The organism is Enterobacter sp. fkY84-1 (assembly GCF_052974705.1).
Map to the genome: position 1 here is coordinate 4,453,514 of NZ_CP169393.1, position 115,343 is coordinate 4,568,856.

At 56.2% G+C, this 115,343-nt stretch carries 92 protein-coding genes, 8 tRNA genes, 5 rRNA genes, 1 pseudogene and 1 riboswitch (2 of these 107 running past the window's edge); of the genes and pseudogenes, 38 read left to right on the forward strand and 68 right to left on the reverse strand.

The window, feature by feature from the left end; translation table 11 throughout:
* The 6 genes in view from bcsC to bcsR are tightly spaced (at most 11 nt apart) and all read right to left on the reverse strand, a layout consistent with a single transcriptional unit that may run on beyond the window.
* Positions 1-1,452 carry the 5' end (the start) of a cellulose synthase complex outer membrane protein BcsC gene (gene bcsC, locus ACEPLT_RS21340; protein ID WP_232929166.1) on the reverse strand. Its footprint begins 2,031 nt before the window's first position, so only the first 1,452 of its 3,483 coding nucleotides appear in the window; the start codon lies at positions 1,450-1,452; its stop codon lies off the left edge, out of view.
* Positions 1,434-2,540, reverse strand: coding sequence for a cellulose synthase complex periplasmic endoglucanase BcsZ (bcsZ, locus tag ACEPLT_RS21345; RefSeq protein ID WP_232929192.1), 1,107 nt, complete (start codon positions 2,538-2,540; stop codon positions 1,434-1,436). The genes bcsC and bcsZ overlap by 19 nt, the downstream gene beginning before the upstream one ends.
* Positions 2,541-2,546: 6 nt before the next feature.
* On the reverse strand, positions 2,547-4,967 hold the full coding sequence (gene bcsB / locus ACEPLT_RS21350; RefSeq protein WP_045353332.1) for a cellulose biosynthesis cyclic di-GMP-binding regulatory protein BcsB: 2,421 nt from the start codon (positions 4,965-4,967) through the stop codon (positions 2,547-2,549).
* Between the two features lie 10 nt (positions 4,968-4,977).
* A complete protein-coding gene (gene bcsA, locus ACEPLT_RS21355; protein ID WP_021242136.1) occupies positions 4,978-7,593 on the reverse strand; it encodes a UDP-forming cellulose synthase catalytic subunit in 2,616 nt (871 codons plus the stop codon).
* Entirely contained in the window at positions 7,590-8,342 is a 753-nt protein-coding gene (gene bcsQ / locus ACEPLT_RS21360) for a cellulose biosynthesis protein BcsQ (protein WP_008503236.1), read from the reverse strand. Before bcsQ ends, bcsA begins: the two co-directional genes overlap by 4 nt.
* Before the next feature lie 11 nt (positions 8,343-8,353).
* Positions 8,354-8,542 carry a cellulose biosynthesis protein BcsR gene (gene bcsR, locus ACEPLT_RS21365; protein ID WP_008503237.1) on the reverse strand — a complete coding sequence of 63 codons (189 nt, stop codon included), beginning with the start codon at positions 8,540-8,542 and terminating at the stop codon, positions 8,354-8,356.
* Positions 8,543-8,716: 174 nt separating this feature from the next.
* Between bcsR and bcsE the strand changes: the two genes are divergently transcribed.
* From bcsE to bcsG, 3 genes are read left to right on the forward strand one after another with little or no spacing between them, the layout of a single operon-like run.
* Positions 8,717-10,279, forward strand: a complete 1,563-nt coding sequence (bcsE, locus tag ACEPLT_RS21370; RefSeq protein ID WP_023326268.1) for a cellulose biosynthesis c-di-GMP-binding protein BcsE — start codon at positions 8,717-8,719, stop codon at positions 10,277-10,279.
* Positions 10,273-10,470 (forward strand): cellulose biosynthesis protein BcsF, encoded by a 198-nt coding sequence (bcsF, locus tag ACEPLT_RS21375; protein WP_024908822.1) that lies wholly within the window; start codon positions 10,273-10,275, stop codon positions 10,468-10,470. The genes bcsE and bcsF overlap by 7 nt, the downstream gene beginning before the upstream one ends.
* Positions 10,463-12,142, forward strand: a complete 1,680-nt coding sequence (bcsG, locus tag ACEPLT_RS21380) for a cellulose biosynthesis protein BcsG (protein WP_063616884.1) — start codon at positions 10,463-10,465, stop codon at positions 12,140-12,142. Before bcsF ends, bcsG begins: the two co-directional genes overlap by 8 nt.
* A gap of 54 nt (positions 12,143-12,196) precedes the next feature.
* Here bcsG and ACEPLT_RS21385 read toward each other — a convergent pair whose 3' ends face one another.
* From ACEPLT_RS21385 to ACEPLT_RS21410, 6 genes and pseudogenes are all read right to left on the reverse strand, one after another.
* A complete protein-coding gene (locus ACEPLT_RS21385) occupies positions 12,197-13,189 on the reverse strand; it encodes a glycosyl hydrolase family 8 (protein ID WP_063616883.1) in 993 nt (330 codons plus the stop codon).
* Between the two features lie 16 nt (positions 13,190-13,205).
* Entirely contained in the window at positions 13,206-14,168 is a 963-nt protein-coding gene (birA, locus tag ACEPLT_RS21390) for a bifunctional biotin--[acetyl-CoA-carboxylase] ligase/biotin operon repressor BirA (protein ID WP_008503241.1), read from the reverse strand.
* Positions 14,165-15,193 (reverse strand): UDP-N-acetylmuramate dehydrogenase, encoded by a 1,029-nt coding sequence (murB, locus tag ACEPLT_RS21395; protein WP_063616882.1) that lies wholly within the window; start codon positions 15,191-15,193, stop codon positions 14,165-14,167. The genes birA and murB overlap by 4 nt, the downstream gene beginning before the upstream one ends.
* Before the next feature lie 124 nt (positions 15,194-15,317).
* Positions 15,318-15,433: ribosomal RNA gene (rrf, locus tag ACEPLT_RS21400) — 5S ribosomal RNA — on the reverse strand.
* A gap of 65 nt (positions 15,434-15,498) precedes the next feature.
* Positions 15,499-17,974, reverse strand: a 23S ribosomal RNA gene (locus tag ACEPLT_RS21405).
* Positions 17,964-18,170 (reverse strand): annotated as a pseudogene (locus ACEPLT_RS21410) (hypothetical protein); the annotation flags it as partial. The gene ACEPLT_RS21405 and the pseudogene ACEPLT_RS21410, both read right to left, overlap by 11 nt.
* Between ACEPLT_RS21410 and cyaY the strand changes: the two are divergent.
* Entirely contained in the window at positions 18,150-18,470 is a 321-nt protein-coding gene (gene cyaY / locus ACEPLT_RS21415; RefSeq protein WP_008501546.1) for an iron donor protein CyaY, read from the forward strand. The pseudogene ACEPLT_RS21410 and the gene cyaY overlap by 21 nt on opposite strands.
* An 89-nt stretch (positions 18,471-18,559) precedes the next feature.
* On the opposite strand, the gene cyaA is transcribed toward cyaY, so the two are convergent.
* Positions 18,560-21,103: a class I adenylate cyclase gene (cyaA, locus tag ACEPLT_RS21420; RefSeq protein ID WP_008501547.1), complete on the reverse strand. Its 2,544-nt coding sequence runs from the start codon at positions 21,101-21,103 to the stop codon at positions 18,560-18,562.
* 349 nt (positions 21,104-21,452) lie between these two features.
* On the opposite strand from cyaA, the gene hemC reads away from it, so the two are divergent.
* From hemC to ACEPLT_RS21445, 5 genes are all read left to right on the forward strand, one after another.
* On the forward strand, positions 21,453-22,394 hold the full coding sequence (gene hemC / locus ACEPLT_RS21425; RefSeq protein ID WP_032635435.1) for a hydroxymethylbilane synthase: 942 nt from the start codon (positions 21,453-21,455) through the stop codon (positions 22,392-22,394).
* Entirely contained in the window at positions 22,391-23,131 is a 741-nt protein-coding gene (gene hemD, locus ACEPLT_RS21430) for a uroporphyrinogen-III synthase (protein ID WP_023345088.1), read from the forward strand. Before hemC ends, hemD begins: the two co-directional genes overlap by 4 nt.
* A gap of 20 nt (positions 23,132-23,151) precedes the next feature.
* Complete coding sequence (gene hemX / locus ACEPLT_RS21435) at positions 23,152-24,348, forward strand: uroporphyrinogen-III C-methyltransferase (protein ID WP_232929262.1); 1,197 nt, start codon at positions 23,152-23,154, stop codon at positions 24,346-24,348.
* A gap of 2 nt (positions 24,349-24,350) precedes the next feature.
* The gene (gene hemY / locus ACEPLT_RS21440) at positions 24,351-25,550 is read left to right on the forward strand and encodes a protoheme IX biogenesis protein HemY (protein WP_232929263.1); all 1,200 of its coding nucleotides are present in this window, start codon (positions 24,351-24,353) and stop codon (positions 25,548-25,550) included.
* A 172-nt stretch (positions 25,551-25,722) separates the two neighbouring features.
* Complete coding sequence (locus ACEPLT_RS21445) at positions 25,723-26,934, forward strand: MFS transporter (protein ID WP_032675635.1); 1,212 nt, start codon at positions 25,723-25,725, stop codon at positions 26,932-26,934.
* Between the two features lie 506 nt (positions 26,935-27,440).
* Here ACEPLT_RS21445 and ACEPLT_RS21450 read toward each other — a convergent pair.
* From ACEPLT_RS21450 to trxA, 17 genes are all read right to left on the reverse strand, one after another.
* Positions 27,441-27,517: transfer RNA gene (locus tag ACEPLT_RS21450), tRNA-Pro, on the reverse strand.
* A 45-nt stretch (positions 27,518-27,562) separates the two neighbouring features.
* Positions 27,563-27,648, reverse strand: a tRNA-Leu gene (locus ACEPLT_RS21455).
* 21 nt (positions 27,649-27,669) lie between these two features.
* Positions 27,670-27,745: transfer RNA gene (locus tag ACEPLT_RS21460), tRNA-His, on the reverse strand.
* A gap of 67 nt (positions 27,746-27,812) precedes the next feature.
* A tRNA-Arg gene (locus tag ACEPLT_RS21465) sits at positions 27,813-27,889 on the reverse strand.
* Positions 27,890-27,991: 102 nt separating this feature from the next.
* Positions 27,992-29,377, reverse strand: a complete 1,386-nt coding sequence (gene thrP, locus ACEPLT_RS21470; protein ID WP_055321507.1) for a bifunctional threonine/serine APC transporter ThrP — start codon at positions 29,375-29,377, stop codon at positions 27,992-27,994.
* A gap of 197 nt (positions 29,378-29,574) precedes the next feature.
* Complete coding sequence (wecG, locus tag ACEPLT_RS21475) at positions 29,575-30,315, reverse strand: lipopolysaccharide N-acetylmannosaminouronosyltransferase (protein WP_232929265.1); 741 nt, start codon at positions 30,313-30,315, stop codon at positions 29,575-29,577.
* A gap of 12 nt (positions 30,316-30,327) precedes the next feature.
* Positions 30,328-31,680: an ECA oligosaccharide polymerase gene (gene wzyE, locus ACEPLT_RS21480; protein ID WP_232929267.1), complete on the reverse strand. Its 1,353-nt coding sequence runs from the start codon at positions 31,678-31,680 to the stop codon at positions 30,328-30,330.
* Positions 31,677-32,756 carry a TDP-N-acetylfucosamine:lipid II N-acetylfucosaminyltransferase gene (locus ACEPLT_RS21485; protein ID WP_008501557.1) on the reverse strand — a complete coding sequence of 360 codons (1,080 nt, stop codon included), beginning with the start codon at positions 32,754-32,756 and terminating at the stop codon, positions 31,677-31,679. The genes wzyE and ACEPLT_RS21485 overlap by 4 nt, the downstream gene beginning before the upstream one ends.
* Positions 32,753-34,003 carry a lipid III flippase WzxE gene (wzxE, locus tag ACEPLT_RS21490; RefSeq protein ID WP_008501558.1) on the reverse strand — a complete coding sequence of 417 codons (1,251 nt, stop codon included), beginning with the start codon at positions 34,001-34,003 and terminating at the stop codon, positions 32,753-32,755. Before wzxE ends, ACEPLT_RS21485 begins: the two co-directional genes overlap by 4 nt.
* A 1-nt stretch (position 34,004) precedes the next feature.
* Positions 34,005-35,135, reverse strand: a complete 1,131-nt coding sequence (gene rffA, locus ACEPLT_RS21495; RefSeq protein ID WP_232929268.1) for a dTDP-4-amino-4,6-dideoxygalactose transaminase — start codon at positions 35,133-35,135, stop codon at positions 34,005-34,007.
* A gap of 4 nt (positions 35,136-35,139) precedes the next feature.
* Positions 35,140-35,817: a dTDP-4-amino-4,6-dideoxy-D-galactose acyltransferase gene (rffC, locus tag ACEPLT_RS21500; protein ID WP_021242837.1), complete on the reverse strand. Its 678-nt coding sequence runs from the start codon at positions 35,815-35,817 to the stop codon at positions 35,140-35,142.
* Complete coding sequence (gene wecC, locus ACEPLT_RS21505; RefSeq protein WP_232929270.1) at positions 35,814-37,076, reverse strand: UDP-N-acetyl-D-mannosamine dehydrogenase; 1,263 nt, start codon at positions 37,074-37,076, stop codon at positions 35,814-35,816. Before wecC ends, rffC begins: the two co-directional genes overlap by 4 nt.
* The gene (gene wecB, locus ACEPLT_RS21510; protein ID WP_023615519.1) at positions 37,073-38,203 is read right to left on the reverse strand and encodes a non-hydrolyzing UDP-N-acetylglucosamine 2-epimerase; all 1,131 of its coding nucleotides are present in this window, start codon (positions 38,201-38,203) and stop codon (positions 37,073-37,075) included. Before wecB ends, wecC begins: the two co-directional genes overlap by 4 nt.
* A 56-nt stretch (positions 38,204-38,259) precedes the next feature.
* Positions 38,260-39,306 (reverse strand): ECA polysaccharide chain length modulation protein, encoded by a 1,047-nt coding sequence (wzzE, locus tag ACEPLT_RS21515; RefSeq protein ID WP_008501563.1) that lies wholly within the window; start codon positions 39,304-39,306, stop codon positions 38,260-38,262.
* A 13-nt stretch (positions 39,307-39,319) separates the two neighbouring features.
* Positions 39,320-40,423, reverse strand: a complete 1,104-nt coding sequence (gene wecA / locus ACEPLT_RS21520; RefSeq protein WP_032654049.1) for a UDP-N-acetylglucosamine--undecaprenyl-phosphate N-acetylglucosaminephosphotransferase — start codon at positions 40,421-40,423, stop codon at positions 39,320-39,322.
* A gap of 242 nt (positions 40,424-40,665) precedes the next feature.
* Positions 40,666-41,925: a transcription termination factor Rho gene (gene rho, locus ACEPLT_RS21525; RefSeq protein WP_008501566.1), complete on the reverse strand. Its 1,260-nt coding sequence runs from the start codon at positions 41,923-41,925 to the stop codon at positions 40,666-40,668.
* Positions 41,926-42,270: 345 nt separating this feature from the next.
* Complete coding sequence (trxA, locus tag ACEPLT_RS21530) at positions 42,271-42,600, reverse strand: thioredoxin TrxA (protein ID WP_006179218.1); 330 nt, start codon at positions 42,598-42,600, stop codon at positions 42,271-42,273.
* A 144-nt stretch (positions 42,601-42,744) separates the two neighbouring features.
* Here trxA and rhlB point away from each other — a divergent pair, with 144 nt between their 5' ends.
* The gene (rhlB, locus tag ACEPLT_RS21535; protein WP_021242834.1) at positions 42,745-44,013 is read left to right on the forward strand and encodes an ATP-dependent RNA helicase RhlB; all 1,269 of its coding nucleotides are present in this window, start codon (positions 42,745-42,747) and stop codon (positions 44,011-44,013) included.
* A gap of 6 nt (positions 44,014-44,019) precedes the next feature.
* On the forward strand, positions 44,020-45,504 hold the full coding sequence (gppA, locus tag ACEPLT_RS21540; RefSeq protein ID WP_032654053.1) for a guanosine-5'-triphosphate,3'-diphosphate diphosphatase: 1,485 nt from the start codon (positions 44,020-44,022) through the stop codon (positions 45,502-45,504).
* Between the two features lie 51 nt (positions 45,505-45,555).
* Here the strand turns inward: gppA and rep are convergent, their stop codons facing one another.
* Entirely contained in the window at positions 45,556-47,580 is a 2,025-nt protein-coding gene (gene rep / locus ACEPLT_RS21545) for a DNA helicase Rep (protein WP_008501569.1), read from the reverse strand.
* 85 nt (positions 47,581-47,665) lie between these two features.
* Between rep and ppiC the strand changes: the two genes are divergently transcribed.
* A complete protein-coding gene (gene ppiC / locus ACEPLT_RS21550; RefSeq protein ID WP_008501570.1) occupies positions 47,666-47,947 on the forward strand; it encodes a peptidylprolyl isomerase PpiC in 282 nt (93 codons plus the stop codon).
* A gap of 86 nt (positions 47,948-48,033) precedes the next feature.
* On the opposite strand, the gene ilvC is transcribed toward ppiC, so the two are convergent.
* Positions 48,034-49,509 (reverse strand): ketol-acid reductoisomerase, encoded by a 1,476-nt coding sequence (gene ilvC, locus ACEPLT_RS21555; protein WP_008501571.1) that lies wholly within the window; start codon positions 49,507-49,509, stop codon positions 48,034-48,036.
* 152 nt (positions 49,510-49,661) lie between these two features.
* Between ilvC and ilvY the strand changes: the two genes are divergently transcribed.
* Positions 49,662-50,552: an HTH-type transcriptional activator IlvY gene (ilvY, locus tag ACEPLT_RS21560; RefSeq protein WP_023293577.1), complete on the forward strand. Its 891-nt coding sequence runs from the start codon at positions 49,662-49,664 to the stop codon at positions 50,550-50,552.
* A gap of 45 nt (positions 50,553-50,597) precedes the next feature.
* Here ilvY and ilvA read toward each other — a convergent pair whose 3' ends face one another.
* The 7 genes from ilvA to ilvL all read right to left on the reverse strand — a co-directional run bounded on the left by ilvA (position 50,598) and on the right by ilvL (position 57,148).
* Positions 50,598-52,142 carry a threonine ammonia-lyase, biosynthetic gene (gene ilvA, locus ACEPLT_RS21565; protein ID WP_039267211.1) on the reverse strand — a complete coding sequence of 515 codons (1,545 nt, stop codon included), beginning with the start codon at positions 52,140-52,142 and terminating at the stop codon, positions 50,598-50,600.
* 2 nt (positions 52,143-52,144) lie between these two features.
* Complete coding sequence (ilvD, locus tag ACEPLT_RS21570) at positions 52,145-53,995, reverse strand: dihydroxy-acid dehydratase (RefSeq protein ID WP_032675643.1); 1,851 nt, start codon at positions 53,993-53,995, stop codon at positions 52,145-52,147.
* A 60-nt stretch (positions 53,996-54,055) separates the two neighbouring features.
* The gene (gene ilvE, locus ACEPLT_RS21575; protein ID WP_021242827.1) at positions 54,056-54,985 is read right to left on the reverse strand and encodes a branched-chain-amino-acid transaminase; all 930 of its coding nucleotides are present in this window, start codon (positions 54,983-54,985) and stop codon (positions 54,056-54,058) included.
* Between the two features lie 18 nt (positions 54,986-55,003).
* Complete coding sequence (gene ilvM / locus ACEPLT_RS21580) at positions 55,004-55,267, reverse strand: acetolactate synthase 2 small subunit (RefSeq protein ID WP_003860184.1); 264 nt, start codon at positions 55,265-55,267, stop codon at positions 55,004-55,006.
* On the reverse strand, positions 55,264-56,910 hold the full coding sequence (ilvG, locus tag ACEPLT_RS21585) for an acetolactate synthase 2 catalytic subunit (protein ID WP_032675644.1): 1,647 nt from the start codon (positions 56,908-56,910) through the stop codon (positions 55,264-55,266). Before ilvG ends, ilvM begins: the two co-directional genes overlap by 4 nt.
* A gap of 2 nt (positions 56,911-56,912) precedes the next feature.
* The gene (gene ilvX, locus ACEPLT_RS21590) at positions 56,913-56,963 is read right to left on the reverse strand and encodes a peptide IlvX (RefSeq protein ID WP_166792073.1); all 51 of its coding nucleotides are present in this window, start codon (positions 56,961-56,963) and stop codon (positions 56,913-56,915) included.
* 86 nt (positions 56,964-57,049) lie between these two features.
* Positions 57,050-57,148: an ilv operon leader peptide gene (gene ilvL / locus ACEPLT_RS21595; RefSeq protein ID WP_001311244.1), complete on the reverse strand. Its 99-nt coding sequence runs from the start codon at positions 57,146-57,148 to the stop codon at positions 57,050-57,052.
* Between the two features lie 340 nt (positions 57,149-57,488).
* Between ilvL and ACEPLT_RS21600 the strand changes: the two genes are divergently transcribed.
* Positions 57,489-59,009: a YifB family Mg chelatase-like AAA ATPase gene (locus ACEPLT_RS21600; RefSeq protein WP_032675645.1), complete on the forward strand. Its 1,521-nt coding sequence runs from the start codon at positions 57,489-57,491 to the stop codon at positions 59,007-59,009.
* Positions 59,010-59,039: 30 nt separating this feature from the next.
* Here ACEPLT_RS21600 and ACEPLT_RS21605 read toward each other — a convergent pair whose 3' ends face one another.
* Entirely contained in the window at positions 59,040-59,378 is a 339-nt protein-coding gene (locus ACEPLT_RS21605; protein WP_008501577.1) for a DUF413 domain-containing protein, read from the reverse strand.
* Between the two features lie 118 nt (positions 59,379-59,496).
* Here ACEPLT_RS21605 and hdfR point away from each other — a divergent pair, with 118 nt between their 5' ends.
* Positions 59,497-60,318, forward strand: a complete 822-nt coding sequence (gene hdfR / locus ACEPLT_RS21610; protein WP_032675646.1) for an HTH-type transcriptional regulator HdfR — start codon at positions 59,497-59,499, stop codon at positions 60,316-60,318.
* A 99-nt stretch (positions 60,319-60,417) separates the two neighbouring features.
* On the opposite strand, the gene ACEPLT_RS21615 is transcribed toward hdfR, so the two are convergent.
* The 9 genes from ACEPLT_RS21615 to btuB form a co-directional block, all read right to left on the reverse strand.
* Positions 60,418-60,493, reverse strand: a tRNA-Trp gene (locus tag ACEPLT_RS21615).
* Positions 60,494-60,546: 53 nt separating this feature from the next.
* Positions 60,547-60,623 (reverse strand) — tRNA-Asp (locus tag ACEPLT_RS21620).
* Positions 60,624-60,679: 56 nt separating this feature from the next.
* Positions 60,680-60,795, reverse strand: a 5S ribosomal RNA gene (gene rrf, locus ACEPLT_RS21625).
* Between the two features lie 65 nt (positions 60,796-60,860).
* Positions 60,861-63,766: ribosomal RNA gene (locus ACEPLT_RS21630) — 23S ribosomal RNA — on the reverse strand.
* Positions 63,767-63,936: 170 nt separating this feature from the next.
* Positions 63,937-64,012: transfer RNA gene (locus tag ACEPLT_RS21635), tRNA-Ala, on the reverse strand.
* Between the two features lie 43 nt (positions 64,013-64,055).
* A tRNA-Ile gene (locus ACEPLT_RS21640) sits at positions 64,056-64,132 on the reverse strand.
* A gap of 70 nt (positions 64,133-64,202) precedes the next feature.
* Positions 64,203-65,744: ribosomal RNA gene (locus ACEPLT_RS21645) — 16S ribosomal RNA — on the reverse strand.
* Together the 16S, 23S and 5S rRNA genes with 4 tRNA genes alongside form the textbook arrangement of a ribosomal RNA operon.
* Before the next feature lie 381 nt (positions 65,745-66,125).
* Entirely contained in the window at positions 66,126-66,977 is an 852-nt protein-coding gene (murI, locus tag ACEPLT_RS21650; RefSeq protein ID WP_048028420.1) for a glutamate racemase, read from the reverse strand.
* Positions 66,922-68,769, reverse strand: a complete 1,848-nt coding sequence (gene btuB, locus ACEPLT_RS21655; RefSeq protein ID WP_029740756.1) for a TonB-dependent vitamin B12 receptor BtuB — start codon at positions 68,767-68,769, stop codon at positions 66,922-66,924. The genes murI and btuB overlap by 56 nt, the downstream gene beginning before the upstream one ends.
* Before the next feature lie 66 nt (positions 68,770-68,835).
* Positions 68,836-69,011: riboswitch (cobalamin riboswitch) on the reverse strand.
* 104 nt (positions 69,012-69,115) lie between these two features.
* Between btuB and trmA the strand changes: the two genes are divergently transcribed.
* Positions 69,116-70,216, forward strand: a complete 1,101-nt coding sequence (trmA, locus tag ACEPLT_RS21660; RefSeq protein WP_447088315.1) for a tRNA (uridine(54)-C5)-methyltransferase TrmA — start codon at positions 69,116-69,118, stop codon at positions 70,214-70,216.
* A gap of 89 nt (positions 70,217-70,305) precedes the next feature.
* On the opposite strand, the gene ACEPLT_RS21665 is transcribed toward trmA, so the two are convergent.
* Together ACEPLT_RS21665 and fabR are read right to left on the reverse strand one after the other, a co-directional pair.
* Entirely contained in the window at positions 70,306-70,665 is a 360-nt protein-coding gene (locus tag ACEPLT_RS21665) for a YijD family membrane protein (protein WP_008501783.1), read from the reverse strand.
* A 9-nt stretch (positions 70,666-70,674) separates the two neighbouring features.
* Complete coding sequence (gene fabR, locus ACEPLT_RS21670; protein WP_008501784.1) at positions 70,675-71,313, reverse strand: HTH-type transcriptional repressor FabR; 639 nt, start codon at positions 71,311-71,313, stop codon at positions 70,675-70,677.
* Between the two features lie 196 nt (positions 71,314-71,509).
* Between fabR and sthA the strand changes: the two genes are divergently transcribed.
* Entirely contained in the window at positions 71,510-72,910 is a 1,401-nt protein-coding gene (gene sthA / locus ACEPLT_RS21675) for a Si-specific NAD(P)(+) transhydrogenase (protein ID WP_008501785.1), read from the forward strand.
* Here the strand turns inward: sthA and oxyR are convergent.
* From oxyR to argC, 4 genes are all read right to left on the reverse strand, one after another.
* Entirely contained in the window at positions 72,884-73,810 is a 927-nt protein-coding gene (gene oxyR / locus ACEPLT_RS21680) for a DNA-binding transcriptional regulator OxyR (RefSeq protein ID WP_044597477.1), read from the reverse strand. The genes sthA and oxyR overlap by 27 nt on opposite strands.
* Before the next feature lie 295 nt (positions 73,811-74,105).
* Positions 74,106-75,479, reverse strand: a complete 1,374-nt coding sequence (argH, locus tag ACEPLT_RS21685) for an argininosuccinate lyase (RefSeq protein ID WP_232929197.1) — start codon at positions 75,477-75,479, stop codon at positions 74,106-74,108.
* 74 nt (positions 75,480-75,553) lie between these two features.
* Positions 75,554-76,330 (reverse strand): acetylglutamate kinase, encoded by a 777-nt coding sequence (argB, locus tag ACEPLT_RS21690; RefSeq protein ID WP_086374972.1) that lies wholly within the window; start codon positions 76,328-76,330, stop codon positions 75,554-75,556.
* Between the two features lie 6 nt (positions 76,331-76,336).
* Entirely contained in the window at positions 76,337-77,341 is a 1,005-nt protein-coding gene (gene argC, locus ACEPLT_RS21695) for an N-acetyl-gamma-glutamyl-phosphate reductase (RefSeq protein WP_048028410.1), read from the reverse strand.
* 88 nt (positions 77,342-77,429) lie between these two features.
* Between argC and argE the strand changes: the two genes are divergently transcribed.
* The 5 genes from argE (at position 77,430) to gldA (ending at position 84,306) form a co-directional block, all read left to right on the forward strand.
* Entirely contained in the window at positions 77,430-78,581 is a 1,152-nt protein-coding gene (gene argE, locus ACEPLT_RS21700) for an acetylornithine deacetylase (RefSeq protein ID WP_063622934.1), read from the forward strand.
* A gap of 307 nt (positions 78,582-78,888) precedes the next feature.
* Positions 78,889-81,540 carry a phosphoenolpyruvate carboxylase gene (ppc, locus tag ACEPLT_RS21705; protein WP_008501791.1) on the forward strand — a complete coding sequence of 884 codons (2,652 nt, stop codon included), beginning with the start codon at positions 78,889-78,891 and terminating at the stop codon, positions 81,538-81,540.
* Between the two features lie 94 nt (positions 81,541-81,634).
* Complete coding sequence (locus tag ACEPLT_RS21710) at positions 81,635-82,399, forward strand: helix-turn-helix transcriptional regulator (RefSeq protein WP_167215591.1); 765 nt, start codon at positions 81,635-81,637, stop codon at positions 82,397-82,399.
* 128 nt (positions 82,400-82,527) lie between these two features.
* The gene (fsa, locus tag ACEPLT_RS21715; protein ID WP_021242818.1) at positions 82,528-83,190 is read left to right on the forward strand and encodes a fructose-6-phosphate aldolase; all 663 of its coding nucleotides are present in this window, start codon (positions 82,528-82,530) and stop codon (positions 83,188-83,190) included.
* A gap of 12 nt (positions 83,191-83,202) precedes the next feature.
* Positions 83,203-84,306 (forward strand): bifunctional L-1,2-propanediol dehydrogenase/glycerol dehydrogenase, encoded by a 1,104-nt coding sequence (gldA, locus tag ACEPLT_RS21720; RefSeq protein WP_008501794.1) that lies wholly within the window; start codon positions 83,203-83,205, stop codon positions 84,304-84,306.
* A gap of 91 nt (positions 84,307-84,397) precedes the next feature.
* Here gldA and katG read toward each other — a convergent pair whose 3' ends face one another.
* The 4 genes from katG to metB form a co-directional block, all read right to left on the reverse strand.
* The gene (gene katG / locus ACEPLT_RS21725; RefSeq protein WP_232929198.1) at positions 84,398-86,578 is read right to left on the reverse strand and encodes a catalase/peroxidase HPI; all 2,181 of its coding nucleotides are present in this window, start codon (positions 86,576-86,578) and stop codon (positions 84,398-84,400) included.
* A gap of 147 nt (positions 86,579-86,725) precedes the next feature.
* Entirely contained in the window at positions 86,726-87,613 is an 888-nt protein-coding gene (gene metF, locus ACEPLT_RS21730; RefSeq protein ID WP_008501796.1) for a methylenetetrahydrofolate reductase, read from the reverse strand.
* A gap of 226 nt (positions 87,614-87,839) precedes the next feature.
* A complete protein-coding gene (locus ACEPLT_RS21735) occupies positions 87,840-90,272 on the reverse strand; it encodes a bifunctional aspartate kinase/homoserine dehydrogenase II (RefSeq protein WP_008501797.1) in 2,433 nt (810 codons plus the stop codon).
* 2 nt (positions 90,273-90,274) lie between these two features.
* A complete protein-coding gene (gene metB / locus ACEPLT_RS21740; protein ID WP_021242813.1) occupies positions 90,275-91,435 on the reverse strand; it encodes a cystathionine gamma-synthase in 1,161 nt (386 codons plus the stop codon).
* Positions 91,436-91,711: 276 nt separating this feature from the next.
* Here metB and metJ point away from each other — a divergent pair, with 276 nt between their 5' ends.
* Positions 91,712-92,029 (forward strand): met regulon transcriptional regulator MetJ, encoded by a 318-nt coding sequence (gene metJ / locus ACEPLT_RS21745; RefSeq protein WP_003862042.1) that lies wholly within the window; start codon positions 91,712-91,714, stop codon positions 92,027-92,029.
* Positions 92,030-92,078: 49 nt separating this feature from the next.
* Here metJ and rpmE read toward each other — a convergent pair whose 3' ends face one another.
* Complete coding sequence (gene rpmE / locus ACEPLT_RS21750; protein WP_003862040.1) at positions 92,079-92,291, reverse strand: 50S ribosomal protein L31; 213 nt, start codon at positions 92,289-92,291, stop codon at positions 92,079-92,081.
* Positions 92,292-92,491: 200 nt separating this feature from the next.
* Between rpmE and priA the strand changes: the two genes are divergently transcribed.
* The 7 genes from priA to rraA all read left to right on the forward strand — a co-directional run bounded on the left by priA (position 92,492) and on the right by rraA (position 100,451).
* Positions 92,492-94,687 (forward strand): primosomal protein N', encoded by a 2,196-nt coding sequence (gene priA / locus ACEPLT_RS21755; RefSeq protein WP_023293596.1) that lies wholly within the window; start codon positions 92,492-92,494, stop codon positions 94,685-94,687.
* 119 nt (positions 94,688-94,806) lie between these two features.
* Positions 94,807-95,832 (forward strand): DNA-binding transcriptional regulator CytR, encoded by a 1,026-nt coding sequence (cytR, locus tag ACEPLT_RS21760; protein WP_023293597.1) that lies wholly within the window; start codon positions 94,807-94,809, stop codon positions 95,830-95,832.
* A gap of 93 nt (positions 95,833-95,925) precedes the next feature.
* Positions 95,926-96,915 (forward strand): cell division protein FtsN, encoded by a 990-nt coding sequence (gene ftsN / locus ACEPLT_RS21765; RefSeq protein WP_232929200.1) that lies wholly within the window; start codon positions 95,926-95,928, stop codon positions 96,913-96,915.
* A gap of 94 nt (positions 96,916-97,009) precedes the next feature.
* Positions 97,010-97,540, forward strand: a complete 531-nt coding sequence (gene hslV / locus ACEPLT_RS21770; protein ID WP_008501802.1) for an ATP-dependent protease subunit HslV — start codon at positions 97,010-97,012, stop codon at positions 97,538-97,540.
* Between the two features lie 9 nt (positions 97,541-97,549).
* Positions 97,550-98,884, forward strand: coding sequence for an HslU--HslV peptidase ATPase subunit (hslU, locus tag ACEPLT_RS21775; RefSeq protein WP_008501803.1), 1,335 nt, complete (start codon positions 97,550-97,552; stop codon positions 98,882-98,884).
* 68 nt (positions 98,885-98,952) lie between these two features.
* Complete coding sequence (menA, locus tag ACEPLT_RS21780) at positions 98,953-99,873, forward strand: 1,4-dihydroxy-2-naphthoate polyprenyltransferase (protein ID WP_008501804.1); 921 nt, start codon at positions 98,953-98,955, stop codon at positions 99,871-99,873.
* 92 nt (positions 99,874-99,965) lie between these two features.
* Entirely contained in the window at positions 99,966-100,451 is a 486-nt protein-coding gene (gene rraA / locus ACEPLT_RS21785; protein WP_008501805.1) for a ribonuclease E activity regulator RraA, read from the forward strand.
* Positions 100,452-101,034: 583 nt separating this feature from the next.
* Here the strand turns inward: rraA and zapB are convergent.
* Positions 101,035-101,274, reverse strand: a complete 240-nt coding sequence (gene zapB / locus ACEPLT_RS21790) for a septal ring assembly protein ZapB (RefSeq protein WP_023326318.1) — start codon at positions 101,272-101,274, stop codon at positions 101,035-101,037.
* A 410-nt stretch (positions 101,275-101,684) separates the two neighbouring features.
* On the opposite strand from zapB, the gene ACEPLT_RS21795 reads away from it, so the two are divergent.
* From ACEPLT_RS21795 to fpr, 4 genes are all read left to right on the forward strand, one after another.
* Positions 101,685-102,530 carry an MIP/aquaporin family protein gene (locus ACEPLT_RS21795; protein ID WP_014885705.1) on the forward strand — a complete coding sequence of 282 codons (846 nt, stop codon included), beginning with the start codon at positions 101,685-101,687 and terminating at the stop codon, positions 102,528-102,530.
* 21 nt (positions 102,531-102,551) lie between these two features.
* On the forward strand, positions 102,552-104,060 hold the full coding sequence (glpK, locus tag ACEPLT_RS21800) for a glycerol kinase GlpK (RefSeq protein ID WP_008501808.1): 1,509 nt from the start codon (positions 102,552-102,554) through the stop codon (positions 104,058-104,060).
* Positions 104,061-104,178: 118 nt separating this feature from the next.
* Entirely contained in the window at positions 104,179-105,189 is a 1,011-nt protein-coding gene (glpX, locus tag ACEPLT_RS21805) for a class II fructose-bisphosphatase (RefSeq protein ID WP_032654107.1), read from the forward strand.
* Between the two features lie 96 nt (positions 105,190-105,285).
* The gene (gene fpr / locus ACEPLT_RS21810; protein WP_021242807.1) at positions 105,286-106,032 is read left to right on the forward strand and encodes a ferredoxin--NADP(+) reductase; all 747 of its coding nucleotides are present in this window, start codon (positions 105,286-105,288) and stop codon (positions 106,030-106,032) included.
* On the opposite strand, the gene ACEPLT_RS21815 is transcribed toward fpr, so the two are convergent.
* A complete protein-coding gene (locus ACEPLT_RS21815; protein ID WP_008501811.1) occupies positions 106,033-106,452 on the reverse strand; it encodes a DUF805 domain-containing protein in 420 nt (139 codons plus the stop codon).
* A 112-nt stretch (positions 106,453-106,564) separates the two neighbouring features.
* Here ACEPLT_RS21815 and ACEPLT_RS21820 point away from each other — a divergent pair, with 112 nt between their 5' ends.
* Together ACEPLT_RS21820 and tpiA are read left to right on the forward strand one after the other, a co-directional pair.
* A complete protein-coding gene (locus ACEPLT_RS21820) occupies positions 106,565-107,161 on the forward strand; it encodes a DUF1454 family protein (protein WP_232929204.1) in 597 nt (198 codons plus the stop codon).
* 111 nt (positions 107,162-107,272) lie between these two features.
* A complete protein-coding gene (gene tpiA / locus ACEPLT_RS21825) occupies positions 107,273-108,040 on the forward strand; it encodes a triose-phosphate isomerase (protein ID WP_003862019.1) in 768 nt (255 codons plus the stop codon).
* 81 nt (positions 108,041-108,121) lie between these two features.
* On the opposite strand, the gene ACEPLT_RS21830 is transcribed toward tpiA, so the two are convergent.
* The 6 genes from ACEPLT_RS21830 to cpxP form a co-directional block, all read right to left on the reverse strand.
* Positions 108,122-109,426, reverse strand: coding sequence for an SLC13 family permease (locus tag ACEPLT_RS21830; RefSeq protein WP_447088316.1), 1,305 nt, complete (start codon positions 109,424-109,426; stop codon positions 108,122-108,124).
* A 73-nt stretch (positions 109,427-109,499) separates the two neighbouring features.
* On the reverse strand, positions 109,500-110,243 hold the full coding sequence (locus tag ACEPLT_RS21835; RefSeq protein ID WP_025912303.1) for a CDP-diacylglycerol diphosphatase: 744 nt from the start codon (positions 110,241-110,243) through the stop codon (positions 109,500-109,502).
* 107 nt (positions 110,244-110,350) lie between these two features.
* Complete coding sequence (locus tag ACEPLT_RS21840) at positions 110,351-111,340, reverse strand: sulfate ABC transporter substrate-binding protein (protein WP_021242803.1); 990 nt, start codon at positions 111,338-111,340, stop codon at positions 110,351-110,353.
* A 209-nt stretch (positions 111,341-111,549) separates the two neighbouring features.
* Positions 111,550-112,512 carry a 6-phosphofructokinase gene (gene pfkA / locus ACEPLT_RS21845; RefSeq protein ID WP_008501816.1) on the reverse strand — a complete coding sequence of 321 codons (963 nt, stop codon included), beginning with the start codon at positions 112,510-112,512 and terminating at the stop codon, positions 111,550-111,552.
* Between the two features lie 174 nt (positions 112,513-112,686).
* The gene (gene fieF / locus ACEPLT_RS21850) at positions 112,687-113,580 is read right to left on the reverse strand and encodes a CDF family cation-efflux transporter FieF (protein ID WP_058654110.1); all 894 of its coding nucleotides are present in this window, start codon (positions 113,578-113,580) and stop codon (positions 112,687-112,689) included.
* A gap of 153 nt (positions 113,581-113,733) precedes the next feature.
* Positions 113,734-114,240, reverse strand: a complete 507-nt coding sequence (cpxP, locus tag ACEPLT_RS21855) for a cell-envelope stress modulator CpxP (protein ID WP_021242802.1) — start codon at positions 114,238-114,240, stop codon at positions 113,734-113,736.
* 150 nt (positions 114,241-114,390) lie between these two features.
* Between cpxP and cpxR the strand changes: the two genes are divergently transcribed.
* Both cpxR and cpxA read left to right on the forward strand, forming a co-directional pair.
* On the forward strand, positions 114,391-115,089 hold the full coding sequence (gene cpxR / locus ACEPLT_RS21860; RefSeq protein WP_006179159.1) for an envelope stress response regulator transcription factor CpxR: 699 nt from the start codon (positions 114,391-114,393) through the stop codon (positions 115,087-115,089).
* A protein-coding gene (gene cpxA / locus ACEPLT_RS21865) for an envelope stress sensor histidine kinase CpxA (protein WP_045416900.1) crosses the window boundary here: on the forward strand, positions 115,086-115,343 show its start. Its footprint extends 1,116 nt past the window's final position; 258 of the gene's 1,374 nt are visible here — the first part of the coding sequence; it begins with the start codon at positions 115,086-115,088; its stop codon lies beyond the right edge, outside the window. Before cpxR ends, cpxA begins: the two co-directional genes overlap by 4 nt.

Genomic DNA, 115,343 nt, shown 5'->3' on the forward strand with positions numbered 1-115,343 from the left:
AATGTCTGCTGCCTGCGCGTATTTCCCCTGGTTCTCAAGCTGTTCGGCCTGGGCGGAGAGCTGTTCGTTGGTCAGGCTACGTTCAATGTCGTCTATGCTACGGCGCTGGCTGGCGGAGAGAGACTGGATAAACTGCGAAGCCTTCTCCGGCGACTGCGCGCGGTAAATATTGGCCAGGCCGCGAACCGCATTGCTGTTGCCGCTGTCCATCCGCAGCGCCTGACGATAGTAACGCTCCGCCGCGTCGTTATCTTTACGCGCCGCGGCGGCGTCGCCGAGCCCCAGCACGGCATAGCTGTCGGTATTGTCGATATTGCGTGCCTGCTGATAGTAACGCTCTGCCTGCGCCGGGTTATTCGCCTTCAGCGCCGCATCGCCCTGCTGGATCAGCAGCCAGTAGCGGTTAACCTTCAGAAGACTGTCCCATTTACCCCGGTTATCGCTCTGGGGATCGAGGGCAATCGCCTTTTCAAACTGTGCCACCGCGCGGGCGCGGTCGCCCTTCTGGGAATACGCCTGTCCAAGGGCGCCCACCGCTTCACTGTCGGCATGGTTGGCGCTAACGGCTTTTTGCAGCTCCGCCACCGCCTTACTTCCCTGCCCGGCATCCACCGCCGCCAGCCCTTCGGCTTTCGCGCGGAACGCCGGATCGGCGAGCTGTTTTTGCTGCGCTTCAAGCTGGGCACGCGCCGCCGCGACGCTATCCCCGTCGCTGAATACGCTCAGGTATTTTTGCAGCGCGCTGACGCTGGCGCTGCTGGCAGGCTGGTCTTTGATTTGGTCATACCACATATCAGACGCCTGGCTGCGGCCATTGGTGGATTTGGCCATCTCCTGCAATACCGCAAAGGCTTCATCACGACGTCCGCTCTGGAACAGAAGCTGGGACAGCGTCGCCTGCAGCTGCGTATTTCCGGGACTGCTGCTGTTTATTTTCTTGAGCTGGTTAATGGCCGCGCCGCGGCGAGCAGGATCTTTTGCCACGACGTTCCAGTATTCCGTCGCCACGTCGCCACCCGGCGGGTTGCCGTCAAACAGCTTGTCATAGGCGGCAATCGCCTCCTGCGTGTGCCCCGTAGTGGCGAGCAGTCGCGCCTGCTGGAGCTGCTGGCGGCCATCCGGAGTAGAAAGCAGCATCGTGTTGCGTGATGACTGGTACGCACTCGAACCCGGCGCAATCCCTTTCAGACGATCCAGCTCTTTTTGCGCGCCGGCGTTATCGCCCTGACGCAGCAGGTAGCGAAAGCGTGCGGCAATCACATCAGGGTTGTTCGGGTCAATCAGCTCAAGGCGATAGAGCGACTGACGAACCAAATCCTCACGCTGTGTCGATTCGCCCAGCCTCACCTGCTCCAGCAGCTGTTTTTGCTGCGGAGAGTTAGCGGCCTGGGCCCACGGCATAAGCGCCAGGCCAAGCGATAAACTGAGTAGATTTACTGTGAACTTGCGCATTCCTGGCCCCAATCCGGTATTAATTCACCTTTTGCGGTGAAGCGAAAACGATGCTGATCCCATCCTTGCCCAAAAAGCGTCAGCACATAGCTGTAATAGGCATTGTTATCGGGAAAATGGTCTGCAACGCGCTGGCGCTGAATCGCCTGGGCATCACGTTGTTGTAAAAACGGCAGCATAGCGGCAGAGAACCCGACCGGGCCGTCGCCGGTGCGTTTCCCCGTCGCCACATCCACTTTCTCCGGCGGCACACCCCGTTTCATGGTCTTTGCCGCCATCAGCTGGAAGCGCGTCAGGAGCCGGGCTTTCTGAGGATCGTTATCACTCATCATGCCCACCCAGAGATACACGCGGATGGCGTCGTAGCCGCCCACCAGCGCTTTCTCCTGCTGTAACCGCCAGCCTTTGTTTTTCTGATACTGCACCCAGTCCGGCGAAAAACCTTTCGGCGCACTCTCAAGCAGCAGGCGCAGGTTAGTTTCACGAAGCTGGGTCCACGGGGAACCAAAGCGCGTGAAATAAGCCGCTAGCTGCGGAGGAAGATAGCTGGGGTTAAAACGCCAGGCGTTCTCATCGGCAAAACCGACTTTACCGGGAAGCAACATTGCGCCGAGCCCCGGGACGTTGACCACTTCCTCGCTGACAATGCGTTTCAGCAGCGCCTTACCCGTGCGGGTATAGTCCCGATCTTTCCACAGCCGACCCGCTTCGAGCAGTGACCAGGCGATCCAGACATCGGCATCAGAGGCGGAGTTGGTATCAATCACCGCCCAGGCGTCTTTATCTTTCTGACCCCATAGCCAGGCAGGCAGATGGGCGTTGAGATCGCCGCTGGCGAGATTATCGCGCGTCCACGTCAGCAGCAGGTCAAAGGCTTTGCGATCGTTCGCCGCCAGGGCAAAGAACAGAGCGTAGCTTTGCCCTTCCGAGGTCGTAATTTTGCGCGTGTCACTGGGATCAATGACGCGCCCGCCTTCACTGATGTAGTCCTTTTTAAACTGCTCCCAGGCAGGCCAGGTACAGGCGGCGCGAAGAGGAAGCGCCGCCAGCATCACCGCTGCTAATACACACCAGCGAAAGGCTTTCATCACATCTTACTCATCCGGGTTCAGACGACGACGGCTGATGATTCGCAGCAGACGCCACAGCACCCATGCCAGCAAGACCACGCTGACCGCAGCCAGGATAGCGAGCAGAACCGGATGGTTAGCCAGCGCATACCACAGGCGTTCGAACCACGGCAGATGGCCCACGTAGTACACATCCCCCACGCGCAGGCTATTGACGCCGGACTCACGGATCACCGACACGGAACCAAACATCGCGGCACGTTTACCGCTGTCGTTCATGGCCGTATTGAGCAGTTCATAGCCGCGCGGGCTGTCCGCGAGGAGAGCCACCACGCTGCGCTGTTCGTTGTAAGGCGACTGGAAGCCCACCACCGCGGCCATCGCCCCCTGAGACGTTACCGTCGTCTGCGCGCTGGCCTGACGATCGTTCACATCCGGCATAATGCTCGGGAACTCGGTCTGTCGCAGCGGCGTATTAACCCAGGATTGGGCCGCTTTCACCAGCAGATCGATACGTTTGTCATCCTTCAGCTTATCCGGGATGGTCCCGATCACCATGATGTCAGCATCTTTGTTCTGAATCTGGCTGCCATCGTCCGTTAACGTGACGTTAATGGCCGGTAATCCTGTTTGTCCTCCAACGGTCGCCATGGTGTCGAGCAGGGTCGTAACCTGACCTTCGTTTGGCGCTTTTGGCATTACCACAATGGACTCAGAGAGATCGGCCATACGGCTGAACGGGAAGCCCGCGTTAGCAAAGGCGCGCAGGTCCGGCATCGCAAGGAAGTGATAGTACTTCGAGAAGTCGATGGTCGACTCATCGCCAATCACCACGTGGTTCTGCACCGGCTGGAAGGTGATGCAGTTTTCCGCCGAGCCGCCAGGCATCGGGTTCATGTACTGGAAATCAAAGCGCAGCTGGTTTATCGCACCCAGCTTCAGTGCCGGAATAGAAACATCCGTTTTACCGTCCAGCAGCCCCTGCAGCACCGGCAGACGAAGCATCAGGCGGTTCGTATCCTGCGTGCTTTGCAGGCTGAAGGATTGCAGGAACTGGTTGTTCAGGCTGATATCCATGCGCGAGCTGTCTTTGGTGGCTGGCGCGGTATAGCGGTAGTTCAGATTGATATCAATGCCGTTGGTACGCAGCAGGTACAGATCCGGCGGCAGATTCAGCGACAGGCTAATCGGCGCTGGCTCAAGCCCCGTCGCCTGCAGCTGTTCTTCATAGGTTTTCAGCTCGCCAAAGGTGACCGCACGGTCGGTACGTACCCAGTTTGGCGCATCATAAGGTTTACGCGCCAGCAGCGGTTTGACCTCATCTATCACGACGCTGTTGCCGCGGAAAAGGACGTTGCCCTGGGCAATGGCTTTTGCTGCCTGAACCAGATCTTTATCATCACGACCAAATACCACCAGCAGCTTCACGTACGGGTTTTCCGGGTGGCTTATCATCTCAACGGTCGGCGCGTTGACGTCCGGATGATCCCGCAGGAAGGCCGGACGTTTCGCATTGGTGGCAAACACAATGGCATTTCTGTCCGGCAGTTTGTCATACATCGCCGGGAAGCTCTGACCGCGCCAGCCCGCGCGTGAACCAAACCAGGACGCCACAATGGTGGCCGCCAGCTGCTCGGTCACGTCCGGGGACGAGGCAAACACCATCGGCAGCGTGAGCGGGCGGTTATCACGCGGATCGAAGAACGGAACCGGGAAGGCCGAGAGATCGTTTTTCAGCGCCAGCGACTGGTAGGTCATCTGCAGCGAGGAGTTACGCCCGACGTCCATCCACAGCGTGTTGCTGGCCGGGTTTTCGCAGACATCGCGGTAGTGGCCGACAAACTCCAGACGGATACGGTTAAAGTCGGTGATGAACAGCGGGTTGATCGGCACCTGCGCCTGCGTTTTCTTGCCGAGCTGCTCTTTCGTGACCGGTAGAACGTCCATTAGTTCGTCATTCAGATAGACCTTCAGCTGAGACTGGGTCGGCAGCAGCGATGGCGACGGCGTGTATTCGAGATTCAGCACCGCATTAGAGACGACCTCGTCGCTGCGCATACCAAATTCAATGCCGCCGTTAGGGTTGATGCCGCGCAGCACCATGCTGCCCGGAGGCGGCGCAATTTGCGCAAAGGTCAGCTTCACGTCCCGCGACGGCGCATTGTCCGCAACGACGGGCGCATTCGCCCCCCGGACGCCCGGCATCACCTGCCCGATGACCTGGCCGTCTGCCGGCAGGGTGTTCCCCTCCGTTGGCTGGTTCGGCATGATGTTTTCAGTTTGACCCGGTGCCGCGGTGACAACCGGATCGGTTGCTTGCGCGACGACAGGTACGGTTGGCGCAGGCGTTGCCGCTGCGTTACCCGGGGCTGCGTTAGCCATTGTTGCGGGGATCGCATTCATCCCCATTGCCACTGCACATAACCAGGAAAGTTTTGTTTTCATCGCGTTATCATCATTGTTGAGCCATAACCGGGTCCGCCTGCTTCGCCTCATCCCGCTCAGGACGACGAGGAATGAACGACACGACCCAGGAAACCAGCGAAGTAAGTGACCGGAAAATTAATTTCACCGACGACGGGGCAAATTCTGCAAGGTGACGATAGCCACGGAACCCCAGCTTCAGAATATCCAGCAGGCTTTCCAGAGGCTTATCCTCCGGGAAGCTGTCCTGCCAGAGAGCCCACGTATCCGCGCGGGCAAACGTACACTGCACAAAATCGATATGTTGCTTTTTGGTCAACGGCATCAGCTGTAGGCCGACTTCATTGCCCACCACGCGAACGACCTGCGTCGGGAAGACATACTCCTGCTGGCCGCGCTTAAGCAGCAGGTTAACTTTTTGCCCTTCCAGCACCTTCGCCTGGCCGTTGATTTTGATCCCCAGACCGCCGTCAGAGAAGTCGTGCACGGTACAGGAGAAGAGATGGCCATCTTCACGGGCGATCGCCGCTGGCATGCAGATTTCCACGCGATGCGCGCGACGAACCTGTTTGCTCTCCACCGACACCGCCACCGCGCCGCCGAGGATAATCAGGTTGTAGAAGACCCAGGCCATACTGACGAAGACGGTCAGGATTTCGTTTTCCGGACCGTAGAAGTAGCGCCAGATACCCGCAATGACGCCCACGATATTCAGCAGCACCAGGAAGATATACGGCCGGGAGATCACCCAGTCGACGTACTCCTCCTCCACCAGCCCGCCCTTCGCGGTGACGTTGAATTTACCTTTGTGCGGGTTAATCAGCGCCACCATCGTCGGCGGCGCGATGTACCAGGCCAGCACCGTTTCGTAGATTTCACTCCAGAAGGAGTGGCGGTATTTCCCCTGAATCTTCGAGTTCGTCAGGCTCGCGTGGATCATGTGCGGCAGAACAAACAGCGCAATCATCAGCGCGGGAGCGTAGATGATATAAGCGTGAAGAAGCAGGAACGCCAGCGGCGCAGTCAGGAAGATCAGCCGCGGAATGCCGGACAAGAAGTGGAACATGGCGTTGACGTAGCAAAGACGCTGCGCCAGCTTGAGTCCTTTCCCGATCAGTGGGTTATCAAGACGGAAGATCTGCACCATGCCGCGCGCCCAGCGAATACGCTGACCAATGTGCGCCGACAGTGACTCGGTTGCCAGACCGGCCGCCTGCGGGATACGCATATAGGCAGAGGTATAGCCACGACGGTGCAGGCGCAGTGAGGTGTGCGCATCTTCAGTGACCGTTTCGACGGCGATACCGCCAATCTCATCCAGCGGCTTACGGCGGATAACGGCGCATGAGCCGCAGAAGAAGGTGGCGTCCCACATGTCGTTTCCGTCCTGTACCAGGCCATAGAACAGCGTGCCTTCGTTCGGAGTTTTGCGGAAGCGGCCAAGGTTACGTTCAAACGGGTCCGGCGAGAAGAAGTGGTGCGGCGTCTGCATCATCGCCAGCTCTTTCTCCTTCAGGAACCAGCCCATGGTCATCTGCAGGAACGAGCGCGTCGGCACGTGGTCGCAGTCAAAAATCGAAACAAACTCCCCGGTGGCATACTTCAACGCGTTGTTGATGTTCCCCGCCTTAGCGTGTTCGTGCGTCGGACGGGCGATGTATTCGACGCCGACCTCCTCCGCGAACTGGCGGAACGCCGGACGGTTGCCGTCATCCAGGATCCAGACCTTGAGCTTGTCTTTCGGCCAGTCGATGCCCAGCGCGGCATAGATGGTGTTCTTCACCACGCTCAGGTCTTCGTTGTAGGTCGGCACGAAGAGATCGACGGTTGGCCACTGGGTGGTGTCCTTTGGCAGCGGAACCGGCTGGCGGTTGAGCGGCCAAATCACCTGGAAATAGCCCAGCACCAGCACAATCCAGGCATAGGTTTCAGCAAACAGCAGCACCAGGCCGCACACCAGACTCACCGGGTCGTCCCAGTTCAGCGTCGAGGTATAACGCCACCAGATGTAGCGGCAGGAGACGGTCAGCGACAACACGATCAGCATCAGCGCCGAGAAGCGACCCGGAATTCGGCGCACCAGCAGCGCCACGCCCCACAGCAGGATCAGGAAAGTGAACTGCGCCAGAGGGTTGAAAGGCTGCGTAATACAGACCAGCGCCAGAATGAGCGAGAACACGACGATTACGCCGAGGATAAAACGCCGCAAGCCCGGGTGAAGATGCCCGAGCTCTTTATGGTTATCCAGATGGCTGGTCTTATCGCTTACGCTGTCGGGCAGTCTGTCCAGCCACTGATGGTAGCGTTCACGTAACTGCTGCACGCGGGAGAAGCTGCGCCAGTGCGGCGTTTTTGTCTCCGCGCGGGATGAGGTCGCCACCAGCCAGATGGCCTGAATGAGATAGCGCGCCGGATCCAGTGGACGCGGCCGGTCAGGATTAATGTGCGGATATAGCTCGCTGTGCCGGGCACGTATGCGCTGCCAGCGCGGGTGTTCAAGCGGTATAAACATCCAGGCCAGAATCATCCAGAAACAGCCGAGCGCGGCGCTAAATGCCGACGCACCGTGACGGCGAAAATGCCGGTAATGTTCGCTCAAACGCGAACTGACCGGTGGGATGAGTAACCAGCTGGCGAGACGACTCATACAGCACTCCCTGCATGCTCCGCCCTGTTGGCGAAGTTCAGCAGACACCAGTTAGCCAGCGTCAGGATCTCTTCTGCCGCCAGTGAATCGCTGCGGTATTCACCGAGCGGTTGCTTAGACGCAAGGCATTCCGCCATTCCCTCATCACGATGGATGACAATCGGAAGCAGGCGGCGCTGGCTTTGCAGCCAGACCTGATAGAGATCGTCCTGGATCTGGCTGCCAATGCGCAAATCGTTAATCAGGATATGGCCATTTTGAGGCAGTCCCTGCTGGTGCAGGCGGATATGGCAGTTCGCATCGACGTTAACGATCGAGAGGACATGATCGCACTGGGCGATAAGCTGTCGTGTCAGCGTGCCGGCACCGTGCGGCAGATCCAGCAGGATCCACTTGTAGTGCCCCTTTTCCCTCAGGCTCTGCAGCGCCAGCGTGAATTGTGAAAACAGGCGCTGGTACGCGGCTTCATTCTCGCGTTCCGTAGTGGTCAGTTGACCAAACGGCAGCAGGTCAAGAAGGGAGGTATAGCGCATACCTGCATCCTGCCAGTCTTTATCGTCAAGCAGCGCGCGGGCCCAGCCCTCTTCGCGAGTAAAGTCGACGTTAAACGACATACGCAGCAAATTATCGGCGCAGGCGTCAATAACCAGCACCGATTCACCTAAAAGCTGTAATGACCACGCCAGCGCCGCGGTAACAGATGTGGTACCCACACCCCCACGGACACCCTGTAATCCGAGTATGGCCATCAATGGCTCCCTTATTGTTGATGGGCGAATTCAGCTAATAACGGCCAGCGTTTAATAGCCGCAGCCAACTGTTCCCGCTGGGAAATATCGGTGTAATCTATTTCAGGTAAAGAAAAGGCCTGCGTCAGCGCCAGAAAATCGTTTTGGAATGTGTAACCCAGGGTCGAGTCGACTGGGGTTCCGGGTTCGTTATTATCCATTCTTTTTCCATCCCTTTGCGTAAAATCGCCAGTTCAGAAGTAGCGAGGCATCCTGCCCTATGAAATTTCATTTACATGCTAAATCTGATGTTCTTTAATTTCAATGTTAGGTTTATTTCTACGCTTTCGCTAGTAAACTGAGATACAGATAAATTAGACGAAAAGAGGGACACCGTGGACTCCATATTTTCTATTGGCATCCAGTCATTATGGGACGAATTGAGCCACATGCCAGTCGGAGGAGTCTGGTGGATTAATACGGACCGTAATGAAGATGCTATCAGTCTGGTAAACCAGACAATTGCTGCCCAGGATAAGGATTCCCGCGTGGCTGTCATTAGCATGGGCGAAGATCCGAAGAAAATTATCACGCTGGAAAACGATCGCGGCCCTCAGACGGTGCGATTATTTTCCATGACATCGGAAGCCGATAGTCTATACTTTTTGTCCCGCGACGTTCAGTGCACTATTGATCCGGATCACTATTTAGTGATTCTTAAATGTGCAAATAACGTCCTGCAAAATATCCCTGCTGAAAAACTGCTGCCCTGGCTGGAAAAAATCAATAAATGGGCAAAATTTCAAAATTGCACGCTACTGATAGTCAATCCCGGCAGTAATAATGACAAGTTGTTCTCACTTTTAATGGGTGAATATCGTTCTCTGTTCGGTCTGGCAAGCGTTCGTGACCAGGTGGGCAGCTATCTCTACGATATTGCATTCTGGTGTAATGAAAAAGGCGTGAGTGCCAGACAACAACTTACGCTGAAACATATCGAGGGTAAGTGGCACCTGGCACAGCAGGAAGAAACCGTGGTGCAACCGCGCAGTGATGAAAAACGTATCCTGAGCCATATCGCGGTTTTAGAGGGGGCACCGGCCCTGTCGGAAAACTGGTCGCTGTTTGAATCTAACGAAGACCTTTTCCACGAAGCCCGCACAACCCAGGCGGCGACCCTTATTTTCTCATTGATGCAGAATAACCAGATTGAGACGCTGGCAAGGCAAATCCACACCCTGCGCCGCCAGCGCGGAAGCGCATTAAAAATCATCGTGCGCGAAAACAATACCAGCCTGCGCGCCACCGATGAGCGCCTGCTTCTTGGGTGCGGGGCAAATATGGTTATTCCGTGGAATGCGCCGCTGTCACGCTGCCTGACGCTGATCGAAAGCGTTCAGGGCCAGCAGTTTAGCCGCCATGTACCGGAAGACATTTCCACGCTGCTCTCTATGACGCAGCCGATGAAGCTGCGTGGATATCAAAAATGGGATACCTTCTGCGACGCCGTCGGCAACATGATGAGCAATACGCTTCTTCCTGCAGACGGAAAAGGGGTTATGGTTGCCCTGCGTCCTGTGCCGGGTATCCGCGTTGAACAGGCGCTCACCTTGTGTCGCCCCAACCGTACGGGAGATATCATGACCATTGGCGACAATCGCCTGGTACTGTTTTTGTCCTTCTGCCGGGTCAACGATCTCGATACGGCGCTAAACCATATCTTCCCCCTGCCTACCGGGGATATTTTCTCGAACCGTATGATTTGGTTCGAAGATAATACGATCAGCGCGGAGCTGGTACAGATGCGTGCGCTCCAGCCTGAACAATGGGCTAAACCGCTCGCAATTAAGAGCGATGCGAAACCGATCCTCAATGCCAGACATGATGGCCATATCTGGCGCCGGGTTCCGGAGCCCCTTCGCTTATTAACGGACAACGCGGAGAACGCACCATCATGAATATCAGCGATATCATCCAACTGGTTATATTCTGTGCGCTGATTTTTTTCCCGCTTGGCTACTATGCACGCCATTCCATACGTCGTATCCGTGATACGGCCAGAGTGCTGTTTATAAAACCTCGCTATGTAAAACCAGCCGGAACACTGACACGGGCATCACACGTCAAGGCAGACCGAAAACATGACTAATTCTACCTATACCGCTTCGTCACCCTCGCCGCTCTGGCAATACTGGCGCGGCCTTTCCGGCTGGAACTTCTACTTTCTCGTGAAGTTTGGTCTGCTGTGGGCAGGCTATCTGAATTTCCATCCCCTTCTCAACCTGGTGTTTATGGCCTTCCTGCTGATGCCCCTGCCGAATATCAGGCTGCATCGCTTGCGTCACTGGATAGCCATCCCTGTCGGCTTTGCGCTGTTCTGGCATGATACCTGGTTACCGGGGCCGGACAGCATTATGAGCCAGGGGTCGCAGGTGGCAGGCTTTAGCGCCAGCTATGTCCTCGATCTGACCGAGCGGTTTATTAACTGGCAGATGATTGGCGCGGTATTTGTGCTGCTGGTTGCCTGGCTGTTCCTGTCACAGTGGATCCGCATCACGGTGTTTGTCGTCGCGATTATGATCTGGCTGAACGTGCTGACGCTGGCTGGTCCGGGCTTTTCGCTGTGGCCTGCTGGTCAACCGACCACCACGGTGACCACCACAGGGGGAAGCGCAGCAGCAACCGTTACCACGGCTGGCGATACGCCTGTAGTGGGCGATATCCCAACCCAGACCGCACCGCCGACCTCCACAAATCTGAACGCCTGGCTCTCCAGCTTCTACACTGCGGAAGACAAGCGACAGACCAAATTCCCGGACGCGCTGCCGGCGGATGCTCAGCCGTTTGAATTGCTGGTGATCAACATCTGCTCTCTCTCATGGGCCGACGTGGATGCAGCCGGTTTGATGTCCCATCCGCTGTGGTCGCATTTCGACATTCAGTTTAAAGATTTTAACTCTGCCACCTCGTACAGCGGCCCGGCAGCAATCCGCCTGCTGCGTGCAAGCTGCGGTCAGGCATCGCATAAGAATCTGTATCAGCCTGCCGGCAATCAGTGTTATCTGTTTGATAACCTCGCCAAACTGGGCTTTACGCAGCATCTGATGCTGGGACATAACGGCCAGTTCGGTAACTTCCTGAAAGAGGTGCGTGAACAGGGTGGTATGCAGGCACCGTTGATGGATCAAACTGGTCTTCCCGTTACTCTGCTGGGCTTCGACGGCTCGCCGGTTTATGACGATACCGCCGTGCTGCAGCGCTGGCTTCAGACCATCCAGAAAGACAGTAATCCGCGCAGTGCGACCTTCTTTAACACCCTGCCGCTCCACGACGGTAACCATTTCCCGGGCGTGAGCAAAACGGCAGATTATAAAGTGCGTGCGCAGAAATTCTTCGACGAGCTGGACGCGTTCTTCACGGAGCTGGAAAAATCAGGCCGTAAAGTGATGGTGGTTGTGGTACCTGAGCACGGCGGCGCGCTGAAAGGCGACAGAATGCAGGTGTCGGGTCTGCGTGATATCCCAAGCCCGTCCATCACCAACGTGCCTGCTGGCATTAAATTCTTTGGTATGAAAGCACCCCATCAGGGCGCACCGATTGAAATCACCCAGCCGACCAGCTATCTGGCGATCTCTGAACTGGTTGCCCGTGCCGTTGACGGGAAGCTGTTTGTGGAAGATAGCGTGAACTGGGATCAGCTCACCAGCAACCTGCCGCAAACGGCAGAAGTCTCAGAGAACGCCAACGCGGTCGTCATTCAGTATCAGAACAAACCGTACGTTCGCCTGAACGGCGGGGATTGGGTACCGTATCCGCAGTAACTGATTTACCCCTAACCCTCTCCCCATTAGGGAGAGGGGATAGTCAGTGTGTTGTTATTGCGCCGAAATCCACACCAGCATTTTCAGACTTGCCGAATAGTAGTCGTCTTTAGAGGTGATTTCGGGTTCTCCGGAAGACTGTCCCATCGTTAAATCGCGTACAGCCAACAGGCCGCCTTCCATCATGTAGGGCGCATATTCGTTGGTCGTGACGTTAACCCAGGCGGGCGTTTGTTCCCGCGGGAACTGACCAAACCAGGCTTTCCACGGCGTCAGCAGCGGGCTTTGCTTATCAGACCAGGCAAGATACAGCGGAATACGAATCGCGTCATAGCTCATCCGCGGCGGCCAGCCTTTGGCCGGTTCCAGCTTGCCATCTGATGCCAGCGAGACCCAGTCAGCGGGCAGATCCGCTTTACCCGAGCCCATTTTTCCCAGCAGGCGCTTCCCGTCCTTAATCAAATCGCGCCAGACAGGCAAATGACTGCGCCCGGCGAAGGCCTGCCAGGCCGGAAACACAAAATAGGAAGGATTAAGGACCACTTCACCGTCAAGCTTAAATCCCTGGACGCCGGGCAGCATCACGCGGTAACCCGCATAGCGGATGACGCTATGGGCAACCAGCGCTTTTGTAATGGCATCCGATGCGGCACCGTAGCGTTTGTCATGCCATCGGGCATCGGCTTTAAGCAGCGCCCAGGCAATCAGCACATCGCCATCGGCGGCATTGTTTTTGTCAGCGACCGGGTTGGACTCTGCGGGGTTATAGCGCCAGTAAAACAGACCGTTCTCTTTGTTCTTCAGCTCACGGTTTGTCCATTGCCAGAGCTTATCGAACGTGGCCTTATCGTCGTTGGCCACTGCCATCAGCATGGCAAATCCCTGACCTTCCGTATGCGACACGCCGCCATTGCCGGTATCGACAATGCGGCCTTCCGGTTTGAAAAAGCGTGCCTTATAACTCTCCCAGGCCTGACCCGCCTGAGAGAGGGGTGAGAACAACACGCTCATCATGACGGCCAGCGTCGCGCAGACGGTTTTTCGCATCATTCACTCCATCCGGTTATTCGGCACTCCGCAGGGAAATCTCACCGCCCATCCAGGGTTTGATCACGCCATCCTGCTCCAGGAGCAGCGCGCCCTGAGCGTCAATACCGCGGGAAGTGCCGTAGATCTCTTTATCCCCAATCAGCAATTTCACCGGGCGGTTGATGAAGTTATCCAGTTTTTCCCAACGAGACAGGAACGGTGCCAGCCCTTCCTGCTCAAAAAGCGTGAGCGAGCTGCGCAGCTCTTTAATCATACGTACGGCAAGGGTGTTACGATCGATGACGATCCCCGCCTCCTGGAGGTTAGTCCAGGCCTGATTCACCACATCATTCTGGACATTGCGCATCACCATATTGAGGCCCGCGCCAATGACGATTTGCGCCGCATCGCCCGTTTTTCCCGTCAGTTCAACCAGAATGCCGGCGAGTTTACGATCGTTGAGGTACAGATCGTTAGGCCATTTAACACGCACTTGATCCGCACCCAGATCGTGAAGCACCTCCGCCATAACGATACCGATGACCAGACTCAGGCCAATGGCAGCGGCCGGGCCCTGATCGAGTCGCCAGTACATAGACAGATAGAGGTTGGCACCAAAGGGGGAAAACCACTTGCGGCCACGACGACCGCGACCGGCCTGCTGATACTCAGCAACGCAGGCATCGCCGGATTTCAGCTCAGGCAGACGATCCAGTAGATACTGGTTCGTCGAATCAATCACCGGCAGCACCGCCACATTACCGTGTCCAATCTGGCTGCGGATCGTGTCTTCATTCAATAATTGTATCGGCTCCGGCAGGCTGTACCCTTTTCCGGGAACCGTGAACACATCAACCCCCCAGTCGCGAAGCGTCTGGATGTGCTTGTTAATGGCGGCGCGGCTCATGCCAAGCTGTTCACCCAGCTGCTCGCCGGAATGGAATTCACCATCCGCCAGGATACCAATCAGGGTTAACGGGACCGTATTGTCCTTCATGCGATAGTCTCCACGGCGTTGACTTCACCTGTGCGACCAATGAAGCGGACTTCTGGCTCCAGCCAGACGTTAAATTTTTCGCCCACACGCTGACGAACATAATGAGCCAGCTGTACCACATCGTCGCTGGTTGCATCGCGCTGGTTAATCAGCACCAGAGCCTGCTGTCGGTGAACGGCTGCCCCGCCGACTGAAGTGCCTTTTAGCTGGCATTGATCGATAAGCCATCCTGCTGCCAGCTTCACGCTGCCATCCGCCTGAGGGTAATGTGGCGCGGTTGGCCACTCCTCCAGAAAACGTCGGGCATTTTCGCCGCCGATCACCGGGTTTTTGAAGAAGCTTCCTGCATTTCCGTTAACTTTGGGATCGGGAAGCTTGGTCATCCGCATATGGCAAACCGAGTCAAAAACGTCGCGTGCGGTAACGGTAGCCGGATCGAGACGCGTTAAATCCCCGTAGGTTAATACGGGCTGCCAGCTCTTCGACAGGCGCAGGCCCACGGCGACAATCACGTAGCGATCCTGATATTCATGCTTGAAGATACTGTCACGATAGCCAAAACGGCACTGTTCTGCCGTTAAACGCGTGGCCATTCCGGTCGCCAGTTCGATGCAGTCGACATAGTCACAGACATGTTTCAGTTCGATGCCGTAGGCACCGATGTTCTGAATGGGTGACGATCCAGCGCAGCCTGGGATAAGCGCAAGGTTTTCCAGACCCGGAATCTCTTTTTCGAGGGTAAATTGCACCAGGTGATGCCAGTTTTCTCCGGCACCCACGTGCAGATGCCAGCTATCGGCATGCTCTTCCACATCAATTCCCATGATGCGGTTAATAATCACCGTTCCCGCAAAATCGTCGAGAAACAGGACATTACTTCCTTCGCCCAAAATCAGTACGGGTTCGTTATTTTCTGTTGCGCTTTGCCATGCATCCAGCAGCTGCTGTGCAGTATCGGCACGTACAATTTGATTAGCATTGCGTTGAATGCCAAAGGTATTCCAGGGCTTAAGGGAGTGGTTCATAGACGCTATCCTGATGCAAAAACGCAGGTAGTTTACCGTATAAGCAGGGCGTTGGGGGATCTGTTTGTGCAGCGCATAAACGCAAAAAGGCCATCCTTTCGGATGGCCTCTTCACTTGTTTGATGCCTGGCAGTTCCCTACTCTCACATGGGGAGACCCCACACTACCATCGGCGCTACGGCGTTTCACTTCTGAGTTCGGCATGGGGTCAGGTGGGACCACCGCGCTAAAGCCGCCAGGCAAATTCTGTTAATCTGTATCAAAGCTGAAAATCTGTCTCTTCGCCGAAACACCTTCGGCGTTGTAAGGTTAAGCCTCACGGTTCATTAGTATCGGTTAGCTCAACGCATCGCTGCGCTTACACACCCGACCTATCAACGTCGTCGTCTTCAACGTTCCTTCAGGAGACTTAAAGTCTCAGGGAGAACTCATCTCGGGGCAAGTTTCGTGCTTAGATGCTTTCAGCACTTATCTTTTCCGCATTTAGCTACCGGGCAGTGCCATTGGCATGACAACCCGAACACCAGTGATGCGTCCACTCCGGTCCTCTCGTACTAGGAGCAGCCCCCCTCAATTCTCCAGCGCCCACGGCAGATAGGGACCGAACTGTCTCACGACGTTCTAAACCCAGCTCGCGTACCACTTTAAATGGCGAACAGCCATACCCTTGGGACCTACTTCAGCCCCAGGATGTGATGAGCCGACATCGAGGTGCCAAACACCGCCGTCGATATGAACTCTTGGGCGGTATCAGCCTGTTATCCCCGGAGTACCTTTTATCCGTTGAGCGATGGCCCTTCCATTCAGAACCACCGGATCACTATGACCTGCTTTCGCACCTGCTCGAGCCGTCACTCTCGCAGTCAAGCTAGCTTATGCCATTGCACTAACCTCCTGATGTCCGACCAGGATTAGCTAACCTTCGTGCTCCTCCGTTACTCTTTGGGAGGAGACCGCCCCAGTCAAACTACCCACCAGACACTGTCCGCAACCCGGATCACGGGTCTACGTTAGAACACCAGCCATTAAAGGGTGGTATTTCAAGGACGGCTCCATGCAGACTGGCGTCCACACTTCAAAGCCTCCCACCTATCCTACACATCAAGGACCAGTGTTCAGTGTCAAGCTATAGTAAAGGTTCACGGGGTCTTTCCGTCTTGCCGCGGGTACACTGCATCTTCACAGCGAGTTCAATTTCACTGAGTCTCGGGTGGAGACAGCCTGGCCATCATTACGCCATTCGTGCAGGTCGGAACTTACCCGACAAGGAATTTCGCTACCTTAGGACCGTTATAGTTACGGCCGCCGTTTACCGGGGCTTCGATCAAGAGCTTCGCGTTGCCGCTAACCCCATCAATTAACCTTCCGGCACCGGGCAGGCGTCACACCGTATACGTCCACTTTCGTGTTTGCACAGTGCTGTGTTTTTAATAAACAGTTGCAGCCAGCTGGTATCTTCGACTGATTTCAGCTCCACCCGCAGGGGCTTCACCTACATATCAGCGTGCCTTCTCCCGAAGTTACGGCACCATTTTGCCTAGTTCCTTCACCCGAGTTCTCTCAAGCGCCTTGGTATTCTCTACCTGACCACCTGTGTCGGTTTGGGGTACGATTTGATGTTACCTGATGCTTAGAGGCTTTTCCTGGAAGCAGGGCATTTGTTACTTCAGCACCGTAGTGCCTCGTCATCACACCTCAGCGTTAATAAACGACCGGATTTACCTAATCGTTCCGCCTACATGCTTAAACCGGGACAACCGTCGCCCGGCTAACATAGCCTTCTCCGTCCCCCCTTCGCAGTAACACCAAGTACAGGAATATTAACCTGTTTCCCATCGACTACGCCTTTCGGCCTCGCCTTAGGGGTCGACTCACCCTGCCCCGATTAACGTTGGACAGGAACCCTTGGTCTTCCGGCGAGCGGGCTTTTCACCCGCTTTATCGTTACTTATGTCAGCATTCGCACTTCTGATACCTCCAGCATGCCTCACAGCACACCTTCAACGGCTTACAGAACGCTCCCCTACCCAACAACACATAGTGTCGCTGCCGCAGCTTCGGTGCATGGTTTAGCCCCGTTACATCTTCCGCGCAGGCCGACTCGACCAGTGAGCTATTACGCTTTCTTTAAATGATGGCTGCTTCTAAGCCAACATCCTGGCTGTCTGTGCCTTCCCACATCGTTTCCCACTTAACCATGACTTTGGGACCTTAGCTGGCGGTCTGGGTTGTTTCCCTCTTCACGACGGACGTTAGCACCCGCCGTGTGTCTCCCGTGATAACATTCTTCGGTATTCGTAGTTTGCATCGGGTTGGTAAGCCGGGATGGCCCCCTAGCCGAAACAGTGCTCTACCCCCGAAGATGAGTTCACGAGGCGCTACCTAAATAGCTTTCGGGGAGAACCAGCTATCTCCCGGTTTGATTGGCCTTTCACCCCCAGCCACAAGTCATCCGCTAATTTTTCAACATTAGTCGGTTCGGTCCTCCAGTTAGTGTTACCCAACCTTCAACCTGCCCATGGCTAGATCACCGGGTTTCGGGTCTATACCCTGCAACTTAACGCCCAGTTAAGACTCGGTTTCCCTTCGGCTCCCCTATACGTACAGAACGTTGTCGTCAGAGATTAACCTGAGTCGGGCCGCCGTTGTCGCCACGGTCGTTAGTATCTGGCGTGGAAGACTCAATGCCGCTGTTAACCGGTTTCGTCGGCGGCGGTGCGGTTTTATCCGCAGGAGGAAAGTACAGTGGTCCCTTCAGTCCGCAGCCAGTCAGGCTAAACAGCGTGATGAGAACGGCAAGCGTTCGGAAAGCGTTTTTCATTATAAAGTTGCCCGTAAGTTCAAATCTGTTTCTATCATCGCAGGAGAAGACACAAAAGCAAGAGTTTGCCGCTTTCCTGCAACGGGAATTATTTAGGGTTATACTGCCGGCATCACGAAAAACAGGAACAAAACCATGAACGACAGTGAATTCCATCGCCTTGCCGACAACCTGTGGATGACCATCGAAGAGCGTCTTGACGACTGGGACGGCGACAGCGATATCGATTGTGAAATCAACGGCGGTATTCTGACCCTGAGCTTCGAAAATGGCAGCAAAATTATTATTAACCGTCAGGAGCCGCTTCACCAGGTGTGGCTGGCGGCCAAACAGGGCGGCTATCACTTCGATCTGAAGGGTGATGAGTGGGTGTGCGACCGTAGCGGCGTACCGTTCTGGGATCTGCTGGAACAGGCCGCGACCGCGCAGGCGGGTGAGGAAGTGCGTTTCAGGTAGTTTTGTTGCCCGGTGACGGCTGCGCCTTACCGGGCCTACAACGGCTCGAACCGTAGGCCGGGTAAGCATTAGCCACCCGGCGCAAAGGCTCAGGAGAAATACTGCTGCAACAGCGGCGCGGTGTCCTGATTGGCAGGCGCGGCAGGCGTGACGGCCTGAGTGCGGAACGGGATCACCTGCGCACGGCCATCGACGTTCACAATCTGGTAGAACTGCGGCAGGTTAAAGTTGATAAAGCTTGAGCCGTAGGTAAAGCGGTCATGCGAAGAGGAGTAGAAGCGGCTGACGTCGCGCACCAGCTCCTCTTTACTGCCTTCACAATGGTGATACACCTCGGCGCGGTTGGTCTCATCCAGAATGTAGATGTTGAACCCGGCATCGTCGCCCGACTCTTCAAAGAAGAACTGAATAATCCCTTCACTGGCAAAGCCGTCCACCACCTGCGGGAGCTTAACGTGGTTGGTTTCCACCTGCACCGACAGGCCATGCAGCTTGTTATGCGAAATCGCGCCGTAGAATTCAATGGCGTTTTCCAGCTTCTGTACCGACACGTTGAGACGTTCAAAGAACAGGCCCCAGGTCTGGCCGGAGACGCGCAGCGCTTTAAAGCGCCCGGTTTCCTGACGGGTACTGGAGAGACGCAGCTCGATACACTCCGAGACCAGCTGCTGCACGCGGGTACGAATCAATCCACGCAGGTGCTGGCTGTAGCAGAACACTTCCACGCTGTCCGGCGGCGCGGCATCCTGGTGCATCTTGCCGAGAATGGTTTTCAGCGCTTCGATCATCGCCTGCTCGCCGTTGAAGTGCAGGGTACGCACTTCGTTCCACGAGTTGCGGTACAGCAGGTCCACGCTGCCCACCAGGCAGTTTTGCTGCTCGCCAAAGCTAAAGACGTCCAGCTTGCGGAAGTCAAAATGGACCACCTGATTGCGGAAGGCCGCCGTCGGGTCATATTCCAGGTTGACGATGATCGCCAGATGGCGAATCTCGCACGGGCTGTAGAGCGCTTTTGGCGTCGGCGCAGGCAGACGCAGCGGGAAGTGGTGCGACACATCTGCGACCATCTCCTGCAGCTTAGCGAGATCGACCACCTCGTTGCCTTTGATAAACAGGCGCGTGCGCGAGGTCAGCAGGCCGTTAAACCAGGCCCAGGCCACCAGCTTGTTCAGATAGCGGTTATATTCCAGCGGCTGATGGCTGATGATGGAATCCATGCTTGGCGCACGGTTGTACAGATACCACCCGGTGCGGTTCGCGCGGCCCGGCGGCACGTAGATAAAGGTCAGGTTCGGTTCTGACAGGTCAGGCGAAATCTGCGGGTTAACCAGCGTGACTTTACCCGGCAGCGCTTCAAACGCGGCGTACAGCTTACGGGTCAATACCCCGATATCCTGCGGACTGGCGGAAACGCTGAGGTTGTTGCGGCGCGCAAAGCGGATCAGATTACGGTAGCTTTGCATCATCGCATCGAGCAGTTCGTTGTGCGCTTCACGCACCTGATCGATTTTCCAGTTGGCCCGGTTGTCGAGCATGGACAGACGCGCGTCGTCCCATCCCCACTCTTTTACTAACTGGCTGACCACTTCACGACGCCAGCCCACGCAGGCGCGTTCGCGGCTCAACTTCTCACAGACTTTGAGATAGAAACATCGACGTACCAGGTCCAGACGCGTGGTGTCATCAATGGCTTTCAGGTATTCGGTTACGCGCTCCAGCATCATGCAGTAGGCGTCCAGCCCGAAGGAGACGATCTCCCCGTCGTGCAGGCGCTGCTTGATGTCTTTCGCCAGCAGGCGCGGCGTCGGGTATTCCCAGGAGTAGGCTTCCAGCAGCAGCGTTTTCAGCACAGCTTTGTACGGTGAGTCGATACTCTTATAGAGCTGCCAGAGGCTTGCGCCGAAATACTCTTCCGCAGACAGTGAGCTGAGACCGCCGAGGTCCAGCCATTCGTTTGGCGTCAGTACGCCCTGCGCATAAAGCGACATGACGTAATCGTCGTAATGCTCTTCTTCTTCGCACGGGACCATATTCCACAGAATACGTTTCCCGGCCAGGCGAACGGCAGTACGGTAGAATTCATCCAGCAATAAGATGTGCTGGGTCGAGCCGCAGTCCTCACCACCCAGACTGCCGCTTTCGTTATGGCGGAAACGGTTTTCATCAATCAGGAAGAAGCTCACTTCCACGCCGAGCGATGCCGCCCAGCTCTCCAGCAGGCTGCATTTACGCTGCAGCAGCTGACGCTCTTCGTTGTCGAGCCAGGACTGATGACAGACCCAGATGTCCAGGTCAGAAGAACAGCTTTGCCCTACCGATGAGGTGCTCCCCATAGAGTAAACGCCGGTAATCGGCAGCTCACCTTTCGGGGACTCCTGTGGCGGCATGCCCCGGTAGAGTTCCAGCTCGTTCAAATAATGCTGTTGGGTTTCATCAGGCGTGAAAAGGCAAATGCCCTGGGGAACGTTACCATCAAGGTAGCCAGGCATCAGCGGGTGGTGATAGTGCAATAATGTCGGCAGCAGACTGTATACCTGCTGGAAAGCAGGGCCCATAGCAGCAAGCGCGCGATCCACACGCAGTTGATTTATGGCATCCAGTCTCTGTTTCAGAGTCTCAATATAGAGGTACAAGACGTATCGCCTGATGTTTCCGGGTGTCGCAGCTATTCAAAACACGAGTAACAGCGGACCCGCAGTATTTCAAAAAGATAACCGTTACCCTTTTTCGCCCTTATCATTTTTGGTGGTACCGACGAAAAAATGGTCTAAAACGTGATCAATTTAACACCTTGCCGATTGACCGTAAAGAAAGATGCGCTACATACAAGTGTAGCACCGTTCTGTACGTGTAAATTCCTGAATACGGCTATGGCTGACGAATACGCCGCCTTGTCCCTCTCACTCTTCATCAACCGTAAAACTGCCATCCCAGAGTCAACAATGTTAGGATGGTTAGCGATTGATAATGACGGTAACAAGCATGTTAGACAATGTTTTGAGAATTGCCACACGCCAAAGCCCTCTCGCGCTCTGGCAGGCACATTATGTGAAGCAGCGCCTGGAAGCCTGCCACAGTGGATTGCGCGTCGAGCTGGTGCCGATGGTCACGCGCGGTGACGTGATCCTCGATACGCCGCTGGCGAAAGTGGGCGGCAAGGGCCTGTTTGTCAAAGAACTGGAACTGGCATTGCTTGAGAACCGCGCCGATATCGCCGTACATTCGATGAAAGATGTGCCCGTCGAGTTCCCGGAAGGGCTGGGGCTAGTGACCATCTGCGAGCGCGAAGACCCGCGCGATGCGTTTGTCTCTAACCGCTATGACTCGCTCGACGCGCTGCCAGCGGGTAGCGTGGTTGGTACGTCGAGTTTACGCCGTCAGTGTCAGCTGGCGGAGCGTCGTCCTGACCTGATCATCCGCTCGCTGCGCGGTAACGTCGGCACGCGTCTGGGCAAGCTGGATAACGGCGATTACGATGCCATTATCCTCGCCGTTGCCGGCCTGAAGCGTCTGGGGCTGGAAGAACGTATTCGCGTAGCGCTGCCGCCAGAGCTCTCACTGCCCGCTGTTGGCCAGGGTGCCGTCGGCATCGAGTGCCGTCTGGACGATGTGCGTACCCGCGAGCTGCTTGCCCCACTGAATCATGACGAAACCGCTACGCGCGTAAAAGCGGAGCGGGCGATGAATACCCGCCTCGAAGGCGGGTGCCAGGTGCCAATTGGCAGCTATGCTGAATTGACGAATGGCGAACTGTGGCTGCGCGCGCTGGTAGGCGCCCCGGACGGTTCGCAGATGGTGCGCGGCGAACGTCGCGGTAACGCGCAAGATGCCGAGCAGCTTGGCGTGTCGCTGGCGGAAGAGTTACTGGATAATGGCGCCCGCGAGATCCTGGCTGACGTATATAATGGAGAGCCCCCTGCATGAGTATTCTCGTCACCCGCCCTTCTCCCGCAGGAGAGCAGTTAGTGAGCCGTCTGCGCACACTGGGGCAGGTGGCCTGGAGTTTTCCGCTCATTGAATTCTCCCCCGGTCGCGAGCTCTCTGCGCTCGCCGACCAGATGAATACCCTTCAGGACGGTGACCTGCTGTTTGCGCTGTCGCAGCATGCCGTGGAATTTGCCCACGCACAGCTGCAGCAGCAGGACATGGCCTGGCCAACCGCCCCCGGCTATTTCGCGATTGGCCGCACAACGGCACTGGCGCTGCATACCGTAAGCGGCGCGGACGTTCGTTACCCGTTAGATCGGGAAATCACTGAAGTCTTGCTACAATTACCTGAATTACAAACTGTTGCCGGAAAGCGTGCGCTCATTTTGCGCGGCAATGGGGGGCGCGAGCTGCTGGGCGAAACGCTGCGTGAACGTGGTGCGAACGTGACGTTCGTTGAGTGCTATCAGCGCTGTGCAAAACACTACGATGGCGCGGAAGAGGCGATGCGCTGGCACGCGCGAGGCATCAATACACTGGTGGTCACCAGCGGTGAAATGTTACAACAGCTTTGGGCGCTGATACCGCTTTGGTATCGCGAAAACTGGTTACTCCGCTGTCGGCTTCTGGTCGTCAGTGAGCGTCTGGCGAACCAGGCCCGGGAACTGGGCTGGCAGGATATTCGGATCGCTGATAACGCCGACAACGATGCGCTGCTGCGCGCATTACAATAACTCTCAAATGGGAAGCCATAATGACGGAACACGACAAATCCTCCGCCGTGGTTGAAGAGACCAGGGAGACTGTGGAGACGACGCCACAGCCAGAGACGACTGAGAAAACCGCTGAGAAGAAAAACGGCAGCAACAAAACAAGCCTCACGCTGAGCGCGATTGCCATCGCCATTGCGCTGGCAGCGGGGGTTGGCCTGTACGGGCTGGTGAAGCAACAGAGCGCTAACCAGACGTCCACCAGCGATGCGCTGGTGAATCAGCTCACTGCCCTGCAAAAAGAGCAGGAGACGCAGAAAACCGAGCTGGAAGCCGTGATTAAGCAGCAGACCGCCGCGCTTGCCGAAGCGAACAGCAAACAGGAAGAGCTGACCAAACAGCTGGGTGAAGTACAGCAGAAAGTCGCCACGATTTCCGGCACCGATGCCAAAACCTGGCTGCTCTCGCAGGCTGACTTCCTGGTGAAGCTCGCCGGACGTAAGCTCTGGAGCGATCAGGACGTCACCACTGCCGCCGCGCTGCTGAAAAGCGCCGATGCGAGCCTGGCAGACATGAACGATCCAAGCCTCATCGCAGCTCGTCGCGCGATTACCGAAGACATCGCCAGCCTCTCCGCCGTTTCGCAGGTGGATTACGACGGCATTATCCTCAAGGTGAACCAGCTTTCGAATCAAATTGATAACCTGCAGCTGGCGGATAACAACGACGACGACTCCCCGATGGATTCCGACGGTACGGAGCTTTCCAGCTCGCTGAGCGAATGGCGCATAAACCTGCAGAAAAGCTGGCAGAACTTTATGGACAGCTTTATCACTATCCGCCGTCGCGACGAAACTGCCGTACCGCTGCTCGCGCCGAACCAGGACATCTATCTGCGCGAGAACATTCGTTCCCGCCTGCTGGTGGCGGCCCAGGCCGTGCCGCGTCATCAGGAAGAGACCTATAAACAGGCGCTGGATAACGTCTCAACGTGGGTACGCGCTTACTACAACACCGATGATGCGACGACCACCGCCTTCCTCGAAGACATTGATAAGCTGAGTCAGCAGAACATCACCATGAACGTGCCGGACAAGCTGACCAGCCAGCCGATTCTGGAGAAACTGATGCAGACGCGCGTGCGTAACCTGCTGGCGCAGCCGGGCGTGCCGGCTGAGCAGACGAGCGGAGCGGCACCTGCTCCGGCTCCTGCGCCTGAAAGCGCACCGCAGGGAGAGTAACGATGCTAAAAGTCCTCTTACTCTTTATCCTGCTGATCGCCGGGATCGTCCTGGGGCCTATGCTTGCGGGTCATCAGGGTTATGTCCTGATCCAGACCGATAACTACAACATTGAAACCAGCGTAACGGGTCTGACGATCATTCTGATCCTTGGCGTGGTGGTGCTGTTTGCGATCGAGTGGATCCTGCGCCGTATTTTCCGTACCGGTGCCCATACCCGCGGCTGGTTCGTTGGCCGTAAGCGCCGTCGCGCCCGTAAACAGACCAAGCAGGCGCTGCTTAAGCTCGCAGAGGGTGACTATCAGCAGGTTGAAAAGCTGATGTCGAAAAACGCCGACCATGCCGAACAGCCGGTGGTGAACTATCTGCTGGCGGCCGAAGCGGCGCAGCAGCGCGGTGATGAAGCCCGCGCTAATCAGCATCTGGAGCGAGCGGCTGAGCTGGCTCACGGCGACCCGATTCCGGTGGAAATCACGCGCGTTCGTCTGCAGCTGGCACGCAATGAGAATCACGCGGCTCGCCACGGCATCGACCGTCTGCTGGAAGTCGCGCCGCGTCATCCGGAAGTGCTGCGCCTTGCCGAGCAGGCCTATATTCGTACCGGCGCCTGGGGCTCACTGCTGGACATCATTCCGTCGATGGCGAAGGCCGAGGTGGGCGACGATGAACATCGTGATGAGCTTCAGCGTCTGGCGTGGATTGGCCTGATGGATCAGGCGCGCGCAGACCTGGGCAGCGACGGTCTGAAAACGTGGTGGAAGAATCAGAGCCGTAAAACGCGTCAGCAGGTTCCTCTGCAGGTGGCGATGGCGGAACACCTCATCGAGTGTGACGATCACGACACGGCTCAGGAGATCCTCCTCGACGGTCTGAAGCGTCAGTACGACGATCGTCTGGTGATGGTGATCCCGCGCCTGAAAACCAACAATCCTGAGCAAATCGAAAAAGTGCTGCGTCAGCAGATTAAAACCGTCGGCGATCGACCGCTGCTGTGGAGCACGCTCGGCCAGTCGTTGATGAAGCACGGCGAATGGCAGGAGGCGAGCCTCGCCTTCCGTGCAGCGCTGAAGCAGCGTCCGGACGCCTTCGACTACGCCTGGCTTGCCGATACGCTGGACAAGCAGCATAAGCCGGAAGAGGCCGCCGCCATGCGCCGTGACGGGCTGTTGCTGACCCTGCAAAACAACGGTACCCAGCAATAATCAAAAAGGAGGCCAGACGGCCTCCTTTTTTTATCGCCTTTCTGCTGCTACATTCTTTACACCTGCATCCGCAAACGAGCCCGCCAATGTAACGTTCTCTTTTCATTAACTTTTTCTCACACACGCGCACATTCTGCAGCGTGGATTAAATCGTTTTTGAAAGGAAATCGTCATGAACTCGCTTCTCTATGCGCTGATTGAAGCGCTGCGCTGCCACCGCTGGCTGCGCCTCCTTGCTTGTGCTTTTATCTTTTCTTCGCTGGGGAATGGCTTAACACAGGTCGTGGTCTTCGGCTTGCTGTTAGCATGGTCAGCCCCGCCCGCACTGCTCACCCTCGCTTTTCTTTTCGCTACGGTACCGGGGTTTATCGGGAGTACGATCGGCGAAAAGCTGTGCTCCCGATGTTCTCCGATCGCCCTGCTGATACTGACCGAGGCGCTGGGATTGCTCGCCCTGCTCTTTCCCCTCCTTGGTGTGGGTTATCACAGCGTTACCGCGTTACTCGCCGTGCAATCCACCGAAGCGCTGCTCAGCGGGATGAGCTGGCCCGCGCTGACGTTGCTCTTCAAGCGCGGTCTCAGCGAAGCGGAGCTGCCTGCTGCGACCTGTCTGGAAAATGTGATTTTTGCTTCTCAGGTTTTGCTGGGGACCGGCCTGGGCGTGATGCTGTTTCAGAAGATATCCGTATTTACCCTGCTGGCCATTGATGCCGCCAGCTTTCTCGGGTCACTGCTCATGCTATGGCTGGCTGGACGCCGGTTTTCTGCGCCATCACTCCCGTCCCTCGAGGAAGAGGAAGCCCCTGCGGCATTACGCTGGCGGACGTTGACCGTTCGGCAGAAACGCAGTCTGCTCATCCTGCCAGCGCTGGCGGCCGTCGGCTCGCCGGCCATGGCACTGCTTCCGGCACTGGCACAGCAAATCCATCCTCAGGATGCGGCGGGCCTTGCTCTGCCGCTGCTTTTCTCAAGGAGCCTGGGACAGCTTTGCGGCCCCATGTTGCTAAAAAAAGAGAGCCTGACGCGCTTTGCCGCTCGCACGCCACGCATCATCGTTTGTCTCGGCATCTTTCTGGCCGCTTATGGAATGCTGCCGTTGTTGTCCGGGTGGATGGCATGTGCGCTGGGGATGATCTTTATCGCGCATCTGGCTTCGAATGTTCTGTTCGCGGCCGGGACGTTTGGCGTTCTCAGTAGTTTTCATATTACGCAAACCGCTTCGGCCAGTGGTAAAGCCTGGCGCTGGCAAACGCTCAGCGCCTCTCTCTTCACCGGCATCGCAGCGGCAGTGGCTGCCGGGTTTGGCTCAGTAGCCGCACTCTATGCTGTCTCGTCAGCGGCCCTTGTGATGGTTGCCCTGATCGTGCGCCGGTACCGGGAATAAGGCATAAAAAAACGCCTGCTATAAAAGCAGGCGTTAAAACAGGTCTGTAAGACAACATATTTGGTGCTTCACTCAACGTTATGTCCATGGTGTCTGATGAGGCCGAAGCGACATCTGTCAGTGGACGATAAGCACCGTAAATGGCTCTGCGTCATTCCGGAGTTTATGAGGCACGAAGGCGAACATAAGAGATGGAATGAGCATCTACACGCATATTATTGCACGTAACGTGCCAACATGACACGCAGAACTTTTACATGACGCAACATTTTAAGATAAAAGGAAATTATGCTGTTAAGCGTCGTCTTAATCGCTACAACATATCGGTCAACGCAGAAATATGTCGCCAGGAGGAGACAGCAAAACCTATGGATAGTAAATATGTTTATTTTCAATGCATTATATGTCGCTGAATCGCGACAATGAAACAGGGCGCTGTCGGGGAATCACTACAGGGGTGAAAAGTGGCACAAAACAAAAAACCCCGCCGAAGCGGGGTTCAAAATTGGTCGGCGAGAGAGGATTCGAACCTCCGACCCACTGGTCCCAAACCAGTTGCGCTACCAAGCTGCGCTACTCGCCGATGTACTGCTTTTTGAATTTTTAGTTCAATTCATTTAAAAAGTCGTGGTGCGAGGGGGGGGACTCGAACCCCCACATCCTAAGGACACTAACACCTGAAGCTAGCGCGTCTACCAATTCCGCCACCTTCGCAATTCACAACTCTTTCAATAATGGGGTGGCTAATGGGATTCGAACCCACGACAACTGGAATCACAATCCAGGGCTCTACCAACTGAGCTATAGCCACCACTGTATTCTTTCACGCGGTACTGACTACTTCTCAGACCACCGCAGCTCTAGCGCCGGGACTAAAATGGCGCGCCCGACAGGATTCGAACCTGAGACCTCTGCCTCCGGAGGGCAGCGCTCTATCCAGCTGAGCTACGGGCGCTTAGCGCCGTTGCGGGGCTGGATATTACGTACCTCCGTCCCCGCTGTCTAGTGCTTTTTTGAAAAAAATGCGCGTTTGGTTATCGTTTGCACATTTTGCCGCTTATTCCTCCACTTTCTGCGTGGTGGCACGGCGACCGAGACCAAAAAGCTTATAGGCAGCCGTTACAGCGGCCAGGAAGATCATCCCGACAAACAGCGACATGCGGGTATCTTCATTAAAGTACATTCCGATTAATACGCAAATCAGGAACGCCATCGTTAAATAGTTCGCATACGGGAACAGAATTGAACGGAACGGATGGCTTTCAATCACCTTTTTATGCGCATGACGGAAACGCAGCTGGCTGATGAGGATAACAAACCACGGCACCATGCCCGGCAGGACGCTGGCGCTGTAGACGTAAACGAACACCCGCTGCGGATTGGGAATGATGTAATTCAGGCAAGAGCCAATCAGCAGGATCGCAATCGAAACCGCCACGCCCGCCACCGGCACGCCAGCACGTGACACTTTGCTCATCGCCGCAGGCAGCTGGTTATTCTTCGAGAGCGCATAGAGCATACGCCCACAGCTGTACATCCCGCTGTTACAGCCTGACAGCGCGGCCGTCAGGACCACAAAGTTGATGATGCCCGCCGCCGCCGTGATGCCAATTTTGGCAAAGGTTAAAACGAACGGGCTACCCGTCGTGCCAATTTCGTTCCACGGGAAGATGGTTACGATAACGAAGATCGCGCCCACATAGAAAATCAGGATGCGCCACAGCACTTTGCCCACCGCGCTACGCAGCGTGACCTGAGGATTTTTCGCTTCACCGGCAGTAATACCGATCAGCTCTACGCCCTGATACGAAGCCACAACGATACACAGCGCCGTCAGGAAACCCTTCCAGCCGCCGGCAAAGAAGCCGCCGTTTTCGGTCAGGTTACCGAAACCGATAGCGTGTCCACCGTTGCCAAAGCCGAAGAAAATCACGCCCAGGCCGACAACAATCATCACGATGATGGTGGTGACTTTAATCATCGCGAACCAGAACTCGATCTCACCATAAAGACGCACGGCGGCCAGGTTTGCCAGCGCCACCAGCCCCACGGCAATAAGCGCGGGTATCCACTGGGCCATGTCCGGGAACCAGAACTGGACGTAGACCCCTATCGCGGTGATCTCGGAGATGCCCACCGCCATCCACATGAACCAGTATGACCAGGCTGTCAGGTAGCCGAAAAAGGGGCTCATATACCGGTGCGCGTAAACGGCGAAGGAGCCGGTTACCGGCTCCAGGAAGAGCATTTCGCCCATGGAACGCATGATGAAGAAAACAAACAGCCCGGCAATAATGTACGCCAGTAATACGGAAGGGCCTGCCCACTTGAGCGTGCTGGCGGAGCCCATAAACAGGCCCACGCCGATAGTGCCGCCCAGCGCTATCAGTTCAATATGACGAGCTTCCAGCCCACGCTGTAGCTCCTGTTTTTTCTCTGCCATAGATCCTCGATTGTGTTTGCTGTTTCCCGACTTAAGACCGGGTATTGTTTTTTAGGGGGACTAAAATACGGAGCGAATGGTTTCTTAAAATGTGCCAAATGGCAAACGATGCATAAAAAAAATGAATGCATTGCACAGATTATCAGCAGTTTTGCAGGCGAGTTGCAGCGCGAATAGCATATCGCGCTACATTTTGATTACATTTTCCCGGTGTAATGCCAGGCGAGGTAGCGAAGCAGACGGATCTGTCGTTTAATGCGTGTCGGTTGCGATAGCAGGCGATACAGCCACTCCAGCCCCAGATGTTGCCAGACCGCTGGCGCACGCTTGACGTGGCCGGTAAAGACGTCATATGTGCCGCCAACGCCCATGTAGAGGGCATCCGGGCAGACCAGACGACAGTCACGCATCAGGATCTCCTGGCGCGGGGACCCCATCGCCACGGTGACAATCTTCGCCCCGCTGTCACGAACGCGCTCAAACAGCGCCTGCCGATCTTCCGGTTTGAAGTAACCATCCTGGCTGCCGACAATATTAACATTCCATTGACGACGCAGTTTCTCTTCCGTCTGGGCCAGTATCTCCGGCTTCCCGCCAATCAGGAACACGGGCGTTCCCTGCGCGCCTGCACGGGCCATAAGCTGCTCCCAGAGATCGGCACCCGCCACGCGGGAAACATTAGCGTCAGGATACTTTTTACGGATAGAGCGAACCACGCTGATCCCGTCCGCGTATTTAAATTCGGCCGCGTCTATCAGGCTTTTGACTTCCGCGTTATCCTCAACCGCCAGCATCTTTTCCGCGTTGATGGCCACCAGCGTACCGGATTTCATCTGGTCGTCGGCGAACAGAAAATCCAGCGCGTGCTGCATGTCGCGCCAGCCAATCAGCTGCAGACCACGTAGCGCATAGCGCGGTGCAGAAATTCTATCAGTCATTACTATCCTTACTCAGACTTGAGACAGCGTTGTGCTGCCCTGCCGCTCGCGCTTGTGCACAAGCCCGGCGCTGTCAAACAGCCAGTACAACAGTTTGGCCAGTAACAGGCAGATGCCGAAAACGACCATGAAGAACACCACGCGCGAAACGAACGAGTCCAGACCTTCGCGCGCCAGAACGATCATATTGAAAATGGCACCAAAGCAGAAACTGTGCAAAATGGCCGCTTTATAGCGGTTGGTCTCTTCATTGCCACGCAGGTAAAGCCAGTCGAACCACTTGATAATCAGCCCCACGGCAACCGCTCCGGGGAGAATGAACCATGCCCCGCCCATCACCACCAGGGAACCGAGCAGCGTGGGTGAAATTGCCAGACCGGAATGGTTGTTCAGCACTTCCCAGGTGAAGTAATTCGCCGTATTCAGCACCACGCCAGGACGGTCCGGCCATAGCCAGGAAGGGATAAAGACGTAGAAGTCGCGAACAATCGGCGCCAGCCCCTGGAAATCAATCCTGTCATAATTTTGCAGCAGCAGTGCCAGGTTTTCCCATGGCGAGAACGTATCGCGCGTGAGGTAAAGGAACGTGTAAAACGCCTCATCACCCGCCACGTTCATCCCGTAGCGCTTCAGCGCCAGCCAGAACATCCCCACAATGCCAAACACGCCTGCTGCAACCAGCATCCAGAGCGAGATCCAGCCGCGAATAATGCCGATAAACAGGAAAATCGCGAAGGCGATGATGATGTTCGCGCGCGTACCGCCCACAATCATGTAGGTCAGGATGCCAAATGCGACGGTACTGACCAGGAAGAACAGCCACGCTTTGCTGTCCTGGCGCAGGAAGAAGATCACCAGCATCGCCGGGATGAAGAAGTAGAAGAAACGCTTAAGCGCCACGCCCGAGACTTCTGCCGAAAAAATCTGGCTGTAGGAGTGGAGTTTAAAAAGCAGGAAGCCGTTATGCATGAAGAAGATGCCAACGCTGACCAGGGCGATAGTCATCAGCATCACCCATGTCAGGTGGGTTTCCACCCGATTCATGGTAAAGAGCGCCCGGCGTGGGGCAGCTGTCTGCGCTGAACGCAGACGCGTTTTATAGGTGACGTAGTAAACCGCATAGAAGCAGGTCGCCGCCAGAAGCGCCTGTAGCAGAATGTCCGGCGGCGCGACGCTCACGTCAAAACGGAAGACCAGTATGCTGGTCAACGGGAAGCCGAAAAAGAACGTTAGCAGAAACAGTAACGAGAAGAAGACGTTAAAGTTGAAGCGCACGCGGCGGAATTCAAACCAGGTGAGCGTGGCGATAAACAGGCTGCTCAGAAGCCAGACAACCAGTAAGCCGCTGAATTGCAACTGACTCATGCTTTGTCTCCTGCAGCGATACGCAGCGCGCGGTGCCACGGCGTGAGATAATTCGGGCTGAAAAAATCGATGCTGTTTTTATCCACCAGCGTGAGCTGACGTTGAGCTTCACGTACCACCTCGACATTCAGCGTGTCTGAGGTAAACAGCACCGGAATATGCTGCTCGGCCATGTCCTGCCAGAACGGGTTGTCGCGGTTGAGCACGCACGGTACACCTGCCTGAATCAGCAGGCACAGCGTGCCAATCCCCTGCTGCCGGGCAAAGATGAAATAACCGAGATCGCATTTTCTCAGCAGCGCAAGATAGTCATCAAATTCCAGCTTATCGCTGAGGATGTGCAGATTTTCAGCGCTAAACAGCGCCAGCCCCTGCTGACGAACCTCGTCGATATAGGCGCTGTTGTTGGCGGGATAGCCCATCGGCACCACCACGTTCACCGTGTCGCCAAACTGCTGATGCACCGCCCTGAGCGCCGCGACATGTTCGTTACTGCGATCGCCGGAATTCCCCACCAGAATCGTCAGCTTGCCTTCTCGCACCGCGTCATTCGCCATGGCATTCAGCGCCGGATCCATGCGGGTGGGGAAATAGAGCAACTCGCCGCGCACGTTCGGGTGCTGTTTAGCAAAATAGTTGAGATCGCCGCGGGTAGCAAAAACGCAGCCTACGCGCCCCTGAGCCATGCGGCGCAGGGGATAAAAAAGACGGAATTTCCAGCCGCGGGAGACTTCATAAAGATCGGCTCCCCAGATATGCCAGCTGCACTGGGAGGGTTTAATCCCTCCGCTGAGAAGCGCCAGCCACAGGCCGGTATTGAACTGCCCGTGGAAAAAGAAACGTTGCTTACGATCCGCTTTGGCTTTGGCAACCACCGCCTTCGCCAGTGAGGCCTTATCCGGCCAGAAGCGAATCGTCAGTGCCGGAAACGCCTCGCTCAGGCCCTTATCCTGACCTGCAACCATAAACTCACGCGCATCAGGATCTCCCGATGCCAGCTCGTCGTTGAAGAACCGCAAAACGGTCTGGTTATGGTGTGGGATATCCGATCCCAGGATGTGAATCAGTGCAGTCATGCGCGTTTACGCCACAATAAAAATACACCGCAACAGGCGGCGAAATAAACGATATAGGTTGCCATGTAGGCCTGAGCCGCCCCCAGCGCACCGTGCGTCGGTATCAGCCAGTGTGAAAATGCCGTCAGTAAAACAAACTGGCTAATTTCCGCCAGGATATAGAGCCGAAGGGACGCTTTCGCGATCACCAGATAGCCGAAAACGTAAGCCCCCACTTTCAGTACATCACCCACCAGCTGCCAGGCAAAGAGATCGCGCATGGCGGTGAACTTCGCCGAGAACAGCAGCCAGATGGCGACATCGCGCAATAACCAGACGGTAAAGCTGGCAGCCGCGACGGCCGGCAATACAAAGCGCAGCGATCGGAAAATCTCGCGCGTTATGTCCTGTCTGGACGTCAGACGCGACAGGGTTGGCAGCAGGTAAACGCTAAAGGAAGCCGTAATAAACTGAAGATAGGCATCGGAAATACTGCTTACGCCCTGCCAGATCCCGACCTCATCCCAGCTATAGTGCGCCGCCAGCAGGTTTCGCATCATCACGTAGGCCACCGGCAGCGTGACGGAGGTGATGAGCGCCATCAGGGTAAATTTACCCAGTTGGCTGGCAAGCATCGAGTCCCATTGCGGTTTCAGGTAGCTCAGCGGAATGACGCCCCGACGCATCAGCATAAATGCCGCAGGCACAACCACCAGCGCCGGAACCAGCGCCAGCCCCAGCAGTGCGCCTTCATAGCCACCCAGGCGATAGCAGAAATAATAGGCAATCACGCCGATAACGCTGCCCAGGATCAACGCAAGCGCGTTCCCGGCAGCATCACGAAACCCTTTCATCAGCGCCAGCAGCAGGTTAGCCCAGGCAATCCCCATCTGAACCAATGCGACCAGACGCACCAGCCCCTGATAGTGGGTGTGACCGAATAATCCCTGGCTGATGGGCGCCGCCGCCAGCAGAAAGATAATCGCCATCAGGGTCGAAAAACCCGTGACCATCGCCGAGGAGGTGCCCACCACCCTGCGGAGCTGGGCCGCATCATCATGATACTGCGCAACGTATTTGGTGACGCCGTTGAAGATACCGGCACCGGCCAGCACGCCAAGGACGGTGACAAGCTGACGGAAATTACCCGCCAGCCCCACTCCTGACGGGCCAAATGAGACGGCCAGGAGCTTGACGACCAACAGCCCGGCCCCAATTTTTACAAGCGTGGACGCGGCGGTCCACACCGATGCTTTTGCCAGAGACATATCAGCCGAAATAACTCAGGAGGGTATTAATCACCGTACGCTGGTTAACTGGCGCGAGGTTGTAGAACAGTGGCAGACGAAGCAACCGCTCACTTTCTTTGGTGGTGTAACGGTCTTCACCCGCGAACGTTCCAAACGCTTCGCCCGCCGGACTGGAGTGCAGCGGGATATAGTGGAACACCGCCATAATTTCGGCTTCTTTCAGCCAGGCGATGAGCTCGCTGCGGTCGTCGTTATCGCGCAGCTTGATATAGAACATGTGCGCGTTGTGGACGCAATCCGCCGGAATCGTTGGCAGCGCAATACGCCCGGCTTTTGCCAGAGGTTCCAGCGCATCGTAATAGGTTTGCCACAGGGAGAGACGCTGCAGGTTGATGCGATCCGCGGCTTCCAGCTGCGCCCACAGGTACGCGGCCTGCAGATCCGCCATCAGATAGCTGGAGCCAATATCGCGCCAGGTGTATTTGTCTACCTGGCCGCGGAAGAACTGGCTGCGGTTGGTGCCTTTTTCGCGGATCACTTCCGCACGCTCCACGAGCGCCCGGTCGTTAATCAGCGTCGCGCCACCCTCTCCACCTGCCGTGTAGTTTTTGGTTTCGTGGAAGCTAAAGCAGCCGATGTGGCCGATGGTGCCCAGTGCGCGTCCCTTGTAGGTCGACATCACGCCCTGCGCGGCATCTTCCACCACAAACAGGTTATGTTTTTTGGCGATGGCCATGATGGTGTCCATTTCACAGGCCACACCTGCGTAGTGAACCGGCACGATCGCGCGCGTTTTGTCGGTGATCGCCGCTTCAATCAGCGTCTCATCAATGTTCATGGTATCCGGGCGGATATCCACAAAGACGATTTTCGCCCCGCGCAGGACAAACGCATTCGCCGTGGAAACGAAGGTGTAGCTCGGCATGATCACTTCATCGCCGGGCTGGATATCCAGCAGCAGTGCGGCCATTTCCAGCGATGCCGTACAGGATGGGGTCAGCAGTACTTTGGCGCTGCGAAAACGCTGTTCCATCCACTGCTGACAGCGACGGGTGAAACCGCCGTCACCGCAGAGTTTGCCGCTGCCCATGGCAGACTGCATATAGTCGAGTTCCGTTCCGAGGACGGGTGGTGCGTTAAATGGAATCATCTTGTCACCTGTATAACCAGTAGGCGGTGGCGTCGATGTTGGCACCACTCGCAATATAACGTTTAAGCGCGGCGGTGTTGCCCACCTGGGTCGCCACCCGCAGCGTCTCAACCTGCTGCTGCTGCGCCCAGTGCAGCGCCGCCTGCATAAGTTTCTCACCCATGCCGCGCCCGGCTAATAAGCCAATACGCGCCTCGCGCACGTTGAGCTTGCGAAGCGAGACGAACCCCTGGAGTTGACCGTCCCCTGCGCGGAAAACCAGGCAGACGTGGTCAAAGGTGCCTTTAACCGCATTCTCTATCCACTGGGCATAGAAACGGCCGCTATCGTCAGGTGCGTACCAGGGCGTACGAAAGCGGCTCTGCGCAAACGCCTGAGCCGCCATCTGACGCAGCACGGGAATATCCTGTTCGGTTGCGATTTCAGCGCCGGGTGCATCATGCCGGGTGAGGGTTATGGAAAGGTCTGCCTCACCTTCCACCAGCTGAAAACCGCGTTGCTGGAGCGCATCAAGCAGGTCGGTACGGTCCGCCGGGATCTTCGCCTGAATCCGTTGCCAGGCGATGAAATCCGATTCAGCCAGTACCGGCGCATCATCGCGCAGACGCACAATGGCCGACGGCAGGCCGAAAAAGGCACTCTCCCACTGCAGGGGCTCAAGTACCCCGTTCAGGCTGTTCAACGCCAGACACCTTTGGTATCAACGACATACTTCTGACGCACCGCATCACCGGACGTCGCTTTAAACGCTTGATGATCCACCAGCAGCACCAGCACGTCCGCCGTCGCCAGCGCCTCATCCAGCGCAGCCAGCGTGCAGTGCCCCGCCAGTTTTGCCGGCAACTCATGGATATTCGGCTCAACCACCAGCGTTTCACCCTTGTGCCATTCGGCAATCATCTGAGCAATTTCCATTGCCGGGCTTTCACGCAGATCGTCAATGTTGGGTTTGAATGCCAGACCAAAGCAGGCAATTTTCAGCTCGCTGGCGCGCTTTCCGCTCTCTGCCAGACAATCCGCTACCGTGGTTTTGACCTGATTGAGCACCCAGTGAGGTTTGCTGTCGTTCACTTCACGCGCGGTGCGAATCAGGCGCGCCTGCGCCGGATTCTGAGCCACAATAAACCACGGATCGACGGCGATGCAGTGTCCACCCACGCCCGGGCCTGGCTGGAGAATGTTTACACGCGGATGGCGATTCGCCAGGCTAATCAACTCCCAGACGTTAATCCCCTGATCGGCGCAAATCAGCGACAGTTCGTTCGCAAAGGCGATATTAACGTCACGGAAGCTGTTTTCCGTCAGCTTGCACATCTCGGCGGTGCGGGAGTTTGTCACCACACACTCGCCTTCCAGGAAAATCTTGTACAGCGCGCTGGCGCGCTCGGAACAGACGGGCGTCATACCGCCAATAACGCGGTCGTTTTTAATCAGTTCGACCATGACCTGGCCCGGGAGGACGCGCTCCGGACAGTAGGCAATGTTGATATCCGCCTGCTCCCCCGCCTGTTGCGGGAAGCTTAAATCAGGGCGCGCGTCGGCCAGCCACTGCGCCATCTGCTCGGTAGCACCGACCGGAGAGGTTGATTCCAGGATCACCAGCGCCCCTTTCTTCAGCACAGGGGCAATGGACTTTGCCGCCGCCTCGACGTAGACCATGTCGGGCTCATGGTCGCCTTTAAAGGGCGTTGGAACGGCAATCAGGTAAGCATCCGCTTCAACGGGCGTGGTACTGGCGCGCAGGAAGCCGCCCTCCACCGCCTCTTTCACCACGCGGTCAAGATCGGGCTCGACAATATGAATCTCGCCACGGTTAATGGTTTCCACCGCACGGGCGTTGATATCCACACCGACAACCTGTTTCTGACGAGAGGCAAACGCCGCCGCGGTGGGCAAGCCAATGTAGCCAAGACCAATGACAGAGAGGGTAGTAAAACTCATAGCGATACCTGATTGTGTTTAAGTGCATGCAAAATACGGCCACAAGCCTGCCCGTCCCCATACGGATTATGGGCCCGGCTCATCGCCTGATACGTTTCGTCGTCATGCAGAAGGCGCGTGACCTCTTCGACGATGAGTTCCGCGTTGGTGCCGACCAGACGCACCGTACCGGCTTTGACCGCTTCCGGACGTTCGGTGGTTTCACGCATCACCAGCACCGGCTTGCCAAGAGAAGGCGCTTCTTCCTGAATGCCGCCGGAATCGGTAAGGATCAGCCAGGCATGGTTCATCAGCCAGACAAACGGCAGATAGTCCTGAGGTTCAATCAGAAGGACATTCTCGATATGACCCAGGATGCGGTTAACCGGCTCGCTGACGTTAGGATTGAGATGGACCGGATAGACAATCTGCACGTCGTCGTTCTGCGCCGCGATTTCAGCCAGCGCGTGACAGATTTGCTCAAAACCCCGGCCAAAGCTTTCGCGACGGTGGCCGGTGACCAGAATGGTTTTTTTGCCGTTGTGCAGGAATGGATAGCGGGCAGCGAGTTCGTTCTTAAGCTCGTGGTTTGCCAGGACCCGGTCACGTACCCAAATTAACGCATCGATGACCGTATTGCCGGTCACAAAGATTTTGTTATCGGCGATATTTTCACGCAGCAGGTTCTGACGCGAGTTTTCCGTAGGCGCAAAGTGATACATCGCCAGGTGGCCCGTTAGCGTGCGGTTGGCCTCCTCCGGCCACGGCGAATAAAGATTGCCGGTACGCAGACCCGCCTCAACATGCCCCACGGGAATTCGCTGGTAAAACGCGGCCAGGCTGGTCGCCACGGTAGTGGTGGTGTCGCCGTGTACCAGCACCACGTCAGGCTTGAATGACTCCAGGATAGGCTTCAGCTCTTGCAGAATGCGACAGGTTATCTCCGTCAATCCTTGCCCCGGTTTCATAATATTGAGGTCGTAATCCGGGACGATGGAAAAGAGCGTTAACACCTGATCGAGCATCTCACGGTGCTGGGCCGTGACGCACACTTTCGCTTCAATATCAGGATCGCTGGCCAGCGCATGAACCAGAGGTGCCATCTTAATGGCCTCCGGCCTGGTGCCAAATACGGTTAGTACTTTCACATCGATTCTCTTCGATTAGGCGATGAAGGCCGCAGCCTTCATCGTAGACGGCATTCTTAGTTTGTGCGACGACGCGTTAACGCCACGCCAGCGCCCGTCAGTGCGCCTACAATCCCCCACATGATCATCAGGAATGCACGACGCGGACTATCGCGTTTTACAGGTTCTTCAGGCGTTCGCAAATAACGATAGGTCTGAAAACGCGGGTCCAGAGATGGACCGACATTAAGCGTATTGAGCATCGCGCGATTTTGATCGTAATCGAGGTCAAAATCAGGACCGACGGCCTGAAGGTTTTCCAGACGTGCCTGCAACATGGGGCGGCCAAGGAGGAACATCTCTGAATCAGGCAGTTCATCAGCCGGTACGTCCGTCTCAGTACGGGAAATATTGTGCTGTTCCGCAATTTTCAGCGCCTGCTCAATATTGTGTACACGGCGAGCGAAAATCGCTTTAGCCACCTCTTCCTGACGTTTCACCTGCGCTTTCATCTGGATGGTGCGAGCCGACCAGGCGCCTTTAAGCTCTTCGTTAAGATGGCTTGCGGCACGCTGGCTGGCAAACGCGACATACTGACGCAGCAGGTTGTTGGCGTCCGGCGCGGTTTCTGCAATCAGCTTGACGCTGTCATTCACATTACGCAGCGCGTCGCCCGGCATAAATTGAATATTGTTAATCAGATCGTCCAGCAGAGCGGCATCGGCTTTGGTGTTATCAACCCGACGCTGCTTGTAGTAATCCGTCTGGGACCAGAAGTCGCGGCGCGTATCCCACGAAGCCAGTTGCATCACAAACTCTTTATAGGCCTCATCCATAACGGAGACCTGATCCGGCGTGGCGAGGTTAGCTTTGATATCCAGGTTTCGCAGGAATTGCTGTTGGGAATAGAACCCCCCAAGCATGTTAACCGTTGGTTTGTCAGTGATTGCCGTGGCGCTCCACTCTTGTTTTGCAAAGAACGTATAGGCCAGCGCTAACAGTGCAAACCCCAGCGCGATCCCCGCAATCCAAAGTTTGCCTGCCCATAACACGCGAAACAAACCCCGAATATCCAGTTCATTCTCAGTTACCACTGATTTCGCTCCCGCCAACGGTTGAGTCATCATAGTCCCGGTTTTACTTAGTTAATGTTGTGTTTTTGCCACTGTTACGACGCATCCTGCGTTTAATACGTTTAATGAACCGCGCTACTTTCCATGCGCGCTTAATGCAGTAGCCGTACAGGAAAAATGCGAGCAAGAACAATGCCAACATAACCCACTCAGGAATAATATGAGAATATTCTGCAGCCACACCAATCGCGGCCAAAATAGCGGCGGCCAGTGTAATAAGCACAAACGCCTGACGGGACGTAAAACCCGCACGCATGATGAGATGATGAATGTGTTGGCGGTCGGGAGAGAAAGGACTCATCCCTTTGCGCAGGCGGCGATACATAATCGCCACCATATCCATTAATGGAATGGCAATAATCCACAGCGCTGTTACAGGACTTATCGGATGGGTTTGACCCTGCGTAGTTTCAAGCAGGATCCAGATAACCGTAAAACCAATCAGCGTACTGCCTGCGTCTCCCATAAAGACTTTATAGCGACGACCCAGCACACCGAGGTTTAAGAGGATATAAGGCAGAATGGCAGCAATCATGGCAAAACACCACATTGCCAGGCTGTACTGACCATCAAACCATAAAATAATGCCGATAGCGGCGAACGAGACGGATGACAATCCACCGAGCAGGCCGTCAATGCCATCCACCATGTTGAAAGCATTGATTGCTGCCCAGACAGCAAAGAGTGTCAGGAAGAAGCCAAATGGCCCCAGGACTAACTCCCAGGGGCCAAAGACATACCCGAGGCTTCTCAGATACAGTCCGCCCACAACCATCATCACCACGCCAATAGCCGCCTGAACGGTAGCACGTATTTTCACCGCGATATCAAACCGGTCATCAAGAGCCCCGACTAACACCAGGACACCGGCGCAGGCGACATAAAGGGCGGCATGAGGGATATAATAATCGGCGATCCCAAACGTGAAGCAAATCCCTGCGTAAACAGAAATCCCGCCGACTAAAGGAATAAGTCCCTGATGGCGTTTACGAAAATTTGGCTTATCCACTAACCCTATTCGTTTTGCCACCTTGCGTGCGATGAACAAAAAACAGGTTGTGAATAAAAAAATACTGATCAATTCAGTAACGGCGGTGAATAGATTCACAATGGATTGCTCTCAACAAATGTTAGTCCCGGAAGTATAACCATGAAGCCATTACCTCAGAAGTAATAAAGATGGCTTCTTACAACTCCCTTTGTATATTTTTCAAACAATTATTACTTTGACTGTGCAAACGGTCTTATTGTCGCACCTACACATCAAAATTGTGAGTAGGTGGTACTAGCGTATAGTCCATAAAAGAAAAACGCCACGTAAAAACGTGGCGTTCGCTGGCTTTATTTGCGTTACGAGCGTTTCATCATGTCGAAGAAATCGTCGTTGGTTTTGGTCATCGCCAGTTTGTTAATGAGGAACTCCATCGCGTCGATTTCACCCATTGGATGGATGATTTTGCGCAGGATCCACATTTTCTGCAGCTCTTCCTGGGTGGTGAGCAGCTCTTCTTTACGGGTACCGGAACGGTTGTAGTCGATTGCCGGGAAGACGCGTTTTTCAGCGATCTTACGAGAGAGGTGCAGTTCCATGTTGCCTGTCCCTTTAAACTCTTCGTAAATCACTTCGTCCATCTTGGAGCCGGTATCGATCAGCGCCGTCGCGATGATGGTCAGGCTGCCGCCCTCTTCGACGTTACGTGCAGCACCGAAGAAACGTTTTGGACGATGCAGGGCGTTAGCATCCACACCACCGGTCAGGACTTTACCAGACGCCGGGACCACGGTGTTGTAGGCACGCGCCAGACGGGTGATGGAGTCGAGCAGGATGATCACGTCTTTCTTGTGCTCAACCAGGCGTTTTGCCTTCTCGATAACCATTTCCGCAACCTGAACGTGGCGAGATGCTGGCTCGTCGAAGGTAGAAGCAACCACTTCACCTTTAACCAGACGCTGCATCTCGGTCACTTCTTCCGGACGTTCGTCAATCAGCAGCACCATCAGCACACAGTCAGGGTGGTTGTAAGCAATGCTCTGCGCGATGTTCTGCAGCAGCATGGTTTTACCCGCTTTTGGCGGCGCCACAATCAGACCACGCTGACCACGACCGATTGGTGAGGCCAGATCCAGAACGCGCGCGGTTAAGTCTTCGGTAGAACCGTTACCACGCTCCATACGCAGGCGAGAGTTCGCGTGCAGCGGCGTTAAGTTCTCAAAGAGGATCTTATTGCGCGAGTTTTCTGGCTTATCGAAGTTAACTTCATTGACTTTCAACAGCGCAAAGTAGCGTTCACCCTCTTTAGGAGGACGAATCTTACCTGAAATGGTGTCACCAGTGCGGAGGTTGAAACGGCGGATTTGGCTGGGGGATACGTAGATGTCGTCAGGGCCGGCGAGGTAGGAGCTGTCTGCAGAGCGGAGGAAACCAAATCCGTCTTGCAATATCTCCAGCACACCGTCGCCAAAGATATCTTCGCCACTCTTAGCGTGCTGCTTCAGGATGGCGAAAATGATGTCCTGCTTGCGCATACGAGCCTGGTTTTCCAGCCCCATATTTTCGCCGAGAGTGATCAGCTCAGAAACCGGCGTATTCTTTAATTCGGTAAGATTCATAATGGTGTGGGTTCTTAAACTCGGGGTGATTCTCGAACTTAATGTTGTGAATGGTATGGCAGGGTCATCCATGCCTGTTTAGCGGCCATCAACTCATGTCTGTTCGCTGTCTGGTCACAGGGAAAGAACGCAGAACTGAAACGACAAGACGGATTGAGTGACAAGCCCGGAATTTAGCCACTTCACGCACTGTTCATGTTAACAACGGGAAGTATCGGGTAAAACAAGATTCAAACAACAAGATATGTTTAAAACGAAGTCATAGCTAACTTAGCACGACTTCAGCCGGGCGTCCAGAGTTCCGAATCATTTAGCCGGGGGCTCTGAACGCACAGCGGAGAAACCTTACGCCAGGTTAGCGTCGAGGAACTCTTTCAGTTGACCTTTGGACAGCGCGCCCACTTTGGTCGCCGCCACTTCGCCGTTTTTGAACAGCAGCAGGGTCGGAATACCACGGATACCGTATTTTGGTGCGGTGCCCGGGTTCTGGTCGATGTTCAGCTTGGCAACGGTCAGTTTGCCCTGATATTCGTCGGCGATCTCATCCAGAATCGGGGCGATCATTTTGCAAGGACCACACCATTCAGCCCAGAAATCGACGAGGATCAGCCCGTCAGCCTTAAGTACGTCCGTGTCAAAACTGTCGTCAGTCAGGTGAATAATTTTATCGCTCATATATAACTCCACAGGAATAAGCCTGGTACGTTGGTTTTGTCTCCACCAACGACGCGTTGATGTCGCATTAACCAACTAAAGGTTGACTTTATTTCACCGGATACGCTTTCGTAAAGCAATAGTAAGCTGATATTCTACCACACTATGAGCAAAACACATTTAACAGAACAGAAGTTTTCCGACTTCGCGCTGCACCCGAAGGTGATTGAAGCCCTTGAAAATAAAGGGTTTCATAACTGCACGCCCATTCAGGCCCTCGCGCTGCCGCTGACGCTGGCCGGTCGCGATGTTGCCGGGCAGGCGCAAACCGGTACCGGCAAAACGATGGCGTTTTTAACGTCAACGTTTCATTATTTACTTTCTCACCCAGCGATTGCAGACCGCAAAGTTAACCAGCCGCGCGCGCTAATTATGGCCCCGACGCGAGAACTGGCGGTACAGATCCACGCAGACGCTGAACCCCTGGCGCAGGCTACCGGCCTGAAGCTGGGCCTGGCCTATGGCGGCGACGGCTACGATAAGCAGCTGAAAGTGCTGGAAAGCGGTGTGGATATCCTGATCGGTACCACCGGCCGTCTTATTGATTACGCCAAACAGAACCACATTAACCTCGGTGCCATCCAGGTTGTGGTGCTCGATGAAGCTGACCGCATGTACGATCTGGGCTTCATTAAAGACATCCGCTGGCTGTTCCGCCGTATGCCTCCGGCTAATCAGCGCCTGAATATGCTGTTCTCTGCAACCCTCTCCTACCGCGTTCGCGAGCTGGCGTTCGAACAGATGAACAACGCTGAATACGTAGAAGTGGAACCGGAGCAGAAAACGGGTCACCGCATTAAAGAAGAGCTCTTCTATCCTTCTAATGAAGAGAAAATGCGCCTGCTGCAAACGCTGATTGAAGAAGAGTGGCCAGATCGCGCCATCATCTTTGCCAACACCAAACACCGTTGTGAAGACATCTGGGGCCACCTGGCTGCCGATGGTCACCGTGTTGGCCTGTTGACCGGCGACGTGGCGCAGAAAAAACGCCTGCGAATTCTTGAAGAATTCACCCGCGGCGATCTCGATATTCTGGTCGCCACCGACGTGGCTGCACGTGGTTTACACATTCCAGCCGTAACGCACGTCTTTAACTACGATCTGCCAGACGACTGCGAAGACTACGTACACCGTATCGGTCGTACCGGTCGCGCGGGCGCAAGCGGTCACTCTATTAGCCTTGCGTGTGAAGAGTATGCGCTGAACCTTCCGGCCATTGAGACCTACATCGGTCACTCTATTCCGCAGAGCAAATACAATCCGGAAGCGCTGTTAAGCGAACTGCCGCCGCCTAAGCGTCTTACCCGCCCACGCTCCGGCAATGGTCCGCGTCGTTCAGGCGGCGCACCGCGTAATCGTCGTCGTTCAGGTTAAGAAAATATGCTCAGCTCCACCTCGCTTTATGCGGCAATTGATCTCGGTTCGAATAGTTTTCATATGCTGGTTGTGCGCGAGGTGGCGGGAAGCATACAAACGCTGACGCGCATTAAGCGCAAGGTCCGCCTCGCGGCGGGCCTGAGCAGCGACAATCACCTCTCGCCTGAAGCCATGGAACGTGGCTGGCAGTGCCTGCGACTCTTTGCCGAGCGTCTGCAGGATATCCCGCACGCCCAAATCACCGTTGTCGCCACTGCGACACTCCGCCTGGCGGTTAACGCCGTGGATTTTATTGCCAGAGCGCAGGAGATTCTCGGTTGCCCGGTTCAGGTTATCAGCGGTGAAGAAGAAGCTCGCCTGATTTATCAGGGTGTTGCACACACTACGGGGGGTGACGATCGCCGCCTGGTGGTGGATATCGGCGGAGCCAGTACCGAGCTGGTGACCGGCACCGGCGCGCAGGCTACGTCGCTGTTCAGCCTGTCGATGGGCTGCGTGACCTGGCTTGAGCGCTATTTTACCGATCGTAATCTGGGTAAAGAGAACTTCGACGAGGCAGAAAATGCCGCGCGCGAGGTATTACGTCCCGTGATGGACGAACTGCGCTATCACGGCTGGAAAGTGTGCGTGGGTGCGTCGGGGACCGTGCAGGCCCTGCAGGAAATCATGATGGCGCAGGGAATGGACGAGCGGATTACGCTTGCCAAACTTCAGCAGCTAAAACAGCGCGCCATCCAGTGCGGACGCCTGGAAGAACTGGAAATTGAAGGCCTGACGCTGGAACGCGCGCTGGTCTTCCCGAGCGGGCTGGCCATTCTGATCGCCATTTTCACCGAGCTCAACATCCAGTGTATGACCCTTGCCGGCGGCGCGCTGCGCGAAGGCCTGGTCTACGGGATGCTGCATCTGTCGGTCGATCAGGATATCCGCAGCCGTACCCTGCGCAACGTGCAGCGTCGTTTTCTGGTTGATATCGATCAGGCAGGACGCGTATCGCAGCTGGCGTCACGCTTCGCCGATCAGGTCGCTAACGTCTGGGATCTTGAACCACTGAGCCGCGATTTACTGCTGAGCGCCTGTGCGCTGCATGAAGTGGGGCTGAGTATTGATTTTAAGCAGGCTCCTGCTCATGCAGCGTATCTGGTGCGCAACCTGGATTTACCGGGCTATACACCCGCACAGAAAAAATTGCTGGCAACGCTGCTGCTGAACCAGACCAATGCCGTTGATCTCTCGTCTTTGCATCAGCAAAATGCCGTACCGCCGCGTGTGGCCGAACATCTGTGTCGCCTGCTGCGTCTGGCGATTCTGTTTGCCAGCCGACGTCGCGATGATTTGCTGCCTGCGATCGGCCTGGTGGCCGATGACGAAAAACTGTCGCTGACGCTGCCGGAAAACTGGATTGAACGTCACCCGCTTGGGGCAGAGATGATCGATCAGGAGTGCCAGTGGCAGAGCTATGTGCACTGGGTGCTGGAAGTGAAGTAATACGCTGAACATTGCCGGGTGGCGGCTTCGCCTTACCCGGCCTACTCATCCTTATCCTTTCTCTTTGGCTTTTGCCAGCATGGCGCGAATGTTCGCCACGTTAGCCTGCCCCTTGTGCATCCGCTCTTCCGCAGTAATCACTTTGCGTTCCTGCTCCCAGATCAGGTCATCCTGCGGCAGTTCCAGCAGGAAACGGCTCGGCTCCGGGCGGACAAGTTCGCCATACTGACGGCGCTCTTTACACAGTGTGAACGTCAGCTCTTTCTGCGCGCGGGTGATCCCCACGTAGGCCAGGCGGCGCTCCTCGTCGACGTTGTCTTCATCAATGCTGCTCTGATGCGGTAACAACCCCTCTTCCATACCGACCAGATAGACATACGGGAACTCCAGACCTTTTGACGCGTGCAGCGTCATCAGCTGTACCTGATCGGCCTCTTCTTCGCTCTCGCCGCGCTCCATCATGTCGCGCAGGGTAAAGCGGGTGACGACCTGCGTCAGGGTCATCGGCTCGTCGATTTCAGAGCCCTCCAGCATTTCGGTCATCCAGCTGAAGAGCTGGTTAACGTTCTTCATGCGCATCTCAGCGGCTTTCGGGCTGGCCGAGGTTTCGTACAGCCAGGACTCATAGTCGATGCCGTGAATGAGATCGCGCACCGCCGCCACCGGCTCGCGCTCCGCGAGACGCTGCACTTCGCCGAGCCAGTGGGTGAATCGCGTTAGCGAATCATAGCCGCGACCGGTTAACGTCTGGCTTAGCCCCATGTCGAAGCTGGCGGTAAACAGGCTTTTGTTACGCGTCATAGCCCACTCGCCGAGTTTTTGCAGCGTCGCCGGGCCAATCTCGCGTTTTGGCGTATTCACAATACGCAGAAACGCGCTGTCGTCATCCGGGTTAGTGAGCACGCGCAGGTAGGCCAGCAGGTCTTTGATCTCTGGCCGTGAGAAGAACGAGGTCCCGCCCGAGATTTTGTACGGAATGCGGTTCTGCATCAGCATCTTTTCAAAGACGCGCGACTGGTGATTCCCGCGATAGAGGATCGCGTAATCCTTATATTCGGTTTTATTGACGAAGTGATGGGCGATCAGTTCACCGGTGACGCGCTCCGCTTCATGCTCTTCGTTGTTGGCGCTGAGCACTTTCAGCTCCGTCCCGTAGCCCAGCTCGGAGAAGAGACGCTTCTCAAACACGTGCGGGTTATTGGCGATCAGGATATTTGCCGCTTTCAGGATACGCCCGGAGGAGCGGTAGTTCTGCTCCAGCTTAATCACCTGCAGCGCCGGGAAATCTTTGCTCAGCAGCACCAGGTTTTGCGGACGCGCCCCGCGCCAGGAGTAAATTGACTGGTCATCATCGCCGACCACGGTGAAACGCGCGCGCTGCCCCACCAGCAGCTTCACCAGCTCGTACTGGCTGGTGTTGGTGTCCTGATACTCATCCACGAGCAGGTAACGGATTTTGTTCTGCCAGCGCTCGCGAACCTCTTCGTTCCGCTGCAGCAGCAGCGTCGGCAGCAGGATCAGGTCGTCGAAGTCCAGCACGTTGCACGCTTTCATGTGCGCATCGTACAGACCGTAGCAGTGGGCGAAGATCCGATCCCGTTCGCCTTTGGCGATCGCCGCGGCCTGGGCCGGGGTCATCAGATCGTTTTTCCAGTTTGAGATCGTTGAGATCAGCTGCTGCAACAGCACCTTGTCATCTTCGATCAGCCCCTCGGTGAGCTCTTTGAGCAACGCCACCTGATCGGTATCATCGAAAAGCGAGAAGTTGGACTTCATTCCCAGCGCAGCATACTCGCGTTTAATGATATCCAGCCCCAGCGTGTGGAAGGTGGAGATCATCAGGCCGCGCGCCTCTTTACGCCCCAGGGTCTGGCCGACACGCTCTTTCATCTCACGCGCCGCTTTATTGGTAAAGGTTACCGCCGCAATGTGCCGGGCCTGATAGCCACAGCCGCGGATCAGGTGCGCAATCTTATTGGTGATAACGCGCGTTTTGCCGGATCCTGCACCCGCCAGCACCAGACACGGTCCGGTGACAAATTCGACGGCTTGTTGTTGTCCGGGGTTTAAACGCATAAATGATCACTCAATGAAAGTCAGGAGGGGAGAATAACAGCGTGGTAGTATAGCGAGCCTAATCCATACCACTCAAGGCACGATCATGGCAAAAACAGCAGCAGCACTGCATATTCTTGTTAAAGAAGAGAAACTGGCTCTGGATCTTCTGGAGCAGATCAAAAACGGCGCCGACTTCGGCAAGCTGGCGAAGAAGCACTCTATCTGTCCGTCAGGCAAACGCGGCGGCGATCTGGGTGAATTCCGCCAGGGTCAGATGGTACCGGCATTCGATAAAGTGGTCTTCTCCTGCCCGGTGCTGGAGCCAACCGGCCCGCTGCACACGCAGTTCGGCTACCACGTAATTAAAGTACTGTACCGCAAATAAACAAGCCGGGTGGCGGCTACGCCTTACCCGGCCTACATCTTACGGTTTTGTAGGTCGGGTAAGCGAAGCGCCACCCGACAAGGTTGTTAACCCGCTACCGCGATACGCTTCATGTCGGTCATGTAGCCACGCAGTTTGTGACCCACTTTCTCGATCTGGTGGCTGCGAATGGCTTCGTTCACGTCGCGCAGCTGCGCGTTATCCACGGCACCTTCTGCAATCGCTTTACCCAGATCGCCCGGCTGCAGAGTGGTCATAAACTCTTTCAGCAGCGGTACGCAGGCGTAAGAGAACAGGTAGTTACCGTATTCTGCGGTATCCGAGATAACCACGTTCATTTCGTACAGACGCTTACGGGCGATGGTGTTCGCGATCAGCGGCAGCTCGTGCAGTGATTCGTAGTACGCAGACTCTTCAATGATGCCGGAATCCACCATGGTTTCGAACGCCAGCTCAACGCCTGCTTTCACCATCGCGATCATCAGGACGCCTTTATCGAAGTACTCCTGCTCGCCGATTTTACCTTCATACTGTGGCGCGGTTTCGAACGCGGTTTTACCGGTCTCTTCACGCCAGGTCAGCAGTTTCTTGTCGTCGTTTGCCCAGTCAGCCATCATGCCGGAAGAGAACTCGCCGGAGATGATGTCGTCCATATGTTTCTGGAACAGCGGCGCCATGATGGTTTTCAGCTGTTCAGACAGCGCGTAAGCACGCAGTTTTGCCGGGTTAGACAGACGGTCCATCATCAGCGTAATACCGCCCTGCTTCAGCGCTTCGGTGATGGTTTCCCAGCCGAACTGAATCAGTTTTTCCGCGTATGCCGGGTCGGTGCCCTCTTCCACCAGCTTATCGAAGCACAGCAGAGAACCGGCCTGCAGCATGCCGCACAGAATGGTCTGCTCGCCCATCAGGTCGGATTTCACTTCGGCAACGAAGGACGATTCCAGCACGCCCGCACGGTGGCCGCCGGTCGCCGCAGCCCACGCTTTGGCAATCGCCATGCCTTCACCTTTCGGATCGTTTTCCGGGTGAACCGCGATCAGCGTCGGCACGCCGAAACCACGCTTGTACTCTTCACGCACTTCGGTACCCGGGCACTTCGGTGCCACCATCACCACGGTGATGTCTTTACGGATCTGTTCGCCCACTTCAACGATGTTGAAGCCGTGGGAGTAACCCAGCGCCGCGCCGTCTTTCATCAGCGGCTGTACGGAACGCACAACGTCAGAGTGCTGCTTGTCCGGCGTCAGGTTAACCACCAGATCCGCCTGCGGGATCAGCTCTTCGTAGGTACCCACTTTGAAGCCGTTTTCGGTCGCTTTACGCCATGAAGCGCGCTTCTCGGCAATCGCTTCTTTGCGCAGTGCGTAGGAGATATCCAGACCGGAGTCACGCATGTTCAGGCCTTGGTTCAGACCCTGTGCGCCACAGCCGACGATGACCACTTTTTTACCCTGAAGGTAGCTCGCGCCATCGGCAAATTCATCGCGCGCCATGAAGCGGCATTTGCCCAGCTGCGCCAGCTGCTGGCGCAAGTTCAGTGTATTAAAGTAGTTAGCCATGGGTGATACCTCGTGATGTTGTGTGTCTTATTGTTCGGTTCGCGTTTCAGCGAGAATGTACCCACATTACAACAGGAAATTTATTGCGGAAATTGATATATTCACAACGTCATATTGCAATTTATGCAATGTAAAAAGAGGGAGTGGAATCGGTGGATTTACGCGATCTGAAAATGTTCCTGCACCTGGCGGAAAGCCGTCACTTTGGCCGCAGCGCCCGGGCGATGCACGTCAGCCCCTCCACGCTGTCGCGCCAGATCCAGCGCCTTGAGGAAGACCTCGGCCAGCCGCTGTTCGTGCGCGATAACCGCACCGTCACCCTCACGGAAGCGGGCGAAGAGCTGCGTATTTTTGCCCAGCAGACGCTGTTGCAGTACCAGCAGCTGCGGCACTCTATCGATCAGCAGGGGCCGTCACTCTCCGGTGAGCTGCATATTTTCTGCTCCGTGACCGCCGCCTACAGCCATCTGCCGCCCATCCTTGACCGCTTTCGCGCGGCGCATCCGTCGGTTGAAATTAAGCTCACTACCGGCGACGCTGCCGACGCGATGGAAAAAGTGGTGACAGGCGAAGCGGATCTCGCCATTGCCGGGAAGCCGGAAACCCTGCCGGGCGCGGTAGCGTTCTCGATGCTGGAAAATCTGGCGGTGGTGTTGATTGCCCCGGCGCTGCCCTGCCCGGTGCGTAACCAGGTATCGGTGGAAAAACCGGACTGGTCGACGGTGCCGTTTATCATGGCCGATCAGGGCCCGGTTCGCCGCCGCATTGAGCTGTGGTTCCGCCGTCAGAAAATCAGCAACCCGTCGATTTACGCCACCGTCAGCGGCCATGAGGCGATGGTGTCGATGGTGGCGCTGGGCTGCGGCGTGGCGCTGCTGCCGGAAGTGGTGCTGGACAACAGCCCGGAGCCGGTGCGCAATCGCGTGATGATTTTAGAGCGCAGCGACGAGAAAACGCCGTTTGAGCTTGGCGTGTGCGCACAAAAAAAGCGGCTGCATGAGCCGCTTATTGATGCGTTCTGGACGATATTGCCGAACCACTAAAGCCGGGTGGCGCTGCGCTTACCCGGTCTACTTGCCGCTCAACCCTTAGCCTGCCAGGAAGAAGCGGAACGCCGGGTTGTGGGTTTCATCGTGACACTCATAGCCCAGCTCATTCAACCGCGTTTCGAAATCCGGCTCGTGCTCGCCCAGTTCAAACGCCGCCAGCACGCGGCCGTAGTCGGTACCGTGGCTGCGGTAGTGGAACAGGGAGATGTTCCAGTGCGTGCCCAGCGTGTGCAGGAACTTGAGCAACGCGCCCGGCGATTCAGGGAACTCAAAGCTGAACAGGCGTTCCCTGAGCGGCTTCGAAGGACGGCCGCCGACCATGTAACGCACGTGCAGCTTCGCCATCTCGTCGTCGGAGAGATCGACCACGCTATAGCCGCCCTCATGCAGCAGGTTGAGGATCTCTTTGCGCTCCTCCACGCCGCGGCTCAGACGCACGCCGACAAAAATACAGGCGTCTTTAGCATCGGCAAAACGGTAGTTAAACTCCGTCACCGAACGACCGCCCAGCAGCTGACAGAACTTCAGGAAGCTGCCCTTCTCTTCCGGAATGGTCACCGCCAGCAGCGCTTCACGCTGTTCGCCCAGCTCGCAGCGCTCGGACACGTAGCGAAGACCGTGGAAGTTCACGTTGGCCCCGGAAAGCACGTGCGCCAGACGCTCGCCGCGGATGTTGTGCTGCGCGATGTATTTTTTCATGCCCGCCAGCGCCAGCGCGCCGGAGGGTTCCGCCACCGCACGCACGTCTTCGAACAGATCCTTCATCGCCGCGCAGATCGCATCGCTGTCCACCGTGACGATATCGTCGAGATATTCCCGGCACAGGCGGAAGGTTTCGTCGCCAATGCGCTTCACCGCCACGCCCTCGGCAAACAGCCCGACGCGCGGCAGGTCGACTGGATGCCCGGCATCCAGCGCCGCTTTCAGGCAGGCGGAGTCTTCCGCTTCCACGGCAATGACTTTGATCTGCGGCATCAGCTGTTTGATCAGCACCGCCACGCCTGCGGCTAAACCGCCGCCGCCCACCGGGACAAAGACGCGGTCAAGATGGGCATCCTGCTGCAGCAGTTCAAGCGCCAGCGTCCCCTGCCCGGCAATCACCATCGGGTGGTCGAACGGCGGCACCCAGGTGAAGCCCTGCTGCTGCGCCAGCTCGATCGCTTTGGCTTTTGCTTCGTCAAAGTTGGCCCCGTGGAGCAAGACTTCGCCGCCGAAACCGCGCACCGCGTCGACTTTGATGTCGGCGGTAGCAACCGGCATCACGATCAGCGCCTTCAGCCCCAGACGAGCAGACGAGAACGCCACGCCCTGGGCGTGGTTGCCCGCCGAGGCGGTAATCACGCCCCGCGCTTTTTGCTCGTCGGTCAGCCCGGCCATCATCGCGTAGGCGCCGCGCAGCTTGAAGCTGTGCACCGGCTGGCGGTCTTCGCGCTTCACCAGAATAACGTTGTCCAGGCGCGAAGAGAGTTTTTCCATTTTCTGCAGGGGCGTGACCTGAACGGCTTCATAGACCGGTGCGCGCAGCACCGCCCTGAGATATTCCGCCCCCTCGGGGGCGGCGGATAAGGGTTGTGACTCGGCCATCATTAGCCCCCAAGTTTAGATTTATCGCGCACCGCGCCTTTATCTGCACTGGTGGCAAGGCTCGCGTAGGCGCGCAGGGCGAAGGAGACTTCGCGCTGGCGATCTTTCGGCGTCCAGGCTTTGTCGCCGCGGGCTTCCTGCGCTTCACGACGGGCCGCAATTTCCCGATCGCTCAGCTTGAGCTGAATGCCGCGATTCGGAATGTCGATTTCGATAAGATCGCCGTCTTCGATGATCGCAATGTTGCCGCCGCTTGCCGCTTCTGGCGAAACGTGGCCGATAGAGAGGCCGGAGGTGCCGCCGGAGAAACGACCGTCGGTGATCAGCGCGCAGGCTTTACCGAGCCCCATGGATTTGAGGAAGGTGGTTGGGTAGAGCATCTCCTGCATGCCCGGACCGCCTTTCGGCCCCTCGTAGCGAATGACGACCACGTCGCCTTCCACCACTTTGCCGCCGAGGATGGCGTCTACCGCTTCATCCTGGCTTTCGTACACCTTCGCCGGACCGGTGAATTTCAGAATGCTGTCGTCCACGCCAGCGGTCTTCACGATGCAGCCATTTTCCGCAAAGTTACCGTACAGCACGGCCAGGCCGCCGTCTTTGCTATAGGCATGCTCCAGCGAGCGGATGCAGCCTTCAGCGCGGTCATCGTCCAGGGTATCCCAGCGGCAGTCCTGCGAGAACGCCTGGGTAGTACGAATACCGGCAGGGCCCGCGCAGAACATTTTTTTCACCGCGTCGTCTTTGGTCAGCATCACGTCGTACTGGTCCAGCGATTCCGGCAGCGTCAGGCCGAGCACGTTTTTCACGTCACGGTTCAGCAGCCCGGCGCGATCCAGCTCGCCGAGGATACCGATGACGCCGCCGGCACGGTGCACGTCTTCCATGTGGTACTTCTGCGTACTTGGCGCGACCTTACACAGCTGCGGCACTTTACGGGAGAGCCTGTCGATGTCGCTCATGGTGAAGTCGATTTCGGCTTCCTGCGCGGCGGCCAGCAGGTGCAGAACGGTGTTGGTGGAACCGCCCATGGCGATATCCAGGGTCATGGCGTTCTCGAATGCCGCTTTACTGGCGATGCTGCGCGGCAGCGCGCTGGCGTCGTCCTGCTCGTAGTAGCGCTTAGTCAGTTCAACGATGCGTTTACCGGCGTTGAGGAACAGCTGCTTACGGTCGGCGTGGGTCGCCAGCAGCGAGCCGTTGCCCGGCTGAGAGAGGCCCAGCGCTTCGGTCAGGCAGTTCATGGAGTTCGCCGTGAACATACCGGAACAGGAGCCGCAGGTCGGGCACGCGGAGCGCTCCACCTGGTCACTCTGCTCGTCAGAAACCTTCGGGTCCGCGCCCTGGATCATCGCATCGACCAGGTCGAGCTTGATGATTTTGTCGGAGAGCTTGGTTTTCCCCGCTTCCATTGGACCACCGGAGACGAAGATCACCGGAATATTCAGGCGCAGGGAGGCCATCAGCATCCCCGGGGTGATTTTGTCGCAGTTGGAGATACAGACCATCGCATCGGCGCAGTGGGCGTTAACCATGTACTCTACCGAGTCGGCGATCAGCTCGCGCGACGGGAGTGAATAGAGCATGCCCCCGTGGCCCATCGCGATACCGTCATCCACCGCAATGGTGTTGAACTCTTTCGCCACGCCGCCGGAGGCTTCGATTTGCTCGGCAACCAGCTTACCGAGATCGCGCAGGTGCACGTGGCCCGGTACGAACTGGGTGAAGGAGTTCACCACGGCGATAATTGGCTTGCCGAAATCGGCGTCGGTCATTCCGGTGGCGCGCCACAGCGCGCGGGCACCGGCCATGTTACGGCCGTGGGTGGTGGTGGCTGAACGATACTTAGGCATGCTTTATTTACTCCCGTCTGACTATGTAATGGGACGGTGCGTGCCGTCCCAAATTTATATTTAGTGATTAACCTGATCCAACCAGCCGTATTTGTCTTCTGTCTCGCCGGTGAAGAGGCCAAAGAACGCTTGCTGAATGCGTTTGGTGACCGGGCCACAGCGGCCTTCGCCCACCTGAATGCCGTCTACGCTACGCACCGGCGTAATTTCAGCCGCGGTTCCGGACATGAACACTTCATCGGCCAGGTACAGGGATTCGCGGGACAGCACCTGTTCGCGCACTTCGATACCCAGATCTTTCGCCAGCTTGATGATGGCGTCACGGGTGATGCCAGGCAGCGCGGACGAGGTGAATGGCGGCGTAAACAGAATGCCGTCTTTCACTTCAAACAGGTTTTCACCTGCGCCTTCGGAGATGTAGCCATTCACATCCAGCGCGATACCTTCCTGGTAACCGTGACGGCGCGCTTCGCTGCCGACCAGCAGGGAAGAAAGGTAGTTACCGCCCGCTTTCGCCGCGGTCGGGATGGTGTTTGGTGCAACACGGTTCCAGGAAGAGACCATTGCGTCGATCCCCTGCTCCAGGGCTTCTGCACCCAGATAAGCCCCCCACGGAAACGCGGCAATGATCACATCCGTGGTATAGCCTGCTGGCGGATTCACGCCCATACCGACGTCACCCACGAAGACCAGCGGACGAATATAGGCGCTGGTGAGGTTGTTCTTACGGATCACCTCGCGGCAGGCTTCCATCAGCTCATCCACACTCTGAGAAACCGGGAAACGATAAATTTTGGCTGAGTCATGCAGACGCTGCATGTGTTCGCGATGGCGGAACACCACTGGCCCTTTGTGAGAATCGTAGCAGCGGATGCCTTCAAACACGGAGGTACCGTAATGCAGCGCGTGGGACATCACGTGGACCTTCGCGTCCTCCCAGCGAACCATCTCACCGTTGAACCAAATGTAATCAGCTTTTTTTGTCGTCATTTTTTCGTCCTGTCACGCTTAAGCGCGGATTTGTTGTGATGTGGTTGTGCTCTGGCAGATGGCAACATGGGCAACGTCTACCAGCTTTGATAACTGACTAAACAGTAAGTCGACCGGCCGCGGGCTGGCAACGGTTAATTCGATACTGATGTTTTGCGCGTCGGTGGCCGTCTCCATATTCATAGAGCAAATCTGAAAACCACGATGACGCACCACGCGCAAAACGCGTTCTAATGTTTCCGGGTTGAAGCGAGCCTGCACGGCGACCTGATGTTGCATCATGATAATTTCTCCAGCATTTGTGAGTTACTGGCACCGGGCGGTACCAACGGCCAGACGTTCTCAAGCTCGTCGATTGAGACATGAAGCAGGTATGGCCCTTCGCTTGACAGCATGGTGTCGAGTGCCGCTTCAACCTGGTCTTTACGGGTGATGTGCTGGCCAGGAATGCCGAAGGCGCTGGCCAGGGTGAGGAAATCGGGGTTATCGGTCAGGGTGGTTTCACTGTAACGTTCCTGGAAGAACAGCTGTTGCCACTGGCGAACCATCCCTAAACGCTGGTTATCGAGCAACACGATCTTCAGCGGTAACTGCTTGCGCTTCACGGTGCCGAGCTCCTGAACGTTCATCATGAAGGAGCCGTCACCGGAGATACAGATAACGGTATCGTTCGGGCGGGCAACCTGTGCGCCAACCGCGGCTGGCAGACCGAAGCCCATCGTCCCTAACCCGCTGGAAGTGATGAAGTTTTCCGGGCACGTGTAGGTCATGTGCTGCGCTGACCACATCTGGTGCTGGCCGACATCGGTCGTCACCACGCTGTTTGTCGGTTTACGGTCGGACAACTGCTTCAACAGCAGCGGCGCGTAGATGGCCTCGCCCGGGTGATCGTAACGCCAGGCGTGTTCAGCGCGCATATCGGCGGTGTGCTGACGCCATGCGTTGATATCCAGCGGCTGCTGCAATGCCGGTAACAGCGCGTTGAGATCGCCCTGCAGTGCGACGTGCGCCTGACGCAGCTTGTTCATCTCCGCCGGGTCGATGTCCATATGGATCACTTTGGCGTTCGGCGCAAAGGTATTCAGCTTGCCGGTAACGCGGTCGTCAAAACGGGCACCGACGGCGATGAGCAGATCGCACGCCTGCACCGCCAGGTTTGCCGCTTTAGTGCCGTGCATCCCGAGCATGCCCAGATAGTACGGGTAGTCTGCATCTACCGCACCCAACCCTTTCAGCGTGCAGGTGGCAGGCATTTGCGTTACCGCAATAAATTCACGCAGGGCGGGAACGGCCTGCGCCATGCCTACGCCACCGCCAACGTACAGCATCGGCTGTTTTGCCTGCGCCAGCATCTGACGCGCCTCTTCAACTGCCGCATGCGGAAACGCGTCGTCGCTTCGAACGGTGGAGAAGTGCGGCTCCAGTTCGCCGAGTGCGACCTGGATATCTTTCGGGATATCCACCAGAACCGGGCCAGGGCGGCCGGAGCTGGCTACCTCGAATGCTTCAGCCATGACGCGCGGCAGCTCTTCCAGAGACTGAACGAGAAAACTGTGTTTGGTGCAGGCCAGCGATAAACCCAGTACATCGACCTCCTGAAAAGCGTCGGTACCGATGAACGGAGACGCCACCTGCCCGGTGATGGCGACAACGGGAACAGAATCCAGCAGCGCGTCAGCCAGGCCGGTGATCAGGTTAGTTGCGCCAGGGCCTGACGTCGCCATACACACGCCGGTTTTACCGGTCGCGCGGGCGTAACCAATGGCCGCCATCACTGCGCCCTGCTCGTGTCGGCACAAGAGATGTTCCACGCCGCCGTCATACAGTGCATCGTAAATCGGCATAATTGCGCCACCCGGATAACCGAATACTGTCTCGACTCCCTGCGCGCGCAACGCATGTACTACCCACTGTGCCCCATTCATAGTTAGTTCCCCGTCATAAATCGGGAGAAACAGAATTTTGTGCTAGTCGTCATTCTCTGCTCCTCATCTGCGTTTTTTAGTCATAAAAAAACCCCCGGACCTTTCGGTGCGGGGGTCTTAGTTCGTTAAGGCTTGATTTCTAAGCCTTTCCTCGTCCAAGTGCAGCCCCGCACGGTGGGATAATAATCACCACCACGCTAATCACGACCAGGCTAATCACTCGTAGAAGGGCTGTCATTTTCAGTTCTTTTTGCATCTTGTTCGAAGGAATACCTAAAGAGTTATCACAGTTTTCAAATTAAACACAAGATTTATTTATGACGGATTTGGTTAGCCCGCGAATCATATTTCTTAAAAGCGTTGTTTTATATACGGAAATTAGAAAATGAATATTTTTCATTTTTTTACTGTGGTGCTAACCGTCAAAACAGGATTTTTTCGTTCTGCGAGGAGCTTTCCACGATTATGAAATTGTTGCAATGCGCCATTAAAATACCTGAACAAGCGGCGTAAATTCACGAAATGGCAGTAAACAAACATAACGAGCACTGGCATAGTCACACCAGGAGGTAGTGCAAATGTCACTGTCAGTTGTTTATACGCGTGCGGCCCTCGGGGTAAAGGCACCGCTTGTTTCCGTAGAGGTGCATTTGAGTAATGGGCTGCCCGGACTCACGCTTGTCGGGTTACCTGAAACGACGGTTAAAGAAGCCAGGGATCGCGTCCGTAGCGCAATAATAAATAGCGGTTATACCTTCCCTGCGAAGAAGATCACCATCAACCTTGCTCCCGCCGACCTGCCTAAAGAAGGGGGACGATACGATTTACCTATCGCAATTGCCCTTCTCGCGGCTTCTGAGCAGCTTAATACGACAAGGCTAGGCTCGTATGAGTTCGTGGGTGAACTCGCGCTCACAGGCGCGCTGAGAGGCGTTCCCGGCGCGATATCGGGAGCGCTGGAGGCCATACGATCAGGCCGGCAAATCATTGTGGCCAATGAAAACGCATCAGAAGTGAGTCTTATCGCGGAAAAAGGATGCCTCATCGCGGGACATTTACAGGAAGTTTGTGCCTGGCTGGAAGGACGACATGAACTGTCCGAACCGGAGGAGTGTGACGAGGTTATAGCCGACGTCCCGGAGGATCTCAGCGAGATTATGGGACAGGAGCAAGGGAAGCGGGCGCTGGAGATTACGGCCGCAGGTGGACACAATCTTCTGTTGATTGGCCCGCCAGGTACGGGGAAAACGATGCTGGCGGGCAGGCTGAGCGGGTTACTTCCACCGCTCAATAACCATGAAGCGCTGGAAAGCGCCGCCATATATAGCCTCATCAGTTCTGCATCGTTGCAAAAACAGTGGCGCCGTCGTCCTTTTCGTTCCCCACATCATAGCGCTTCACTGACGGCGATGGTCGGCGGCGGGTCTATCCCCGGGCCGGGTGAGATCTCACTGGCGCACAATGGCATTCTGTTTCTCGATGAGCTGCCCGAGTTTGAGCGCCGCGTGCTGGATGCGCTGAGAGAACCTATTGAATCTGGCGAAATACATATCTCGCGCACGCGGGCCAAAATAAGCTATCCCGCGCAGTTTCAACTGGTCGCTGCGATGAATCCCAGCCCGACGGGCCACTACCAGGGCAACCATAACCGCTGTACGCCAGAGCAGACGCTGCGCTATCTGGGAAAGTTATCCGGTCCGTTCCTCGACCGTTTCGATTTATCTCTCGAAATCCCGCTTCCTCCTCCGGGCCTGCTCAGGCAGACGGGCATCACAGGTGAAAGCTCTGCGAAGGTACGCGAGCGGGTGATCGCCGCCCAGGCACGACAGTACACTCGTCAGAACAGGCTAAATGCGCGGCTGGATAATGCCGGGATCCGGCAGTTTTGTGCCCTTAACAGTGAGGATGCGGTATGGCTGGAGGAGACGTTGACGCACTTTGGGCTATCTATACGTGCGTGGCAGCGTTTGCTAAAAGTGGCCAGAACCATTGCTGACGTGGAGGGATGTACTGACATTGAGAGGAAACACTTGCAGGAGGCGCTGAGCTATCGCGCTATCGATCGTTTGCTGCTGCATCTGCAGAAGTTGCTGGCATAAAAAAAGGGGCCGTAGCCCCTTCTTATCATCTTAGTCATCAGACTCGGTGTAGTCTTCTGCACCTTCCATCTGCGGCTTACCGCCAGACAGCGTATGGAAGCGCTTTGGACGCTTAATGCGTGCCATATACTTGATCCACACACGTTCCGCTTCAGACTGCGGCTCACGCTCACCACGGCAAACAGAAACAAACTGTTTTTCGTCTTCGGTTGCAGGTTCACGCTTACCCAGATCCAGCTCGTTAAAGGCATAACCATGGCGCTCAAGCAGTTGAGCTTCTTTGATGGTGAAATCGCCGTGACGAGAGAACCCGCGCGGATAATGTTTATTGTCGAAAAAACGATTAGTCGTCGTAAAGCTTTCCGCCATCCTACACGCTCCTAATTCTTTGGCCGAGCTATTTATGGCGCGGAGTATTAGTTACGCTTGACAGAGTGTAAAACAAAACATTTAAATCATAACGACAAATAATTTTGCGGAGAAAGATGTGGATACGGAATTGCTTAAAACTTTCCTTGAAGTGAGCAGAACACGCCACTTTGGGCGAGCAGCGGAAGCCCTTTACCTGACGCAGTCAGCAGTCAGTTTTCGTATTCGACAGCTGGAAAATCAACTGGGTGTGAATCTTTTTACCCGCCATCGCAACAATATTCGCCTCACGCCCGCCGGTGAAAAACTGCTGCCGTACGCAGAAACGCTGATGAATACCTGGCAGGCGGCACGCAAAGAGGTTGCACATACTTCGAGGCATAATGAGTTCTCGATAGGGGCCAGCGCTTCCCTGTGGGAATGTATGCTAAGTCAGTGGCTTACCCGGCTTTATCAATCTCATAGCCACCTGCAATTTGAAGCCAGGATTGCGCAACGGCAGTCGCTGGTTAAGCAACTTCATGAGCGCCAGCTTGATCTTCTGATCACAACCGAAGCCCCCAAGATGGACGAATTTAGCAGCCAGATCGTCGGTCAGTTTGGCCTGGCACTGTATGCCTCTGAACCGTCGATGATGAAGGCAGACCTGACCTATTTGCGCCTCGAATGGGGGCCAGATTTTCAGCAGCATGAGACGGGATTGATTGCACCTGATGATGTTCCACAGTTAACGACCAGCTCTGCGGAGATCGCCTGTCAGCAACTGCCCTTGCTGAGAGGTTGTACCTGGTTACCTGTTCGCTGGGCAGACACTAAAGCGGGGCTGCATACGGTGCTAGATTCCACCACGCTTACCAGACCGCTGTATGCGATTTGGCTGCAAAACAGTGATAAGCAGTCACAGATAAAAGATCTGTTAAAAATCAATGTAATGGATTGATACATCAGCCAGCAGGAATGCTGGCTGAACAGTAAGAAGAGGCGTTTTTACAGGATTACAGGCAAAAAAAAATCCTTTGCCGAAGCAAAGGATTATATATGGCAGGGGCGGAGAGACTCGAACTCGCGACACCCGGTTTTGGAGACCGGTGCTCTACCAACTGAGCTACGCCCCTAAAGTTTTTTGCCATTAAGCCTGCCAGTAAGGCAGGCTTAATGTCTTAATAAGTGGCGGAACGGACGGGACTCGAACCCGCGACCCCCTGCGTGACAGGCAGGTATTCTAACCGACTGAACTACCGCTCCACCGAAGACTGCTTGTAACCACCGGATTAATGCACCGGCTTACTACTTAATTTGATGCCTGGCAGTTCCCTACTCTCACATGGGGAGACCCCACACTACCATCGGCGCTACGGCGTTTCACTTCTGAGTTCGGCATGGGGTCAGGTGGGACCACCGCGCTAAAGCCGCCAGGCAAATTCTGTTAATCTGTATCAAAGCTGAAAATCTGTCTCTTCGCCGAAACACCTTCGGCGTTGTAAGGTTAAGCCTCACGGTTCATTAGTATCGGTTAGCTCAACGCATCGCTGCGCTTACACACCCGACCTATCAACGTCGTCGTCTTCAACGTTCCTTCAGGAGACTTAAAGTCTCAGGGAGAACTCATCTCGGGGCAAGTTTCGTGCTTAGATGCTTTCAGCACTTATCTTTTCCGCATTTAGCTACCGGGCAGTGCCATTGGCATGACAACCCGAACACCAGTGATGCGTCCACTCCGGTCCTCTCGTACTAGGAGCAGCCCCCCTCAATTCTCCAGCGCCCACGGCAGATAGGGACCGAACTGTCTCACGACGTTCTAAACCCAGCTCGCGTACCACTTTAAATGGCGAACAGCCATACCCTTGGGACCTACTTCAGCCCCAGGATGTGATGAGCCGACATCGAGGTGCCAAACACCGCCGTCGATATGAACTCTTGGGCGGTATCAGCCTGTTATCCCCGGAGTACCTTTTATCCGTTGAGCGATGGCCCTTCCATTCAGAACCACCGGATCACTATGACCTGCTTTCGCACCTGCTCGAGCCGTCACTCTCGCAGTCAAGCTAGCTTATGCCATTGCACTAACCTCCTGATGTCCGACTAGGATTAGCTAACCTTCGTGCTCCTCCGTTACTCTTTGGGAGGAGACCGCCCCAGTCAAACTACCCACCAGACACTGTCCGCAACCCGGATCACGGGTCTACGTTAGAACACCAGCCATTAAAGGGTGGTATTTCAAGGACGGCTCCATGCAGACTGGCGTCCACACTTCAAAGCCTCCCACCTATCCTACACATCAAGGACCAGTGTTCAGTGTCAAGCTATAGTAAAGGTTCACGGGGTCTTTCCGTCTTGCCGCGGGTACACTGCATCTTCACAGCGAGTTCAATTTCACTGAGTCTCGGGTGGAGACAGCCTGGCCATCATTACGCCATTCGTGCAGGTCGGAACTTACCCGACAAGGAATTTCGCTACCTTAGGACCGTTATAGTTACGGCCGCCGTTTACCGGGGCTTCGATCAAGAGCTTCGCGTTGCCGCTAACCCCATCAATTAACCTTCCGGCACCGGGCAGGCGTCACACCGTATACGTCCACTTTCGTGTTTGCACAGTGCTGTGTTTTTAATAAACAGTTGCAGCCAGCTGGTATCTTCGACTGATTTCAGCTCCACCCGCAGGGGCTTCACCTACATATCAGCGTGCCTTCTCCCGAAGTTACGGCACCATTTTGCCTAGTTCCTTCACCCGAGTTCTCTCAAGCGCCTTGGTATTCTCTACCTGACCACCTGTGTCGGTTTGGGGTACGATTTGATGTTACCTGATGCTTAGAGGCTTTTCCTGTAAGCAGGGCATTTGTTACTTCAGCACCGTAGTGCCTCGTCATCACACCTCAGCGTTAATAAACGACCGGATTTACCTAATCGTTCCGCCTACATGCTTAAACCGGGACAACCGTCGCCCGGCTAACATAGCCTTCTCCGTCCCCCCTTCGCAGTAACACCAAGTACAGGAATATTAACCTGTTTCCCATCGACTACGCCTTTCGGCCTCGCCTTAGGGGTCGACTCACCCTGCCCCGATTAACGTTGGACAGGAACCCTTGGTCTTCCGGCGAGCGGGCTTTTCACCCGCTTTATCGTTACTTATGTCAGCATTCGCACTTCTGATACCTCCAGCATGCCTCACAGCACACCTTCAACGGCTTACAGAACGCTCCCCTACCCAACAACGCATAAGCGTCGCTGCCGCAGCTTCGGTGCATGGTTTAGCCCCGTTACATCTTCCGCGCAGGCCGACTCGACCAGTGAGCTATTACGCTTTCTTTAAATGATGGCTGCTTCTAAGCCAACATCCTGGCTGTCTGTGCCTTCCCACATCGTTTCCCACTTAACCATGACTTTGGGACCTTAGCTGGCGGTCTGGGTTGTTTCCCTCTTCACGACGGACGTTAGCACCCGCCGTGTGTCTCCCGTGATAACATTCTTCGGTATTCGTAGTTTGCATCGGGTTGGTAAGCCGGGATGGCCCCCTAGCCGAAACAGTGCTCTACCCCCGAAGATGAGTTCACGAGGCGCTACCTAAATAGCTTTCGGGGAGAACCAGCTATCTCCCGGTTTGATTGGCCTTTCACCCCCAGCCACAAGTCATCCGCTAATTTTTCAACATTAGTCGGTTCGGTCCTCCAGTTAGTGTTACCCAACCTTCAACCTGCCCATGGCTAGATCACCGGGTTTCGGGTCTATACCCTGCAACTTAACGCCCAGTTAAGACTCGGTTTCCCTTCGGCTCCCCTATACGGTTAACCTTGCTACAGAATATAAGTCGCTGACCCATTATACAAAAGGTACGCAGTCACACCACGAAGGTGCTCCCACTGCTTGTACGTACACGGTTTCAGGTTCTTTTTCACTCCCCTCGCCGGGGTTCTTTTCGCCTTTCCCTCACGGTACTGGTTCACTATCGGTCAGTCAGGAGTATTTAGCCTTGGAGGATGGTCCCCCCATATTCAGACAGGATACCACGTGTCCCGCCCTACTCTTCGAGTTCACAACCTGTGTGTTTTCGTGTACGGGACTGTCACCCTGTACCGTGCGACTTTCCAGACGCTTCCACTAACACACAAGCTGATTCAGACTCTGGGCTGCTCCCCGTTCGCTCGCCGCTACTGGGGGAATCTCGGTTGATTTCTTTTCCTCGGGGTACTTAGATGTTTCAGTTCCCCCGGTTCGCCTCGTTAACCTATGTATTCAGTTAACGATAGTGCAACGAATTGCACTGGGTTTCCCCATTCGGACATCGCCGGGTCAAAGGTTCATATCACCTCGCCGGCGCTTTTCGCAGATTAGCACGTCCTTCATCGCCTCTGACTGCCAGGGCATCCACCGTGTACGCTTAGTCGCTTAACCTCACAACCCGAAGATGTTTCACTTCTGATTGCGAAAATTTGAGAGACTCGAACACACCTTAAAGATGTGTCGTTTCAATTTTCAGCTTGATCCAGATTTTTAAAGAGCAAAACTTCGCAGTGCACCTTTTCAGGTTCACTCTGAAGTTTTCTTGGGTTCGCAGTAAAAGATGGTGGAGCTATGCGGGATCGAACCGCAGACCTCCTGCGTGCAAAGCAGGCGCTCTCCCAGCTGAGCTATAGCCCCATCGTTTTGCAATCTCTGTACCGCTCATCCTTTAAAAGGAGTTTGGTAGGCCTGAGTGGACTTGAACCACCGACCTCACCCTTATCAGGGGTGCGCTCTAACCACCTGAGCTACAAGCCTGCAGAGATTTTTACTGCTGTTTTTTCATCAGACAATCTGTGTGAGCACTGCAAAGGCAGGTTCTTTAAGGTAAGGAGGTGATCCAACCGCAGGTTCCCCTACGGTTACCTTGTTACGACTTCACCCCAGTCATGAATCACAAAGTGGTAAGCGCCCTCCCGAAGGTTAAGCTACCTACTTCTTTTGCAACCCACTCCCATGGTGTGACGGGCGGTGTGTACAAGGCCCGGGAACGTATTCACCGTAGCATTCTGATCTACGATTACTAGCGATTCCGACTTCATGGAGTCGAGTTGCAGACTCCAATCCGGACTACGACGCACTTTATGAGGTCCGCTTGCTCTCGCGAGGTCGCTTCTCTTTGTATGCGCCATTGTAGCACGTGTGTAGCCCTACTCGTAAGGGCCATGATGACTTGACGTCATCCCCACCTTCCTCCAGTTTATCACTGGCAGTCTCCTTTGAGTTCCCGGCCTAACCGCTGGCAACAAAGGATAAGGGTTGCGCTCGTTGCGGGACTTAACCCAACATTTCACAACACGAGCTGACGACAGCCATGCAGCACCTGTCTCAGAGTTCCCGAAGGCACCAAAGCATCTCTGCTAAGTTCTCTGGATGTCAAGAGTAGGTAAGGTTCTTCGCGTTGCATCGAATTAAACCACATGCTCCACCGCTTGTGCGGGCCCCCGTCAATTCATTTGAGTTTTAACCTTGCGGCCGTACTCCCCAGGCGGTCGACTTAACGCGTTAGCTCCGGAAGCCACGCCTCAAGGGCACAACCTCCAAGTCGACATCGTTTACGGCGTGGACTACCAGGGTATCTAATCCTGTTTGCTCCCCACGCTTTCGCACCTGAGCGTCAGTCTTTGTCCAGGGGGCCGCCTTCGCCACCGGTATTCCTCCAGATCTCTACGCATTTCACCGCTACACCTGGAATTCTACCCCCCTCTACAAGACTCTAGCCTGCCAGTTTCGAATGCAGTTCCCAGGTTGAGCCCGGGGATTTCACATCCGACTTGACAGACCGCCTGCGTGCGCTTTACGCCCAGTAATTCCGATTAACGCTTGCACCCTCCGTATTACCGCGGCTGCTGGCACGGAGTTAGCCGGTGCTTCTTCTGCGGGTAACGTCAATCGCTGAGGTTATTAACCTCAACGCCTTCCTCCCCGCTGAAAGTACTTTACAACCCGAAGGCCTTCTTCATACACGCGGCATGGCTGCATCAGGCTTGCGCCCATTGTGCAATATTCCCCACTGCTGCCTCCCGTAGGAGTCTGGACCGTGTCTCAGTTCCAGTGTGGCTGGTCATCCTCTCAGACCAGCTAGGGATCGTCGCCTAGGTGAGCCGTTACCCCACCTACTAGCTAATCCCATCTGGGCACATCTGATGGCAAGAGGCCCGAAGGTCCCCCTCTTTGGTCTTGCGACATTATGCGGTATTAGCTACCGTTTCCAGTAGTTATCCCCCTCCATCAGGCAGTTTCCCAGACATTACTCACCCGTCCGCCGCTCGCCGGCAAAGTAGCAAGCTACTTTCCGCTGCCGCTCGACTTGCATGTGTTAGGCCTGCCGCCAGCGTTCAATCTGAGCCATGATCAAACTCTTCAATTTAAGTTTGATGCTCGTGAATTAAACTTCGTAATGAATTACGTATGTTCACTCAGAGACTTGGTATTCATTTATTGTCCGAAGACATTAAGAATCCATGTCACTTTGAGTGCCCACACAGATTGTCTGATAAATTGTTAAAGAGCAGTGCAACGCGGCTTTCGCTCACCGTTGCGAGGTCCCGTATATTACGTTTTCCTCATTCAGAGTCAAGTGATTATTTTCGCTTTTCTCTGTTGGCGTTCATCTCTGAACCCCGCTAACCCGGCGGCCTGTAAGCCGTTGTTCCGTGTCAGTGGAGGCGCATTATAGGGAGTTCTCAGACGTTGACAACCCCTCTTTTAAAAAAAACTTTCAACCGTCTCTTTTTTGCTCAAAACCGTGCTATAGCGCCAGTTTTTCGAGCGTTTCAAAGCCATAACGGCGTAAAACGGGTAAAAGTTGTTCAGTTTCTTTTGTTAACGCCATACAAAACGCGATATTCGCATCGGTAGATTTCGCATCCGGGGCTTCATGCTCCAGCAACCATGCCGTACGACGGGCAATAGCCGCTCCGGAATCCACCAGACGCGTCCCCTCCGGCAGTACCTCTAATAGCTCTTCCTGGAGTAGCGGGAAGTGGGTACAGCCCAGCACAACAGTATCCGGGGGTTCGGGCATCCTCAGCCACGGACGAAGAATACGACGCAGCTCGTCGAGTGATACCGACTTGCCATGCAGCTTCGCTTCCGCCATCTCCACCAGCTCAGCCGAACCGAGCATCGCAATCTGGCATTCATTAGCGAAACGGTCGATCAGCTCGCGGGTATAAGGACGCTTTACCGTACCTCGCGTGGCCAGCAAGCCCACAATGCCGTTCGCTGTCAGACGCGCGGCAGGCTTTATTGCAGGGACGACGCCCACAACCGGGAACTGGAATTTTTCACGCAGGGCGGGAAGAGAAACGGTGCTCGCCGTGTTACACGCGATGACAGCCAGCGCAAGGGGATAGCGCTTTTGTACCGCAGTGACGATTTCCACCACGCGCTCGACAATAAAATCTTCGCTCTTTTCCCCGTACGGGAAAGCGACGTTATCGAAGGCGTAGATGTAATGGAGATCCGGCAGGAGATGCCGAATCTCATCATAGACCGAAAGCCCACCGACGCCGGAATCAAACACCAGCACGGTGGGACGCGGATTAGAAGGTGTAGCTGCCAGACAAGGTGTATTCCCGTCCTGCAGTTTGGTAGCCATAAACTGTCTCGTAATCTTTATCGAACAGGTTGGCTATTTTACCACGAACTGTAAGGTGTGAGGTGACAGGATACGAAACTGCGACATCCCACAGGCTTACACCGCCCATTTTTACTTTCTCAGACGGGTAAGTACCAAAGTCAGTGTCGTAACGCGTACCGAGATAGTGATAAGTCAGGCTCCAGTCGAAATCATAGATCTGCGTGTCGAGCTGATATTTCACCTGCTGCTTAGCACGACGGTCCAGAAGTTCGTTGGTTGCAGCATTGCGGGCATCCACGTAGTCGTAGCCTACAGTATGCGTCAACGGCCCCGTGTCAAACGATGCAGTCGCTTCCACACCTTTAATGCGTGCTTTACCGACGTTGTAATATTGCTGGAGGTTATTATCGAAGTCGATGAGATTATCAACGTCATTACGGTAGCCAGATACGCGCCAGCTCACGCCTGCCGTCAGGCCTTCAAACGCACCTTCCCACTGTTTGCTCTCTTCTGGATCAAGATGGTCATTGCCATAGAAACCATAGAGTTGACCCAGATTCGGTGCTTTATAGGCCGTACCATAAGACGCAACGAAACGGTAACCCTCCACGAACTCCCAGGCCGCACTGCTTTGCCAGGTGCCATGACGACCGAACTGAGAGTTGTCATCGCTGCGAACCGCCCCTTCCAGGGTGAAGTCACCAAACTGCTGCAGCCCGGTCAGGTAGACGCCGGTGTTACGCAGGTCGTAGCCGTTGGTCACGTAGTTTGTACCCGGCTCGGTGCTCTGCTTCTGCCAGTCAACGCCCGCGCCAATGTTCCCATGGCCAACATCAACGGAGTTGAGCCACTGGACATTGTACTGCTTGATTTCATCCAGCGTGGCTGTCGAATCGTAGCGGCCTAAATTCGGGTCGTAGTTATAGTCCTTGCTGTGGCTATAGCTGGTGAGCAGCTGTGAATGGAAGATGTCATCGTTGAAGCGCAATCCTGCATCCCAGGTCTGACTATAGAGCTGGCGGGTATCGACCAGTACGTCAGGGGTAAATGAGCTGTAGTAACCGTCGTAGGCCGTACGGTTGCTGTAGCCAAAGCCGCGAACAAAACCGCTCCACTGCTCCGAGAATGCGTGATCCAGTGCACCATAGAGCGTTTTATTCATAAAGCCGTCGCGATCGGTCTGGGCAAGGCCACCATTGTTGCCATCCGCAACCACATCAAACCCTTTGGTATAGGTGTAATCACCCGCAAGCGTGACGCGCGTGCTGTCGCCCAGTGTTTGCTGAGTACTGCCGCCATAATTCTGATAGCCGTGTGAGCCTACGCCAGCATTCAGCGTGGTACCGTCCTTCGCACGAGTAGTAATAATGTTTACGACACCACCAATCGCATCTGAGCCGTATACCGCCGAACGCGGCCCACGAACATATTCGATTCGCTGCACCAGGGAGATTGGGAACTGGCTGAGATCGGACGACCCCGTGACGCCCGCCTGGTTAAGGCGGATCCCATCTACAAGGATCAGGACGTGGCTGGAGTTGGTGCCACGGATAAAGAGAGAAGAGAGTTGCCCCATCCCACCACTTTGCGCCGTATCCACGCCGGGCAGGCGACGCATAACGTCCAGCACCGAGGTTGACTGCCAGCGGTCAATATCGGCACGCGTCACAACCGAGGTTGCAGCCAGAATAGTTTTTTCAGGTTGTTCAAAACGATTTGCCGTCACCACCAACGAGTCTGCGCTATCCTGCGCCCAGCCCGAAAATGCCGTGACGGACAACGCCGTCAACAGCGATACTTTTTTAATCATTGTTAAAGCATCCACAATATAAGAAGGATGCCGCAGGCCTCATCGATAGCACGCGATGATGAAACCAAATGCGACGTGATCCCGGCAGGTCTTCGGGCTAGGTGGCTATATAAGGATGAAGACTTCCCATTTTCACAGTGTCTACAACGCTCATCCCGCCAGTCTTTACCGCTGCGCGTCAGCTCCAGATTTACACTGGATTCCCTTTTCACTCTCAGGAGACCGGAAACAGAATGCTACAATTAGACACGTATGGATGTCCAGACAGCTATTGGCCATTAAATCTGGACATCCCCTGAACAATCCCTACAATCGCCGCGTAATTCTTTATCACTCAGGACGCATCATGACCCCAGAACACCTCCCGACAGAACAGTACGACGCGCAGCTGGCAGAGAAAGTTGTCCGCCTGCAAAGTATGATGACGCCTTTCAACGCGCCCGTTCCCGAGGTGTTCCGCTCTCCTGTCAGCCACTACCGCATGCGTGCCGAGTTTCGCATCTGGCACGACGGTGACGACCTGTACCACATCATTTTCGATCAGCAGACGAAATCCCGTATCCGCGTGGACAGCTTCCCGGCAGCGAGTGAGCTCATTAACCAATTAATGACGCTGATAATGGACGGCGTGCGTAACAACCCGGTACTGCGTAACAAGCTTTTCCAGATTGACTACCTGACCACGCAAAGCAATCAGGCGATTGTCTCCCTGCTGTACCACAAAGCCCTGAACGACGAGTGGCGCGAGCAGGCGGAAGCGCTGCGCGATGCGCTGCGTGCGCAGAACATCAACGTTCACCTGATTGGCCGCGCGACAAAAACCAAAATCATGCTGGATCAGGACTACATCGACGAGCGTCTGCCGGTGGCGGGTAAAGAGATGGTGTATCGTCAGGTCGAGAACAGCTTCACCCAGCCGAACGCTGCAATGAACGTGCAAATGCTGGAGTGGGCGCTGAAGGCGACGGAAGGATCAACGGGCGATCTGCTTGAGCTTTACTGCGGTAACGGCAACTTCTCGCTGGCGCTGGCGCGTAACTTCGATCGCGTCCTGGCAACGGAAATCGCCAAACCGTCGGTTGCCGCCGCGCAGTACAACATTTCCGCCAACCATATCGACAACGTGCAGATCATTCGTATGGCCGCAGAAGAGTTCACGCAGGCGATGAACGGCGTTCGCCAGTTTAACCGTCTGGAAGGCATCGATCTGAAGAGCTACCAGTGTGAGACAATTTTTGTCGACCCGCCGCGCAGTGGCCTGGACAGCGAAACCGAGAAGATGGTGCAGGCGTACCCGCGTATTTTGTACATCTCCTGTAATCCGGAGACGCTGTGCAAGAACCTGGAAACGTTAGGCCAGACGCATAAGGTTGAACGTCTGGCGCTGTTCGATCAGTTCCCGTATACGCACCATATGGAGTGCGGTGTACTGCTCACGGCGAAGTAATGTGGCCTTGTAGGGCAGGTAAGCGAAGCGCCACCTGCCAAAAAAGCCGGATGGCGCTTCGCTTATCCGGCCTACAATGACAAAAACCTTTACTCCGGTAACTGGCTTTTACGGCTACGCATGCGCGAGCCAATCCAGAACACCAGCGCCACAGACAGTACCGCAGGGAAGAAGTTAGAGCCGATATCCGGATACTCCGCGCGCACCACCGTGCTGTACAGCAATACGCCCAGAATAAAGCAGGCGGCGGCCAGCCCCGGTAACCCCACCGGCATGGTGCGGTTCAGGTAGCGTTGATGCAGGCAGTACACCGTCAGCACCAGCGCAATCAGCGGGAAAATCGAAAACGGCACGATGGAGCTAAAAATAGCGGCGAACGTACCATTAATGGATAAGCCAGCGATCAATGCCAGCAACAGCGTCCCTTTATCCTGACCTGACTGTTTCATTACTCACCTTCACTCTTCGGTTTGATGTGCCAGTTTCTCTTGTTCACGGCGATACCAGTAGTACGCGCCTTTGGAGATCATCCTGAGCTGCAATACCAGTCGCTCTTCAAGCTGCTTGCGTTGTTCAATGCTGACATCCAGCGCTTCGGCACCTGCGCTGAAAACAATCGTCACCATCGCCTCGGCCTGTGCTTCGGTAAACGCACGCGGCATATGGTTTTCGAGTTCAAGATAGTCGGCAAGTTCCGCGATGAAGTGCTGAATTTCGCGCGCGACGGCGGCACGAAACGCCGCCGACGTGCCCGAACGCTCACGCAGAAGCAGACGAAACGCGTTGGGGTTATTGCCGATAAATTCCATAAAGGTCGACACGGAGGTACGGATCACGCTGCCCCCTTTGGCGATACGCTGACGCGCCTGGCGCATCAGCTGACGCAGCATCAAACCGCTCTCGTCGACCATGGTCAGGCCCAGTTCATCCACATCACGGAAGTGACGATAGAAGGACGTTGGCGCAATCCCGGCCTCGCGTGCGACTTCGCGCAGGCTCAAACTGGCAAAACTTCGCTCAGCACTCAGTTGACTGAATGCGGCTTCCACCAGCGAACGCCGGGTTTTCTCTTTTTGTTGTGCTCTTACGCCCATCACGATAGTTGAATCCTTCCAAAGGCCTGATGGCACTATACCAGAGAATAAAATTAATCTGTTTGCCTGGCTTTGTGAATGATTGTTTACGTGCGGTTTGTGCTCCACTGCCGGAAAAAAGCACAACGATAATTGGGTTACTCTGGCAATGATGTTATGATTCTGTTGCTTTTATGTATAAGAACAGGTAAGCCTTGCCATGCCACATTCCTACGATTACGACGCAATAGTTATTGGTTCCGGCCCCGGCGGCGAAGGCGCTGCTATGGGTCTGGTGAAACAGGGAGCCAGAGTAGCGGTCATTGAGCGCTACCATAATGTCGGCGGCGGTTGCACCCACTGGGGCACCATCCCTTCGAAAGCCCTCCGCCACGCCGTTAGCCGCATTATCGAATTCAACCAGAACCCTCTTTACAGCGACCACTCCCGACTTCTTCGTTCCTCCTTTGCCGACATCCTGAACCACGCGGATACCGTCATTAACCAGCAGACGCGCATGCGTCAGGGGTTTTATGAGCGTAACCACTGTGAAATTTTGCAGGGCAACGCGCATTTTGTGGATGAACACACCCTGGCACTCGAATGCCACGACGGGTCGGTTGAAACCATCACCGCTGAAAAATTTGTGATTGCCTGCGGTTCACGCCCATACCATCCGGCCGACGTGGACTTCTCGCACCCGCGCGTCTACGACAGCGACTCGATTCTGAGCCTGCACCATGAACCCCGCCACGTCATTATCTATGGCGCAGGGGTCATTGGTTGCGAATATGCGTCGATCTTCCGCGGAATGGACGTCAAAGTTGACCTGATCAACACTCGCGATCGCCTGCTGGCTTTCCTCGATCAGGAGATGTCGGACTCCCTCTCCTACCACTTCTGGAACAGCGGCGTGGTCATTCGTCACAACGAAGAGTACGAGAAGATCGAAGGCTGCGACGACGGGGTGATCATGCACCTCAAGTCCGGCAAGAAGCTGAAAGCGGACTGCCTCCTGTACGCCAACGGCCGTACCGGCAACACCGATTCCCTGCAGCTGGAAAATATCGGGCTTGAAACCGACAGCCGCGGTCAGTTGAAGGTCAACAGCATGTATCAGACCGCCCTGCCGCACGTTTACGCGGTCGGCGACGTCATTGGCTATCCAAGCCTGGCCTCAGCCGCTTACGACCAGGGACGCATTGCGGCTCAGGCGCTGGTGAAAGGCGAAGCGACGGCGCATCTGATTGAAGATATCCCGACGGGCATCTACACCATCCCGGAAATCAGTTCCGTAGGGAAAACCGAGCAGCAGCTGACGTCAATGAAGGTGCCTTACGAGGTGGGTCGTGCGCAGTTTAAACATCTGGCGCGGGCGCAAATCGTGGGGATGAGCGTGGGTACGCTGAAAATTCTGTTCCATCGCGAGACGAAAGAGATCCTCGGGATTCACTGCTTTGGTGAACGCGCCGCGGAAATCATTCATATCGGCCAGGCCATCATGGAGCAGAAAGGTGGTGGTAACACCATTGAGTACTTCGTCAACACCACCTTTAACTACCCGACCATGGCGGAAGCCTATCGGGTCGCGGCACTAAACGGCCTGAACCGCCTGTTTTAACGCGCTGTCAAAATGGCCATCCATCGCACCACGGATGGCCTCTGCCAGCTGCTCATAGCGGCTGCGCAGCGGTGACCCAGGGCGATAGACCAGGCCAATCGTACGACGCGGCTCTGGTTTAATGCACGGCAAATAAACCACGCCATCACGTTTACGCTCGTGCGGTACCGCCAGCGCAGGCAGCAGCGTAATACCGCTTCCCGCCGCGACCATATTACGCAGCGTTTCCAGGCTGGTTGCGCGGAAATGGGTATCCTCATCCGCACCCGCTTCGAAGCAGAAGCCCATCGCCTGATCGCGCAGGCAATGGCCATCTTCCAGCATCAGTAGCTTTTCACCCGCCAGATCGGCCATCGGCACGCGATCGCGGTTCGCCCACGGGTGATCTTCATAGATCGCCAGCATCATCGGCTCATCGAACAGCGGCACTTCAATAAAGGCTTCACTCTCTTTTACCAGTGCCAGAATGGCGCAGTCGAGCTTGCCGCTGTCCAGCTGCGCCAGCAGCTGATGGGTTTGCGCTTCGTGCAGGTACATTTCGAGTTTCGGGAACGTCTGGTGCAGCATCGGAATGATGTGCGGTAACAGGTACGGGCCAACGGTTGGGATCAGGCCAATATGCAGCGGGCCGGACATGGCCTCCCCCTGCTGGCTTGCCATTTCCTTGAGCACTTTGACCTCGCGCAGCACGGTGCGCGCCTGATCCACCAGCAGAAGACCTGCCTGTGTGAACAGAACCTTACGACTGGTGCGCTCCAGCAGCATCACGCCCAGCTCGTCTTCCAGCTTGCGGATCTGGCCGCTCAGCGTGGGCTGGCTGACGTGGCAGGAATCTGCCGCGCGGCGAAAGTGACGATGCTCGGCTAACGCTACCAGGTATTCAAGATCACGAATATTCATTATTCATCCTCCGTCGCCACGATAGTTCATGGCGATAGATAGCATAGCAACGAACGATTATCCCTATCAAGCATTCTGTTGAATAATACACCACATAGACGAGGCGGCACGTGTTTGACCCTTGACGTCCCCGCACCGTCAGCGAGTTTCTCTCAAAACTCGAACAACTAAAGCCAACGTGAACTTTTGCGGACCCCGTGGTCCGCTTTTTTTTTGCGTAAAAAAGCCCAACTCAGGGTTGGGCTGGGGTTTTGTAGGTCGGGTAAGGCGAAGCCGCCACCCGACGTTTCAGGCATCAAATCAGGCGGTTTTTCGCCTCCGCAATGGCCTGCGCCACCTGCTTAGGCGACACGCCGCCTTTCGCCGCACGCTTATCCAGGCAGGACTGCAGCGCCAGTATCGGATAGACGTCATCCCCGATAACCGCACTGAATTTTTGCAGGTCGGCCAGCGCCAGATCTTCCAGCGGTTTACCCTGACGAATGGCTTCCACTACCGCTTCACCGACAATATGGTGCGCTTCACGGAACGGTACGCCCTTCGCCACCAGATAATCCGCCAGCTCGGTCGCGTTCGCATAGCCCTGCTGCGCCGCTTCCTGACAGCGCGGACGCTTCACCTGAATGCCGTCCAGCACCAGCGCGCCCATATGCAGACAGTCGAGCCAGGTGTCGAGCGCGTCGAACAGCCCTTCTTTGTCTTCCTGCATATCTTTGTTGTACGCCAGCGGCAGCCCTTTAAGGGTCATCATCATGCCGGTCAGCGCGCCCTGAACGCGGCCACATTTCCCGCGGATCAGCTCCAGCGCATCCGGGTTTTTCTTCTGCGGCATCAGGGATGAGCCTGACGTCACGCGATCGGACAGCTCAACGAAGCCCGCTTCGCCGGAGTTAAAGAAGATCAGATCTTCAGCAAAGCGCGACAGGTGCACCATCCCGATAGAGGCATTGGAGAGCAGCTCCAGCACGTGGTCGCGGTCAGAGACGCTGTCCAGGCTGTTACGGGTGGCGGAGGCAAAGCCCAGCCAGCCTGCCAGCTGTTCACGGTCGATTTCGTAAGCGGTACCCGCCAGCGCGCCGCTGCCCAGCGGGCTGACGTCCAGACGCTTCAGGGTATCCTGCAGACGGCTTTCGTCACGCGCCAGCATCTCAACGTAGGCCAGACACCAGTGCGCAAAGGTCACCGGCTGCGCGCGCTGCAGGTGGGTATAACCCGGCATCACCGCGTCCTGATTGTTCTGTGCGGTCTCCACCAGCGCGGTCTGCAGCTGACGGTTAGCCGCCAGCAGCTCGCCAACGGTATCTTTACACCACAGCTTCAGGTCGGTGGCGACCTGGTCGTTACGGCTACGGCCGGTGTGCAGCTTTTTACCCAACTGGCCGACTTTGTCGATCAGCTTGCCTTCCACCCAGCTGTGAATATCTTCGGCATCGCTCTGCAGAATTTGCTGCGGATCCAGACGTACCTCTTCCAGCAGGTTGTTCAGCGCCTCTTCCAGCTGCTGCTGTTCCTCCGGGGTCAGCACGCCCACCGTCACCAGCGCTTTGGACCAGGCCACAGAGCCGACGATATCCTGTTCGGCCAGGCGGTAGTCGAAGCGCAAAGAGTCGTTGAACTGTTTGAACCGCTGATCCGCTGCCTGCGTAAAACGCCCACCCCAAAGTGCCATAACATCGTTCCTTTATTCGTTAGTTCCGCCGGGTGGCGCTACGCTTACCCGGCCTACGGTCATTCATTAAAAACTTACGCTAAAATACGCGTGCCAATCGGCGTGCCGTTAAACAGCGCCGGGAGCTGCTCCGCGTGACGCCAGGAGGCGATATCTACCGGGCGACCCAGCGTGCGTGCCGCATCCAGCGCGGCGTTCACTTTGACGATCATGCCGTCGGTGATGATGCCCTGCGCAATCAGCTGCTCGGCTTTCTCTGCCGTCATTTCTGCGATGCGCTGGCCTTTTCCGTCCAGAATGCCGCTCACGTCGGAGAGCAGGATCAGGTCCGCACCCAGCGTTGCCGCCAGTGCGGTTGCCGCCTGGTCAGCGTTAACGTTCATCAGCTCACCCTCTTCGGTCACGCCGATAGAGCTCACCACCGGCAGGAAACCGCCTTCCAGCAGCGTGTTAATCAGCTTAGGCGAACCCGGCTGCGCCAGTCCAACATGACCGAGCGCTTCGTCGAGCTGGGTCACTTTTACGCTGTCGCCATCGCCCAGATAGAGGCCAACGGAGGCAATGTGGTGTTTCTTCGCCCAGGACAGCAGGGTTTTGTTCGCCGTACCCGCCAGCGCACCGGTGATAATGTCAATCTGATCCGCAGGCGTCACGCGCAGGCCGTTTTTCTTGATCACCGGCAGGTTGAGCCCTTTCATCAGCTCATCCACCACGCAGCCGCCGCCGTGCACAATCACCAGTGGACGTTGGTGTGATTCGCGATAGTTCACCAGCGCGGTAAACAGACGCTCCAGCGCTTCTTCGCTGTCCAGCAGTACACCACCGAGTTTGATAATTAATGGGTTCATCATCACACCTTAAATAAGAGCCTGCGTTTCAGGGAAACCGAAACGAATATTTGCACACTGCATTGCCTGTGCGGCAGCGCCTTTCAGTAAGTTATCTTCTGCGGCCACCACGATGAGATGCTCACCCTGAACGGCAAAGCCGATATCGCAGAACGGCAGACCGACCACGTTTTTCAGCGCCGGCACGCCTTTGTCGTACAGACGTACCAGCGGTTTGTCCGCATACGCCTGCGTGAAGACCTCGCTCACCTGCTCCTTGGTCACGCCAGGCTTCAGGCGGCAGGTAATGGTTTCGAGGATCCCACGCGGGAAGCTGCCCAGGTGCGGGGTGAAAATGACGTCCGCGCCCAGATGCGTCGTGATCTCAGGGTGATGGCGGTGATTAAACACGCCATACGGCTGAAGGCTCACTTCGCAGAAGCTGTTAGAGATCGCCGCCTTGCGTCCTGCACCGCTCACGCCGCTGGTGGCGTTGATCACCGGCCACTGGTTCAGATCCAGCAGACCCGCGTCGATCAGCGGCTTCAGGGCAAGCTGCGCCGCCGTCGGGTAGCAGCCCGGAACGGCAATCAGATCCGCTTCTTTCAGTTTATCTGCGCTCCACTCCGCCAGGCCGTACACCGCTTTTTCAAGCAGATCCGGATGCTGATGGGTGAAACCGTAATATTTTTCGTAGAACGCGCCGTCGTTAACGCGGAACGCGCCGGAGAGGTCGAAGACCACGCAGCCAGCCGCCAGGAACTGCGGCGCCAGGTCGTGGCTGACCTCGTGTGCGGTGGCTAAAAACACCACGTCGACGCCGTCAGTAAACTCGCTGATGTCAGACATGGGCTGCAGCGGCAGATCGACCAGGCCCTTAAGCTGCGGATGCAAATCGGAAATTAACTTTCCTGCATCATTGCTTTGCGCTGACACGGTCAAAGCGGTTATGGTCATATGTGGATGGCGATTCACGTAGCTTACAAGCTCTGCGCCCGCATAACCGCTAGCGCCTACAATCAGCGTATTCAACATCGGGTTCCTTTATGCTCAACGTTAATGTATTTTTATTCACATTTATTGCATGAATATTGATACTATCACGACCTAAGGTGTGTCAACAATGAAAATGAACTTACCGCCATTTATCGAGATCTACCGCGCCCTGATTGCCACACCGTCCATCAGCGCAACGGAAGAAGCGCTGGATCAGAGCAATGAGTCTTTAATCAATCTGCTGGCGGGTTGGTTTAGCGATCTTGGGTTTGACGTTGAGGTTCAGCCCGTCCCCGGCACGCGCCACAAATTTAACCTGCTCGCCAGTACCGGAACCGGTGCGGGCGGCCTGCTGCTGGCCGGTCATACCGACACCGTGCCGTTCGACGATGGCCGCTGGACGCGCGATCCGTTCACCCTGACCGAGCACGACAACAAGCTCTACGGTCTGGGCACCGCCGACATGAAAGGCTTCTTCGCCTTTATCCTCGACGCGCTGCGTGACGTGGACGTGACGAAGCTGAAAAAACCGCTCTACATTCTGGCGACCGCTGATGAAGAGACCAGCATGGCGGGCGCGCGCTACTTCTCTGAAAACACGGCGATTCGCCCGGATTGCGCGATCATCGGCGAGCCGACGTCTCTGCAGCCGATTCGCGCGCATAAAGGCCATATCTCTACCGCCGTGCGCGTGCTCGGGCAGTCCGGCCACTCCAGCGATCCGGCACGCGGCGTGAACGCCATTGAGCTGATGCATGACGCCATCGGCCGCATCATGGCCCTGCGCGACGACCTGAAGGCTCGCTATCACTACGACGCGTTCACCGTGCCGTACCCGACGCTGAACCTCGGCAGCCTGCACGGCGGCGATGCCTCCAACCGCATCTGCGCCTGCTGCGAACTGCACATGGATATTCGCCCGCTGCCGGGCATGACCCTGAGCGATCTCGACGGCCTGCTGAATGAGGCGCTGGCCCCGGTGAGCGAACGCTGGCCGGGTCGCCTGACGGTCTCCGAACTGCATCCGCCCATCCCGGGTTACGAATGCCCGCCGGACCATCAACTGGTCGATGTGGTAGAAAAGCTGCTCGGCCAGAAAACCGACGTGGTGAACTACTGCACCGAAGCGCCGTTTATTCAGACGCTTTGCCCGACGCTGGTTCTTGGCCCAGGCTCCATCAACCAGGCGCACCAGCCGGATGAATATCTGGAAACCCGCTTTATCAAACCCACCCGCGAACTGATTACCCAGGTTGTGCATCACTTCTGCTGGCATTAAAAACTGCCCCTCACCCTAACCCTCTCCCCAAAGGGGAGAGGGAATTTGAACACCCTCTCCCCTTTGGGGAGAGGGCAGGGTGAGGGGAGTAAATCCCGCGACCTCCGTCACATTTCCATAAGCATCTCTTATCTGACGCAATGCGAATTAAATTTCGTAAATTGCCCACATTTATTCGTTTGCTGAACCGTTTTCGCAGCAATTGACGACGGGGGTTTTACGTGGCTTTATAAAGGGAGATGACAAAATAATGTCCAGAAGATTTTCGCCTGGGCATAAACAAAAATGATGGGGTGACTGGGTTTTTATGAACGAACAATATTCCGCGTTGCGTAGTAATGTCAGTATGCTCGGCAAAGTGCTTGGAGATACCATCAAAGATGCGTTGGGGGAGAATATCCTTGACCGCGTTGAAACCATCCGCAAGCTGTCTAAATCTTCCCGTGCCGGTAACGAGGCCAGTCGTCAGGAGCTGCTCACCACCTTGCAGAACCTCTCTAACGATGAGCTGCTGCCCGTTGCGCGCGCCTTCAGCCAGTTCCTGAACCTGGCCAACACCGCTGAGCAATACCACAGCATTTCGCCAAACGGCGAAGCGGCCAGCAACCCGGAAGTCATTGCCCGCACCCTTCGTAAACTGAAAGACCAGCCCGACCTCAACGAAGCCACCATCAAAAAAGCGGTGGAGTCGCTTTCGCTGGAGCTGGTACTGACCGCTCACCCAACCGAGATCACCCGTCGCACCCTGATCCACAAAATGGTGGAAGTGAACAACTGCCTGAAGCAGCTGGATAACAAAGACATTGCCGACTATGAACGCAACCAGCTGATGCGCCGTCTGCGCCAGCTGATTGCCCAGTCCTGGCACACCGATGAAATTCGTAAGCATCGCCCAAGCCCGGTCGACGAAGCCAAATGGGGCTTTGCGGTGGTGGAAAACAGCCTGTGGGAAGGGGTACCAAACTACCTGCGCGAGCTGAACGAACAGCTGGAAGCGAACCTGGGCTACCGTCTGCCGGTCGATTTCGTGCCGGTTCGCTTCACCTCCTGGATGGGCGGCGACCGCGACGGCAACCCGAACGTTACCGCGGAAATCACCCGCCACGTCCTGCTGCTGAGCCGCTGGAAAGCGACCGACCTGTTCCTGAAAGACATTCAGGTGCTGATCTCCGAGCTGTCGATGGTTGAAGCGACGCCGGAACTGCGCGCGCTGGCCGGTGAAGAAGGCGCCAGCGAGCCGTACCGTTTCCTGATGAAAAAGCTGCGTGGTCAGCTGATGGCCACTCAGGCCTGGCTGGAAGCGCGCCTGAAAGGCCAGCGCCTGCCAAAACCAGAAGGCCTGCTCAGCCAGAACGAACAGCTCTGGGAGCCGCTTTACGCCTGTTATAAATCGCTGCAGGCCTGCGGGATGGGCATCATCGCCAACGGCGAACTGCTCGACACCCTGCGTCGCGTGAAGTGTTTTGGCGTGCCGCTGGTGCGTATCGACGTGCGTCAGGAAAGTACCCGTCATACCGAAGCGCTGGGCGAGCTGACCCGCTATCTCGGCATCGGTGACTATGAAAGCTGGTCCGAAGCCGACAAGCAGGCGTTCCTGATCCGCGAGCTGAACTCCAAGCGCCCTCTGCTGCCGCGCAACTGGGAGCCAAGCAACGATACCCGCGAAGTGCTCAACACCTGTAAAGCGATCGTGGACGCACCGAAAGGATCGGTCGCCGCCTATGTGATCTCCATGGCGAAAACCCCATCCGACGTGCTGGGCGTTCACCTCCTGCTGAAAGAAGCGGGAATCGACTACGCCCTGCCGGTCGCCCCGCTGTTTGAAACTCTCGACGACCTGAACAACGCCAACGATGTGATGAGCCAGCTGCTGAACATCGACTGGTATCGCGGCTTTATTCAGGGCAAACAGATGGTAATGATCGGCTATTCCGACTCCGCGAAAGATGCGGGCGTGATGGCGGCATCCTGGGCGCAGTATCAGGCGCAGGATGCACTGATCAAAACCTGCGAAAAAGCCGGTATCGAGCTGACCCTGTTCCACGGACGCGGTGGCTCAATTGGCCGTGGCGGCGCGCCAGCACACGCGGCACTGCTGTCACAGCCGCCGGGAAGCCTGAAAGGCGGCCTGCGCGTGACCGAGCAGGGTGAGATGATCCGCTTCAAGTACGGCCTGCCGGAAGTGACCATCAGCAGCCTGTCGCTTTATACCAGCGCGATCCTGGAAGCGAACCTGCTGCCACCGCCGGAGCCGAAAGCCTCCTGGTGCCACATCATGGACGAGCTGTCGGCTATCTCCTGCGATCTGTACCGCGGCTACGTGCGTGAAAACAAAGATTTCGTGCCTTACTTCCGTTCAGCCACGCCTGAACAGGAGCTGGGTAAACTGCCGCTGGGCTCACGTCCTGCAAAACGTCGCCCGACCGGCGGCGTAGAGTCTCTGCGTGCAATCCCGTGGATCTTTGCCTGGACGCAGAACCGTCTGATGCTGCCCGCCTGGCTGGGTGCCGGTGCCGCACTGCAAAAAGTGGTGGAAGACGGCAAACAGAGCGAGCTGGAGACCATGTGTCGCGACTGGCCGTTCTTCTCTACCCGTCTGGGGATGCTGGAGATGGTCTTCTCGAAAGCTGACCTCTGGCTGGCGGAATACTACGATCAGCGCCTGGTGAAGCCAGAGCTGTGGGCGCTGGGTAAAGAGCTGCGCGAACTGCTGGAAGGCGACATCAAAGTGGTGCTGGATATCGCCAACGACTCACACCTGATGGCGGACCTGCCGTGGATTGCCGAGTCTATCCAGCTGCGTAACATCTACACCGACCCGCTGAACGTCCTGCAGGCAGAATTGCTGCACCGTTCGCGTCTGGCGGAAGAAGAAGGAAAAGAGCCGGATCCACGCGTTGAACAGGCGCTGATGGTGACGATTGCGGGCGTTGCGGCAGGTATGCGTAACACCGGCTAAGGCTTTACGCCCGGCGGCGCTGCGCTTGCACGGGCCTACGATAAGTAGGCCGGGTAAGCGTTAGCGCCACCCGGCAAATTTCGGTAGTCTCCTTATGCATTCCGATATCACCCAGATTTTGACTGACCTGGTGAACCGCACGTTACCGCTGGGTCAGATTCGTTTCTCAGCGCTGGCTGAACAGCATCCCCGAACCTCTCCCTGCCTCGGCATTACCCTTGGCACTCCCTGCGAGGCGTTTTTTTCTTTTTTTGGACAAATCACGCATCCTGCGCCTCACGTCCTGAGCATACATTTCGGTAAGCAGCAGCTTACAATCGAGTTACAGCGTGACAATGTGCTCTTACAACAACTCCAGGTTGCCCGACGTGGCCCGCGAACGGGGGCTTTTCTTCTGCAAACGCTCACCGAATTACAGATGCAGCCTGAGGAACAAGACACAGCAAAGCTGGTAGTTTTAAGCCTGCTCAGCCACTGCCGGGATCTGCTTGGAAGCGAAATTCACACCGACAGCCGCAGCCGGGCGCTGTTCGAAGCCGTTCGGAGCTATATCGAAGAAAATTATGCCTCTTTGTTAACTCGCGAATCCGTGGCACAGGCGTTCTACATCTCACCAAACTACCTTTCCCATCTATTCCAGAAAGTCGGCAGCGTCGGATTCAATGAATATTTAACAAAAACGCGCCTGGAACATGCGCGTCAGTTGCTGAAAGGCTACGATCTCAAAATTAAAGATATCGCCACACGCTGTGGATTTACGGACAGCAACTACTTTTGCCGTCTCTTTCGCAAGCACACCGAACGTTCCCCTTCCGAATATCGACGCCAGTACCACAGCCAGCTGATCGCCAAAAAGTAGCATTGTGATCGCTCTCTCACTTCGCCAAGGACATTACATTTGTCCAGTATTTGGCAAAATTGACCTGTATTCGCCGCGCCTGGGTGCGCCGTATCCTTTATTCAACCTTTCTGACTTAAGGAAAAATAATGGAACTGTACCTGGATACCGCCAACGTGGCGGAAGTTGAACGCCTGGCGCGCATCTTTCCCATCGCGGGCGTCACCACCAACCCGAGCATCATTGCCGCCAGCCGTGAATCCATCTGGGACGTGCTGCCGCGCCTGCAACAAGCCATCGGGCCGGAAGGCACGCTGTTTGCTCAAACCATGAGCCGCGATGCCGAAGGCATGGTGGCAGAAGCCAAACGTCTGAGTAACGCCATTCCGGGCATTGTGGTGAAAATCCCGGTGACGGCTCAGGGACTTATCGCAATTAAAGCCTTGAAAAAAGAGGGGATAACCACGCTGGGCACCGCCGTTTACAGCGCGGCGCAGGGCCTGCTCGCCGCACTCGCAGGGGCGAAATATGTCGCGCCGTACGTCAACCGCGTCGACGCGCAGGGCGGTGACGGCATTCGCATGGTTCAGGAACTGCAGTCCCTGCTGGAGCTGCACGCGCCGGACAGTAAAGTGCTGGCCGCCAGCTTCAAAACGCCGCGTCAGGCGCTCGACTGCCTGTTGGCAGGATGTGAAGCAATCACGCTTCCCTTAGACGTAGCGCAACACATGCTCGGTACGCCGGCGGTAGAGTCAGCCATAGAGAAGTTCGAGCAGGACTGGAAAAACGCGTTTGGTAACCTCAACCTCTAAGGGAGAACAGTTATGGACCGTATCATTCAATCGCCGGGGAAATATATCCAGGGCGCGGATGTGCTGACCCGTCTCGGCGACTATCTGAAACCCCTGGCAAACCGCTGGCTGGTCGTCGGCGATAAGTTTGTGCTGGGTTTTGCCGAAGAGACCCTACGCCAGAGTTTTAAAAAAGCCGAACTGCATGCCGAAATTGCGCCGTTTGGCGGCGAATGTTCGCAAAATGAAATCGATCGTCTGAAAAAGCTGGCCGACAGCGCCGACTGCCTGGCAGTACTGGGTATTGGTGGCGGTAAAACGCTGGATACCGCGAAAGCCCTGGCTCACTTTATGGACGTGCCGGTCGCCATTGCGCCGACTATCGCGTCCACCGACGCGCCGTGCAGCGCCCTTTCCGTCATTTACACCGACAGCGGCGAGTTCGATCGCTACCTGATGCTACCGCACAACCCGAACATGGTCATTGTGGATACGAAAGTGGTTGCAGGTGCGCCTGCACGTCTGCTGGCCGCCGGGATTGGCGACGCGCTGGCGACCTGGTTTGAAGCACGCGCCTGCTCGCGCAGCGGCGCGACCACTATGGCCGGGGGTAAATGCACACAGGCGGCATTAGCGCTCGCCGAGCTGTGCTACAACACGCTGGTTGAAGAGGGTGAAAAAGCGATGCTGGCGGCGGAACAGCATGTGGTGACGCCTGCGCTGGAACGCATCATCGAAGCCAACACCTATCTCAGCGGCGTCGGCTTTGAAAGCGGCGGGCTGGCGGCTGCACACGCTATTCATAACGGCATGACGGCGGTGCCGGACGCGCATCACTTCTATCATGGGGAGAAAGTGGCGTTTGGTACGCTGACGCAGCTGGTGCTGGAAAACGCGCCGGTAGAAGAAATTGAGACCGTCGCGGCGCTTTGCCACAGCGTAGGGCTGCCGATCACCCTGGCACAGCTGAACATCAAAGAGGATATTCCGGCCAAAATGCGTCTGATTGCCGAAGCCTCATGTGCGGAAGGAGAAACGATCCACAACATGCCGGGGGGCGTCACGCCGGATCAGGTGTATGCGGCGCTGCTGGTGGCAGACCAGTATGGACAGCGATTCCTGCAGGAGTGGGAGTAATAAAAAAGCCGGGTGGCGCTGCGCTTACCCGGCCTACATGGCACTTTAATTTCCAGGCCGGGTAAGGCGTAGCCGCCACCCGGCACACTGGCTACTTCACGTCAAACCGATCCAGATCCATGACCTTCGCCCAGGCGGCAACGAAGTCGCGGACGAACTTCTCATGCGCATCATCGCTGGCGTAAACCTCTGCCAGCGCGCGCAGGACGGCGTTAGAACCGAAGACCAGGTCGGCGCGGGTAGCGGTATATTTCACTTCACCGCTGGTGCGATCGCTTCCGGCAAACAGCTCATTGGACTCATCGGTCGCCTTCCACTGCGTGTTCATATCCAGCAGGTTCACGAAGAAATCAGTGCTCAGCACGCCCTCACGGTTGGTGAACACGCCGTTCTTGCTGCCATCAAAGTTGGCACCCAGTACGCGCAGGCCGCCGATCAGCACCGTCAGTTCTGGCGCAGTCAGCGTCAGCTGTTGGGCTTTATCAATCAGCAGAGACTCCGTGGTGGACACATCCACCTGCGCACGGTAGTTGCGGAAGCCATCGGCAATCGGTTCGAGCAGGTTAAACATCTCAATATCCGTCTGATCCTGACGCGCATCTACGCGGCCCGGGGTGAACGGAACGGTGACATACACACCTGCCGCTTTTGCGGCCTGCTCAACGCCTACCACGCCCGCCAGCACGATGATATCGGCCAGGGAGGCTTTGTTGGTGGTGCGCTGGATAGCTTCCAGGGCTGGCAGCGCGCGAACCGCCGCAGCGTTCACGTCCCAGTCACGCTGAGGCGCCAGCGCCAGACGCGCGCCGTTGGCACCGCCACGCTTATCGCCAACGCGGAAGGTCGAGGCTGACGCCCAGGCAACGGAAACCAGTTCGCTCACGGAGAGACCAGAGGCAGCGATTTCCGCCTTCAGGCTTTCAATGTCTTCTTTCGTCGGATTGAACACCGCCTGCGGCAGCGGGTCCTGCCAAATCAGATCTTCTTTCGGCACTTCCGGGCCAAGGTAACGCGATTTTGGCCCCATATCGCGGTGGGTCAGCTTGAACCACGCGCGCGCGAAGGCTTCGTTGAAAGCCTGCGGATCGTTCAGGAAACGGCGGGAAATCTTCTCGAATTCCGGGTCGAAGCGCAGCGTCAGGTCGGTGACCAGCATGGTAGGCTTGCGTTTTTTCGACGGGTCGAACGGATCGGGCATGATTTCCGGCGCATCCACGGCTTCAAACTGAATCGCCCCTGCCGGGCTGCGGGTCTGTACCCATTCGTATTTGAACAGGTTCTCGAAGAAGTAGTTGCTCCACTGGGTCGGGGTTTGTGACCAGATAACTTCCAGCCCGGAGGTAATGGCATCAGCACCAACCCCCGTGCCGTGCGTGCTGGCCCAGCCCAGGCCCTGTGCTTCAATCGGTGAGGCTTCCGGGTCGGTACCCACGTGGGTGGCTTCACCCGCGCCGTGAGTCTTGCCGAGGGTGTGGCCGCCTGCAATCAGCGCGACGGTCTCTTCGTCGTTCATGCCCATGTTGCCGAAGGTCGCACGAATCGCTGCCGCCGCTGACAGCGGTTCACCGCTGGCGTTCGGCCCTTCCGGGTTCACGTAGATCAGGCCCATTTCGGTGGCTGCCAGAGGACGCTTAGCCAGCGCTTCCGGGTCACGGTGGGTCAGCCAGGCTTTTTCATCACCCCAGTTCACGTCCAGATCCGGTTCCCAGACGTCTTCACGCCCGGCACCAAAACCAAAGGTACGGAAGCCGGAGTTCTCCAGCGCCACGTTACCCGCGAGGATAAACAGGTCGGCCCAGGAGATTTTTTGTCCGTATTTTTTCTTGATAGGCCACAGCAGACGGCGCGCTTTATCCAGGCTTACGTTATCCGGCCAGGAGTTCAGTGGCGCAAAGCGCTGTTGACCGCGTCCTGCCCCACCGCGCCCGTCCACGGAGCGATAGGTACCCGCACCGTGCCACGCCATACGGATAAACAGGCCCGCATAGCTGCCCCAGTCGGCAGGCCACCACGGTTGAGAGTCGGTTAAAAGTGCTTTGAGGTCGCCTTTAAGGGCAGAGTAATCAAGCTTGCTGAATTCTTTGCGGTAGTCGAAGTCTTCACCCAGCGGGTTCGAACGATTGGAATGTTGGTTAAGAAGATCGATGCGGAGTTGTTTTGGCCACCAGTCGCGGCTGCCTGTACCTGCGCCCGCGCTGTGATCGACGCCGCCCTGATGGAACGGGCATTTGCCGACTGATGCCGCTTTATTGGTCTCGTCTGACGTGCTCATCGCTATGCTCCCTTTTACAGTGTTACCGTTACGATATACACCACTAGCAATAAGTTATAGTTGAATTAATCCACAGATTCGATAGCTGATACCTTTTAACTTTCTACCCTGTTAAAAAGCCCCCTATTTAAGAGGGCTTTTGGTGTTTTACGCGGGGCGAACGCCCAGAGTATGGCAGATGGCATAGCTCATCTCCGCGCGGTTTAGCGTGTAGAAGTGGAAGTCTTTCACCCCTTCACGGCTTAAGATTTTCACCATGTCCATGGCGATATTGGCCCCCACCAGCTTGCGGGTTTCCGGGTCATCATCCAGACCTTCGTACATTTTGGACATCCACAGCGGAATGCGCACGTTGGTCATATCGGCGAATTTCTTCGCCTGTTTGAAGTTAGAGACCGGCAGAATGCCCGGGATAATTTCAACGTCGATGCCCGCGGAGACGCAGCGGTCACGGAAGCGCAGGTAGCTTTCGACATCAAAGAAGAACTGGGTAATGGCGCGGTTGGCACCGGCCTCCACTTTACGCTTGAGGTTAAGCAGATCCGCCTGGGCGCTTTTCGCTTCCGGGTGAACCTCAGGGTAAGCAGCCACGGAGATATCGAAATCTGCCACCTCTTTCAGCAGCCCAACCAGGTCGGCCGCATACATCTCTGGCTTGCCGCTGCCGGGCGGGAGGTCGCCGCGCAGCGCGACAATATGACGGATGCCGTTATTCCAGTAGTCCTGGGCGATGGCACGCAGCTCGTCGCGGGTAGCGTCGATACAGGTGAGGTGCGGCGCCGCTTCCAGACCGGTACGATCTTTGATGCCTTTAATGATGCTGTGCGTACGGTCACGCTCGCCAGAGTTCGCACCGTAGGTCACGGAGACAAACTTTGGTTTCAGGCTGCTGAGACGATCGATAGAGCTCCAAAGGGTTTGCTCCATTTCACTGGTGCGCGGCGGGAAAAATTCAAAAGAGACGTTAATCTGGCCGTTTACTTCGGCCAGGCTCTGGTTCAGTGCTTCCCGCTGGTTGGCGTGAAAAAAGCTCATACCCTACCCCTATCAATCGCGTGTCATTGTCTGTTGTGTTGTGAACTTCTATACGTTTAGACGTCCAGATGTAAAAATGACGGAAAAGCGGAGGGACGTCAATAGAAATAATCAACAATAACGGTGAGGTTTGCTCAGGGAAGGTGAGTGAAATTCATGATGGGGGTGAGTGCATCAGACTGCACTCACCCTAACCCTCTCCCACAGGGAGAGGGAAATTGAGTTTTTACAGCAGCTTAGCCAGACGGTTGATGTCGGACTGGATCGCCCCTGCGGTGACGTCGCGTCCGGCGCCCGGGCCGCGGATCACCAGCGGGTTATCGCGGTACCAGCGGCTTTCGATGGCGAAGACGTTATCGCACGGCAACAGCGCCGCCAGCGGATGTTCAGGACGCACCGCCTCGACACCGACGCGCGCTTTTCCGTTGGCCTCAAAACGTGCCACGTAACGCAGCACCAGACCCATCTCGTTCGCCGCTTCCAGACGCTGCACCATCTGTTCGTTAAGCTCTTCACCATTCTCAAAGAAATGATCCACCGAGCCTTCCTCACAGCCGGCAGGCACCAGCGACTCGACGCGGACGGAATCCGGCTCGATGTCATAACCTGCTTCACGCGCCAGGATCACCAGCTTGCGCATCACGTCTTTACCGGAGAGGTCAACGCGCGGATCGGGTTCCGTTAAGCCCTGCTGCCACGCCTGATCCACCAGGTCGGTGAACGGTACGGTGCCGTCGAACTGCAGGAACAGCCAGGAGAGCGTACCGGAGAAGATACCGCTCAGCGCCAGAATGCTGTCGCCGCTTTCAATCAGGTCGCGCACGGTGTGGTTTACCGGCAGGCCCGCGCCCACGGTGGCGTTATACAGCCAGTGACGGCCGGTTTTTTCAAACGCGTCGTGGATCTGGCGGTATTTATCGGTGCTGCTTGCCCCCGCCAGTTTGTTCGCACTGATGACGTGGAAACCATGGCTGGCGAAATCAAGATACTGATCGGCAAGCTGTTCGCTGGCGGTCACGTCCAGCACCACCAGATCGTCATACGGGTGCGCACGCATCCACAGGAACAGCGACTCTTCATCCTGCTCGACGGCTTCATCATTAAAGAAGGCAAGCGCGCGGCTGGCATCCAGCCCTTCGTAGTTCAGCAGGCTGCGGCGACTGTCCACCACGCCTGCGAGAATAAATTCAAACCCGGTACGCGCCGAGAGCGTGACCTGTTCGCGGGCGAACAGCTCCAGCCAGCGGGAACCGATGTTGCCTTTACCAAACAGCACCAGGCCGATGCGTTTTTCCGCGCGAAACAGAGAGGTATGCAGACCCTGAATCAGGCTTTCGGTTGGCCCTTTGCGCAGAACGGCAACCAGGCTGATGCCCTCTTCCGACTGCCAGGTGAACTCCACCGGCTGGCCTTTCAGCTGCTGCCAGAAGCGGTGGCAGTGCAGCGGGTTACGGGTGACGCCCGCGCCCACCATCGCCACCAGCGCCAGCCCCTGACGCAGGCGAAGCTCGCCCGGCAGGCCCGCTTCATCCAGAATTTTCAGCGCGCTGTCCGCCACTTCTGCGGTATAGCAGAACTGCAGCAGCTGGCGGTCATTATGCACACCCACGGCCAGCGGACGCACCTGGGCGCGTTTCAGAATCGTGTCGATCTCTTTATGTGCCAGCCTGAAGTCCTGGCCCGCAGGAACCTGGAACTCAATCAGGCAGATGTCGTCGTGGCTCGTAACAATACGCGCCCCGGTACCAGAGGCCAGCACGCGCTCAATGCGCGTGGAGCCTTGATCCGGGGTGTAACTGCAGCGCAGCTGCAGGTCAATATCGCTACCGGAAACCGGCTGCAGCGTACGGGCGTGCAGCACCGGTGCCGCCAGACGCGCCAGCTCGCTGGCTTCATCCAGGCGCAGCAGCGGCAGCAGGCAGGCATCTTTTACTTTGCGCGGGTCCGCGCTATAAACACCGGCCACGTCGCTCCAGATGGTGACGCGGGACACGCCCGCCAAAGCACCGATTTGCGTCGCCGAGTAGTCGGAGCCGTTACGGCCCAGCAGCACGGTTTCACCCGCGTTGCTGCGGCTGATAAAGCCGGTAACCACAATGCGTTTGCCCGGGTGCTGCACCAGCAGCTGTTGCAGCAGCGGGTAGGATAACCCTTCATCCACCTGCGGCTGCGCGGCGCGTTCGGCACGCAGGAAATCACGCGCGTCGAGCCAGGCGGCGTCCACACCCAGGTGTTGCAGAACCGCAGCCATCAGGCGCGCGGACCATACTTCACCGTGGCCCACCACTTCGGCATACACCGCATCGGTAATGCCGCTGTCCAGCAGGGCAGCCAGACGCTCAAGATCGTGCGTGAAGGCGCTGATCAGCCCGTCCGCCACGTCCGCAGGCAGCAGGCCGGCAATCAATTCGCTCTGATAGCGACGTAATGACTGTTGCACCTGATGCGCAGAAAGGCGATCGGTCTGGCTCAGTTTCAGCCAGCTAATCAACTGGTTGGTGGTGCTGCCCGCCGCCGAGACAACCATCATGTCACCCGGCTGTGAATATTCCGTCATGATCCCTGCGACGCGCAGGTAACATTTCACATCAGCAAGACTACTACCACCAAACTTGTGCAGCTGACGACCCTTCGCCCCTGCCTGCGCTATCACACTCATGATTACCCCTTGGCTGCGACCCGGAAGCCATTTTCCAGATCGGCAATTAAATCTTCAGAATCTTCGATACCGGTTGAGATCCGCAGCAGCGTCTCAGAAATCCCGGCGGCGGCACGTGCTTCGGGTGCCATACCTGCGTGCGTCATGGTCGCGGCGTGGGAGATCAAGCTTTCAACCCCACCTAAGGATTCCGCCAGCGTAAACAATGACAGCCCGCTCAGGAAGCGACGCAGCGTTTGCTCGTCACCGTCCAGTTCAAAACTTAACATCGCGCCAAACCCTTTCTGCTGGCGCGCGGCAATCTCGTGCCCCTGGTTTTCCGGCAGCGACGGGTGGTACAGCTTCTTCACCAGCGGCTGGGTTTTCAGGAAGTCGACAATCGCCTGAGCATTACGCTGCGCCACGTCCATGCGCGGCGACAACGTACGGATGCCGCGCAACAGCAGGTAGCTGTCGAAGGCGCCTGCGGTGACGCCAATATTATTGGCCCACCATGCCAGTTCGGTGACAACGTCAGGATCTTTGGCAATCACCACGCCTGCCACCACGTCAGAATGGCCGTTCAGATATTTAGTGCATGAATGCAACACCAGATCGGCACCCAGTGCGAGTGGGTTCTGAAGGGCCGGACTGAGGAACGTATTATCCACTACACTTATCGCTCCCGCATCCCTTGCGAGCTGACAAATTTTCGCAATATCGACAACGCGCAACAATGGATTGCTTGGACTTTCCACCAGAACCAGCTTCGGTTTCTCTGCCAGCGCCTGTTTCAGCGCCTGTTCGTCGTTTTGATCGACAAACAGCACGCGATAGCAGCCGCGTTTTGCCAGGCTATCAAACAGGCGATAGCTGCCGCCGTAGCAATCGTGCGGCGCAACCAGCAGGTCGCCGGGTTTAAGGAACACCGTGGTCACCAGGTGAATGGCGGACATCCCCGTGTTGGTTAATACGGCGCCTGCGCCCCCTTCCAGCTCGGCCAGCGCGCGCTGGGTTACATCACGCGTAGGGTTGCCACGACGCGAGTAGTCATGCGCACGGGGTTCATTAAATCCGGTGAAATTGTAGGTACTGGAAAGATGAATGGGCGGGACAACGCAGCCGTACTGCTCGTCATCATTTAATCCGCTACGCACTGCGATAGTGGCCTGTTTACGCGTCATGGTGAGGGCTTCCTGGCGAATGAGGTGAAAAGTCAGGCACCAGAGTAAACATTGAAAGTATGGACGTCAATACATCTGGACATCTAAACTTCTTTGCGTATAGATTGAGCAATGCGCAAATAGCCGTTAAAATTATATGCTTTAGTGCACGCTGCAGCGGCAATATCCGTGCCACGGTATCGTCTCTACGGTAAACTAGGCAAGATTGCGGTTCAGAACGGGTGGTTACCGGTTTTGCACCTTTAGATAAATGACTGAGAGGATTAAAGGTATCTCATGGCTGAATGGAGCGGCGAATATATCAGCCCATACGCTGAGCACGGTAAGAAGAGTGAGCAAGTAAAGAAAATTACGGTTTCCATTCCTCTGAAGGTGTTGAAGATCCTCACCGATGAACGTACGCGTCGTCAGGTGAACAACCTGCGCCACGCAACCAACAGCGAACTGCTGTGCGAAGCGTTTCTGCATGCGTTTACCGGTCAACCGTTGCCGAACGATGACGATCTGCGCAAAGAGCGTAGTGATGAAATCCCGGAAGAGGCGAAGGTGATCATGCGTGAACTGGGTATTGACCCGGAGACGTGGGAATACTGAGAAGCGGATACAAAAAAGGCACCTTGCGGTGCCTTTTTTTTCGGGAAACTTATTTAGCGCCCGGGATGCTGAAACGCTTGTTGAAGCGGTCAACACGGCCACCGGTTGCAACATCACGCTGCTTACCAGTGTAGAACGGGTGGCATTTGCCGCACACGTCCAGGTTCAGATCGTGACCCACGGTAGAGCGGATCTGGATAGAGTTACCGCAAGAACAGTTTGCAGTAATCATTTCGTATTTCGGGTGAATATCTTTTTTCATGGGAGAACCTCAGTTAAGGCCGCGTCGCTCTTCCAGCCCTAACGCCAGACACCACGCGATGTTGATTGTAAGTTCTTTGGCGTAAAGTACACCAAAGGCGGCGAATCATACAGAATTTGACCAACGTATGCAAACTGATCCGCACGCCGCTTTTACTAATGTGTATACTAACGCGCCACTTTTCAAGTCAGGAAGATTCGATGCCCGTCGCTCACGTTGCCCTGCCCGTTCCGCTTCCCCGCACCTTTGACTATCTGCTGCCCGACAGCATGAGCGCCAAAGCGGGCTGTCGCGTGACCGTGCCGTTTGGCAAACAGCAGCGCGTGGGGATCGTCGTCTCCGTCAGCGATAAGAGCGAACTGCCGCTTAACGAACTGAAATCGGTCGTTGAGGTGCTGGACAGCGAGCCCGTCTACTCCACCAGCACCTGGCGACTGCTGCTGTGGGCGGCGGATTATTATCATCACCCCATCGGCGACGTCCTGTTCCACGCCCTGCCAATTATGCTGCGTCAAGGCAAGAGCGCCAGCCATGCGCCGATGTGGTACTGGTTTGCCACAGAGGAAGGCCAGGCCGTCGACATCAACAGCCTGAAGCGCTCGCAGAAACAGCAGCAGGCGCTGGCGGCGCTGCGTCAGGGGAAAATCTGGCGGCATCAGGTCGACGAGCTTGAGGTCAGCGAAACGGCGCTACAGGCATTAAGAAAGAAAGGGCTGAGCGACCTGGCAAGCGAGGCGCCTGCCCTTAACGACTGGCGGGAGAGTTTCTCCGTTTCAGGGGATCGCCTGCGTCTGAATACCGAGCAGGCCACCGCGGTAGGCGCAATTCATAGCGCCTCCGATCGTTTCTCTGCCTGGCTGCTGGCGGGGGTCACCGGTTCCGGCAAGACCGAAGTTTACCTGAGCGTGCTGGAAAACGTGCTCGCGCAGGGCAAACAGGCGCTGGTGATGGTGCCGGAAATTGGCCTGACGCCGCAAACCATCGCCCGATTCCGCGAACGCTTTAACGCGCCGGTTGAGGTGCTGCACTCAGGCCTGAACGACAGCGAGCGACTCAGCGCCTGGCTGAAAGCGAAAAACGGCGAAGCGGCGATTGTGATCGGCACCCGCTCGTCGCTGTTCACGCCGTTTAAAAATCTTGGCGTTATCGTGATCGACGAAGAGCACGACAGCTCCTATAAACAGCAGGAAGGCTGGCGCTATCACGCCCGCGATCTGGCCGTCTACCGCGCGCACAGCGAGCAAATTCCTATTGTTCTGGGATCAGCCACGCCTGCGCTCGAAACGCTGCACAACGTGCGCCAGCGTAAATACCACATGCTGCGCCTGACGCGTCGCGCGGGGAATGCCCGTCCGGCCATTCAGCACGTGCTGGATTTGAAAGGCCAGCAGGTCCAGGCGGGGCTAGCGCCCGCGCTTATTACCCGCATGCGCCAGCATTTGCAGGCGGGGAATCAGGTCATTCTGTTCCTCAACCGTCGCGGATTTGCACCTGCCCTGCTGTGCCACGACTGCGGCTGGATTGCCGAATGCCCGCGCTGCGATCACTACTACACCTTCCATCAGGCCCAGCGTCATCTGCGCTGCCACCACTGCGACAGCCAGCGTCCGGTGCCGCGCCAGTGCCCGTCGTGTGGCTCAACGCATATTGTGCCGGTCGGTCTGGGGACGGAACAGCTGGAGCAGGCGCTTGGGCCCTTTTTCCCGGACGTGCCGATTTCGCGTATCGACCGGGACACCACCAGCCGCAAAGGCGCACTCGAACAGCAGCTGGCGGAAGTGCATCGCGGTGGCGCGCGCATCCTGATTGGCACCCAGATGCTGGCCAAAGGCCACCACTTCCCGGACGTGACGCTGGTCGCCCTGCTGGACGTGGACGGCGCGCTGTTCTCGGCAGATTTCCGCTCCGCCGAGCGCTTCGCCCAGCTTTACACCCAGGTTGCCGGACGTGCAGGACGCGCCGGTAAACAGGGCGAAGTGGTGCTGCAAACGCACCACCCGGAGCACCCGCTGCTGCAAACCCTGCTGCACAAAGGCTATGACGCCTTTGCCGAGCAGGCGCTGGCCGAACGCCAGACCATGCAGCTACCGCCGTGGACCAGCCACGTCATCATCCGCGCGGAAGATCATAACAATCAGCAGGCGCCACTTTTCCTGCAGCAGCTGAGAAACCTCCTGCAGGCCAGCCCGCTGGTGGATAGTCAGCTGTGGATTTTGGGCCCGGTGCCTGCCCTCGCGCCAAAACGCGGCGGCCGTTTCCGCTGGCAGATCTTGCTCCAGCACCCCTCGCGCATTCGTCTTCAGCAGATTGTTAGCGGCGCGCTGGTGCTGATTAACACCCTGCCCGAAGCGCGAAAAGTGAAGTGGGTGCTGGACGTCGACCCTATCGAAGGCTGAAGCTGGATCGAAAAATTTAACGCTCCTCACACTTTTTATGAAAATTCTGTAACCGATTCCATTAACTATCTGTAAAAATGGTGATGTCAGAAGTTCGGTGTTCAGGCGAGGAGAAGACGTTGAAGTCCAGGAAAGAGGTTGCGGCTGCGACCATGAAAGACGTTGCCCAGAAAGCACAGGTCTCTACGGCAACAGTATCCCGCGCATTAATGAACCCGGATAAAGTCTCCCAGGCGACCCGTAACCGGGTGGAGCAGGCTGCGCTTGAAGTGGGCTATTTTCCGCAGGCAATGGGACGTAACGTCAAACGCAACGAGTCGCGCACCATCCTGGTGATTGTGCCGGACATCTGTGACCCTTTCTTTAGCGAGATTATCCGCGGTATTGAAGTCACCGCGGCGGAACAGGGGTACCTGGTGCTGATTGGCGACTGCGCCCATCAGAACCAGCAGGAAAAAACCTTCATCGACCTCATTATCACCAAGCAGATCGACGGCATGCTGCTGCTTGGCTCTCGCCTGCCGTTTGATGCCAGCATCGAAGAGCAGCGTAATTTACCGCCGATGGTGATGGCCAACGAGTTTGCGCCGGAGCTGGAGCTGCCGACGGTCCATATCGATAACCTTACCGCCGCGTTCAACGCCGTAAACTATCTCCAGGAGCTGGGGCATAAGCGTATTGGTTGCATCGCCGGACCGGAAGAGATGCCGCTGTGTCACTACCGTTTGCAGGGTTACGTTCAGGCGCTGCGCCGTACCGGCGTGACCGTCGATCCGCACTACATTGCGCGCGGTGATTTTACCTTCGCAGCCGGTGGACAGGCGCTGGAGAAACTTCTGGACCTGCCTGAGCCGCCAACCGCCGTATTTTGCCACAGCGACGTGATGGCGCTGGGCGCATTATCGTATGCCAAACGCCGCGGCCTTCGCATACCGAAAGATTTATCCATCATCGGTTTCGATAATATTTCGCTTTCGGAATTTTGCGATCCGCCGCTCTCAACGGTCGCTCAGCCGCGCTATCAAATCGGTCGCGAAGCGATGCTGCTTCTGCTGGATCAGCTTCACGGTCAAACAGTTAGCAGCGGCTCACGGTTGCTGGACTGCGAACTGATCGTCCGCGGCACGACCCAGGCATTGACTTAAAGTAAACGTCTTTCGGATACCCTTATCTGGTCAAAGCCCCGCCGCTTAAGTAACATGGCGGACTGACGAACGAATAAATACAGCGAAACGATAGTGGCACAACGAGATTATGTACGTCGCGGCCAGCCGGCACCTTCGCGACGCAAAAAGAGTAGCTCAAGAAAAAAGCAACGTAACCTGCCTGCTGTCTCGCCAGCAATGGTCGCTATTGCTGCGGCTGTAGTCGTCGCCTTTATTGGTGGCCTGTACTTTATCACGCACCATAAAAAAGAAGAGTCTGAGGCACTTCAGGCCAGTAAAGTCGCCGGAAATGGCCTCCCTCCGAAGCCTGAAGAGCGCTGGCGCTATATCAAAGAGCTGGAAAGCCGTCAGCCTGGGGTACGTGCGCCAACGGAACCTTCTGCGGGTGGTGAAGTGCAGAATGCGAATCAGCTGACGGATGAACAGCGTCAGCTGCTGGCACAAATGCAGGCCGACATGCGCCAGCAGCCTACGCAGCTGAACGAAGTGCCGTGGAATGAGCAGACGCCGGAACAGCGTCAGCAAACGCTGCAGCGTCGCCAGGCACAACAGCAGATTCAGCAGCAACAGCAGTGGGCGCAAACCCAGCCGGTACAGCAGCCTAAGGCACAGCCGCGGGTAACGGAACAGCCGTATCAGCAGCCGACGCGTACGGTGCAGTCTCAGCCTGTCCAGCAGCAGCCTAAAACACAGCCGCAGAAGCAGGCGGCTCAGCCGTATCAGGATCTGCTCCAGACGCCAGCGCACACCACCGCCCAGCAGCCGAAAACGCAGCAGGCCGCGCCGGTCACGAAAGAGACCGAAGCGCCGAAGCAGACGGCGGAGAAAAAAGACGAACGTCGCTGGATGGTACAGTGCGGTTCGTTCAAAGGTGCGGAGCAGGCGGAAACGGTGCGCGCGCAGCTGGCCTTTGAAGGGTTTGATTCGCGTATTACCATCAATAACGGCTGGAATCGCGTGGTGATTGGTCCGGTCAAAGGCAAAGAAAATGCCGATGGCACCCTTTCTCGTTTGAAAATCGCCGGTCACACAAACTGCATTCGACTCGCCTCCGGGGGTTGAAACCCCCAAAATCCCCCCCATCTATCATTTAATTCAGCCCTGGGCACAGGCTCAGGGCTTCTGTTTCCCGATTCTGTAACCAGGGGGTCTGCTCGTGACAACAATAGTAAGTGTACGCCGTAACGGCCATGTGGTAATCGCCGGTGATGGCCAGGCCACGCTGGGTAATACCGTCATGAAAGGCAACGTGAAGAAAGTGCGTCGTCTCTACAACGACAAAGTGATCGCCGGCTTTGCAGGCGGCACGGCGGATGCCTTCACGCTGTTTGAACTGTTTGAACGCAAACTGGAAATGCATCAGGGTCATCTGGTGAAAGCCGCCGTTGAGCTGGCGAAAGACTGGCGTACCGACCGCATGCTGCGCAAGCTCGAAGCGCTGCTGGCGGTCGCCGATGAAACCGCTTCGCTGATCATCACCGGTAACGGTGACGTAATTCAGCCGGAAAATGACCTGATTGCCATCGGCTCTGGCGGCCCTTATGCCCAGGCTGCTGCCCGCGCACTGTTGGAAAATACCGACATGAACGCGCGTGATATCGCGGTGAAGGCGTTGGATATTGCAGGTGATATCTGCATCTATACCAACCACAACCACACCATCGAAGAATTGACCTCCAAAGCGTAAGGATCTCCCATGTCTGAAATGACCCCACGCGAAATTGTCAGCGAACTGAACAAACACATTATCGGCCAGGATAACGCCAAGCGTTCCGTGGCTATCGCCCTGCGTAACCGCTGGCGTCGTATGCAGCTTGACGAAGAGCTGCGCCACGAAGTGACGCCGAAAAACATTCTGATGATCGGCCCGACCGGCGTCGGTAAAACCGAAATCGCCCGTCGTCTGGCGAAGCTGGCCAACGCACCGTTCATCAAAGTTGAAGCCACCAAGTTCACCGAAGTGGGCTATGTGGGTAAAGAAGTGGACTCCATCATCCGCGATCTGACCGACTCGGCGATCAAAATGGTGCGTGTCCAGGCGATTGAGAAAAACCGCTACCGTGCGGAAGAGATGGCCGAAGAGCGCATTCTCGACGTGCTGATCCCTCCGGCAAAAAACAACTGGGGCCAGGCAGAACAGCAGGCGGAACCGTCCGCTGCGCGTCAGGCGTTCCGCAAAAAGCTGCGTGAAGGCCAGTTGGATGATAAAGAGATTGAGATCGATCTCGCTGCCGCGCCAATGGGTGTGGAAATCATGGCACCTCCGGGCATGGAAGAGATGACCAGCCAGCTGCAGTCCATGTTCCAGAACCTGGGCGGTCAGAAGCAAAAAACACGTAAGCTGAAAATCAAAGACGCGATGAAGCTGCTGATTGAAGAAGAAGCGGCGAAGCTGGTGAATCCGGAAGAGCTGAAGCAGGACGCTATCGACGCGGTTGAGCAGCACGGTATCGTGTTTATCGACGAAATCGACAAAATTTGTAAGCGCGGCGGCAACAGCTCCGGCCCGGATGTATCCCGCGAAGGCGTTCAGCGCGACCTGCTGCCGCTGGTTGAAGGCTGCACCGTCTCCACCAAGCACGGCATGGTGAAAACGGACCACATCCTGTTTATCGCATCAGGTGCCTTCCAGGTTGCCAGCCCGTCGGATCTGATCCCGGAACTGCAGGGCCGTCTGCCTATCCGCGTTGAGCTGCAGGCGCTGACGACCGAAGACTTCGAACGTATCCTGACCGAGCCAAACGCCTCTGCAACCGTTCAGTACAAAGCGCTGATGGCAACCGAAGGCGTGAACCTCGAGTTCACCGAAGACGGTATCAAACGTATTGCCCAGGCTGCATGGCAGGTGAACGAAACCACCGAAAACATCGGTGCGCGTCGTCTGCATACCGTGCTGGAACGCCTGGTGGAAGATATCTCTTACGACGCGAGCGATCTGAACGGTCAAACCGTTACCATTGACGCAGAATATGTGAGTAAACATCTGGATGCGTTAGTGGCAGATGAAGATCTGAGCCGTTTTATCCTATAATCGCGGTTACTGGATTCTCATCACGTTTAATGGGGGCTAATGCCCCCATTTTTATTGGCTAAATACTTATGACTGACATCAGCCGTACTCAGGCGTGGCTCGAAAGTCTGCGCCCTAAAACACTCCCTCTGGCCTTTGCCGCGATTATCGTCGGTACGGCGCTTGCCTGGTGGCAGGGTTATTTCGATCCGCTGGTTGCCGCGCTGGCATTGATTACCGCCGGCCTGCTGCAAATTCTCTCCAACCTCGCCAACGACTATGGCGACGCGGTGAAAGGCAGCGACAAACCTGACCGTATCGGGCCGCTGCGTGGGATGCAAAAAGGGGTGATTACTCAGGCGCAGATGAAGCGCGCGCTGATTATCACCGTGGTGCTGATCTGTTTATCGGGTCTGGCGCTGGTGACGGTGGCGTCTAAGACCCCCAGCGATTTTATTGGCTTCCTGGTGCTGGGTTTATTGGCCATTATCGCAGCCATCACCTACACCGTCGGCACGCGTCCTTACGGCTACATTGGGCTCGGGGATATCTCCGTACTGGTGTTCTTCGGCTGGCTGAGCGTGATGGGAAGCTGGTACTTACAGGCGCATACGGTGATCCCTGCCCTGTTCCTGCCTGCGACCGCCTGCGGTCTGCTGGCGACCGCGGTGCTCAACATCAACAACCTGCGCGACATCGACAGCGACCGGGAGAACGGCAAAAACACCCTGGCGGTCCGTCTGGGGCCGGTGAATGCGCGTCGCTACCATGCCTGCCTGCTGATGGGTGCTCTGGTCTGCCTAGCGCTGTTCAACCTGATTTCCCTGCACAGTCTGTGGGGCTGGCTGTTTGTGCTTGCCGCGCCGCTGCTGATTAAGCAGGCCCGTTTTGTAATGCGCGAACGCAGCCCGGCCGCCATGCCGCCAATGCTGGAACGCACGGTAAAAGGCGCGCTGCTGACTAACCTGTTGTTCGTCATCGGGATTGTCTTAAGCCAGACGCTCAGTTAGCTGACAAATATCAATTAACAATTGATGATTTTGCCAACAACGCATTTCGCACGATATACTGAACACATTCGCAGCAACTGAGCGTTAAACCTATGAAATACGATACCTCCGAGCTTTGTGACATCTACCAGGAAGATGTCAACGTCGTTGAACCGCTGTTCTCCAACTTTGGTGGGCGGTCGTCGTTTGGCGGACAGATCGTCACGGTGAAATGTTTCGAGGATAACGGGTTGTTGTACGATCTGCTCGAACAGAACGGCCGTGGCCGCGTACTGGTGGTCGATGGCGGTGGTTCCGTACGCCGCGCATTGATTGATGCTGAGCTGGCCGGTATTGCCGCACAAAACGAGTGGGAAGGCATTGTGGTGTACGGTTCCGTGCGTCAGGTGGACGATCTGGAAGACCTGGATATCGGGATTCAGGCCATCGCAGCCATACCGGTAGGGGCGGCAGGTGACGGCATCGGCGAAAGCGACGTGCGCGTTAACTTCGGCGGCGTGACCTTCTTCTCCGGCGACCATCTCTACGCCGATAATACCGGCATTATCCTTTCCGAAGATCCCCTGGATATCGAGTAATAAAACCGTAAGCGTGGACCATAAAAAAACCGCCAACAGCAATGTGGCGGTTTTTTTGTCCCTCGGGATTCGCGGTCCGTTGGGAAGGCTTGCAACCTTTGACCAGGGTTTTTATCTTACCCTGATTCAAATCTCAGGTAATCCCCTCGACCCTTTATAAATTCCTAATTATCTATACAGACCTTAACTACGCTACTGTTGCTGACTATGATGCTGCGTCCCTTTCCGCCATCTCGCACATGGGCATCGGTCCAGGGAAAGGTGTCTTCACAACCGTAAAGCAACCCTTGATCAGGCTTGTGTCCACCGACTTATCACCGGTGGTGAACGGTGGAGCGGTTAGCTGCAGGGACCGCATAATGAAACGCTATTTATGTATCGCGTTCATTGTCGCCAGCGTACTCGTTGTAAAGAGTGATGAACCGAATGTGTTCGTTGCTTTTACTATGATAGCGCAGGACAAGTAGCGTTAAGGCCGCCTCTGGCGGCCTTTTTTATGGTGATCGCCGACTGACATCAAACCATAAAAAAAGCCGGGTGGCGGCTTCGCCTTACCCGGCCTACTCATTAACCCCAATGGGAATTAAACCTCTTCCATACGTCCCAGCAGCGCCTGCAGGCGATCCTGCCAGCCGTTCTGCTGTTCGCGCAGCTGGTTGTTTTCGCGCTCCAGTTCTTCGCGGCTGTGCTGCGCGTTCTGTACTTCCTGCGCCAGGCTGCTGTTCTTCTCTTTCAGCTCTTCAATTTCCATCTGCAGCAGGGTGATGGTGTCAATCGCCTGCTGTACTTTCGATTCCAGTTTCTCAAACACTTCTAAAGACATGATGCTACCTCTCCTGAATTGCAAGGCGACGCTTTAACATAAACGCGCACGACATATACCGTCGATTGTATGGAGCGCGGCGCTCTGTGTCCAGCGACACACCGCGCAGATCGCGGTTTGCAACACTTTTAGGTCTGGTCCTGGTGCGTTCGCGTCATATACCCCTAAATTGTTAACTGATTCGTTAATGAAATGATTCAGCTCACATTCCTGTACTGATCCTGTACTGCTGCAAAAATGTGCTTTATGGCGCGAAAACGCTCATTTTATTGACGCAGACCACACATTTCGATTTCGATATTTCTCGTTTTTGCTCGTTAACGATAAATTAACACTATGTCTACAGGGCATCGTGGCTGTCACGGGCGGCCATGCTAACAATAAACATCAATTTCTTCAGGATTCCGATTATGAGTCAGACATCAACCTTAAAAGGCCAGTGCATTGCCGAGTTCCTTGGTACCGGGTTGTTGATATTCTTCGGAGTGGGCTGTGTCGCTGCACTGAAAGTGGCGGGTGCCAGTTTTGGTCAGTGGGAAATCAGTATCATCTGGGGTCTGGGCGTGGCGATGGCCATCTACCTGACTGCAGGGGTTTCTGGTGCACATCTTAACCCGGCGGTGACTATCGCACTGTGGCTGTTCGCGTGCTTCGACGGACGCAAAGTAGTTCCTTTCATTCTTTCTCAGTTTGCCGGCGCGTTTTGCGCAGCGGCGTTAGTTTACGGGCTTTATTACAATCTTTTCATCGACTTCGAACAGACGCATCATATGGTGCGCGGCAGCGTCGAAAGTCTGGATCTGGCAGGCATCTTCTCAACCTATCCAAACCCGCATATCAATTTTGTGCAGGCGTTCGCAGTTGAAATGGTGATTACCGCTATTCTGATGGGCGTTATCCTGGCGCTGACCGACGACGGAAACGGCATTCCGCGCGGCCCGCTGGCCCCACTGCTGATTGGCCTGCTGATTGCGGTGATTGGTGCCTCCATGGGCCCGCTGACCGGCTTCGCGATGAACCCGGCGCGTGATATCGGACCTAAAGCGTTCGCCTTTATCGCAGGCTGGGGCGACGTCGCCTTCACCGGTGGCAAAGACATTCCTTACTTCCTGGTACCGCTGTTTGCGCCAGTTGTCGGGGCTGCGCTGGGTGCGTTCAGCTACCGCAAATTAATTGGTCGCCATTTACCGTGCGACACCTGTGTGGAAGAGGAGAAGGAAACGACTTCTACCGCACAACAAAAAGCTTCGCTGTAATCTGACTACGGGACACATACCATGACCGAAAAAAAATATATCGTTGCGCTCGACCAGGGCACTACCAGCTCCCGCGCTGTCGTAATGGATCATGACGCGAACATCGTCAGCGTGTCACAGCGCGAATTTGAGCAAATTTATCCTCGTCCAGGCTGGGTCGAACACGACCCAATGGAGATCTGGGCGTCACAAAGCTCCACGCTGGTCGAAGTGCTGGCAAAAGCCGATATCAGTTCCGACGAGATTGCCGCGATTGGTATCACTAACCAGCGTGAAACGACGATTGTCTGGGAACGTGAAACCGGTAAGCCTATTTACAACGCCATCGTCTGGCAGTGCCGCCGTACCTCTGAGATCTGCGAGCAGCTGAAGCGCGACGGCATGGAAGAGTACGTGCGCAGCGCCACCGGTTTGGTGGTTGACCCGTATTTCTCTGGCACCAAAGTGAAGTGGATCCTCGACCACGTGGAAGGTTCACGCGAACGTGCAAAACGCGGCGAGCTGCTGTTCGGCACCGTCGACACCTGGCTTATCTGGAAGATGACCCAGGGACGCGTCCACGTCACCGACTACACCAACGCCTCGCGTACCATGCTGTTCAACATCAACACCCTGGAGTGGGATGACAAGATGCTGGACGCGCTGGATATCCCACGTGCGATGCTGCCTGACGTGCGCAAGTCTTCTGAGGTTTACGGCCAGACCAACATCGGCGGTAAAGGCGGCACCCGTATTCCTATCGCCGGTATTGCCGGTGACCAGCAGGCGGCGCTGTTCGGCCAGCTGTGCGTCAAAGAAGGGATGGCGAAGAACACCTACGGCACCGGCTGCTTTATGCTGATGAACACCGGCGAGAAAGCGGTGAAATCAGAAAACGGCCTGCTGACCACCATCGCCTGTGGACCACGCGGCGAAGTGAACTATGCCCTGGAAGGCGCGGTGTTCATGGCCGGTGCGTCTATCCAGTGGCTGCGCGACGAGATGAAGCTGATCAGCGATGCGTTCGACTCCGAGTACTTCGCGACCAAAGTGAAAGACACCAACGGCGTGTACGTGGTGCCTGCATTCACCGGTCTGGGCGCGCCGTACTGGGATCCGTATGCACGCGGCGCAATTTTTGGCCTGACGCGTGGCGTTAACTCTAACCACATTATTCGCGCCACACTGGAATCCATCGCCTACCAGACGCGCGACGTGCTGGAAGCGATGCAGGCGGACTCCGGCATTCGTCTGCACGCCCTGCGCGTGGACGGCGGTGCGGTAGCGAATAACTTCCTGATGCAGTTCCAGTCCGACATTCTGGGCACCCGCGTTGAGCGTCCTGAAGTGCGTGAAGTCACGGCGCTGGGCGCGGCATACCTTGCCGGTCTGGCGGTAGGCTTCTGGCAGAACCTGGACGAGCTGCAGGAAAAAGCGGTGATCGAACGCGAATTCCGCCCTGGCATCGAAACCACCGAGCGTAACTTCCGCTACAGCGGCTGGAAGAAAGCGGTGAAACGCGCCCTGGCGTGGGAAGAGCACGAAGAGTAATCATATATTCCCTCTCCCCTGGGGAGAGGGTCAGGGCGAGGGGACCGCACCGGTCCCCTCGCCCCTCCCCACTCTGTGATAAACTTCGTGCAATTCCTTTTGATTGTACGAGTACCTCATGAAACGTGAACTTGCTATCGAGTTTTCCCGCGTCACCGAAGCGGCTGCCCTTGCAGGCTATAAGTGGCTGGGTCGCGGTGACAAAAATACCGCAGACGGCGCAGCCGTCCATGCCATGCGCATTGTGCTTAACCAGGTCAACATCGACGGCACCATCGTGATCGGCGAAGGTGAGATCGACGAAGCGCCAATGCTCTACATCGGTGAAAAAGTCGGTACCGGCAAAGGCGATGCCGTGGATATCGCCGTCGACCCGATCGAAGGCACGCGCATGACGGCAATGGGTCAGGCCAACGCCCTGGCGGTGCTGGCCGTAGGCGATAAGGGCTGCTTCCTCAACGCGCCGGATATGTACATGGAAAAGCTGATTGTCGGTCCTGGCGCGAAAGGCGCAATCGACCTTAGCCTGCCGCTGGACGAGAACCTTCGCAACGTCGCCCACGCCCTGGGCAAACCCCTTAGCGAATTGACCGTGACGATTCTGGCCAAACCGCGCCACGACGCCACCATCGCGCAGATGCAAAAGCTCGGCGTGCGCGTGTTTGCCATTCCGGATGGTGACGTTGCCGCCTCGATCCTGACCTGCATGCCGGACAGCGAAGTAGACGTGCTGTACGGCATCGGCGGCGCGCCGGAAGGCGTAGTCTCTGCAGCCGTGATCCGCGCGCTGGACGGCGATATGCAGGCTCGTCTGCTGCCCCGCCACGAGGTGAAAGGCGACAGCCAAGAGAACCGCCGTATCGGGGAAAACGAGCTGGCACGCTGCGAAGCGATGGGCATCGAGGCCAACAAAGTGCTGGCGCTGCATGATATGGCCCGTAGCGATAACGTGGTCTTCTCGGCGACAGGTATCACCAAAGGCGATCTGCTGGACGGCATCAGCCGCAAGGGCAATATGGCCACCACTGAAACGCTGCTGATCCGCGGAAAATCACGCACCATTCGCCGCATCCAGTCTATCCACTATCTCGACCGCAAAGACCCGGACGTACAGACGCACATTCTGTAAAACCGTTTGATCGATAGAGCTTTCCGGCCCAAATGGGCTGGAAATCTCCCCGTTAAGTACGGAAGATAGAACAGAGAAACAGCACAGGAGAAGATCATGGCGGACTGGGTAACAGGTAAAGTCACAAAGATACAGTTCTGGACCGATGCGCTATTTAGTCTCACCCTGCATGCTCCCGTCCACCCGTTTAAAGCCGGGCAATTTGCGAAGCTGGGGCTGGATGTCGACGGCGAGCGCGTGCAGCGCGCCTACTCTTACGTTAACGCGCCTGATAACCCGGATCTCGAGTTCTATCTGGTCACCGTTCCTGACGGTAAACTCAGCCCGCGCCTTGCCGCCCTCAAGCCCGGCGACGACGTGCAAATCGTGAGTGAAGCAGCAGGCTTCTTTGTGCTCGAAGAGATCCCGGATTGTGACACGCTCTGGATGCTGGCAACCGGTACGGCCATCGGCCCTTATCTCTCTATTTTGCAGTATGGCAAAGACCTGGAGCGTTTTAAAAACATCGTGCTGGTTCACGCTGCGCGCTACGCCGCAGACCTGAGCTACCTGCCGCAGATGCAGGCGCTGGAACAGCAGTACGGCGGAAAGTTAAAGATTCAGACGGTGGTCAGCCGCGAAACCGTAGCAGGAACGCTGACCGGTCGCGTGCCGGCGTTAATTGAGAATGGTGCCCTGGAAGAGGCGGTGGGTTTACCGATGACGGCTGAAACCAGCCACGTCATGCTGTGTGGCAACCCGCAGATGGTACGCGACACGCAGCAGCTTCTGAAGGATACCCGGCAGATGACGAAACATCTTCGCCGCCGACCGGGCCATATGACCGCCGAACACTACTGGTGATCAGCGGTATTTCACCTCAACGGTGTCTTTACCGTATTTGTTTTCGCTCTGGGTGCCAATAAACGCGCCCAGATCGACAACCATCATCACGAAGATGACCGACGGCAGCAGCCTGCCCACCACCCACGGCAGGATGGACGGTAGCATCGCCCAGTTTCCCGCCACCAGCATCCACGCCAGAATAATCAGAAATGCCCACGCGCCGGAACGACCACGATCGTGCAGGCGTTTCACCACGACAGCCGCCGTTGGCCAGAGCAGGCAGACCAGCGCGAAGGCCGCCGTTTGCGTGCTCAGCCACGCGTTATAGGCGACGAAAAACAGAAGCAGCATGGCGACAACCCACGTCACCATCCAGATCCAGAAATCACGGCGTCCAATACGCCCTTTGAATGAAAACAGCCACTGCTGTATGGTCATGTAAGGTTCCTTATTATCGTTTAGCCCGCATTTTACCCTGGAGTTGTGACCTTTTGACAAGCCGACCAGATATCGTTTTAATCATGAGCACTTACGGCCAGGGGCAATGTTGATGAAAAGTTCGGCACATTCTCTTTTCCTGTGTTTAGCGCTGCTCAGCGCGGGTTTTACCCTGCACGCCGCCGAAACCACAGCCCCGACCACAGCACCGTACCTGCTGGCGGGCGCACCGTCGTTCGATCAGTCCATCAGCCAGTTTCGTGAAGCCTTCAATCAGGCCAACCCCACGCTGCCGCTGGATGAGTTTCGCGCCATTGATGGCCCTCGCGACACGCCTACCCTGACCCGTGCGGCAAGCAAGATTAACGAGAATTTGTATGCCTCCACGGCGCTGGAGCGCGGGACGTTAAAAATCAAAAGCATGCAAATCACCTGGCTGCCGATACAAGGGCCAGAGCAGAAAGCCGCGAAGGCGAAAGCGCTGGAGTACATGAGCGCGGTCCTGCAGGCGTTTACCCCTGCGCTGACGAAAAAGCAAAGCCAGCAAAAGCTGCAAAAAATCCTCACCGCCGGTAAAAATAAGCGTTACTACGCCGATACCGAAGGCGCGATCCGCTATGTGGTGGCGGACAACGGCGAAAAAGGACTGACCTTCGCTGTTGAACCGATTAAGCTGGCACTATCTGACACCCTCGGCGGGGCGAATTAATGACAAAAAGCAAAGCCTTTCGAGGGAAAATCTCTATACTGATTCACAGACCATGCTGCCCGACAGGGTGGCCATATTCCTTAATTCGCTTATTGAGCGTGGAGAATTGAAATGCGACATCCTTTAGTGATGGGTAACTGGAAACTGAACGGCAGCCGCCACATGGTAAACGAACTGGTTGCGAACCTGCGTAAAGAGCTGGCTGGCGTGACCGGCTGCGCGGTTGCTATCGCTCCGCCGGATATGTACCTGGATCTGGCTAAACGTGCCGCTGACGGCAGCCACATCATTCTGGGCGCGCAGAACGTTGACGTTAACCTGTCTGGCGCGTTCACTGGTGAAACGTCCGCTGAAATGCTGAAAGATATCGGCGCGAAATACATCATCATCGGCCACTCCGAGCGTCGCACCTATCACAAAGAATCCGACGAGTTCATCGCGAAGAAATTCGCCGTGCTGAAAGAGCAGGGTCTGATCCCGGTTCTGTGCATCGGTGAAACCGAAGCAGAAAACGAAGCGGGCAAAACTGAAGAAGTGTGCGCACGTCAGATCGACGCAGTGCTGAAAACGCAGGGCGCAGCAGCGTTCGAAGGCGCGGTTATCGCTTACGAGCCAGTCTGGGCGATCGGTACCGGCAAATCAGCCACCCCTGCGCAGGCTCAGGCGGTTCACAAATTCATCCGTGACCACATTGCGAAAGCTGACGCCAAAGTGGCTGAGCAAGTGATCATCCAGTACGGTGGTTCCGTTAACGCGTCTAACGCTGCTGAGCTGTTCACCCAGCCAGACATCGATGGCGCGCTGGTTGGCGGTGCATCCCTGAAAGCGGACGCTTTCGCGGTGATCGTTAAAGCGGCAGAAGCGGCTAAACAGGCGTAATTGCCTTTGTGGCGGGTGGCGCTTCGCTAACCCGCCCTACGGTTCTGTAGGCCCGGTAAGCGTCAGCGCCACCGGGCTTTTTTACAGCCGTCCCAGCAGGCTAAACCACAGATAATCCAGCGGCAGCAGCACCAGATACGTTGCCACCGCCAGCGCCAGACAGAGCACCATCCCCGCCCTGGCAGGCACTTTTCCTAACCCCATCGCCACCACGATCGGCGACGCCTGATAGGGCAGCAGCGGCGTGGAATAGCCCAGCACCTGAATCATGATCACCGACAGCAGCGGGAAGCCGGTCGCATCCGAGAAGCTCTGCGCCAGGGTGGTATACAGCGCCGGAACGCCGTTGGCGGTCATGATGAAGTTGAGTGCGGTGGTAATACCGGTCAGCGCAAGGAAGCTGGTGAACGGTCGGTCTGCATCGAGCGGCATAATACGGAGCAACGCCTCGCCCACCGCCGTGCCGATCCCGGTTTGCGTCACGACGATCGCCAGCCCCAGAATACCGGCAACGTAGATGCAGGTGCGCATATTCACCCCCGCAGAAAACTCCTCCCCGGTGATAAAACCGATGCGCGGCAGCATAACGATGACCGACGCCGCCAGCCCGGTCCAGGCCGGCCCCACGCCGTGCCAGCTCTCCGTCACCCACATCCCCAGCACTATCGCCAGCAGCCAGGCAAGACGCTTTTCATCCCGGCCCATGGGTTCAGACGGCGCCTGTTCCTTCGGCGGTTTTGGGCTGCCGGGAAAAAGCCAGCAGATCAGGCCAATCAGGATCAGGCCTTTGAGAATGCCCAGCACCGGCGTGTGCAGCAGCAGATACGGGACATAGTTCAGATGGATGCCGTACGAGCCTTCCGCCGCACCGCTCATCACCAGGTTAGGCACGTTAGCGGGCAGAATCGTCGCCGAAAGCTGGAACGTCCCGAACCCTACCGCCAGCGCCAGACCAAACCAGGCGCGGGAGCCGTCAGGGATACCGGCGCGTTTCGCCATTGCGGCGACAATCGGCATCAGCAGCGCAATACGTCCCATGTTCGACGGCATCACAAACGCCAGTGCATAGCTCAGCAGCACCACGCTCGCTACCATTAATACCCAGGAGTCGGTGAGCTTTGCCGACAGCGCCCGGGCGGCCCGGTCCGCCAGCCCGGTTTTACGTATCGCCACGCCGAGCACGAAGCCGCTGAAGACCAGCCAGAAAGCCGACGAGGCAAAACCACCGAAGATCGTCTCCGGCGGGGCGATCTTCGCGGTCATTGCCGCCGTGAAGAACAGCAGCGCGGTAATGAACTCAGGCAATAGCGACGTCGCCCATAGTACGATGGTGACGCCCACAATCAGTGAAGGCAGCAACAGAGGATACGTTGACCAGAGCGACATACCTGTCTCCTGTAGAATTTTTCAGCAAGTCTACGGCGACAGGCAGGGCGAGTAAACGCTATTTATGATGGGGTCAATTCAGGATAGCGCATTGATGATCCTGCAGTTCCTCAGCCGACGCGCGGTTAAGCATCAGCAGGTTGCGCTCGGTGGCCAGCAACACAAACGAACCATCTGACTGCTGCGCCATTGCCAGCGCGAAGCGCCCCATATGGTCGCGCGCTTCCGGCAGCTCTTCAGCCAGCATCATGAACGGGCTGCGCTGCACCAGTTCATTCTCCGTCACCCGACGAGCAAGATACTCATGCCCTTCCAGGCCGCCAGGAAGGGGCAGCCACTGGGTGCTGATGTCTCCCTGTGCCGCGTTCAGCTTCTCGCGCACGTCCGGGCGCAGGCAGGAGATATGAATGTGAAAATGGTTCTGCGTGCGCCCTGTCGGCGAGTTAATCGTCAGTGAAATGGCGCTGTCGGGCACCTCGCTTCCACGCTTCAGGGTCATAAAGCTACGCGACTGCCAGGCCAGCCAGAAAAAGTTCGGCGTATGCGCTTCGGTCAATAGCGGGCTTTCGGTGCCGTTGATGCGATATGTCGGCATCAGCAGGTATTGCAGCGGCCCGTTGCGGTCTTTAAAGACTACATAGCCTGCGTCAGGCTTCACCTGCGCACACGGTGCCGGGTTACGGTGTTGCAGTTGATTCGGCAGGCACTGGTCGAGAACGATATGTCGCAACGCATTCGGATTACCCGCTTTCATCCAGTACCAGCCGCCAGCGGCAAGGGCGATGACAATGAGGATCAATAAGATAATTTTTTTCACAACGCGTTCCCTGTTTTCAATAGAGGCAAAAGAGTAACGCAAAATGATGACCAAATAAAAAACCCGGCGGATTTCTCACGCCGGGTCACCGTGTCGTTTATTTATGTTCAGCGCTGGCTGATCTGGTCAAAGGTGCCGCCGTTAGAGAAGTGCTCTTTCTGCGCTTTCGTCCAGCCACCGAAAACATCATCAATGGTGAAGAGCTTCAGTTTCGGGAATTCGCCGTCATATTTCTTCGCCACAGCCGCATCGCGTGGACGGTAGAAGTTCTTCGCTGCAATCTCCTGACCTTCCGGCGAGTAGAGGTACTTCAGGTAGGCTTCCGCCACCGCTTTGGTGTCTTTCTTCTCAACCACTTTATCGACAACAGAGACGGTCGGCTCAGCCAGAATAGATTCGCTTGGGGTCACGATCTCAAACTTATCTTTACCCAGTTCGTTGGTCGCCAGCAGGGCTTCGTTTTCCCACGCAATCAGCACGTCACCAATACCGCGCTCCACGAAGGTGTTGGTTGCACCGCGCGCGCCGGAGTCCAGCACTTCGACGTTTTTGTACAGCGCTTTCACGAATTCCTGGGCTTTAGCCTGGTCACCGTTGTTGTGGTGCAATGCATAGCCCCAGGCGGCCAGATAGTTCCAGCGTGCGCCGCCGGAGCTTTTCGGGTTAGGGGTAATAACTGACACGCCCGGCTTAATCAGGTCATTCCAGTCATGGATCTGTTTCGGGTTGCCTTTACGTACCAGGAAAACGATGGTCGAGGTGTAGGGCGCGGAGTTATCCGGCAGGCGTTTGATCCAGTTTTTGTCGATACGGCCACGCTCGGCGATCGCGTCAACATCGTAGGCCAGCGCCAGGGTCACCACGTCGGCTTCAATACCGTTGATGACGGAGGTCGCCTGCTTGCCAGAACCACCGTGAGACTGGCGAACCACGACATTGTCGCCGGTTTCCTGCTTCCAGTGTGCCGCAAACGCTTTGTTGTATTGTTCATACAGTTCACGCGTCGGGTCGTATGACACGTTCAGTAACTGGATATCCTTAGCCAGAACGCTGGTCGATGCCAGCAATAATGTTAAACCCACGCCCCATTTATTCATCGCCCAGCTCTCTTGTGTAGTGTTTTGATGAATGCAGCGTGCCAGAAAGCGAATCGAGGATTAAAGAATAAAAAAAGATTGGCTATAACGTAGTGGAATAAAAAAGCGTGTACGCATAAAAAAGCCGGGTGGCGGCTACGCCTTACCCGGCCTACGAGTCGTGCTTTTGTAGGCCCGGTAAGCGCAGCGCCACCGGGCAACAGAGCCAATCAGTACAGTTTTTTCGCGCAGTCCAGCCAGTCACCTTTGAACGGACGCTTCATGTTTTCAATCGCGTCGATGATGTCATGGTGAACCAGTTTCTCGTTCTGAATACCGACGCAGCGGCCGCCGTGGCCCTGCAGCAGCAGTTCGATTGCGTACGCGCCCATACGGGACGCCAGAATACGGTCATACGGGCCAGGGGAACCGCCACGCTGGATGTGCCCCAGTACGGTCGCACGGGTTTCACGCTTGGTTTCGGTTTCGATGTACTTCGCCAGCTCGTCTACGTCACAGATGTGCTCGGTGATAGCCACGATCGCATGTTTTTTGCCTTTCGCGATGCCGGCTTTGATTTCAGCTACCAGATCTTCACGGCTGAATTCCACTTCCGGAACCACGACAAACTCACAGCCACCCGCAATTGCCGCAGCCAGGGTCAGGTCACCGCAGTAACGCCCCATCACTTCAACGATAGAGATACGCTGGTGGGAAGAAGAGGTGTCACGCAGGCGGTCAATCGCTTCCACAACGGTGCCCAGCGCGGTGAAGTAACCGATGGTGTAGTCGGTGCCTTTGATGTCGTTGTCGATAGTGCCCGGCAGACCGATGCACGGGAAGCCCATTTCAGTCAGACGTTTTGCACCCATGTACGAGCCGTCACCGCCGATAACCACCAGGGCGTCCAGTCCACGTTTTTTCATGTTCTCGATAGCCACTTCACGAACGTGTTCGTCACGGAATTCCGGGAAGCGCGCAGACCCAAGGAAGGTACCGCCACGGTTGATCATGTCAGACACGCTGTAACGGTCGAGCTGAACCATACGGTCTTCATACAGACCCAGGTAACCATCATAGATACCAAAAACTTCCAGACCTTCCGTCAGCGCCGCGCGGACAACCCCACGAATTGCCGCGTTCATGCCCGGCGCATCACCGCCGCTTGTCAACACACCGATTTTCTTAATCATGACTACCTCTGAACTTAGGAATGCAAAATTGAAATCTGTTGCCGGAAGAAACTTATCGACCAACGAATACTGCAAATAGTATATCAATCCCTTCCAGCTGAATTGATTCAGGTCAGACCAAATGGCGGTAATTTATACACAAAATGCTGGCCTGGCTCACTTTTTTACAACGAATTACGAAAGCCCAACATGTCCGGGTATAACCGAGCAGGGATCCTGGTGAATGATGACGTCTGAACCAGGAAAACGCTGCAAAATCGCCTGCTCAACCTGCTCAGCAATCACGTGAGCCTGAACCAGTGGCAGGTTGTCTTCCATTTCAATATGAATCTGAATAAAGCGGGTCGGCCCTGACTGCCGCGTTCGAAGATCGTGTGCACCGCTGACGCCGGGCCAGGCGGTCACGATAGAAAAAATTTCATTACGTTCTGAGTCCGGGAGGGCGCGGTCAAGCAGCGATTGCACTGCTTCATACCCCATCCGCAGGGCGCTATATAAAATATAGATACCAATCCCTAACGCAAACAACGCATCGGCCCGATGCCAGCCATACCAGGCCAGACCGAGCGCAATAAGAATAGCCCCATTCATCATAACATCAGATTGATAATGAAGCATATCCGCCCGTACGGCCTGACTTTGCGTTTTGCGAACGACCCAGCGCTGGAACGTTACCAGAACAAGTGTGCAAATAAGTGCAACGACCGTCACAACGACGCCGACGCCGGGATCGTTCATCGGTGTCGGCGAGACGAGATGCTGAATGCCGGTGAGAAACAGGAACAGCGCAGAACCGGATATGAACATGCTTTGCGCCAGTGCGGCTAGCGACTCCGCTTTACCGTGCCCAAAGGTGTGCTCTTCATCCGCTGGCTGCAGCGAGTAACGTACGACCAGCAGGTTGGTCAATGAGGCGGCAATGTCCATCAGCGAATCCACCAGCGCCGCCAGAATACTGACCGAGCCGGTATACCACCAGGCAAAGATTTTAATCAGTAACAGGCTGGATGCCATGACGGTCGCCGCGATGGCGGCCCGGCTGACCAGTCTTCCATAGGATTGATTCATAAACGCTCCTGTCATGTCATGCCGCTAGTATAACGGAAGCATGTGGAGTCGAAGGATGAATAAACGGTTAACAAACAGAATGTGGGGCAAAAAAAAACCCCCACTTCATGTGGGGGAAGACAGGGATGGTGTCTATGGCAAGGAAAACAGGGTTTACTGGTTACTACGGGTACTGCTATTGCTACTGAAAAACGAGGTTTCTGAGCTTCGCTGCATCCGTGCAACCTCACGCAGCTGATCCATACGCTGCTGATGTTTGGTGTTCAAAACCGCTTGCTGCTCCGGCGTTAGCAGGTGGAACATCTGGTTGCGGACCTTCGCCATCTCTACCTGGCGAGCAACCTGTTCCTGTGCCATTTTTTCGGCCTGAGCGCGCACAGCGCTTTCGTCAAAATTTTCTGCGGTGACAAGGCGATGCATTGTCTCCATTTCGCTAACATTAACAGGGGGCTGGTCGTGTCTCGCCCTCTGCATCAGATCTCGCATCTGTTGACGCTGATGTTCGGTTAAACTTATGCCGTCAAACATATGGCTTTGGCTGCTGTTCTGCGTTGCGCCCTCTTGTAAGGGACCGTTATCGCTGATGATAGCTACAGCAGCCTGGCTAAACGCACTGAACGCCAGCGTTGAGGCCATGACGGCAGCGGTAACTTTGCGCATCACTTGCTCCCAAAATCTTTCGTGTCGCGATTCAACGAGAGACAGTCTACGATTCAGGCTGCAAACATGCGTCAGGGGGTGTAAAACAACGTAAAGTCATGGATTAGACAGCCTTGATGTCGTAATTTCTGCCTCGGAGGTATTTAAACAATGAATAAAATCCTGTTAGTTGATGATGACCGAGAGCTCACATCCCTTTTAAAGGAGTTGCTCGACATGGAAGGTTTCAACGTCCTGGTTGCCCATGATGGCGAGCAGGCGCTGAGTCTCCTTGACGACAGCATCGATTTACTTTTGCTCGACGTGATGATGCCGAAGAAAAACGGCATTGATACGCTGAAAGAGCTTCGCCAGACGCACCAGACCCCCGTTATCATGCTGACCGCGCGCGGCAGCGAACTCGACCGCGTACTCGGCCTTGAGCTGGGCGCAGATGACTATTTACCGAAGCCGTTTAACGACCGCGAACTGGTCGCCCGTATTCGCGCGATCCTGCGTCGTTCCCACTGGAGCGAGCAGCAGCAGAATACCGACAACAGCTCACCGACCCTTGAAGTCGACTCCCTGAGCCTGAATCCGGGCCGCCAGGAAGCGAGCTTTGATGGCCAGACGCTCGAACTCACCGGCACCGAGTTCACCCTGCTGTATCTGCTGGCACAGCACCTCGGCCAGGTGGTATCGCGTGAACATTTAAGTCAGGAAGTGCTGGGCAAGCGTCTTACCCCGTTTGACCGCGCCATCGACATGCACATCTCTAACCTGCGCCGTAAGCTGCCGGAGCGTAAAGACGGTCACCCATGGTTTAAAACCCTGCGTGGTCGCGGTTATCTGATGGTTTCCGCTTCATGATAGGAAGCTTAACCGCCCGCATCTTCGCCATCTTCTGGTTGACGCTGGCACTGGTTTTAATGCTCGTACTGATGTTGCCAAAACTCGACTCACGCCAGATGACGGAGCTGCTCGACAGCGAGCAACGTCAGGGCGTGATGATCGAGCAGCACGTGGAAGCCGAGCTGGCAAACGATCCGCCAAACGATTTGATGTGGTGGCGCAGGCTATTTCGCGCTATCGACAAGTGGGCGCCGCCCGGACAACGCCTGCTG

What these genes read in the sequence shown, in the direction of transcription:
- bcsZ (WP_232929192.1), bottom strand. Translation starts at nt 2,540, where the DNA reads ATGAAAGCCTTTCGCTGGTGTGTATTAGCAGCGGTGATGCTGGCGGCG.
- bcsB (WP_045353332.1), bottom strand. Translation starts at nt 4,967, where the DNA reads ATGAAAACAAAACTTTCCTGGTTATGTGCAGTGGCAATGGGGATGAAT.
- bcsA (WP_021242136.1), bottom strand. Translation starts at nt 7,593, where the DNA reads ATGAGTCGTCTCGCCAGCTGGTTACTCATCCCACCGGTCAGTTCGCGT.
- bcsQ (WP_008503236.1), bottom strand. Translation starts at nt 8,342, where the DNA reads ATGGCCATACTCGGATTACAGGGTGTCCGTGGGGGTGTGGGTACCACA.
- bcsR (WP_008503237.1), bottom strand. Translation starts at nt 8,542, where the DNA reads ATGGATAATAACGAACCCGGAACCCCAGTCGACTCGACCCTGGGTTAC.
- bcsG (WP_063616884.1), top strand. Translation starts at nt 10,463, where the DNA reads ATGACTAATTCTACCTATACCGCTTCGTCACCCTCGCCGCTCTGGCAA.
- ACEPLT_RS21385 (WP_063616883.1), bottom strand. Translation starts at nt 13,189, where the DNA reads ATGCGAAAAACCGTCTGCGCGACGCTGGCCGTCATGATGAGCGTGTTG.
- birA (WP_008503241.1), bottom strand. Translation starts at nt 14,168, where the DNA reads ATGAAGGACAATACGGTCCCGTTAACCCTGATTGGTATCCTGGCGGAT.
- murB (WP_063616882.1), bottom strand. Translation starts at nt 15,193, where the DNA reads ATGAACCACTCCCTTAAGCCCTGGAATACCTTTGGCATTCAACGCAAT.
- cyaY (WP_008501546.1), top strand. Translation starts at nt 18,150, where the DNA reads ATGAACGACAGTGAATTCCATCGCCTTGCCGACAACCTGTGGATGACC.
- hemC (WP_032635435.1), top strand. Translation starts at nt 21,453, where the DNA reads ATGTTAGACAATGTTTTGAGAATTGCCACACGCCAAAGCCCTCTCGCG.
- hemD (WP_023345088.1), top strand. Translation starts at nt 22,391, where the DNA reads ATGAGTATTCTCGTCACCCGCCCTTCTCCCGCAGGAGAGCAGTTAGTG.
- hemX (WP_232929262.1), top strand. Translation starts at nt 23,152, where the DNA reads ATGACGGAACACGACAAATCCTCCGCCGTGGTTGAAGAGACCAGGGAG.
- hemY (WP_232929263.1), top strand. Translation starts at nt 24,351, where the DNA reads ATGCTAAAAGTCCTCTTACTCTTTATCCTGCTGATCGCCGGGATCGTC.
- ACEPLT_RS21445 (WP_032675635.1), top strand. Translation starts at nt 25,723, where the DNA reads ATGAACTCGCTTCTCTATGCGCTGATTGAAGCGCTGCGCTGCCACCGC.
- thrP (WP_055321507.1), bottom strand. Translation starts at nt 29,377, where the DNA reads ATGGCAGAGAAAAAACAGGAGCTACAGCGTGGGCTGGAAGCTCGTCAT.
- wecG (WP_232929265.1), bottom strand. Translation starts at nt 30,315, where the DNA reads ATGACTGATAGAATTTCTGCACCGCGCTATGCGCTACGTGGTCTGCAG.
- wzyE (WP_232929267.1), bottom strand. Translation starts at nt 31,680, where the DNA reads ATGAGTCAGTTGCAATTCAGCGGCTTACTGGTTGTCTGGCTTCTGAGC.
- ACEPLT_RS21485 (WP_008501557.1), bottom strand. Translation starts at nt 32,756, where the DNA reads ATGACTGCACTGATTCACATCCTGGGATCGGATATCCCACACCATAAC.
- wzxE (WP_008501558.1), bottom strand. Translation starts at nt 34,003, where the DNA reads ATGTCTCTGGCAAAAGCATCGGTGTGGACCGCCGCGTCCACGCTTGTA.
- rffA (WP_232929268.1), bottom strand. Translation starts at nt 35,135, where the DNA reads ATGATTCCATTTAACGCACCACCCGTCCTCGGAACGGAACTCGACTAT.
- wecC (WP_232929270.1), bottom strand. Translation starts at nt 37,076, where the DNA reads ATGAGTTTTACTACCCTCTCTGTCATTGGTCTTGGCTACATTGGCTTG.
- wzzE (WP_008501563.1), bottom strand. Translation starts at nt 39,306, where the DNA reads ATGACTCAACCGTTGGCGGGAGCGAAATCAGTGGTAACTGAGAATGAA.
- rho (WP_008501566.1), bottom strand. Translation starts at nt 41,925, where the DNA reads ATGAATCTTACCGAATTAAAGAATACGCCGGTTTCTGAGCTGATCACT.
- trxA (WP_006179218.1), bottom strand. Translation starts at nt 42,600, where the DNA reads ATGAGCGATAAAATTATTCACCTGACTGACGACAGTTTTGACACGGAC.
- rhlB (WP_021242834.1), top strand. Translation starts at nt 42,745, where the DNA reads ATGAGCAAAACACATTTAACAGAACAGAAGTTTTCCGACTTCGCGCTG.
- gppA (WP_032654053.1), top strand. Translation starts at nt 44,020, where the DNA reads ATGCTCAGCTCCACCTCGCTTTATGCGGCAATTGATCTCGGTTCGAAT.
- rep (WP_008501569.1), bottom strand. Translation starts at nt 47,580, where the DNA reads ATGCGTTTAAACCCCGGACAACAACAAGCCGTCGAATTTGTCACCGGA.
- ppiC (WP_008501570.1), top strand. Translation starts at nt 47,666, where the DNA reads ATGGCAAAAACAGCAGCAGCACTGCATATTCTTGTTAAAGAAGAGAAA.
- ilvC (WP_008501571.1), bottom strand. Translation starts at nt 49,509, where the DNA reads ATGGCTAACTACTTTAATACACTGAACTTGCGCCAGCAGCTGGCGCAG.
- ilvA (WP_039267211.1), bottom strand. Translation starts at nt 52,142, where the DNA reads ATGGCCGAGTCACAACCCTTATCCGCCGCCCCCGAGGGGGCGGAATAT.
- ilvD (WP_032675643.1), bottom strand. Translation starts at nt 53,995, where the DNA reads ATGCCTAAGTATCGTTCAGCCACCACCACCCACGGCCGTAACATGGCC.
- ilvE (WP_021242827.1), bottom strand. Translation starts at nt 54,985, where the DNA reads ATGACGACAAAAAAAGCTGATTACATTTGGTTCAACGGTGAGATGGTT.
- ilvM (WP_003860184.1), bottom strand. Translation starts at nt 55,267, where the DNA reads ATGATGCAACATCAGGTCGCCGTGCAGGCTCGCTTCAACCCGGAAACA.
- ilvG (WP_032675644.1), bottom strand. Translation starts at nt 56,910, where the DNA reads ATGAATGGGGCACAGTGGGTAGTACATGCGTTGCGCGCGCAGGGAGTC.
- ilvL (WP_001311244.1), bottom strand. Translation starts at nt 57,148, where the DNA reads ATGACAGCCCTTCTACGAGTGATTAGCCTGGTCGTGATTAGCGTGGTG.
- ACEPLT_RS21600 (WP_032675645.1), top strand. Translation starts at nt 57,489, where the DNA reads ATGTCACTGTCAGTTGTTTATACGCGTGCGGCCCTCGGGGTAAAGGCA.
- ACEPLT_RS21605 (WP_008501577.1), bottom strand. Translation starts at nt 59,378, where the DNA reads ATGGCGGAAAGCTTTACGACGACTAATCGTTTTTTCGACAATAAACAT.
- murI (WP_048028420.1), bottom strand. Translation starts at nt 66,977, where the DNA reads ATGGCTACCAAACTGCAGGACGGGAATACACCTTGTCTGGCAGCTACA.
- btuB (WP_029740756.1), bottom strand. Translation starts at nt 68,769, where the DNA reads ATGATTAAAAAAGTATCGCTGTTGACGGCGTTGTCCGTCACGGCATTT.
- trmA (WP_447088315.1), top strand. Translation starts at nt 69,116, where the DNA reads ATGACCCCAGAACACCTCCCGACAGAACAGTACGACGCGCAGCTGGCA.
- ACEPLT_RS21665 (WP_008501783.1), bottom strand. Translation starts at nt 70,665, where the DNA reads ATGAAACAGTCAGGTCAGGATAAAGGGACGCTGTTGCTGGCATTGATC.
- sthA (WP_008501785.1), top strand. Translation starts at nt 71,510, where the DNA reads ATGCCACATTCCTACGATTACGACGCAATAGTTATTGGTTCCGGCCCC.
- oxyR (WP_044597477.1), bottom strand. Translation starts at nt 73,810, where the DNA reads ATGAATATTCGTGATCTTGAATACCTGGTAGCGTTAGCCGAGCATCGT.
- argH (WP_232929197.1), bottom strand. Translation starts at nt 75,479, where the DNA reads ATGGCACTTTGGGGTGGGCGTTTTACGCAGGCAGCGGATCAGCGGTTC.
- argB (WP_086374972.1), bottom strand. Translation starts at nt 76,330, where the DNA reads ATGATGAACCCATTAATTATCAAACTCGGTGGTGTACTGCTGGACAGC.
- argC (WP_048028410.1), bottom strand. Translation starts at nt 77,341, where the DNA reads ATGTTGAATACGCTGATTGTAGGCGCTAGCGGTTATGCGGGCGCAGAG.
- argE (WP_063622934.1), top strand. Translation starts at nt 77,430, where the DNA reads ATGAAAATGAACTTACCGCCATTTATCGAGATCTACCGCGCCCTGATT.
- ppc (WP_008501791.1), top strand. Translation starts at nt 78,889, where the DNA reads ATGAACGAACAATATTCCGCGTTGCGTAGTAATGTCAGTATGCTCGGC.
- ACEPLT_RS21710 (WP_167215591.1), top strand. Translation starts at nt 81,635, where the DNA reads ATGCATTCCGATATCACCCAGATTTTGACTGACCTGGTGAACCGCACG.
- fsa (WP_021242818.1), top strand. Translation starts at nt 82,528, where the DNA reads ATGGAACTGTACCTGGATACCGCCAACGTGGCGGAAGTTGAACGCCTG.
- gldA (WP_008501794.1), top strand. Translation starts at nt 83,203, where the DNA reads ATGGACCGTATCATTCAATCGCCGGGGAAATATATCCAGGGCGCGGAT.
- katG (WP_232929198.1), bottom strand. Translation starts at nt 86,578, where the DNA reads ATGAGCACGTCAGACGAGACCAATAAAGCGGCATCAGTCGGCAAATGC.
- metF (WP_008501796.1), bottom strand. Translation starts at nt 87,613, where the DNA reads ATGAGCTTTTTTCACGCCAACCAGCGGGAAGCACTGAACCAGAGCCTG.
- ACEPLT_RS21735 (WP_008501797.1), bottom strand. Translation starts at nt 90,272, where the DNA reads ATGAGTGTGATAGCGCAGGCAGGGGCGAAGGGTCGTCAGCTGCACAAG.
- metB (WP_021242813.1), bottom strand. Translation starts at nt 91,435, where the DNA reads ATGACGCGTAAACAGGCCACTATCGCAGTGCGTAGCGGATTAAATGAT.
- metJ (WP_003862042.1), top strand. Translation starts at nt 91,712, where the DNA reads ATGGCTGAATGGAGCGGCGAATATATCAGCCCATACGCTGAGCACGGT.
- rpmE (WP_003862040.1), bottom strand. Translation starts at nt 92,291, where the DNA reads ATGAAAAAAGATATTCACCCGAAATACGAAATGATTACTGCAAACTGT.
- priA (WP_023293596.1), top strand. Translation starts at nt 92,492, where the DNA reads ATGCCCGTCGCTCACGTTGCCCTGCCCGTTCCGCTTCCCCGCACCTTT.
- hslU (WP_008501803.1), top strand. Translation starts at nt 97,550, where the DNA reads ATGTCTGAAATGACCCCACGCGAAATTGTCAGCGAACTGAACAAACAC.
- menA (WP_008501804.1), top strand. Translation starts at nt 98,953, where the DNA reads ATGACTGACATCAGCCGTACTCAGGCGTGGCTCGAAAGTCTGCGCCCT.
- rraA (WP_008501805.1), top strand. Translation starts at nt 99,966, where the DNA reads ATGAAATACGATACCTCCGAGCTTTGTGACATCTACCAGGAAGATGTC.
- zapB (WP_023326318.1), bottom strand. Translation starts at nt 101,274, where the DNA reads ATGTCTTTAGAAGTGTTTGAGAAACTGGAATCGAAAGTACAGCAGGCG.
- ACEPLT_RS21795 (WP_014885705.1), top strand. Translation starts at nt 101,685, where the DNA reads ATGAGTCAGACATCAACCTTAAAAGGCCAGTGCATTGCCGAGTTCCTT.
- glpK (WP_008501808.1), top strand. Translation starts at nt 102,552, where the DNA reads ATGACCGAAAAAAAATATATCGTTGCGCTCGACCAGGGCACTACCAGC.
- glpX (WP_032654107.1), top strand. Translation starts at nt 104,179, where the DNA reads ATGAAACGTGAACTTGCTATCGAGTTTTCCCGCGTCACCGAAGCGGCT.
- fpr (WP_021242807.1), top strand. Translation starts at nt 105,286, where the DNA reads ATGGCGGACTGGGTAACAGGTAAAGTCACAAAGATACAGTTCTGGACC.
- ACEPLT_RS21815 (WP_008501811.1), bottom strand. Translation starts at nt 106,452, where the DNA reads ATGACCATACAGCAGTGGCTGTTTTCATTCAAAGGGCGTATTGGACGC.
- ACEPLT_RS21820 (WP_232929204.1), top strand. Translation starts at nt 106,565, where the DNA reads ATGAAAAGTTCGGCACATTCTCTTTTCCTGTGTTTAGCGCTGCTCAGC.
- tpiA (WP_003862019.1), top strand. Translation starts at nt 107,273, where the DNA reads ATGCGACATCCTTTAGTGATGGGTAACTGGAAACTGAACGGCAGCCGC.
- ACEPLT_RS21830 (WP_447088316.1), bottom strand. Translation starts at nt 109,426, where the DNA reads ATGTCGCTCTGGTCAACGTATCCTCTGTTGCTGCCTTCACTGATTGTG.
- ACEPLT_RS21840 (WP_021242803.1), bottom strand. Translation starts at nt 111,340, where the DNA reads ATGAATAAATGGGGCGTGGGTTTAACATTATTGCTGGCATCGACCAGC.
- pfkA (WP_008501816.1), bottom strand. Translation starts at nt 112,512, where the DNA reads ATGATTAAGAAAATCGGTGTGTTGACAAGCGGCGGTGATGCGCCGGGC.
- fieF (WP_058654110.1), bottom strand. Translation starts at nt 113,580, where the DNA reads ATGAATCAATCCTATGGAAGACTGGTCAGCCGGGCCGCCATCGCGGCG.
- cpxP (WP_021242802.1), bottom strand. Translation starts at nt 114,240, where the DNA reads ATGCGCAAAGTTACCGCTGCCGTCATGGCCTCAACGCTGGCGTTCAGT.
- cpxR (WP_006179159.1), top strand. Translation starts at nt 114,391, where the DNA reads ATGAATAAAATCCTGTTAGTTGATGATGACCGAGAGCTCACATCCCTT.